Raw genomic sequence first — 115,343 nt, forward strand, 5'->3', positions numbered from 1 at the left:
TGATGGGCCAATGGTACGCTCTTCTACAAAATACATCGGTGCAGCAAGCGCGCCTGAACGTAACAGCAGAGCAAGCTCAGCCGCTTCAGCACTGCTATCTAGACCCGTAATACGGAATGATGAGCCTAGTACCGCTTGAATGTTAGCGCGGTTGATCACTTTTGTCTCAGCATAGGGCGTACGCACTTCGGTTGTCTCGCCAGTGGCTGCATCTTCTTCATAGGTGATTCTTTGCTTGTTTTCGATGAACAGTACAGCCATCTGTTTGCCAACCGCAGTACGAGTGGCGTTTTGCATGAGCTTACCACCAGCACTGTCTAGCGTAATGCTGACCTCTGGCATGCCGCTCTCATCAACGCCGGTCTGTGCATTGGTGACTTTATCACCTGTGACGATTGCTTGGCGCTCTAGCAATACTGGTGCACCATCAAGCGTTTCAAATGGGAAGGCTTCAGTACCTGCAGGAGGTATGCCGCCTGTATAGCTATCGGCGTCTTCTGCCACCATACGAAACTCAAGATTTGCAGTACGCCCAAGGACACGTTTGGCTTCAGCAGTATCTTGTACACCAGGCAGCTCGACCACGATACGGCTAGCGCCTTGCGACTGTACGAGTGCTTCAGTGACACCCAGTTCTGCAATACGATTGCGTAGGGTAGTCAAGTTCTGATTGACCGCGTAGCTGTTTATTTCATCAATGGTAGCATCGTTATACGCTAAAACCAGAGCAGGACCTTGATCATCGATAGACGATTGCAAATTAAAGGTAGCACTCATCGTACCTTGCAAAATATTTTGTGCACGGTTACGAGTATCAGTATCTGCAAAATGCAATACCACACCTTGATTTTCGGTCTTGATACCTTTGATTGCTACTCGTTCAGCGCGTAGCTCACGTCGCATATCACGACTGGCACTGGTCAAACGCTGTTCAAGCGCTTTGTCCATATCGACTTCGAGTACAAAACGGACACCGCCGCGCAAATCGAGACCCAGCTTCATCGGTCTTGCACCGATATCACGTAGCCATTGCGGGGTGGTCTGTGCTAAGTTGAGTGCGACCACATAGTCCTCACCCAAATTTTTACGTAGCACTTCTTGCGCTTTTAGCTGATCGACTGGATTGTCAAGACGTACTAGGGCACTGTTGCCCTCAAATGTCCCATCATGATTGTCTAGACCTGCCTCTTTGAGCAAATCCTGAGATTGGGTCAGGATGCTTTCAGACAACTGCGTACCTGCTGCCGCACTGGTAATCTGTACGGCAGGTTCGTCAGGATAGAGGTTAGGGGCAGCATATAGACCGGCAATGATGAGCACGGCGGCAATCAGTAAGTATTTCCAAGCGGGATATTGCATAATCACTTCTTTAAGTTGATAAACGACTGGCGAATAGGCCACAAGTTAGCAGATGGGAAGTTAGCGATAGCAACGGTCGAGTGCCAGTTTAGCAGTCGTTATCATGCACCATTGCGATCATCCGCGATGATAGTAGGTAGAGCAGTAAAGCAAATAATACAGATGTCTCTTTATAGAGTCACCAAAAATATTATCAACACACCTAACAAAAATAGCATATTCAATAGTGTGGTAGCTCGACGTCATTGCTTTAATAGCGAAAAATGACCGTAAGCAATATACGGTCATTTTTTAATCGTGACACCCTTTAGTGATACGACCATCAAATCATTACCTATCAAAAACCAGTAATAATTATACGCTTTCGATCGTGCCAGCAGGCAACACTGAGATAACAGACGCACGCTGTACTTTTACATCAGTATTGTTGTTTAGGCTCACAACTGCATAGTCGCCTTCGATGTCTTTAATACGACCCATCAAGCCACCAGCAAAAATAATCTCGCTGCCAACTTTCAAAGCGTTGACCATCGCACGATGTTCTTTGGTACGCTTAGATTGCGGGCGAATGACCAAAAAGTAAAAAATCGCAAAAAAGGCAACAGGCAGTAAAATCTGACCGAATAATGAGGCAGCACCAGCAGTTTCGGCAGCATGAGCTGCTTGAATGAATAAGAACATAATATCTCTCAGTAAGTCATGGATAATAGTAAAATTAGACGCATAGTAACAAAAAATCCCAGACTTGGTAACTGTTAATCATAGGCCGAGCGTGTTTTTCTTGATAGAGTGATGTGCTATTGGGCAAGACTATCTATCAGCTAACGGTCGGCATCAGTCTATTTTAGCGAGTGACCATCATTATAAAATGGATGGTAGAGTGAAAAATACGTGCTGTCAGTCTCAGATTACGTTATACGAATACCCTATCAGCGCCATAACCAACTGTCATATACATTTTAATACGGCGGAACGGGTTTGTAAAAATAAGGCACACTAAAAGATAAAGACTTAAAAACAGGGACTTATTGTGAAAAGGCATCATCAATGCTACTATCAAATGGCAATAATTGCCTATACTTAGTAAGCAGTCTGCAAAGGCTTGGTATCGCTTTGCGGTACTAATAAATTGGCTTTGAATAACTATTAATGACAGCGAATAAATACTATATATGGTATTGCTATCATTAAGGTTTGATTATTATACTATTTCCCTCTTATCTTTTTAGGTTACCTAACTTGTCCACCTCTTTTATGTTTGTACCTCGTTTACGTCGTCCGCGCGCTCATAGTAACGACGCGTCTGCTAAACCTCCTCCGACACCGCGCTATTTAGAGCGTCTTAATTATGCTAAGCCAATGGCTGGATTGTCAGCGCTGATGGTGATGCTGCTATTGCCATATCCAGCTTTTGCCGCTGAAGCGTTGGCTGATCCAAGTGCAAGTAGCATCTTACTGCTTATCTTTTTTGTATTGATAGCCATTGGTATCTCATTTATTTGTTCGTTGGCAGAAGCTGCATTACTTAGCATGACACCGTCTTATATTGCTGATATCCAAGAAACCAATCCCAAAAAAGCGAGTATGCTTAAACGATTGAAGGTCGATAATATCGATCAGTCGTTAGCCGCGATTTTAACGTTGAATACGGTGGCGCATACACTAGGGTCTATCGGTGCTGGTGCACAGGCGACAATTGTATTTGGTAGTGCATGGTTTGGACTTTTTTCTGCGATTATGACGCTGGCTATTTTGTTTTTATCAGAAATCATGCCAAAAACGCTCGGAACCATATACTGGCGCCAACTAGGTGGCATGGTTGCCTATTTTGTGCGAGGTATTATTTTACTACTATATCCATTGATTTGGGTATCAGAAAAGTTAACCAAGTTGTTAGTACGCGGCAAAGAGCCACAGGCCTTTAGTCGTCGCGAGTTTGCAGCATTGGCGAGTATCGGTGAAGAGTCAGGGCAAATTGATCCATTAGAGTCACGCATCATTCGTAATTTATTGGCATTTGGTGCCATAAAAGTCGAAGACATCATGACGCCGCGTTCAGTGATATTGGCGTTCGAAGAAAACAAAACTGTTGCTGAGTTATTGGTTGATCGTCCAAAACTGACGTTTTCTCGATTGCCAATCTATGATGGCGATTTGGACAACATTACGGGGTTTGTTCTAAAGACCGATATGCTGCTGGCCAAAGTCAACCATGCCATGCACAAGCCTTTGACACAGTTCAAACGGGACATTACCTTTGTATTCTCCAAAATGAAACTGTTTGACTTGTTGGAGCTTATGCTAAAAAACCGCATTCATATTGCAGTGACTGTAGGGGAGTATGGCGAAGTCAAAGGCTTAGTCACTTTAGAAGATGTGTTCGAAACGTTATTAGGTCTAGAAATTGTCGATGAGATAGATCGCGTCGAAGACATGCAAGCACTGGCAAGGCAAATGATGGACAGAAGAGTTGAGCGTTTGGGTATGAAGCTCAGTGATGATGAGCTGCCCGAAGACGCTGACACTAAGACAGAACGATTCAAGTAAGGCGATAAAAGCTAAAGTGGCATCAAACTTATCGATGGTTAATACTGACTGTAGTGAACATATGCTACTCTTCAATCAATGATATAGTGATTAATCGAGCATAAACTGGATTGGATTCTGTCGTGTTGATGTTCGCAATAATCACACAGGGTGTCACATGGCTGTGAGAATTGAATGATAGGCTCAGCCTATTATATGAATACCTTTATTTTGATAAACAGTTAGGGTGTGCTCTGGTTTTTATTCTTATTATTAAATCAGGACAGGCTCTAAACTTAACGCGACAAGTCACACAATGATATAAAGTCGTTCACTGTTTATATATGACAGTGACGAAAATAGCATCGCTAAGGATCATTATGAAACGATTATGGGAAAATGGGTTATTAGCTCTATTGATAAAAGGCGCCAGCATCACTGCCATAATGGCAGTGGCCAGCACCGTTAGTATCAGTGCACAAGCGGCCGACATGACCGAAGCTCTGGTGCAAAATTATGCAGCTGCGATGAAGTCATCAGCGAATAGCCAAAATGTCAATCAAGTCTCGCGCTTGGTATCCGATGATGCACTTATTTCGTTGTCTCGAAAGGGCAAGTCTACTAGCTTAGATAAAGACGCTTACTTAAAGTTGCTTCAAAACAGCTGGAATGATACGTCTAACTATCGCTATGATATCTCTGTGGACAATATTGTTATTACGGGTTCACAGGCAAAGGCCAGTGTCACGACAAATGAGAGCTGGGTCAAAAACGGTCAGCAAGTCTCATTTGTGACGACCTCTCGAGTAACGCTCACCTTGTCTACGGGTAATGCGGTTCTATTACGAGCTGTGTCACAAGTGGCTATAAATTAGCGACGGCTTATCATCAGTTAGTACATTGACACGATTTAATTATCTTAAGGTGGCTAATACTGATGTTAGCGTGGCTCAATTTTGCTGATTGATAGTCAGAGCTTTTATCAATATGTTGATACTTATATCCTTGTCTCTCTGATTTATTGGCATTATCTTTTAGGTTAAGCTAGTTTTTGTTTCACATTGCATACTATACTAGCTGTCAGTTTTATCTTATCAACTTTCGTCGTTAGGAAACTTTCCATATCATGTCTACTGTGCTATCACACTCTCGTTCATTTATTGCGTTGCCATTGACGCTTGCGGTCTCAACTTTGCTCATTAGTGCGTGTAGTAATACGTCAACGGTAAAAAATACTGGTGCGAAGACTAGCTCAGCTGTCGTTACCAAACCTTCCGCTGCGCCAGCCACTAGCACGGATTATTCTACTGCGTATTTGGATGCAGAAAGTTTGGACGAATTGGCAGATTTGCTAGAAGCCAGTGATATGGCAATGGTGGAGGGCAACCAGCTCGCCATCCAGCAGTACGGTGACTTATGGAATCGTTTACGTGCTGGCTATCGTATGAATGGCGGGCAGCCAGTCTATAATCAGCGTATTGAAGGTCAAAAGAGCTGGTTCACCAGCAGACAGGACTATTTGAATCGTCTGACTGCGCGTGCTAGTCGTTATATATACCATACGGTACGAGAGGCAGAGCGCCGTAATATTCCAACGGAGCTGGCGTTGTTGCCAGTGATTGAGAGTTCGTACGATCCAAGTGGCACGAGTAGTGCAGCCGCCGCAGGCTTGTGGCAGTTTATTCCAAGTACGGGTCGTATCTATGGTCTGAACCAAAGCAGTACTTATGATGGTCGCCGTGACGTTATCGAGTCAACACGTGCCGCTTATGATTTTTTGACGGCATTACACAACCAGTTTGGAAGCTGGGAGTTGGCGCTAGCCGCTTATAATGCTGGTCCTGGACGTGTGCAAAAAGCCATCGATGCCAATGCAGCACGTGGCTTGCCGACAGATTATTGGTCGTTGCAATTGCCTACTGAAACGATGAACTATGTGCCGCGTTTCTTGGCAGTGGCTGAGATCGTGGCCAAGCCAGAACAGTACGGTGTGTACTTGCCAGCCATCGCCAACCGTCAGCATTTCCGTAGTGTGCCGGTCAATTACGGCGTCAGCTTATCCGAAGTGTCTCAGCTCACAGGAGTGGAGTATGATGAGCTTCAAAGACTCAATACTGCTCTCACCTCAGGCCGTATCGACTCATCAGGCCCGCAGCGTGTCATCATTCCTAACGATGTCAGCGTCAATACCGATGCCAAACTGAGCTTACTAAGAGGCAATGGCACAGGTAACGTATTGGCATCTAGTAATACAAGCACTCCAGCGACAACGACCCCAAGCTACAACAATAAGCCATATACGTCATCGTCACTCCCATCTAACAGCAGTGCATTGGCTGATTATGCGGCCAGTGCAAGCGTACCTCAGCAGACGACCAGCTATATCTCGCCGTCAGTCACATCAACCAGCAGTTCGTCATATGGCAATACGACGACGCGTACTGAGCCACCATTAAGCGCTGCAGAGACCAAAAAGATCAATGCTGAGTTCAAGAGTAGTAACAGTCTGCCGACTACTTCCGCTCAGATTACTCAGAACAACACCATTGTTCAAGAGCCGCCACTGAGCAAAGAAGAGCGCGACTTTATTGCCAATCAAATTCGTACCAGTACGTCTGAGACCAATGTCATCAATGCAGATGGTAATATCAACTTGTCAGCCGTGCAGACACAGCAGTCAATCTTAGAAGCCAGTGGTGCTGAGAAAAAACTCAGCTTTGCAAAAACCTCAGTCAGTAAACCAAAACCACAGGGCGCGCGTACGACTTATACGGTCAATCGTGGTGACACGCTATCAAACATCGCCAGTCGTGCAGGTGTGAATTGGCGCGATATTGCAGAATGGAACCAAATAGATGCCAGTGCAAATCTGCTATCAGGCAGCACCCTGTATCTGTATAACGCCAAAAACATTGAGCCGTTAAGTACGGCTAGTAACACCGCGGCCACGCAGCCTGAGAGCTATGTGGTACAAGGTGGTGATACGCTTATCGGTACTGCCAATCGCTTTGGCTTATCGGTCACACAGCTTGCCACTTACAATAACCTAAGCAGTCGTGCTGACTTGCTGAGAGGTCAGAAGCTATGGCTAGTACCAGGTAAAGTGACTGCGCCAGCGACGACCCCTGCCGCACCTGCTACTAAGCCAAAAAAATCATCGACTGCCACCAAAAACTATAAAGTGAAAGCAGGGGATGGACTGATCGCGCTTGCCCGTCAGTTCGGTGTGTCGACGGATACATTAGCCAGTCTTAATAACATGAGTACCACAGGCTCGTTATATGTGGGTCAAACACTTAAAGTGCCTGCGACTGCAGACTTTTCTGCGCCAAGCAATAGCACAAGCAGCAGCTCTAGCTCTAGTAGTAGCTCAAGCTCAGTGGCAACCACCAATTACAAAGTCCAATCAGGCGATACCCTGATTGGTATTGCTAATAGTGTGGGTGTTAGCGCCGCCGAATTGGCTGCTGTAAACAGTAACTTTGATGCTAAAGCTCGCTTGCAACGTGGACAGACGATCAAAGTGCCTGCTTCTAAAGAACTGGTCGATCGTCAGTTGAATGATAAGGCAGTCAGCTATAAAGTCCAATCAGGCGATACGCTCACTGGTGTGGCCAAACGTTACAATATAGGTTTAAGTGATTTGGCATCAGCAAATAACTTGAATACCAATTCCAATCTAATACTGGGTCGTACCATTACCATTCCTGCCAACGGTAGCGCTACAAGTGCCGCTAGTAATCAGAGTAGTGGCTCTACTAGCAGTAGTAAAACCAGCAGCACAGCCAGTAGTGGTACCAAGCTTGGCAATACTGAGAGCTATAAAGTCAAATCTGGCGATGGTCTAATTGCGCTGGCTCGTCAATTTGGGGTCTCTGTAGAGGACTTGGCTGCGACAAATGACTTGGCGACCAATGCGCAATTGCAGCGTGGACAGACCCTTAAAGTACCAAAAGCAACGGTAAGTTATACGGTTGGTTCAGGTGATAGCTTAATTGGTCTCGCACGTAAATATGGCGTATCGACGCAAGAGTTGGCTGACATGAATGATATCGCTGCCAATACTATGCTGCAACGTGGTCAGCGTCTGACTGTCCCTAACCGCTAATAAGAAGTGAATTACTGGAATAATATCTAACTAGATATCGTTCCAATGTTTTAATACATGGTTTTAACACATGTTTTAATAAAATCGTACCACACAAAAAAGCTGCTCTTATTAAGAGCAGCTTTTTTGTGTTTAAAAACTCAGTTCTCAAAAATCTAATAATAGCTGTAGATTAGACAGTCTGGGTTTTAATCGTCTCAAGATAGCTTCTGATATTACTCACATAATGCATCGCTTGTCCATAACGACTATTAGACGCTCTGTTATCAGCGAGATAGGCATAGATATTTGTCCAGCTTTTATCATCGATACCTTGAGCGCGTAATTTACGCTGGATGCTTTTGACCGCATTTGGGCCCATATTATAACCAGCGAGCGCAAACCAAATACGATCAGTTTTGGGTACATCAGCAAAATCTGCTTTCATCTGCTCTAGATAACGTGCACCGCCGCCGATGCTTTGATACGGATCGACACGATCTGAGACGCCCATGGCTTTGGCGGTATTGTTTGTCAGCATCATGAGGCCACGCACACCTGTTGGCGAAACCGCATCTGCATCAAGATGAGATTCTTGATAGCCCATAGCAACCAACAGCTCCCAATCATGATTATAATTGCGTGCTTGCTCTTCAAATGATGACTGATAGTCTGGCAGTTTTTCTGTCAGTGTTTTTTGGAAGTGGTCCTGACTGTAAGCATCTTTTAGCAAGTTCTGATTGTAGAACGCGGCCAGCTTTTGTGTGTTCTGCAATTTAATGCTATCACATAAGAAGTAACTGGCTTTTTTTGATAGGGGGTCATTTGATGAGCTAAACGTCCAGCTAACCTTTGGATGCAGGCCATTTTTGGTCAAGCTGGCATCATAGCCGCAGCTGACGTTGACGGAAGATAAATTCAGCTGGCTTTTTAGTTTGGTACTGGCAGTGGTCAACGCCATATCAGCATTGCCTGATCTCAGTGCTTTTAGTGCCGCTTCTTCACTGGCATAGGCTTTTAGATTGATATCGACACCGAGCTCGTCGGCATAAGTACGCACCAAATCAAAGCCAAATCCATGCTGGAAACCATCAGTCGCAAAGTAAGTGCTATCGCCAGGCACCGCAGCGATGGTCAAAGTATTCTCCAGCATGACGTTGTCATAGGCTGGTATTGAAGTATTCACGGTCGTCAGACTCTCAGCAGGTAAAGAGAGTAGGGCAATACTAGATATTTGTGCCAGCTTCTTGGTTCTGGAAAAACGAGCAGGCGCAATAGGGGTAACGGATGAAACGATGTTACTTTTGGTGTTCAGTAGGCGTTTAGATGGACGCAGTAAATAAGAAATACGGCGTTTGGCCCCTTGCGCAGATACTTTTACACGATAAGTAATACGCTGCATGGATGTCTCCTGATTTTAGCCATCCTTCTTACCGCAAAACGCATACGAATATATGCCAATTATAGGACATATAGTGGTATTGCATTTCAGATAAACCGACACTTCTTGATAGGATAAGTGCCATTTTATCTTGTTTAATAATAGGGCCACTAGGGTACTCTTTCTAAGAGTTAGTGGTATGTTTAATCTACTAGCGGGTCATGAGCGAAGTATGTGACTGTCAAAAAGTAACAGCGCAAAGCATTCTTTAGGACGGTATCCTAAAAAATACACATACGACAAAATGAAGGATATGGATCGGATGATTCCCTCATCGATGACTCAATACAGCAAGTAAAAAAACACCTATATATCAAACATAGGTAAGGTCATGAGTAAGTTATTGAGACAAAAACAGAGCGTCAAGCACTGGTATCATACCCGCCACTTAGGCAGATATAATCAGATACTGTCACTGTGCTAACATTGATAAAAAGCAATATTTTGTATCACTAATAATAAAAAACTCAGTATCAACATTCTTTGTCCAGCAATGAAGTCGAGTATCATAATCGCAATTGATAGATAACAAATTTATTTACCAATTGAGCGACACAAGATCATCACGGCGACTCTAAAATACACAACACTGTGTCTGCAATATATAGCGTGCAGACACAGTATTAAGATAGCAGACGCTAAAAATCTATCGTTTATTTAGCACGATAAAGGTTCAAGCATCTACCAACAGTATTTTGGAGACATAACCGGAAGCTATAATAATGGGAAGTTTCATGACAAAACATTCATTCTTACAACTATCAATATGAGGTTACCTTTTGTATTATTCAAGTATAGTTAAGAAAAAATCGATAAAACTTAACAATAGAGATACGAACGGTGAATTGTTTGACCGTTTTATACGTGCTAGTCCAATATAGACTACAGGGCTTTAAATAAGAGCCAAGTCAGATTTTACTCATTATGAATTTATGCTAATCGTTGCTATTGGCTTGTTCAGTCCTTCTACCGCAGTGTGCTTCCTTTAAAACCGATGCTGTAAAACCGAGACAGCTCGACTGTTCTATGCTGGATTATGAATATCAATAAATGTCACAGGCAGTCCAAATTCACTGGCAACTATCTCACCGAGCGCTTGAATACCGCCACGCTCGGTCGCGTGATGGCCACAAGCAAAATAATCAATACCAAGCTCACGTGCGATATGGGTGGTGCGCTCAGATATCTCCCCAGAGATAAACGCATCACAGCCCATGATGGCCGCCTGTTCAATCATATCTTGCGCGCCGCCCGTACAGATGCCAACACGTGTTATCAATCTATCGCTTGTTTTGGTACGAGCATCCTCATGATACTCAGCTGAGATATGAAGTGGCATGCGCCCTAGCGCTTGGCTAATTTTTGCTATCAGTGCATCGGCGCTTTGCGGTGTGCAAGTGGCAATATTGCCAACGGGATGTGACTCATTAGGATAGAGCGCACCAGTGACCGTCATATCTAGCATATTAGCGAGTGTTGCATTGTTGCCAACGATAGGATGTGCATCCAGCGGTAAGTGATAGCCAATCATCGAGATACCCTGTTGCATCAATTTGCGGATACGCTGACCTTTCATACCAGTCAGTGGGGCCGGCTCACCTTTCCAAAAATACCCATGATGTACCATAATTACATCAGCATTGTCAGCGATGGCGGCATCAATCAGTGCCTCACAAGCAGTTACTCCTGTCACGATACGCTGTATAGGTCGTCCACCATCGACTTGTAGGCCATTTGGTGCATAGTCTTTAAAGGCACTGGCTGATAAGTAGTCATCACAAAATTGCGTCAATGCTTGTGCGCTGATGCTTTTGTTCGAAGATGCAGATGTCGTATGGTTCTCATTCATTAGATTTCCTTATTATTATGGGAGGTCAGCACAGTCACTTAAGAGAAAAATAATCAATCGCTCTTTAAGGCATATTTTTATAGCGGTTATTTTAACATGCTGCTGTAAAAGAGTAGACAAGATGGATAACTGAAATGGTACACGATACGTTACTATTTCACGGCATTGCGGTTATAATTTATACATGTGAGTCTGTCTAGCGGGTTATCAATCGCTAACCAAGCAATAATATCTGAGAAATTGTAGGCATCTCACTCTGTTTTCCACTGTCCGTTTGCATTAAATTTATAGAGGTTTTATATGTCGTCATCCCAGAACACCAATAACAAGGCGTCTTTATTAAAATGGTTGCCATGGGTCTTACTGCTATTAGTCTTGGCAGCGTTTATCTGGGTGTTCACGAGTATGAAGTCGACATCGCAGGCTACATGGGAGCCGCCGAGAACCTCAGCGGCTGATCAGCAAGCGTCAGAGCCGGTGGCAGATACGCCAGCACCGATCTCTTCTTATCACAATGCTGTGGCACGGGCATCACAGTCGGTGGTAAATATTTACACCACACAAACTATGGCAGAGCATCCTTATATGGATGATCCTGTGCTGCGCCGGTTTTTTGAAAATCATAGCGGGCCTGCACAAGATCAAGACTCAACCAATTTAGGCTCTGGTGTCATCGTCTCAGAAGATGGCTACATCGTGACCAATGCTCACGTGATCGAAAAAGCAGCTGAGATTACCGTCGCATTTAATGATGGCCGCAAAAGCCGCGCTAAAGTCATTGGTACTGACCCTGATAGCGATCTAGCCGTTATTAAGGTTGATATGACAGGACTGACGCCACTTGGCTTCCGCGAAAATCCGATTCGTGTTGGAGACTTGGCGCTAGCCATTGGTAACCCATTCGGTGTCGGTCAGACAGTGACGCAAGGTATTATCTCAGCGACAGGTCGTACGGGGCTGGGTGTTAATAAATTTGAAGACTTTATCCAAACAGATGCTGCGATCAATCCCGGTAACTCAGGCGGGGCGCTTGTGGATGCTCGTGGTGAGTTGGTCGGTATCAATACCGTTATATTCTCGCGCTCTGGTGGCTCGATGGGTATTGGTTTTGCTATTCCTACGGCTATTGTAGAGCAAGTCATGAACGCCTTGATCAAAGATGGCCGTGTCAGTAGAGGCTGGCTAGGTATCGAGATTCAGTCGCAGCTACGTGATCCTACTCAGCTTGAGACCTCAACAGGCGTAGAAGTGCTAAACGTCATCGATCAAAGCCCTGCTGCGAAGAGTGGACTACGCGTTGGTGATATTATTTTGACCATCGATGATGTCGAGATGACGGATGCCAACACCTTGATTCAATATGTCGCTCGCAAGGCACCAGATACCACGCTTAATGCTCAAATACTGCGCAAAGGTAAGAATGCTCAAGTGAGTATTTTACTTGAGGAGCGTCCAGCCCAAGAGCCGATTGTGCAACCAGTGGTGTTGCAAGATGACAACATGGGTGGCATGGAAGAAGGTGGAATAGAGCAGCCAAACATTCACGGTGCTGAAGAGACGCCCATGATGTCAAAGGCAGAACGTGATCGCATGCGTGAGGAGCTCATGAAACTGTTTGAACAAGAAACCGAAACGCAATAATTTGCATAACCCTGTGCTGATTCATAAGGTGTTTATGAGACAGCAGATTCAGTTAACTTATAGCATAAAAAAGCGCGCCCCTTTACATAAAGGGGCGCGCTTTTTATTGGGGCTGGTTTATCGGGCAGTTAGTATCTTCTATTCATAAACCCGCTACAACTTAGCGATTGGCTCATGATTGATATAAACGACCCCTCGCACACGGCAACAGCAGGGTAGGATTTCGTCCTCGTCAATCATCGCGAGTGGCTCAAACGGATAATCAATGGTGTGTGAGCTGGCAATGCGCTTGACTCGGCAACTGCCGCAGTAACCCTCGCGGCATTGATAGTTAACCTCATGTCCGGTGCGCAGCAATCCATCGAGCAGACTCTCATCGTCATGCAAGTAAAACTGCTGCTTACTGGTCATTACCCACGTCATAATTTATCCTATTTGGATTTGACTATCCTACTGCTATATCCTACCGCCATAGAAGCGTAAAACACTACTAATACCTAAAGTACTGTTGACGCCTAAAACACGATTAACGCCTAAAGTACTATTAAAGCCTAAAACTATTACAACTCAAAGTCATCAAAGTCGCTGTCTGACAAATCAGAATCAATCTGACCGACCAAGTACGAGCTGATTTCGGTCTCTTGCGGCGCGACTTGTACATTATCAGATGACAACCACGTATTGATCCACGGGATTGGGTTTGATTTCGATTTTGGAAATACTGACGGTAAGCCCACCGCTTCCATACGCAAGTTGGTGATAAATTCGATATATTGGCACAGAATGTCTTTGTTCAGGCCAATCATCGAACCATCTTTGAACAGATAGCCTGCCCATTCTTTTTCTTGCTCGGCAGCCTTGCGGAAGATTTCAACGCTTTCATCGAAACACTCTGCAGCAATCTCGACCATTTCAGGATCGTCACGACCATTGCGCATCAGATTCAGCATGTGCTGCGTACCAGTCAGATGTAATGCTTCGTCACGAGCGATTAGCTTGATGATTTTAGCATTACCTTCCATAAGCTTACGCTCGGCAAAGGCAAACGAGCAGGCAAACGATACATAGAAACGAATGGCTTCTAGGACGTTGACCGCCATGATGCATAGGTACATCTGCTTTTTGAGAGATTTTAGGTCAACAGTGACTTGTATGCCATTGATGTTGTGCGTACCTGGACCGTACAAGCTATATAGCTGTGAGTTGCGATACAGCTCATCATAGTACTGGGCGATATCAGAGGCACGGCCTAAGATATGCTCGTTTTGCATGATGTCATCAAAGATGATGTTTGGGTCATTGACGATATTACGAATGATATGCGTATAGCTGCGCGAGTGAATGGTCTCAGAGAACGACCATGTCTCAATCCACGTCTCTAGCTCAGGGATAGACACCAATGGCAATAGCACCACGTTTGGGCTACGACCTTGGATAGAGTCGAGTAGGGTCTGGTACTTGAGGTTGCTCAAAAATATGTGCTGCTCATGCGAGGACAGGTTGCTGAAGTCGATGCGGTCTTTTGACACGTCGACTTCTTCTGGACGCCAAAAGAACGACAGCTGCTTTTCTATCAATTGCTCAAAGATTGGGTGCTTTTGTTGGTCATAGCGTGCCACGTTGACTGGCTGACCAAAGAACATCGGCTCTGTTAGCGCATTGTTTGGCGTTTGAGAAAAAATCGAGTAGGTCATGAGACTGCCTTTATAATGGATACGGTTATTATTTAAATAGGGACAATATTGCTTTAAACGTGTTTGCAAAACGATGTGATGGATTTTGCTACAAGTTCTCTAGTGATATCTGTGACGATGCTTGTCCATCGTTCATATAAGCTTTGAATATTTCACTCAGTTCGCTATCGTCCAGTCCTTCTAGCTCATCGACGGCGCTCTGGCGCAGCGTGTCCAAATCCATGTCGAGTGGTTGCTTCGATGAGGGCTTAGGGGTTTGCTTAGCCGATGGCTTTTGTGTGTCTTTTTTTGGTTGTCTTTTCAGTGGTTTTTTGACTGATGTTACGGTGTCTGTCCTAGCGTCGGCATTTGCGTCCAATTGCTCACGGACATCTGCCATGTCGACTTCCACTTGTACGATATGCGAGCCACCATCGTTTAGGTCTGAAAATACGTTTGGGATAAACAAACCACCGTCTTTGATGATTGCGGTATATTGCACATGACCTCCATCGTTTTTATTGTTTGTGTGTTTCTATATTTCTATGATAGCGCTGAAAGCCTTTTATGATAACTGTGTCAATGTCTTAGCTTCATCATGGCTGGCGCGTCGCTAGATTGTCATATACTTTGTTGTTTTCTCTTTTGCCAACTGCCAATACATAAACCACCACCACATCGTCTTTTACGGTATACACCAGACGATACCCTACAGTGCGTAATTTAATTTTATAAGTATCGGTATGCCCCGATAGTTTTGACGCAGGCACATGAGGATTGGACAATCGCTGCTGTAACTTTTTCTTAAACTGCTGCTGAATATTTGGCGCTATCTTTTTCCACTCTTTTAATGCCAAAGGATGAAACTCAAGATTATAAGTCATCCAAAGTTACCTTTATCGGTATCTGCCCATCATTCAACCGTGCACTAACGGTTTGGCTCAATGCCATATCATCCATGGCTTCCATCATGCGCTCAAAGACGTCTGTCGAGACTAAGTAAGCCACGGGTTTATTGTGGTTTAAAATAGCAATGGACTCACCATCTGACTGTTTAATCAGTGCCGATGGGTTGGCTTTTAGTTCTGAGATACTGGCTGTCTGTGTGGCAAATATTGGTTGCATGACTCATTCTCCGCTAATACTATGCTCTAAATATAGGGCTAATTTTAGCATGAAAATTAGGTCTTATTTGTTACTATGTTCAATTTAAATAGTTTGGGTAGCCAATCCCGCCTACCGCTTGTATCTGCCTTGCCGCTGTCGTGCAGTCTATCGTGTCTGACCGCATTCCTGTTGTCTCGATACTACGTTCAGCCACAGACTGCATCGCCATCGTCGTCAGCAGGATACCGCTATAGTCGGGGCTAAAAAGCCTTGCTCGGGCGTCTTTCTTTTTTCTTAACAACTTTCTATGCTTTAGAGTAGGTTGGTGTCGAGGTACGAGACCCAACAAAGACTCAAACCGTTGGGTTTCCTTCGTCAACCCAACCTACGTGCTAGATTTTAATGTCAAACTGGTCTTTTAGGATTTTTATAAGATATATAAATTGCGTATCATCATCAGGTATTAACTTTCTAAATTTTAAAATATTTCTCCTATCAAGAAATATCTTACTATCTATCATTATCTCATGGGTTTGGTTAATTATACGGTCAAACTCACCGACTTTCTTAGACCATCTATCAAGTTGACTGCTACTTAAGGAACTAACATTTAGGTTCAATAGCTCATCCAAAGGGTTTTTGAAGTCCTCAGCATATACCCTCAGATTATTCTCATTATATAAAAATGCTAAGCTATCAACAGTACCTATAGGTATCTCTTTATACCTTGATGGTGCTTTCACTCCACTAGTCTTTAAGGTTTCATATTCTTCTTTGCTAAGCTTTGTAGTCTTATAAATAGTAGGGTTTCTGTTTTTCACCATAAGCTTGATTATCTCAAGGATAGATGAAGGACAGCCTTTTGAAGCATGAGTAAAAAACTGCTGCAGCTTATGAATATGACCAATCTTTCCATACGTATTTTCTATAGCTATTACTTTTTCAAGGTATTGGCTTGAATTACTCTTGAAGCTTGCTATTTTTTCTTTCGCTTGCCTATCTCTATACTCTCTGTTGAAGCTCTTCTCTAAAGTTTGGAAGCTAACACCAAAGTGATTTTTACCACATATATGTCCTACGTTTGTTAGCTTGCCTGTGTCAGTTTCAACAATATACCCATTATTATGAGCTGTGCCACAGTTTGAGAGTCCACACTTTCCTGTGGTCGGAAGCGTATACTTATTGATAACTCTTTTCAGCTTTTCCTTTGTAGGATCTAAAGAGTCAGTGTAATTATTCATTGTGAAAATATCTTGCCAATCGTTAATTTTCACATGATATTTTTCATTAACTAGCGTTATCAAATTGTTATTCCTCTTAGCCACTTATACTTAATAGTGTTAAGGTGCCAAAACACCCGAACACTAAACCATTGAGGTCAGACCAAATGCCTATGCTATTTTTCTAGCATAAGTATATTTAGCGTTTAAGTTTATGTATCCATTAAGTCCATTTCCCATTCTAGCCAGTCTTATCATATTATTGACATGGTAAGAGCCAGTTGTGAAATAGTCATACAGATACACACCACCTTTTGCAAAGCACACAATTATGAAATCGTCACCGACTTTAAACGCGCTTACGCCAGAGTCACCATGGGTATCACAATAAATATCCATACTCATTTACTCCTGAGTTGAAATATTTGTGACCATCACTTCACGGTTTCTTTGGACAAGGGGTAAGTTTTAAATTAGAATAGCAGCCTGTATGTGGAGTGCTACTCTATTTTCTTACCACTTGTGGAAGTCGATAGTCTTAACTCCCTGATATTGAATATTGGCGTATTCAGTATCTCCGATGGCATTGGTGATTTATCATCAATGCCATTTTTATTTTCTTCTATCGTCTACTTCTTGTGCTACCCCCTTATATATACCTTTCATGCCACTCATAAATTGACCTGTATTAGCATCTCTCTTAATTGAGTGTTCAGGGTTACTAGGATGCTTAATTTGAGTTCGACCTATCACTGAACCTCTGCGAGTATTACGTCCCGTATTCTTAGCCATGAGCTATTGACCTCTTTGTTTGATTAATTTGAGAAAAATTTACTTTTGTTACTGTGGTTTTACCTCCTTTGTCGACATAAACGTAATTATCACGTTCTCTGTATTTCAACAGAGAACGTGATACCTAAAACCCTAAATCTTACACGCACCGCCAGCACAATCATCTTCCATATCCGCTTGGGCATCGTTCGCACCATCACGAGTGTTATGGTAGTACAACGTCTTCACACCCATCTTATAAGCGTTTAGCAAATCTTTTAGCAATATCTTCATTGGTACACGGCCACCAGCATAACGAACAGGATCATAGTTGGTGTTGGCAGAGATACTTTGATCGACGAACTTCTGCATGATAGCGACCAGCTTTAGGTAACCGTCATTGTTTGGCATTTGCCATAGTAGCTCGTACTGATCTTTTAGCGTCGTAATCTCAGGCACGACCTGCTTTAGGATACCGTCTTTTGACGCTTTGATAGAGACCAGACCACGTGGTGGCTCGATACCGTTGGTCGCGTTGGCGATCTGACTTGAAGTCTCAGACGGCATCAAGGCGGTTAGGGTAGAGTTGCGTAGACCGTGCTCTGTGATCTCGCCACGTAGCGTTTCCCAATCGAGATGTAGGGGCTCTTGGCAGATTTTGTCCAAGTCGGCTTTGTACGTATCAATCGGTAAGATACCTTGTGAATACGTGGTCTCATTGAACGCAGGGCAAGCGCCTTGCTCTTTTGCCAATTTGTTTGATGCTTTCAAGAGATAGAACTGCAAGGCTTCAAACGTTTGATGGGTCAGACCAAGCGCGCTGTCGTCTGAATAGCGCACGCCATTCTTGGCAAGGTAATAAGCATAGTTAATCACGCCCACACCTAGCGTACGACGACGCATGCTGCCGTTTTGAGCTGCTTTTACTGGATAGTCTTGATAGTCGAGCAGGGCATCAAGCGCACGGACGATTAGCTCGGCTGGCTCTTCGATGTCGCTGACGTTTTCGACTTTACCCAAGTTGACCGCTGATAGCGTACAAAGCGCGATTTCGCCTTCTTCGTCATTGATGTTATCAAGTGGCTTGGTCGGTAGCGCGATTTCCATACATAGGTTTGACTGACGAATCGGCGCAACCGTCGCGTCAAATGGGCTATGGGTGTTGCAATGATCAACGTTTTGGATATAGATACGACCCGTACTGGCGCGCTCTTGCATCATTAGGCTGAACAAGTCTGCTGCTGGGATTTGACGGCTGCGAATAGCAGGATCATTTTCGTACTTGGTGTATAACTCTTCGAATTTGTCTTGATCTTCAAAGAATGCGTCGTACAAACCAGGAGTATCACCTGGTGAGAATAGCGAGATGTCTTGACCTTTGATGAGGCGAGTGTACATCGTTTTGTTTAACTGTACGCCGTAGTCCATATGACGAACACGGTTGTCTTCGACGCCGCGGTTGTTTTTCAGTACCAGTAACGACTCAACTTCTAAATGCCATAGTGGGTAGAACAATGTCGCAGCACCGCCACGGACGCCGCCTTGTGAGCAGCATTTAACAGCCGTTTGGAATAGTTTATAGAATGGGATACAACCAGTGTGCTGTGCTTCGCCGCCACGGATAGGGCTACCAAGGGCACGGATGCGACCTGCATTGATGCCGATACCAGCGCGCTGTGATACATAGCGTACGATGGCGCTGGTGGTCGCGTTGATAGAGTCTAGGCTATCACCACATTCAATCAATACGCACGAGCTAAACTGACGCGATGGCGTACGCACACCAGACATGATAGGCGTTGGTAGTGAGATTTTGAATTGTGAGGTCGCATCATAGAAACGCTTCACATAGTTCATACGCTCTGACTTCTCATAACGGCTGAACAAGCACATACCGACCAGCATGTACAAGAACTGCGGGCTTTCAAAGACGGTTTTGCTGACGCGGTCTTGGACGAGGTATTTGCCTGCCATTTGCTCAACAGCGGCATACGCAAGATTCATATCGCGCCAGTGATCAAGGTACTCTTCTAACTCGTCAAATTCAGCACGGCTATAGTCAGCTAGGATATGCTCATCATATTTGCCAGCATCAGTTAGCGTTTTGACATGATCATACAGATGCGGAGGCGTGAATTTGTTATAAGCAATCTTACGCAAATGGAAAATAGCCAAACGCGCCGCTAGATATTGATAATCAGGCGTGGTTTCAGAGATAAGGTCAGCAGCAGACTTGATGATGGTTTCGTGGATGTCACGAGTTTTGATGCCTTCATAAAACTGGATGTGCGATTTTAGCTCAACTTGTGACACAGATACATTGTCCAAGCCGTGAGCGGCCCATTCGATTACCTTATGAATTTTATCTAAATCAATAAGTTCTAATCGTCCGTCACGTTTGGTCACTTTGATTTTGTCGATATGTGTCATGCTGGCCTCTATTTTTGGTTGCTTATATTATTCGTAGAGCGGTAAAGCCCGCTCAACGTTTTTTATCGTGCTACTTATTTAAACACGCTAGCTAAACATGGTAAGTGCTGGCGTTAGCTGCTCTTTTTTTAGGCAAAAAACACCCGATACTCGTAGTGACGGTTAAAATCACTGAGTACTACATATAGCGTGTTTGTTAATTGGTAGGCACAATATAGCGGGAAAATTTTGAAAATACTATATTGATTTTAGAATAAAACTATGTTGCTACAAGGTTGTAGACAGTCCAAATTTTGGCAAAGGACGATGGGATAAGGGTTAGACGCAAATGCGCTCATTATAAATTTTTTGTAAAAATATCGTGACGGTTTGATTTTTATTTTGTCGGTTATTGTTGGTAGATAATAGTGATCGTACTGGCAATAATGCGGGCGCAGATTGTACACCAAACCACAAAAAATCGCCACCCATATGAGTGACGATTTGGACGGAAAAGGGGTTGTTTTTTTCTAAACACCCATTACCTGTTTATACGACCATGCGAACTGTTTTGGCATTGTCTAGTGACGCGTAAAGTGTATTCACTTGTTCGGCGTCTGTGAGGTATAAATTGACGCGTGCTGAATGGAAGCGACCCGTTTTAGAAGGTTTGACTTCTATAGAGGCCAAATCAAAATCAGGGAACTGACTACCGAGGATCAGCTTCACTTCATTAAGTAAGCCCTCATGCTCGCCTTCATGACCAATGATGCTCAATGGATAGTTCATTGGAAAATCCCAAAGATCTGGATTTTGGATGTCTGTTCTTTTACCTTTAAAGACGCCTTCATTAGGTGTCATATTCGTCATGGTAACGTCTTTGGCGCTTTGATTAGTGTTTTGATTATCAGTGTCTTTTGAATCATCACTCATGATGTGTGCCTCGCTTTTATAGATAAATAAAAAAATTAATAAATAAGCAATCGTTGGTTAGATATTCAATCAGCAAAACATGCACTTGAATAATGCCAAAATCATAACGCAAAAATCTGAGACAGGCTCAGTATGGTCGTAAGTGGCATTTAAATCAGTCAAGCTATAGTCGATTCAATTTAAAAGTAGTACAAGGCAACCGAGTGTAGATGTAACTGTGATACTTCAAGCGAGGTTAACGCTGTCATACTTTTATAGTGGAATGGCTATATTAGGTAGAGAATATATGCACTGTTTATAGTGGTCTATGGGTGATTATTCAAGTTAAGTCTGTATTTAGTCCGTCCTGTCGCACTACTGTGTCTCTGTATCTTAGCTACATCATGGCTGCATGACCAAAAGTCACATAAACCATTACGGCAAATAGCCATTGTGAGGTGTGATATCAGGTGGAATATCTGTCTCTCCTAGTGCCTCTCGTAGATTGATCTCGATAGTGCGTGACAGTGCGGTCAGTGGCAACTGATTCGCCGCCAAGCCAAAAGGCTCTTCTAGCTCTTCGCTAAGCGCATCCAATCCAAAAAAGGTATAAGCAATCACGGCACAAATCAACGGAGTCGCCCAACCGAGCGATGCCACCAAGCCAAAAGGTAGCATAATGCAATAGAGATAAGTCGTACGATGTACCAGCAGCATATAAGCAAACGGCAATGGTGTGTTATGAATGCGCTCGCAGGCTGCCAGTACAATCGTCATAGATGTCAGGCGCTCGTCCATGTTTTGTATGACTTGCTCTGACACCAGCTGCTGACGCCGAATGTCGCCGAGATGCTTGCCCATAAGGCGCATTATATAATCAGGTACGTTGCGCGCTTGGCGCATATGGTCATGGTGTATGGGTGCGATAAAAGGCTCAATATCCTCCCAAGGTGACGTACCACGTAGCCTATGGCGCACAGCATGTGCAAAAGCAATGGTGAGATATACCATCGTTCGCTGAGTATCACGCCCAGTCGCAGTGTCATCCTCTACAAAAGACAGCACTTGGCGCGTTAGGCTACGAGAATCATAGACCAATTGACCCCAAATCCCTCGAGCCTCCCACCAGCGCTGATAGCTGGCGTTATTCCGAAATCCAAGAAACAACGATAAAGCAATCCCAAGCAAGGTAAAAGTCGCCATGCCATAATAAGGAAAAGAGTCAGGAACCCAGTGCTGAATAATCGTGATCAAGGTGCTCAGCAGGGTAATCATCAAAATTTGCGGATAGATTTTTGGAATGATTGAGCCGCGCAGGGTAAAAAATATTTTTAGTGCGTTTGGGGCTTGCCGGACAATCATGGGTTTTCCTAGCGCTAAAGTATAGTCAAAGAAGTCTAAAACAGCTACAAGGCAGCCGACCGCAGATTGTACATATAGTACCTCTAGGAAGGGTAACACCGTAGCGGTTTAGTAGTTCGCTGACTATATGTCAATACACAACGAGATGTAGGGTGTGATTCTAATATAAAATCGAGATCTGTAAAGATTGTTTTTCGCTAGCAAAAGCAGAGTCTGTAATTAAGTACAAAAAAGGGGAATTATGATAAAAAATATCTCAAGGAATGAAGTTATTGAATTGATAGCCAAGTATCGGATAGCGTCGACACCTGCGGATAAGCTGCTTGACGATTTAGAATATCAAACAGGGGCAATAGAAACTGATGCCTTTGACATGATATATCATGAGTTAATCGGATGCTCAAATGGGTTTATAGAGATCAAAGAAAATAGGGTTCAAAGAAATAGTGACTTATAAACCCATGTTGGTATGACATTGAGGACTAATAGGACACTCTATTTAACTTTTAAAGTACCATCAAGGATCATTCCTAAATTTTCTTATACACTCTCTTCGTCACGTAGCGTCAACACTTCATAACCATCATTGGTCACCGCAATAGTGTGTTCCCATTGAGCAGAGAGTTTTTTGTCTACAGTCACTACCGTCCAGCCGTCTCTTTTCGTTTTTACTTTGGCCCTACCTTGGTTAATCATTGGCTCGATGGTAAAGGTCATGCCTGCTTCTAACACCAAGCCTGCACCTGCGCGACCATAATGTAACACTTCAGGCTGCTCATGCATTTCGCGGCCGATACCATGCCCGCAGTACTCGCGAACGACAGAATAGCCATGCTGCTCGGCGTGACTTTGAATAGCGTGTCCTACATCACCAAGCGTGGCTCTTGCCTTGACCGTGCGGATGCCTGCCCACATGGCATCATAAGTGGTATCAACAAGTCGTTTCGCTAAAGGCATAACATCGCCAATCATATACATTTTACTGGAGTCGGCAATAAAGTCGTCTTTTTCTAAGGTGATATCTACGTTGATGATATCGCCCGATTTTAGCATTTGCGTGGGTGAGGGCACACCATGACACACTACTTGGTTTACCGATGTGTTGAGTACGTATTGGTAGCCGTATTGACCTTTGCTAGCAGGTCGCGATTCGAGCACATCAATGATATAGCGCTCTGCCAAGTCATTGATAGTCATGGTGGAGATACCCGCGATAATATGTGTATCTAGGTAAGCGAAGACCGATGCCAAAAGTCTACCAGACTCACGCATGATGGCTATTTCTTCAAGTGTTTTTAACGTGATATCAGCCATCAACGAGATTCCTTATATTGACATCGGCTTGTTTCAACTGTTCGCTAATGATATCGGTGTAAGATAGGTGCGGATTGGCTTCAGCCAACATACCTATCTTTATCCAGTATTCCGCTTGTGCATTGATTGAGCGCACCATGACGGTACTGGCTTTACGAATTTCTTCATGCAGCGTGTCATCTATTTTTACGATACCCATTTTTATCCAGTATATGAAGTGTATATGAAGTGTATATGAATCATATATGTTTTATAGTATTATTTCAAGTCTGATGATCAGCATTATGCTCCAAGGTTCATCTATGTCATCGACCGTACAAAATCACAGGCACAAAAAAGCCGAGATATACTCGGCTTTTTTATTAGTACTTAACTTACTTTGATATTAGTCATTTTCAAGGAAAGAACGTAGATGCTCAGAGCGTGATGGATGACGCAATTTACGTAGGGCTTTTGCCTCAATCTGACGAATACGCTCACGGGTCACATCGAACTGCTTACCGACTTCTTCTAGCGTATGATCCGTCGGCATATCGATACCGAAACGCATTTTTAGGACACGTGCTTCACGCTCAGTCAGGTTGCCGAGTACATCACGAGTGGCTTCTTGTAGACCAGCAGCCGTCGCATCATCGACAGGGCTTGAGATCGTACCATCTTCGATGAAATCACCTAAGTGTGAATCTTCATCATCACCGATAGGGGTTTCCATAGAGATAGGCTCTTTGGCAATCTTAAGCACTTTACGGACTTTGACTTCGTCCATCTCTAAGCGTTCGCCTAATTCCTCAGGCGTGGGCTCACGTCCCATTTCCTGTAGCAACTGACGTGAGACACGGTTGATCTTGTTGATCGTCTCAATCATATGCACAGGGATACGGATGGTGCGCGCTTGGTCAGCGATAGAGCGGGTAATCGCCTGACGAATCCACCAAGTGGCATAGGTCGAGAATTTATAACCACGGCGATATTCAAACTTATCAACTGCTTTCATCAGACCAATGTTACCTTCTTGAATCAGATCCAAGAACTGTAGGCCACGGTTGGTATACTTTTTAGCAATAGAGATAACCAGACGTAAGTTAGCTTCGACCATCTCTTTCTTAGCACGGCGAGCTTTTGCTTCACCAATGGCCATACGACGTGCCACGTCTTTCATGTCGTGGATTTTCATGTCGAGCTGCTGCTCATAATCACGGATGCGACGTTGAAGTAAAATAACGTCATCAGTGACTTTCTCTAACGTGCCAGCAAAGGCGGGCTTGCCTTTGATACGCTCAATCAACCAATCAACGTTGGTTTCGTTACTAGGGAAGGTTTTACGGAACTCTTCACGCGGCATACGACCACGGCGAATCACCAAACGCATGATTTGGCGCTCTTGCTTACGCACGTCATCATAGACATCATGCATGATGGCCATGACTTGGTCTGATAAGCGGTTGTTTAGCTTCAACATCATAAAGCGTTCAGCAAGTAGGGCATAAGCAGTATCCGCTTGTACACTACCACGGCCATAATCGATCAAGGCTTGTTTGGCTTTGATAAACAGGTTCTCAATCTCTTCTAGACGCAGACGCACTTCTTCTGGATCGAGACCGCTGGTTTCTTCTTCGGCCTCTTCATCATCGTTTTCGTCGTCTTCGTCATCATCATCCAATGCAGCAGCTTTGGCTTTTTGCTTGATGACAGGTGGGTTTTCTTTTTCTTCTTTAATGCGCTCACGCTCTTCTTTTGCTGCTTCTTTTGCTTCTTGGGCCGCGATTTTGTCCGCTTCGGTTTCAGGGTCTAAGAAACCTGTGATGACATCAGACAGCTTTTTTTCGCCATCTTGTACTTTTTGGTATTCGTCCAAGACGAACTGTACTGTACCCGGCCAGTAAGACATAGCATGCTGTACGTCACGAATACCTTCTTCGATACGTTTAGCAATGGCAATCTCGCCCTCACGGGTCAGTAGATCAACCGTACCCATCTCACGCATATACATACGGACAGGGTCAGTGGTGCGGCCAGGCTCAGTCTCAACAGAGGCGAGTACTGCCGCTGCCTCGTCTGCTGCCATGTCATCATCACTTGAATCATCGTTCATCAAGATGTCATCGGCATCTGGTGCTGATTCAAAGATTTTGATACCGACGTCGGTCAGCATTTGCACAATATCTTCGATCTGATCGCTTTCGGTAATAGAGTCGGGCAGCTGGTCATTCACCTCAGCATAGGTTAGATACCCTTGCTCTTTGCCCATTTGGATTAAGGTGGCCAGTTGAGATGTGGACTTAGAAACTGACTTATCGTTCATAAATACTCGCTTACTTGCATCGGACATTTTTATATCGTGACTCGCTATCGCTGGCTGGGTGCGTTGATCTTATCAATCGATTGATCAAAATGTGGCGTAGAGGTCGTCAGTAATATCAAAAATGAGTGGATATGAATAAAGGCTCAAAACACTACAATTACAATGCTGAAAAACAGCTAAAAATCAAAAAAACCATAAAAATAATACGTCAAATTTGTGCTTAACGATGCATGCTCACAATCATTCACCAAGCAGTGCTGTCAATATACAGCGACACAGTTTAACACAGACCACAGTCGTCAAGCACGAGGCAGTCCTATCTACCGACCATTTTTTACTGATTATTTTCTATCAGTGGAATGTTTGACATTCTTATGAGGAGGGTAGGTTTTAATAATGCTCGTGCTACTGGGCATAATCACTAGTAGTGGGGGCAGTCGCCATACTTTTAAAGGGTCGCTACTTTATTGTTACTTATAACACCAAAAACTAAGACTGAACAGTGACCATCTGCGATGAGCGTTCGGCATGTTGTGCGCGTAGCCAGTTACTTAAATGCTGCGCTTGCATACGTACGATTGCCTGTTTGATATGGTCAGGGTTTTTTATCAACTCTTGCATCTTCTTTTTTATATTACGTTCGAGTAGAGAGCTGACCAATTCTTCTATTAAATCATCAAGGCTTAAAACGTTTCTCGCCGTTAATGCTCTATAGAATCCGCCCCAACTGTTACTTAAGGTCGCTTGGCTCGTTGGATTAAGGTTTGATAATACAAAATGTGCGGCTGCATTGGCGTCTGTTGGCAAATGTTTTATGCACCGTTTAATAGTAGTGACGACGTCCAATAGTGCTACATCTTGCAAATCTTCCCATGCAACGGCTCGCAATGCATCGCTTGCGGCTTTTTTCTGGATATGAGCAGGCAGTTTTAAGCTGGTAAGACCTGATTGTCGCCAAATATACTCAATAGGATCCTCAATCAAGGCACGTGGTTGAAACAAAAAGCACAGCTGCAATTGCTGACTGATGGTCATGTCACCATCAAAATCTAGCAACGCATCTTTGGCTTCGACGTTTTGGCTGCGTTTGCCGCCAAGCTTTTGATACACATCATTGTTTAGCAAATAGCGGAAGCTACTGCCTTTGGGTAGAGCAGTGGTCAATGAGCGCACTTGCGACATGAGCTTGGCTTTACCCTCAGCCAAACTCAGGTCATAACGCTCACTTAAGTATGCAAAAATATATTGTGACAATGGCATGGCATTGGTGATTTGCTCACGCATGGCATCGCTGCCCTGACTCTTGATAAAAGTGTCAGGGTCATGATTATTAGGTAAGGTCAGAAACCGCAGCTCTTTGTCATCAGCCAGTACGGGTAGCGCCACTTCTAGGGTACGCCAAGCGGCTTTTTGTCCGGCGCTATCACCATCGAAACTCAATGTGAGCGTCGGATTGAGAGTAAGCAGTCGTGAGATTTGGCTCTCATTGATGGCAGTGCCCATCGAGGCAATGGCGCCATAGATACCCGCTTGATAAAGCGCGATGACATCCATATAGCCCTCGACAACTAACCAGTCATTGGCACGCTGCTGGCGGGATTCATAATAGCCATAGAGCACATGCTGCTTATGAAAAACGGGCGAGTCGGACGAGTTGATATACTTGGGCTTTACCTCGTCATCAAGCGCGCGACCACCGAAACCAATCGTACGGCCTTGATTGTCACGAATCGGGAAAATAACCCGATCCCGTAATAGGTCATAATCGCGTCCAGACTCTGACTGACGCACCAGACCTAATGCCTTTAGACCTTCGATATCTTGTGGAAACTGATGCTCAAGATGCTGCCACCCGAATGGCGCATAGCCAAGGCCAAAGGTGTCAAAGATGTCTTCTGTGATACCACGCGATAAAAAGTACTGCATGGCATGAGGATGGGTCGTCAAACTGTGCTGATAAAACTGCTGAATTTGCTCTAGCAGCTCGTATAGGTTGCCATCTTTATCTGAGCTGCTGTCTATGCCTTGTAGACTAGTGCTCTCATTGCCATCCGTTATCCATGCTGGAGGATGACTCGTATCACTTTGATACTCTAAATCATAACCATCAGTGGGATAAGGGGCGGAGTCGTAGGCATCTAACGGTGGATAGTCGTCATAGTTATTGCTGCTGTCACCATAGTGCGGCTGACTGTCATAGTTATCAGTATAGCCATTAATACTCTGATCGGTGCTTTGATCGGAGCTGTGATCAGTGTTGTGATGAGGAACTTGACTATCTGATGCTGCGCCAGCGCTCGGCTCTCGACGGGTTTGGGTAGGCGGTTTAACACTGATAGCGGGTTTGGCTATTGGGGGCGGTGCAATAGGTTTAGGCGCACTGCGCTGATAGCTGACGTTTTGACGTTCTTCTTTTGGCACTTCAATGCCAGTTTGGTTCGATAGCTCATTGACCGCTTCTATAAAAGTCAGACTTTCATAATCACGCAGAAAACTGATGGCATTGCCGCCCACACTACAACCAAAACAGTGGTAGATGTTTTTTTGTGGATTGACATAGAAAGAGGGCGATTTTTCACCATGAAAAGGACAGCAGCCCTTAAACTCGTTCCCCGCTCTTTTGAGCGTCGTATGTTTGCCAATGATGCTGACAAGATCAGCTTGGCTATTAAGTTGTTCAAGGATATGGTTAGGAATGCTCATACAAAAAACAGTTTACCATAGGTCAATTATAGTGTGGCAGCATTAACGCGTACCGCTAGAAAAATAAGGCCAACGTAGCGTTGGCCTTATTTTTGATATCTATAGACGGTATTAGCGGACATGCAGTCGCTTAAATGGATCAGTTGTTATCGATATCAATAGCGTTTTCGATAGGCAATGTGGTACGGCGCGTTGGATTGGTATTTTGTGGATCGACGTTGGCTTCTCGTGCAGCAGAACCAGTACTTGACTGACTATCAATACGTTCAGCGGATGCTTCTGGCAACCCTAGACCGATATTGAGACCTGTGTTATTACGTACAGGCGATGTATTAGCTACTGGCGCGTTAGCGCTAGGCAATCTCAATTGATTGGCGTTACGAATCAGCTGTGTCTTGGTCGCGCCATTATACTCGCCTGTCGCAACAGATGTGTCTTCCATACCTGAGCGACCAAGCTTGCCAAAGGTCAGTTTGTTGAGCCAAGTGCGATCACGTTTGGTGCTCAGCTTCACGCTGCCATTGCTGGTTAGCATTTTTGGATAGTTGATTTGCAACAGGGTCTTATATTCATTCGCCAAATCTGTCAGGCCAAGTTTTTCGTTGCTATAAACTAGGACAGCGATGGCATCTGGAATAGACTCACTCAGTGGGTAATACTGAAATACCCACTTGGCACGGTTCACAGCAGCGACATACGCTTCACGCTCGATGTACCAGTTGGCGGCACTCATTTCGCTCTCAGCGAACTGATTATAGATAAAGGTCATGCGCTGAGCCGCATCTGGTGTATAGGGGCTGTTTGGATATTTGTTTACCAGCTCTTGGAAATTGGCAAAGGCAATACGCAAGTAAGCGGTATCACGCTCTGCTTGGTTTAATTTAAATATTTTTAGGCCCTCAGATGAGCCTTCCATATTGGCCACGCCGCGCACATAGTAGGCGTAGCTGACTTGTGGGTTAGACGGGTACAGGCGAATAAACTGTTCAGCACTTGCTGCTGCAGCTTCGTACTTGTCGATCTGATACTGTGCATACATCATATCAAGCAATGCTTGCTCAGCGTATTGTCCAGTCGGATAAAAGGTACGCAGATTGGTCAACTCTTCCACACTTTGGATATAGCGACCTTTGTCGATCTGAGTAATCGCATCTGTATAGTAAGCCTGCTCTGACTTTTCTGCAGTTTCTACTGCCTCAACGTCTTTAGCGCCTGTCAAATTTTTAAAAGTCTGACAACCCACTAAATTGACACTAAGCGCCAGTAACGTGATTGAGGACAGTTTGATAAACGTATTGCCAACAGCTTGCATACTTCTTCTCCGACACAAGAGGCATAATAGCAGCAGCGCTATTATGCTATATAAAAGGTTAATGGTAAAAATGATATCATGACACCAGCCATGAGCGTGTTATTGAGCATGCTAATAAAGCGATCTTTTAATCAATACAGCTTTTATGGAATGCAGTTTTTGTTATAACGCATGTGACGGACACCTCTGTGTCTGATACATGCGTGTTATATAAGTTATATCAATAGAACTTATATAAAAGCTTGCAACACATCGTATGCAATCGTCTTCAAAGGGTTTAGATGATTTATATTGTCGATAAATAACAACAATAGTAAAATATAACGCCGCAATGCTGCAATATAAATATAGTGCCATAGCATACAGCAAAACATGGCTATACTTTATAGAATAACAGTGACGCCGTCTATTTTTTCACCATCTATTCTTCATCTACGTTGTTTCGATGGCTAGATTCATTTGATAGGTATTGATTGTGTAGGCAGTTTAACATGAGCATTTCGCGTGAGCGATATAGAATGTCATCAGCATGGACAAATATACAGTAAATTACAGCAATGTCATGTTCTAGAGAGTTAACCTGCACCAATTAGCAGGGTAGGCGATAGCCTAAATCTAGTAGATAGCGCACAGCTTCTATAGGGCTTGGACGCGGGGCATGGTACACTATAGCGGCACGGCCTCTGCCTTTTTGCTTTTAATTGCCTATCGCTACTGGCAATCTCTCAAAAAATAGCCAGCCGATTTTATACTGTTATCTCTACCGTCATTTCACCAACCGTGTCGTGACTTTGTAAGATATAGACTATAAGACACAGATTTGCCATAGATACATTTGTTATAAATAATAATGCCATGACCATCAACTTATCACTGAATCAATCGCGAGATACTGATTCATCAGCACAAGAGCCACCAATGCCAAATAACGTTTTAAATGATAATGAATTACCTGATAACCAGACAATGACTGATGAGCAACTGCACGATGATGTGCAGGATAACGATGACATGCTCGATGAAGACAGTCATGGTATTGACGATGGCGACATTGATGATGACAATATTGACGGCGATGACGATGAACCCTCGGTAGCTGGTCAAGCCGTGCCGGTGATTGTGGATATGACGCACATTGTCACAGAAGATCAGTCTGGTCTGCGCATTGATAAAGTTGCTTCACTGGCGTTTGCAGATTTTTCGCGAGTACAGCTACAAGGCTGGATCACGGACGGTAGCTTGCTATATAACGGCAGTGTGCAAAAGCCCAAAGTCCGTGTTAAAGCAGAGGATGTATTACAGCTATCGACAACCTTGCAGCAGCATAGCGAAGATCAACCAGAGAATATAGACATCGATGTGGTCTATGAAGATGATGAAGTACTGGTCATAAATAAGCCTGTTGGTATGGTCGTGCACCCTGGCGCTGGTAATCAGACAGGTACTTTGGTCAATGCCTTGCTTTACCATTATCCGCAGCAGCATCATTTGCCGCGTGCAGGTTTGGTACACCGTATTGACAAAGACACCTCTGGATTACTACTCATTGGTAAAACCAAACCTGCACAAATGGCATTGATGGAGCAGCTAAAAGACAAATCTGTTTATCGTCATTATAAATGTGTGGTAGCAGGTGACAAAGCAAGCTTAATGCGCCATCGCCGCATCGATGCACCGATCGGCCGACATCGTACTCAGCGTACCAAAATGACAGTCATGACAGCAGGGCGCGAGGCAGTCACGCATCTATTGAATGTCACCCCGCTCAATGGCAACTACTGTCTACTCGATGTCGGGTTAGAGACGGGTCGTACACATCAGATTCGTGTGCATCTGAGTCATATTACTTATCCACTGGTGGGTGACCGTGTCTATGGTGGTCGTCGTCAATTGCGTGCAGGATTGACAGAGGCGCAGCGCCAAGCGATTAATAATTTCCCGCGTCAGGCATTGCATGCTTATACCTTGGGTTTTGTGCATCCAATGACCGGAGAAGATGTTGAGGTGACCACGCCGCTACCTGAAGACATGGAGCAGTTAATAGCCGTGCTCAGTGACGGCTATGATGACGAATAAATAAATACTGCTGATACAGTCATACTGTTTTGATGGTAAGCATGTGCTAAGTGACAATATATTAAGCGACAGTGCGCTACGTGATAATATGCTACGTGGCAGTATATGAGCGACAGTACGCTAAAAGGGTAAATCAGCCATGACAAACATGACAAATCGCGTTCCTATGACCATGCTGGCACAATTTGATGAGGTGGCGATTTTTCAAACGGCTGCCTTTGCCCATAATGATGTCGACGAACCTGCTGCCCAAAACCAACGTATAGGGCAGAAAGGTCAAGCAAACTACGGTGAGCTAAATCTGGGTCTACATGTCCATGATAATGCCACAAAAGTACTAGACAATCGTATGCGTCTGCTGACGGCTCTCAATGAGCAGCTGGCAGATGATCTAACAGATCAGCGTCACGCCATCAATAGCTTGCATTGGGTTAGTCAAGTGCATGGCAAAGAGGTTCATAATGTTGATGTGACAGCGCTGAGTATGTCGCCGATGGCAGCAGATGCGATAGTCAGTCAGCAACATGGTCGCGGATTGGCAATCATGACGGCAGACTGTGTACCCATTGTTTTATATCAGCCAACCAGTGGTAAGATTGCAGCGATTCATGCAGGCTGGCAAGGATTGGCCTGCGGTGTGATAAAAGAGACTGTTAATCGCTTTACCGATTCAAGCCCTATTCAAGCTTGGATAGGAGTTTGTATTAGTCAGGCGAATTACGAAGTGAATACAGACGTTCGCGATAAGTTGTTGGCTGGGTGTATAACGAACCAAACTTTATCAGACAAACATATTGATGATTTTGTGGCACTATTTTCTATACCGTCTCACAATGACAAAATTAAGCTTGATTTACCGAAGCTTGCAGCCATGCAGTTAGAAGCGGCTGGTGCTACTGTCATGAACAATTTGCCGGTGGTCTGTAGTTACGCAGATGCTCACTATTACTCGTATCGCCGTCAAACCCATATGCAGCAGCCGGCAACAGGTCGAATGGCGCTGGTTATCGTACGTCGCTAAAAAATTTCTAATGATTATTGATAAAAAAACCGTTCAAAATAAAAAAAACAGCAGATTATTCTGCTGTTTTTTTATTGAAGTACCGATTAAGTACTAGATCTGCATTATTACAACATATGTATTAACACACGGAGTCGCTAGACTTTGGCACTGATAAGCCAAATAAAGGACGTAAATACAGTGCTAAAAACGTACCTGCCATTGCTAGTATGCCCCAAATATAACCATGTAAGCTAAAAGAAGCGATGCCACCAAAGTAAGCCCCGATATTACAGCCGAACGCTAGACGTGCGCCATATCCCATCATCAATCCGCCGATAACTGATGCGGCAAAGTTACCTGCAGTAATCTTAGTGAATTTGAACAAGCCACCAGCAGCAGAGGCGATAAACGCGCCAATGATGATGCCGATATTTAATACAGTGGTTGAATCTGCAAATATAGATGCCTCAAGCGCTGCTGCATTAGCCCCTTGCCAGTAGCCCCAGCTGGCCACATCCATGCCAAAACCACTCGCAATTTTAGAGCCCCATAATGTAAATGCCGACGTAATGCCCCATGGTTGTCCACGTGTGAGTAATGTCAGACCGTTGAGTAGAGCCAAGACGATTGCGGCAGCAAATAGCGGCCAAGAACCACGAAAGATTCGTTTCCAACCAGACTCAGAAGGTACAGGCGCCATCTTAGGTGCGTTTCTCTTTTTTTCAATAACCAATGTTACCCATGCGATAATAGCAAATATCGCAAGCGACAGTAGCCATGCACCTGTATAACCGAGACCTGTAGAGGTTGCTAAAGAGAAAGGCGCATAAGCGGGCATTTCTTCCGTCCAGAATGGCAAGTGATAAGCGCCAATCGTGGCGCCTACTATAAAGAAAATAAAGGTAATGAACATAACAGAACGTCCACCGCCTACCGCATAGAGCGTACCAGAGGCGCAGCCGCCGCCCAGTTGCATGCCGATGCCAAATACAAACGCGCCGACGACCAAACTGACCCCTAACGGTGCGACATAGCCTGCGACAGGGCCGCCAAACAGCGTCGTGCCATAAGCAAGAATAGGCGCAAATAACGTGACAGCAACTGCCAGCATCAGCATATGCGAGCGCATCGCCTGACCGTTACCCACTGCCATCATACGTCTAAAAGCAGACGTAAAGCCAAAGCGAGCATGAAAAAGGGTATAGCCTAATAATAGACCAATGCCAAGTAATAGTGATTGAGAGATATGTTGAGTGGCTAGTAGGTATGCAAGCACAATCAATCCGACGATGCCGCCTCCCATAATCAAAGGTTTCTGAGGCGCATTTAAAACGAGGTCATCTCTAATGATAGGATCTTTTGTATCGTTTACAGGTTGGACGAGAGTAGTCAAGGTAATAGCTTCCTTATCCGATGATGTTATCAGATATCATTTTTATAAGAGTTTATGTTGGTATGTTTGCGCAGGTTTGCAGAATTGAAAACGGTGTTTTGATTAATTCTATTCATTTGGTTAAAGATTAAGAAGGGTGATATCTTAATCCTATTGTCCTTAATGTAAACACGGGAACATTAGAAAAATTAGAATTATTATATGAAAATATGGAATAAAGGAGCTACTATTCATATTATCGATGTTGATAGCTGCCTATATAGTTGATAGTTATAAATATATAAATTATTAGAGTCTTGTTTACACTGCTTTATCAGCTAGTATGGTCTGCTTTTTTATGCAATATGGATTAAGAGTCTCTGGAATCTCATTAGCCAGACTTTAACAAATAGCTTAAAAAGAAACGGACGTCTGATACAATGGGCTTGAATTTAATAAAGTTCATCGCATATAAACCAACGCGTATGTTTATTCGTTTGTATGCTGTGGCCCCTCGTGAGTCATCAAACCTGTTATAGATTTATTATCCAACCAATTATCCATTATTAGAGTATGTATGAATACACCTGCTAAATCACCAGACACATCCACCTTTACTGATAACGTGCCTAATGTATCAATTGCGGTCATTTTTCATAGCAATTATGGTCATACAAAACGTGTCGCTGAAGCGATCGTACAAGGCGCACATCAGCAATTGCCAGAGGGGCAAGCTAAGGCAGTCGATGTTTATGATGTTGATTGGGATTATTTGGATCAGGCGGATTTGCTGGTATTTGGTAGTGCGGTATATATGGGTAGCGTGACTGCTGAATTTAAGACCTTTATGGATGAGACGTCTAAGCGCTGGTACCATCGTAAATGGGAAGGCAAGTGGGCAGCTGCGTTTGCCAACTCGGGTGGACTGAGTGGTGATAAGCTTGCTGTGTTACAACAGATTTCTCTCTATGCCATGCAACATGGTATGAACTGGATTGGTCTGCCGCTCATGCCAACAGGTCATGAACCCCATGATTTGAACCGCTTATCGAGCTTTTTGGGATTGATGACCCAATCTCTCGATGGCCCGCCTGAAGAGACGCCAGGGGCAGGAGATATCGATACTGCCATTTGGTTTGGTGATCATCTGGCGAAGACGATTATCAAGCATCAGCCAGCGGACACGAAACGTTAAGAACAGCTAAAGCTCACAGGTTAATAAAACTGGAAAGCAGACATCGTCGATGTCTGCTTTTTTTTGTGCCACTTTTATTGAGCGACAAGTTTTGCAGGAGCGGAGGTAACTGGTATAGGATTGTCAACGAACTGAAAGGATTGGCAACCTGTCAGCAGAAGCATCGTTGCTAGTAGATAGCCAAAGGCTAATGACTTCATAGTAGTCTCTCAAAAGCGATTTTAAAAACATTATATATGTGCTCGTGCTAGTAGACGACAGGCCTTTGCTATTATATATAAATTTTTCATTAATAAACTATATATGAGAGTGGATATGCAATTGGTTTTTCAAAAAGTTGTATATACCTTTTTACTATTGATAAATTTGATTCAAATTTATTGAACGTATATGTCATGATAAAAGATGAGAGATATTCATCATGTCTGTGTCTTTACTATCACTATCTAGGTTTGTCTAATTTCCTACTATTAGCGAATTCTTGACCAAGTGTCTATTATTTATTGATATCGGCATGCACTTTGGTGGGTTGTATTGTAAATAAGAATAGTGATAATATGTTGAAAGCTGACCAAATAGTCAAGTATTATCTGGTAGTGGTTTTCTAACAAAAATATCTGACGATTATTGCTATTGGTAACCCATTTATCTTATATAAAGAAGTGCGCTGCTTTATGTTCTCTTGCATACTGAGAGTGTGCAAAATAAGTGAACGGGATGTAAACAGTTACAGCATGATGTCAATCACATACTTATATTCAGTCTCTAAGCAGTCACAGTCCTTAAGCTTAATGCTTATCTTCATTATTTTATTTTAGCCGAGTCTTGCTATGATTAGTTTTTACTTAAATGGGAAACGCCACGAGCTCACCCAGCTTAACCCTAACACGACGGTGCTTGAGTATCTACGATTGCATGAAGGCCAAACGGATACCAAGGAAGGCTGCGGCAGTGGTGATTGCGGTGCCTGTACTGTGATGGTTCAGCGCTTGCCTAATGCTAGCCAGCAAGTGCTTAATGATGGAAATGGCGACGAAAAAAATGTGACGCCACCGTTCTATACGATTAACTCTTGCATTACGTTGGTGTCGCTCATGGATGGTCATCATCTTATGACGGCCTCTTACTTGGCTGACAATCCAGAACATCATCCAGAACGTGCTTTGCTGCATCCAGCACAGCAAGCTATGGTTGAATGTCACGGATCACAGTGCGGTTTTTGTACGCCTGGGTTTGTAATGTCGCTTGCTTGCGTTTACGAAAACAATCGTATGCAGACAAATCAAGAGGCTTCAAGTCAGAACGATGCAAAGCAGCTGAGCTATGATGAAGTGGTTGCATCAATATCTGGCAACCTATGTCGCTGCACAGGCTACAGGCCTATTATCGAAGCTGGTCTACTGATGAGCGATATCGGTCAGCAGAGAGAAGCAGAGCAGTCAGCGGTGAAAGACCTGACGATCAGTCTCGCAACAGATGCTATGGCAAGTACAAAAGAGTCGATAGTCTCTGAACATGTGCCAGCTAAAGAAAAATTAAAAAATGCAGAGTCGAATGATATTGCAGCTGCACTCAGTGATGCTGGGCGACAGTTATATATGCCCAAGTCACTAGATGAGCTTAATCAAGTATTAGCAGCCAATCCAAAAGCAACCATTTGGGCAGGCGGTACGGATTTGGGATTGAGCGTGACCCAGCATCTGGTTGATCACGAGGTCATTATCCAGCTTTCAGGTGTTGAGGCATTAAAGTCATGGTCACTACTTGACGCAAAGCCTGACTCAAGCAATAAAGACTTGAATAACGAGCAAGCTCCTAGCCAATCACTAGTATTAGGTGCTGGCATGAGCTATCAGCAGATGTTGCCTGTATTAGAGCAGTATTTCCCAAGTTTCGCGCAAGTATTTGAGCGTATTGCCTCTCCGCAAATCCGTAATATGGGCACCATCGGCGGCAATATAGCCAACGCATCTCCAATTGGTGATTTACCACCGATTTTATTGGCGTTAGATGCGTCAATTCATCTGCGTCATTGCGCGCCTAATTCCAAAGAGTCAGATAACGATTTAGATAGTAGTGATTCGGTTTATGTAGATGAAATCATACCTTTATCAGAATTTTTCTTAGATTATAAAAAGACCAAACTGCAAGCAGGCAGTTATGTAGTCGCCATCCATATTCCTCTGATTCATGACAATCAGCACTTATTTATTCATAAAATTAGCAAACGCTACGAAGATGATATTTCTGCTTGTTTACTAGCGGCGCGAATTGATGTATCAGTAGATGGCATGACGATAGAGAATGCAAAGCTTGGACTTGGCGGCATGGCTGCCATACCATTATTAGCCACAACCTGTCAGCAAGCGCTCGTTGGGCAAGCTGCAGAAGTCGCGAGTTTTGAGAAGGCAGCACAAGTCTTGTCTGCAGACGTTACACCTATGACTGATGTTAGAGCCAGCCGTGAATATCGCTCACATGTGGTACAGCGTCTACTGGTGAAGTGTGGTAAACAATTGGTAGCAGGTAGACAGACCGAGACCGCTTAACTAGCAGAGTTGTTGTTTGCTATACCGCCTTATCGTTATATTTGCCAAGAATAAAAAAGCATTAATCAAAGCGTCCTAATAAAAGAGATCCGCCATGAGCCATCATTCGTCCTTATTTGACAGTTATAGTATCCGCCGCGTGCGTCCGCCAAAAAACAAAATTGGTACCTCGGCTAAGCATGATAGTGCGATCAGCCATGTCATGGGGACGGCGACTTATGTGGATGATATTGCAAAACCACAAGGTACATTGCATTTGGCTGTCGGCAAAAGTAGTCACGCTCACGCACGTGTATTGAGTATGGATTTGAGCGCTGTCAGAGATGCGGATGGGGTGGTAGATGTCTTAAGTTTTAAAGACTTACCAGCCAAAACAGATATCGGTGCGGTGTTTGATGGTGAGCCACTGATGGTGGATGACATCACAGAGTATGTGGGTCAGACGCTATTCGTGGTAGTGGCGAGCAGTCATCGCGCTGCCAAAAAAGCTGCTATCAAGGCAGTGGTAGAATATGAGCCATTGCCAGCGGTACTTAGTATCGATAAAGCGCTAGAGCAAGAGTTATTTGTGCGTCCGAGTCACTTCATGAAGCGTGGTGACGCGGCGACTGCGCTTGAGAACGCACCGATTCGCATTGAAGGTCATATTCGTATGCGCGGACAAGAGCACTTTTATCTCGAAGGCCAAGTGTCTTATGTCGTGCCTTGTGATGATGGCGGGCTAGAGGTGTACACGTCGTCACAGCATCCAAGCGAAGTACAGCAGCTGGTCGCCGAAGTAACAGACTTGCCATTTCATGCGGTAAACACAGTCGTACGCCGTATGGGTGGCGGATTCGGTGGTAAAGAAACGCAAGCTGCTGCATGGGCATGTCTGTGCGGTATCGTGGTTAAGCGTCATAACGTTCCTGTCAGTATGCGTCTAGATCGTCAAGATGACATGGTCGTGACAGGTAAGCGTCATGAGTTTGCCAACCGTTACGAAGTCGGTTTAGACGAGTCTGGTCGTATATTGGGCGTCGATATGCAATTGGCTGGCTTGTGCGGTTATGCACCAGATTTGTCTGATGCCATCGTTGATAGAGCGATGTTCCATTGTGATAATGCCTACTATTACCCAGCTGCTCATGTTGCGGGGCATCGCTGCAAAACGCATACCGTATCCAATACTGCCTATCGAGGGTTTGGTGGTCCGCAAGGCCTGATGACCGCTGAATATATGATGGATCATATTGCCTATACGCTGGGGCAAGACCCGCTACAAGTACGTCTAGCAAACTTATATCAAGATGGTCAAAGCACCCATTACGGTCAAACCATTGAGCATTTCGATTTGGCGACCATCATGACCAAACTGGCAGATGATTGCGATTATGACAACCGCCGTCAGCAAATCCTAGAAGCAAACCAAAAAGCTGCCGCTGAAGGCAGTGACAAACGCTTGGGTCTTGCGTTGACGCCAGTAAAATTCGGTATTTCATTTACAGTGCAGACGCTCAATCAGGCGGGTGCATTGGTACATATTTACACTGATGGCAGTATCCACCTCAATCACGGCGGTACGGAAATGGGGCAGGGTTTATATATTAAAATCGCCCAGATTGTCGCCAATGAGTTCGATGTTGATCTAGACACGGTTAAGGTGTCAGCGACACGTACGGATAAAGTACCTAATACCTCACCAACTGCCGCGTCATCAGGGACAGATATTAATGGTAAGGCAGCACAAAATGCTTGCTTGAGTATCAAAGCGCGCATACTTGAGTTCGCTTCTGAGCATTTCGAAGTGGCCCAAGAAGACATACGCTTTGAAAAGAATCATGTCTATATCGGTGATAAAGAAACGCTGACTTTTGCTGAGATGATTCAACTGTCGTACCAGAACCGTATCAGTCTATCGTCTACTGGCTACTATAAAACGCCGAAGATATTTTATGATCGCTCTAAAGCATGGGGACGTCCGTTCTTTTACTTTGCATTAGGCGCTGCCTGCGCTGAGGTTGAGATTGATACGTTGACAGGTGAGTACAAAGTGCTGCGCTGTGATGTACTACATGATGCAGGACAGTCGATCAATCCGGCCATTGATATTGGTCAGATTGAAGGTGGCTTTGTGCAAGGCATGGGTTGGCTCACAGCAGAAGAGCTGACTTGGAATGATAAAGGAAAGCTGGCATCTGACAGTCCTGCCAATTATAAAATCCCAACTGCCCATGATTTGCCTAAGCAGTGGAATGTCAAATTGTACGATCGCAAAAACGAAGAACAGACTATTTATAACTCTAAAGCCGTTGGCGAGCCGCCGTTTATGCTGGCAGCCAGTGTTTGGTGCGCGCTCAATAATGCGGTCGCTAGCCTAGGTGAGTATAAAAAGAATCCAGAGTTGACCATGCCTGCGACGCCAGAAGCGGTATTAAAAGCCGTCATGCGTATGCAAGGCACGTCGTGGGATTTAACAACTGAAGCAGATACAGATACGATTGATAGTTTAGTCAAAGGCGCAGAAGAAAATAGCGACCTTTACAACGATAAGGTAATGCCGCAAGACGTACGTCATGCTAAAGATATCGACCCATTGGAGGTGGCAGGCAAACAAACCGATGACCAGCCTAATGCGATAGAGCATCCAAATGTAGCAGGGGCAAGAGGTCCTGCGCACAGTGAATGAGTCGTTAGCACTGCCAATCGTTTGGTATGAAGGTCTAGCGCGATATCAGCAGCGAGGTATCGCTCACGTGTTGGCGACAGTCGTAGCCGTAAATGGATCTGCGCCTCGAGCGCTACAGGCAAAGATGATCGTCACGCAAGATGGCATCGTAGACACTTTGGGCGGCGGCGGCTTAGAGCACGATGTTATCAATACGGCACGGCAACTATTGAATGGTGAGATAGCAGCCACGGTATCAAAAGAAGTCAAACCAAAAGTTTCTGAAACTGACAGTGAAAGCGCGTCAGTATCTTCTAAAGCAGTGCGCCGTGATGCTGTCTATACCAAGCATTACCCATTGGGTGCAAAGTTGGCACAGTGTTGCGGTGGTAGCGTCACCGTTATGTTCGAATGCTTCAATGTAACGCCGCCGATGTCAGTACTAGTGTTTGGTGCAGGGCATGTGGCATCAGCGCTAATGACCATACTCGCTGAGCTACCTTGTCAGGTAGATTGGGTGGACAGTCGCCCAGAGATGTTTAAGCGTTACTTAGTGGATAAATCTACTACTAATCAATCCAAACTTTATAGCTTACCAACGCATATCCGTCCGCATATCGATGATGAGCCTGTAGATTTTGTGCGCCCATTTATCGAGCAGGGTGGTCAGCGTTTTATTCTGGTTATGACTCATGACCATAGTGTTGATTTTGAGTTAGTACGGGCGGCATTAGATACTATTTCTGACATTAGCGCATCTCATGATAAGTGCTCAGATATTTCAGCACCTTACATCGGCTGCATTGCCTCGGCAACCAAAGCCAAGCGTTTTAGAGATCGTTTGGTTCAGCGTGGCTACAGTGAGCAACTGGTGAATCAGTTGGTTATGCCAATTGGATTGCAAGTTGGCGGAAAAGAGCCGATGGCGGTGGCGGTTTCTATCGTGGCACAACTGTTGCAGCAGTATCATCAGGCTACTCCTTGAACGGCTCACTCCATATAACTTTTATACTTTTTATCAAAACATTAAAACATTAAAACGCTCAGTACTACCAAGCCATTGTGAGATCTACGAATGACCCTACATATCTATCAAGCTCGACTGCTACATTATTTGACCGAAAGCGATCGTACTGAGCGTACAACTTCTGATCATTCACAGACATTAATTGCTGAGCAAGACATTACGTTGCTTCCAGTAATTGCAGGCGTGCGTGTTTATCCTGAGTATATTGCCGACGGCGCACTTGTTATTGACGATGAGACGGGACTAATTATCAATTATGGCAGTCGAGAGGCTATGTTAGCGGAGTATGTGCTGACCACTATTGATGAGAGTCGAGAATCCGTACAGATTCATGACCATCGACACAAACTTATCATGCCAGGCTTTATCGATACTCATGTGCATTATCCGCAAATAGATATGATTGCTGCTTACGGTGAGCAATTGCTTGATTGGCTTAATAATTATACTTTCGTCACTGAGGCCAACTTCAGCGATCCAAAAGTAGCACATGACACTGCGCAGTTCTTCTTAAATCAGCTGCTGGCCAATGGTACGACGAGCGCCATGGTGTTCTCTACCAGCCATCCATTATCTGCAGAAGCATTCTTCACGGAAAGCCATCGGCTCAATACCCGTATGATCACAGGCAATGTGCTGATGGATCAAAATGCGCCTGCTACGTTATGTGTGCCTGCTGAGCAGGGCATTCGAGATACCCAAAACATCATCGATAATTGGCATGAGCGCGGCCGCCAACATGTGGCTATTACGCCAAGATTTGCCATTACCTCAACACCGAAACAGTTGCGCATGGCAGGCGAGTTATATGCCAGTTACGAGAGTGTTTATCTGCAAACGCATTTGGCAGAGAATCATGATGAGATTGCGTTTGTAAAACAACTGTATCCCAATCACAAAGGCTATCTCGATGTCTATGACGATATGGGATTACTGGGTCGACGCACCACCTTGGCACATGGTATTCATCTTGAAACATCGGAGTATGAGCGTCTGCGCGCGACTGGCACACAAATATCACACTGTCCGACGTCTAATCTGTTTTTGGGTAGTGGATTGTTCGATTTACCCAAGACGTTAAATTATACTGGCGTGAGTATCGCAACTGATGTGGGGGCAGGGACGAGTCTGTCGATGCTGACGACTCTGTCAGAAGCGTATAAGATCCAACAATTACAAAGCAATCAACTATCTGCTCATCAAGGGTTATATCAAATTACCTTGGGTAATGCACAGTCGCTAGTGTTGGACAATAAAATCGGTAACTTTATGCCCAATAAAGAAGCAGATTTTGTGGTCATTGATATGAATGCAACGGCATTGCTTGAGCGGCGTATGGCGCAGACTAAGACATTTGAAGAGCAGTTGTTTGTACTGATGATGCTGGGCGATGATAGAGTGATTGAGGAGACTGTAATCGCAGGCGTGAGTCGATATCGCAGCGATGTCTCATAGGATTGAGATACAAGCATATCAGTGCTGCACTTCAATCAATAACGTGTTAGAACGCTTTCATATATAAAAAATAACCCCTTGTTCCTACTATATAGGAACAAGGGGTTTTTACTGCCAATAGAGTTTCTATTGGATATTAAAAATGAAATTTTACCAATGCACTAGGGGCGCTTTGATTTACGCCATCAACACCGTATTTATTTTTCCAATAGCTATACTCCATACCGACCTCTAAGCGATTATCAATACCGAGTACGTCTTGAAGATTGTACTTAATTTGCGGATTGATATGAATATTGTCTTCAATATCATCGTTATTGAATGAATAATCGATAAAGCCATCCACGACAAAATTATTGCGCTCCCAACCATAGGTTAAGGTGATTTGTTGATCATCATCCGTATTGTCATTAAAGGCATGATATAGCGTCGCGGAAGCAAACGTCGTTCCTGGAATAGGGACATTTAAATCTGCACCAATACCAACCAGATAGTTATCTTGGTCAAAGCCAGTACTGTTTGAACCAAATTCATAGGTGGCGGCTAAATTAACCTGTTTGATAAAACTGTCATCGAAAGTGGCTATCTTGAATGTGGGAGACAGCTCGCCATAAGTTTCTCTAAATCTATTATTTTCAATATTGTCGGCACCTTGATTTCGATCGACAAAGAAAAACACGCCACCCCAGTCGTGTGCAGAGACATGTTCTAATGTAACAGTCGTCAGCTCTCCATCTTCTACGAGGTCATAATCACCGCCGTAAAGTACGGAGACACTGGTATCGGTAAAAAAGGTCTTCGCCTGAATGCTAGACATACTTCCTAAAGCCGCGATAGCAACGGCCGCCATAGACAGTGGTCTCATAAAAGACGGTTTTTGGTTGGATGGGTTAGTATGACTAGGGAGGCTTGTGAGTAAATTAGAATGCAAAATATGACTCCTTCATATAAAATTGATTGTTGGTTATCCTAAAACTGCATCATCGATCATTTATAACAATGGGATTTTATCTTTTACCAAAAATCATGATTGCTGGTTGGTAAACATACTCTTAATGCGTGTTTTTCTGAATAATGGTTGGTTAATAGTATTTGAGTGCCCACTACTAAAGAGTATTCAAGAACCATGCCACAAACCATTTATACTGCTATCAACGTCAAAGCTTATTGGGTTTTAGGGATGATTTCTTGGATTTTAGGGCAGTTATCTATTGATTTTGGTACAAAGTAAGCAAAATAGCCCTTGATACTTCTCAAATGCGAAAGCCAACTTTCGTATATGTAAATGCACATAGAAAACAACGCTTTTTCAAGCGTCAGAGGTGCTATAGAGGCACCAAAATAGGTATCTGTATGCCCCAAATTGGGTCGCCTGACTGGTTTTGATCAATTGATAGGCATATTATTTAAAAACCAAATGGATATAAAAAAGCCAGCTAATAGAGGTTAGCTGGCTTTAAGTTCGTACATATTTAATGTCACTATTTTCTAACTGGTTAGCTTTGTTCGCCTTCTAACTCGATACGCACATGCCAGTCAGTGATGTCGATCTCATGACAGTTGTTACCCTCGCCATTGATACGATCAATAACTAGGAAATCACTGTCACGCCCGAGAGCGAGTAGAGGGTGATGCCAGACATTGGCATCGTACTGCACGCCTTGGTGGGACTTGGCATAAAACACGGCCAAATCGTCAGCAGACTGTGGCGGCTGACCGGCTTTGGCAACGACGACGACATAGTCTTGACCCTCCATAGATACAAACGCCTGTGTTCCAAGCGGATGGTATTCCATGACCGAGAGCGCAATCAGATTCTCACGTTTCTTGGCCCGAAAGATACTCATGCCAACTGAGCCACCGTCTAGTTTACTTTCGGCAAGTGCATGATGGCGAACCGCATAGCCATTATTGATCTCATACGTATTGTCAGCGGTTTGCTGATCAATACTATAGCGCTCGATGACCGAGCCATAGGGGGCAAAGTTTGCCTTGGTCAAAGGCTTGGCTGTTAGAGCAACTCCCATTACTTTGCCTCTTTACTATCAATGTCAGTACCAGTGTCAACCTCAGCAATCCTGCCATACACGCGTACACGGCTGATGCCGCCATCTGGGAAGATATTGACCCGAATATGAGTAACGGGTTTATTAAGTTGAAGCTTGTCTTTACCAAAGTGATGAATGTCATCAGCATTGGTTTTTTGTGGCTCAAGCAAGGTCTCCCAAAACATACTCTGAGTCACTAAGGTTTGCTCTGGTGTATTTGGTGAGTATACGGCTTGAATTGAGACTTTATCAGGGTAGTTGCCTTTAAAGTGAGCAGTATCTATCTCGATGGAATCAACGATACCTGCTTGACCTAGGGCGATAATGCACCAGTCATTGCCTGGCTCACGGCGACGACGAGTCTCCCAACCATCGCCCATGTTAGGCGCTTTAGTCGGTAGCAATAAGTTACTAGCCGCACCAAAATGCGCATCGTTACTGGCAATTGCGCGACCACCATTTAATGCGCCCGCTAAGTCAAGTGTCTCATCTTGTGTATTTAGGCTCGCATCAAGTTGAATATCACCATAGACACGTAGTCGGGCAACGCCGCCATCTGGATAAATGTTTAAACGAATATGGGTTACCGTTTGCACATGATCAATCTCGACAAGCTCATGATTGTGCCCATTCAATGGGGTCATACCCACTAGCGCCTGCCAGTTTTTATTATCCCAGTCTTCTTTGCTTAGACTAGTAAGTTCAGCTTCATCTTGCTGCAGTAGCTCGGGCGCGTACAAGGCATCGACACTGGCTGAAGAGGGAAAGTTACCCGTAAAGTGACTGGTATCAATATCGAGACCAGCTATTTTGGTTGGGCGAGCAAGCTGGATAACTAAATAATCGTAACCCAAGTGGCGCTTGCGACGAGTTTCCCAGCCGTCCATCCACTTACCGTTGTCATCGAACTTACCAACCACAAAGATAGGCGCATCAGGATTTAAGATACGGCTTTTATCCGCAAAAAAGTCATCGGTGGCGAACAGGGATTTTGCGCCCAAACGACTGTCGGCGACGTTTGATTTTTTGGTAAATGCTGGCAGGGTATCAGGTAGATTGTTTGCGGAGATAATTTGTCCAGCTTCTGAAGTGTTTTGACTCACAATGATTCCTTTTTAATAACGGTGTGTGTTGATAGTGTGGGTGCTATCTTATTTATTAATCTATGCCAATTCGTACGCGCTTAGCTAAGTAGAACGAGTGCTATGACGATAGCCTAAGCTTACATCCAGTTAGCAGTGTTGTCTGACGTAGCAGGATGGTTTTCGTACCAGTGTTTAGCGATATCATCACGGCGGCATATCCATACGTCGGGCTTATTCGTGATATATTGCAAAAACTGCTTTAGCGCTTTGATACGTCCTGCACGCCCAATAATGCGGCAATGCAAGCCAATGGTCAGCATTTTAGGGGTATGTGCGCCTTCTTCGTATAAGGTGTCAAAGCTGTCTTTGAGATACTGATAAAATGGTTCAGCGTGGGTGAATCCTGGGCTAGAAGAAAAACGCATGTCATTGGTCTCGAGGCTATAAGGTATGACCAAATGCGGCTTGCGCGTGATGACTTTGCTCTCTTGAACATTGCCCTCTTGAACCTTTACATTGAGCCAGTAGGGCAGCTCATCCCCGTATGAGTCAGAGTCATAGGTGTAGCCGCCTTGCTCGACGACCAGCTCGCGAGTATTTGGACTATCACGTCCTGTATACCAGCCGAGAGGCTGTCCGCCGAGCATGCGCTCAAATATCTGGGTGGCACAGCGAATGTGCTCACGTTCCGTCTCACGGTACATGTCCTGATAGGTAATCCAGCGAAGACCATGACTGGCAATCTCGTGACCATTTTCTAGCACACGCTCGATAATATGTGGTGTTTTTTCGGCGGCGGCAGCACAGGTAAACGTGGTGATTGGCACGCCATACTCTTTAAAGACATCCAGCACACGCCACACGCCGACACGGCTCCCGTATTCAAATGCAGACTCGATCGACTGATGCCGGTTGTTAAATGAGGGGGTGCCTAAGATATCTGATAAAAAGCGCTCTGATTGTCCATCGCCATGCATGACGCTGTTTTCTGCCCCTTCTTCGATATTTAGCACAAACTGTACTGCGATTTTTGCGCCACCTGGCCAGTTTGCTTTTGGTGGATTATCACCGTAGCCTTTTAGGTCACGAGGATAGGTGCTCATATCAAAGTCGCTGGTAATTTTTCGAGTCATCATTCATGTTCCTATAAAGTAGTGCTGTCGGCTGATCAGTTAAAGCGACGATGCGTATGCCACGAGCTGCTGACGCTCTGCATCCGTCAATTGAGTAATATTACCAAGCGGCATATAGCCAGTTTGTACCGCAGTGACGATTTTCGCTTTATGTATTTTTAGGTCTTCTGGTGTCTGCAAAATGATACCAGCTGGCGGTGCGACAAAGCCTTGTTGCGTTGGCTGCACCGCATGACAGGTGCTACAGCGCGTATGTACGACATCCATCATCGTGTCATCTGCTGACGCGCTCACTGGTACGGCTTCAGCAGTGGCAGTATCATTACTCACACTGTTATTAGAATTGGTATTAGCATTAGTCACGGTATCAGAGGTGCTTGTATCAGTAGTCGCATTTGTAGTTGGCGGCGTGCTATCAGTCGTTGTAGGCACTACTGCGGCAGTAGCAGGCATTGCAGTTGCTGGCTCAATCGGCTCAGGTCGCATCCAGATAATCAACAATACGGTTAATATGGCTGGGATGACCAAGTAGCGTGGTTTTTTATGACCCAAATGCTTTTGGTTAAAGTAATGACGGGCAGTTGCGGTGATGATACCGACGAAGACCAATACCAACCAGCCTTGCTCATGAGCATACATCATTGGGTAGTGGTTGCTGATCATGGTAAAGATGAGTGGTAGGGTAAAATAGTTATTCATCAGTGAGCGGTTCTTAGCTTGTAATGCCAATTCAGCCACTTCTTTACCGGGCTTTTCGCCGCGCCGCACACAGTCAACGAGTGCGCGCTGAGCAGGCATAATACCGAAGAATACGTTACCTACCATCACCGTGCCCAAGATAGCACCGATATGAATAAACGAGGCGCGATCACTAAACAGCTGATAAGAACCCCAGCTCGCGATGACCAGTAAGATAAAGATCAGCGTACTAAAGATAAACGCGTTTTTACCCAAATGACTGCGCACGATAACTTCATAAATGAAGTAACTACCAAACAAGAAAAGCAAGCTGGTGGCGATGGCACCGATACTAGTAAAAGGTACTTTGCTTGGGTCGATCAGGTAGGCAGTTGCATTGGCATAATAGACGATAGACATCATCGCCGCACCCGTCAGCCAAGTAGTATAAGCTTCCCACTTAAACCAATGTAGCGTCTTTGGCATTTCTTCTGGTTCGAGTTTGTATTTGGCAATCTCATAAAACCCGCCGCCATGGACGGCCCAAAGATCACCTGAGATACCTTTGTCTGTTTTCCACTGGGGCGGTTTGCGTAGGCTCAGATCTAGCCACACAAAATAAAACGATGCACCAATCCATGCGACTCCAGCGATAACATGGAACCAGCGGAAAAACAAACTTAACCATTCAAGAAGATAGGCGCCCATGCGGTAAATGTCCTTTAATATACGATGTCTTAATAGAATCTCTTGGTAATGTCTTTTAATGAGGTGTACTGATAAGCTGTGCTGATAACGGGCAACGATTTTTGCTGAGTGTCATTCAAGTACTCGATATGCTCATGACGTCAGCACACTTATATTTGTATTTTCATGATAAAAATGCGCACCAAAAATACAGCCTGTTACGAGCCTATGAGCCGCGATAAGTACTATAACCATGCGCACTAAGCAGGAGTGGTACGTGATAATGACTGGCATCGTTTACCACAAAGTCGATGACCACTTGCGGATAAAACGCTGTCAGCTGCTGAGCATCAAAATAAGACTGAGTATCAAAGGTCACGGTATAGCGCCCGATATCTAGCTGACGTTCAATGCTATCGATGGCTATATCAAATTGCCAAGCATCTGGTGTGACACGGCCATCACCATTGGTTGTACCGCGCGCCAATAGTATGGTGACACCATTGTCTTGTACACGGTGCAAGGTAACGGCGATATCTGAGGCAGGCTTACCAAGATGAGTGTCTAAGATATGTGACGATAAGGTGGCAGACATGAGGCTTCCTTTGTATTCGTGAAAAATATAAATAGGGTGAAAATGTTAGTCTAACTCTGCGACTACTATTTGGTTGTCGAAGCATTACCTAGCAATTTATTTAAACGTAAACGCGTAATTTTATTCTGTTCGGCCGCTGCATTGGCAAGCTCTGTAGCACGATCATCAGGCAGGCGTGCTAGCAGTAGATCAAGCATTTGCTGCGCGCTTTTGCCTGTCGCAAAGACAATAAAAATAAAACCAAATTTATCAAGATAGTCTTGATTGCCTTTGGCAAGTGCTTCGAGTACATCGTCTGCTGCATTGTTAGCGCCAGATTGCTCATGTGCGGCGCTACTTTGCGTATTGCGATACTTCTCTTTTAAAGACGCCACATTACCGATTTGTGGATGCCCATCAAATGCTTCTAGTAAATTGGCGTCATCAGTTTGCACTTCCTGCCAGATAGCATCGCTACTTGCTAGGAGTGCATCAACGTCTATAAAGGGGCGAGCGTCTGACAACTTATTCGCCCAAGCGCTACTGGTACAACAGCCTAAGAGTTGTGTGACAGCGACTTCTTGAGATAAATCGTTAAATTGCGCTAAGGTTAAGCTCACGATGACCTCCTTTTTTAATATGACAACCCATTATGTGTATTGGGAAATAAATCGTTAGTAGTGGTTTATACCTTGCGGTTATTCGCATAAACTTGACAGTATCCATCACAGGTTTTAATAGCTGCATAGGGTTTCCGTCTTTTGTCTTGTATTTTTTAGTCAACATAAAAATGTCAGTGGTACTCGACGTCGACTGGTAAGCTTTCTGCTGATAATGACCTGACAATACAAAACAGACTGGCTGAGGAAACACTGATATTTTAGCGACAAAACTGACAGACCAATCTCGTTTGAATGGTAATGTGATTGCTTTATAGCTACCATTCTGCTAAAACCTGACTAATTGGTCAACTGTTTTATCAGAAATATTTTTATTGGGTACAGTATGTTGCGAAAATCTGTTTACTTAACCATGAATAGACCAAGGAATATAGCGACTATGTTGTCGACCCTGACACTCGGAGTGAAATACCACTGCTATGACACAAAATAATGAGAAAGAAGACATGCTTACTGCTGAGACGCCCTTGCATCGTAGTCAACAAGACACGCGTGCATATAATCAAGCGTTGATACTGGCCGCGGCCGAAGAGGAGTTTGTGCTCCAAAGCTATCGTGGCGCGACGATGCAGGGCATTGCCGATAGAGCAGGGTTGCCCAAAGCCAATGTTCACTATTATTTTAAAAACAAAAAGAATCTCTATATGGCGGTGCTGCGCTCGATCATTCAAGAATGGAATGAAGGCTTGGTGACCATGACAGTGGATAGTGATCCAAAAACAGTCATTGAAAAATTTGTCCGTACCAAGCTCCATCAAGCCTTTGTCAATCCGAGTCGTCATAAGCTGTTTGCCATTGAAGTGATTGGCGGTGCGCCGCACTTGCATGAATTTATGTCAACGACAATGAAAGATTGGGTCAACGATAAAGCGCAAGTAATGAAAGAGTGGCATAAACAAGGCAAGATTGGGATTACTGATCCCCTGCAACTATTGATTTTGATATGGGCGACGACCCAGCGTTATGCGGAGTTTGAGATCGAAATTGTTGGCTTGATGGATAAAACGGCTTATGATGCAGAGGATGAAGCGCGCGCTGCAGATTTTTTAGTGCCCTTTATTTTACGAGGCTGCGGACTTGAGTGATGACAGAATCTCTATGATATAGTTGATTCAGTCTAAAAGAGAGTCAAGGCAACCGAGCGCAGATGTAACTGTGATACCTCAGATGAGGTTAACGCTGTCACTCTTTTATAGAGGAGTGACTATAATAAGCGAGGTGCATAGATTGACTCTATTGAACCTCGCTTGCTTTTAAATACTGATAACTGCTGCTAGATATTCAGTGTTAAGCAACTTCACGGGCGGGCGTTAAATCATCTTCAGCCTGCTGTTCTGCAGTATCAAATTCAGCACCGTAGTTTTTGGGTAAAACCATATCAAGCGTGATCGCTACAATCCCTGACATCGTTACTGCTGAACCAAAGATGTTTTGGAAAAACTGCGGCGTTTGTGAGAGTACATCAGGAACGAAAGCAATACCCGTCGCCAGACCCAATGAGGTGGCAATGATCAAGACATTACGATGGGTAAAATCGACGGTAGATAGGATACGAATACCGGCAGTTGCTACAGTCGCAAACATCAATAGCGTGACGCCACCAACGACAGGCTTGGGCAATTGCGTGAAAATAGCACCAAGGACAGGAAACAGCCCCATCAGGCACAGGATGCCACCAACATAAAAACCCACATAGCGACTGGCAATTCCCGTCATTTGAATCACGCCATTATTTTGGCTAAAGGTCGTCACAGGAAAAGTATTGAATACGGCTGCAATCAGAGAATTGACACCATCGCCCAACACGCCGCCTTTGATGCGTTTTTCATAGAGAGGGCCTTTGATAGGTTCACCCGAAATCATGGAAGTAGCCGTCAAGTCACCTGAGGTCTCAATACTGGTAATGATGTACATAAAAGCAATCGGAATAAAAGCCTGCCAATCAAAACCAAAACCATATTTAAACGGGATTGGAATCGTAAAAAAAGCCGCTTCAGAAACCAGTGAAAAATCAATACGACCCATAAATACCGCAGCGATAAGCCCGAGCATCAAACCGATAAAGATGGCGCTTGAGCGAATGACTTTATTATTAATAATACTGATAAGCACCACGCTCACTAGTACGCCGCCGCCTAACAGTAAGTTTGGAATACTACCAAAATCTTCCGCACCAAACCCGCCTGCCAAGTCAGTGAGACCGACCTTTGTTAAGGACAAACCAATCGTGACAATTACGCAGCCTGTCACAATAGGGCTCATAAAGGATTTGAGTTTGGTGATAAATTGACTCAAAAATATCTCAACAAATGCGCCGAGAAATGAGACCCCAAAGATAACCGATAAAATCTCTTCAGGACCACCGCCACGGTTTTTTACCACAAACCCTGCCGCCAGTACGGCCGCCAAAAACCCGAAACTGGTACCTTGTAGTGCCATAAGGCCAGAGCCGACAGGCCCTATTTTGCGAGTTTGGATAAAGGTCGCAACACCAGATACAATCAATGACATGCTAAGAAGGTAAGGGATATGCTCTCCCAGACCTAAGGTGCCGCCTATGATTAATGAAGGGGTAATAATGCCAACGAAAGCTGCCAGAACGTGCTGTATGGCACCTAAAAATGCTTTGATAGGGGTGGGGCGGTCATGCAGTCTATACAATAAATCGGTATTTGCTGGAACGTTTTCACTCATGGTGGTCTCCTCCTAAGCTAACTGCTTAGCACCCGCTCAACTGTCACGATCAGACAACGTCGTAAATCACGCGATAGTGGGTAAAACCCAATCCTTGATTTGTTTTTTATCGATGTAAACAATAGGGGGTGCGCATCTGACTGGATACTGGCCAATAAAAATAATCTATCTTTGTTGGTTAACATCTAAACAACCTGACCAATTAGTCAGCTCTATTTAGGGTATAGGTAAAATGCAAGTCATTGCAATGTTTTTTTTGGTACTACTAAGTTTACGGGTTTGTTGCGCAATAAAAAGAATGAAGGAACACAAGTAAACCACGTTTAAGAGGGTAGATATCGTTTGTCAAAAGCAGGTGTTATTGCTTTTACTGTGACGATCGACCAACACAAAAAAGCCCCAACCATAGTGAGTATGGTTGGGGCTTTTTGATGTGCTAATTATTTAGGTTATCAAAAATAAATTGGCCAGTTTATCCAAAGACAGACAAAGTGCTTTGGATAAACTTAAAGCGTTATTTTGGGCTTGACGACCAGACAGGTGAGCGAATGATACCTTGTCCTGATTTACCGAATGCCTCGCCACCATTGAGCGATTTGATGGTCAGTATGCCTTTACCGCCTTGGGTTGACGCATAGACCACACGCTTACCATTAGGTGAAAAGCTTGGTGCTTCATCGATACCAGTATTGCCAAGGTTGGTCGTCACAGCGCCGTTACTGTTCATAATGGCGGCTGAGCGTCCACTCAAAAAGGCGATTTGTGTGCCGTCACTACTGAACTGCGGACTGGTCGCATAGCCACCGTTTGATACTTTAGTGGTGCGTCCTGAGCCGAACTCATAGCGATAGACTTGTGGTTTGTTAAATCCCGTTCTATCACTGACATACACAAACGACTTGCCATCTGGTGCATAGCTTGGCTGCACTTCACTGCTTGGTAAATTGGTGAGTCTTCTAGGTGCACCGCCGCTGGCACTCATCTCATAGATATCGGCACTGCCCTCATAGCTACTGGAGAACAGTATTTTGCTACCATCAGGGGAAAATGAGGGACTTAAGTTACTGCCCGCAAAAGGGGTCAATACCGTTGCACCGCCACCACTGACGTTTTGAACATAGATGATAGGATAAGACTGTTCACGTTGCACCGAATAGGCGATACGGTTGCCGTCTGGTGACCATGCTGGTGAGAAAATAGAGCCTGCCACTTCAGTGATGGTTTTTGCGTTTTCGCCATCAGCATCCATCACTTTTAGACGAGAGGTTTTTTGCTTGCCTGTGCCCGTTTCCTCGATATAAGCAATACGCCCTGAGAAATCACCTGGAATCCCAGTAATCAGCTCGTAGACTTTGTCAGCGATGACGTGACCGGCATAACGCATGCTTTCGCGGTTGTTATCAGCAGTTAGGCTTTGTTTGCCTTGTATCACGCGACCAGATTTTACGTCGATGACTTCATAATCGGTGACTATTTTACCACGGTTGGTACGCGTACTACCGACAACCAAATAAGGGATACCCATGCTTTGCCACACTGGTAATGTGCCTGCCAGCTCACTACTACTGTGCGGCTGCTGCGGCAAGTCTGTATTGGTTACTGTTAACTCTGTTTTGCTCAAATCATTTAATATGACAGGCGATAACACCGTGTCACCAGCAAACGCGACAAACGCGACTTGGTTTTTTTGGACTGGAATATCGTAGTCCAGCTCTAAAACGACAGGGGCCGCGAGTAAATTTGGAGATACGAGTAATGCGGCGGTGCTAGCAAGTAGAGAGACCAGGAGTTTCTTATGAGTGCGCATGAGTAAATGGAGCTCCTAAAATTAGTATGTATGCATGTGAGTATTTGATCGTTTTTATAGTCGATGAGGCTAGCATGTAAAGGAAAAAACCGATGCGATACAAGCCGCTTAACGTCACGTTATCAATAATACAAGGCGCTAGCAACTGATTAATTGCTGCCCTTAAACTGTATAGTAAAAGTAGGGTATTTAGGGTCATCAGCATCAATGGGCAGGCTGCCTGTGTTCAATACCGCTTGTCTCGCCGCTTCATTGACGGCGCTGTCAGACCCAGAGGCCGTCACATTCACCACATCACCATTGGCATTGACAGTGATCGTCAATGTCGTGCGCTGGGTCGAGCCTTTCGCTGCAGTCGGCGGCGTATAGTTACGTTTGACCAAGCTGATGATTTCATTGTTGCTGGCACCGCGGCTACCACTTGATGCCGAACGGCTACTGCCCTTGGACGTACTAGAGGTTGACGTATCACCAGAGATAGTTGACTGTCCATCTGATAGGCTAAAGGTTTTGCCTGCATTGCCCGCGCCACTGGTATCAATTTCTATATTGCGATCGTTGGCTGTGGGGCGCTTTATTTTAGGTGGGTTGTTTTGTTTTTGGCGAAAGTCACCGAGCCTTTTTTGTTCTTCTATGAGTTGCTCTCTTTTACTTTGATCGACTTGATCAAGCTCATCCATGGCAGACTCATCTAACTGTGCTGCCCATTCGGCCATTTTATTCTCATATTCTTGGTTTTGCTCTTGAAGCCGCTGATGATGATCTTTGCTCATGAGCACAGGCTCACTGGCTGCATCATCAGATCGCGTAAACACAGGGACACGCTGAGAGTTGGGCTGAGTTGAGCTTTCGCCGCTGCTACTGCCAGAGGTTTCTGATGGCATGGTACTAAATGATTCACTGCTGCTGTCTGCTTGCATGGCACTAGCGGCTGCCTGATTCGCCAGTATCTGCCCTTGCATGTCAGCGAGCTGTTCGGGGGATACCATGACCGTCTCGATGTTACCAGTCATCTCGGTGTCTGTAGTTTGGTAGTTATAAACCAGTAGCCCAATTATGAGACCGTGTGCCAGTAGACTGAGTAGCGTAGGCCATGTCAGCCCGTTGCTCTCAGGTTCAGTGGGTATATAGACGGCAGGCGCATTATGCATGGTATGGACACTCATGAACGTAATTTATCGAACTGACTGGTTCGTTGGTTTGGCTGATTTGTCGTATTGAACAATAGGGTATGACCTGCTTGCTAAGCGTATGACTATGGACGTGATGGCGTAGGCAGCGGCGCACCCGTCAACAACCCTACTTTTTCAATACCTGCTTGCTGCAAAGTTGCCATCAGGGTCATGATGGCACCATATTGATTGTTTTGATCTGCATTGATCATCACTTGTACAGGTTCTGAGCCTGTATTACTGCTTTGAGACTGTAGATTAGATAACGTGTTAATCAGTTCAGGCTCAGTAACAGGCACATCGACATTGTCTTCATAACTGATAAAAGTCTCCCCTTTGTCTGTCAAAGAGACAATAACCGGCAGCTGATTTTGATTCATGGTGTTGGTTTGCTCTTTTGGTAAGTCCACATCGACGCCTGTAATCAGCATCGGTGCGGTTACCATAAATATCACCAATAGCACCAGCATCACGTCAATGTAAGGCACAACGTTCATCTCTGCATTCAGTGCTTTTTTCTCACGGCGATAGGGGTTTGGTTTCATAGCCCATTCACCTGATTGATATTAGGTTGAGGGCTAACTGGTGCTTGCACACTGGTTTCACGCTGTAGCATGCCTGTCATCTCATCACAAAACAGGGCACGTGAATCATAGAGGCGACTTGATTTTGCGGTGAAATGGTTATACGCCAATACAGCAGGAATGGCGGCAAACAGACCCATGGCAGTGGCAATCAGCGCCTCAGCAATACCAGGTGCGACCGAGGCGAGGGTGGCTTGCTCAGTTTGTGACAGTCCCAAAAACGCATTCATAATGCCCCAGACCGTACCAAACAATCCGACATAAGGCGCGACCGAACCGATACTCGCCAGCGTCGTCAGTCCTGACTCTAATAACTGCTGCTGGCGCCCAAGCCCAACACGCAGCTTACGCTCGACACCATCGATGATGTCATCTTTTGGTTGACGTTTCTTATGCATTCTTAGGTATTCTGAAAAACCCACATAAAATATCTGCTCCAGCCCCTGACGATCAGGTGAGCCTTGAATGCCTTGGTAGAGTTTGGCCAAATCTTCACCTGACCAAAACCACGTCTCAAACTGTTGATCAAAGTTTTTGGCCGTACCGAGACGCGCACTCATACGGAAGATAATCACCCAACTGAGTAAGGAGGCCAGTAGCAATAGTGCCATGACGATTTGTACCAATAGACTGGCTTGGGTAATAAGATCGACAATATTTAATGATTCAGGCATGTAATAGACTCACGGATAATTGACAACAGCTGGATGACACCATGACATCCAAATCAGACAAATCTCAAAAAAACTCACTCGCTACCAGTATCAATGCACACTAGAGGCGCTTTATCAAAAACTAAAAGCATTGTTTTATAATCAAAGCCTTGTTTTATAAAAGGCCATTTAATAACAAAGACAATTAGTGAATCATCGACATAATAACCCCCTAGTTTACTTCTAAATGAAGCAAAGGTCATTATTAATGTGACAAACCAATAGAAAGTATGACCACCTAAATATTAACGGCCTAATGTAATGACAGCAAGCATGCGTTACATCAGTGCTGCCCATGGGTGCATTTATACAGAATAAGGCGAGTAAAGGTGGATTTGTATAGACCTTTACTGGTCGTGCCAGTGTCATCTCGAATTGTAATTTTGTATGAATGAGGCATTATCAGCGATTGAGTTTGTAAGATAACTGGTCTAATATGTTACGCTTTGTTACTACATTATTCTTGTTTTAACAGGTCTTTTTTCTTGTTGAAATGATAGTTAATTTTAAGTAGTGGCGACTTTTTATTAGCCGTCGGGGGCGACACTTATGAATGCAATTGAACGCTATTTTGGGATTAATGGTGAAAACACCACGATCAAAACAGAAATAATCGCTGGTATAACCACGTTCTTGACGATGGCTTATATTATCTTTGTTAACCCTAACGTCTTAGCAGACGCAGGTATGGACAAAGGTGCTGTGTTTGTTGCAACTTGTCTTGCGGCCGCGGTAGGGTGTTTTATTATGGGTATTTATGCCCGATTACCAGTGGCGTTAGCACCAGGAATGGGGCTTAACGCCTTTTTTACCTATGGCGTCGTTTTAGGTATGGGCTATGCTTGGCAGACCGCGCTCGGTGCGGTGTTTTTGTCTGGTTGTATCTTTGTATTATTGAGCCTGTTCAAGATTCGTGAAGCCATCATCAATGCCATTCCAACCTCTCTCAAACATGGCGTGGTCGCTGGTATTGGTGCATTTTTGGCGTTTATCGCGCTACAAAGCGCCGGTATTATCGTCAATCATGATGCAACCTTAGTTGGTCTGGGTGACATGACCTCATTTGGTCCTGCCATGGCTTCATTGGGGTTTGTGGTCATTATCGGTTTGTCTTACAAAAGAGTCCCAGGTGCCGTCACCATTGGTATTCTGCTTGTCGCTTTGATTAGCTTGCTCATGGGTTATACACAGTTTACGGGTATCGTATCGGCACCGCCTTCTATTGCACCGACGCTGATGCAGCTTGATATCGCGGGCGCATTCGATGTGGGTATGATCAGTGTGATCTTTGCGTTCTTGTTTGTGGATTTATTCGATACTGCGGGTACATTGATTGCCACTACTAGCCAAGCCAAATTGATCGACAAAGATGGCAACATTCCTAACATGGGTAAGGCACTATTGGCAGATTCTACTGCGACGGTCGCAGGTTCATTGCTCGGTACGTCATCGACAACCAGTTATATCGAAAGTATCTCTGGAATCGCCTCAGGCGGCCGTACAGGCCTCATGGCAGTGACGGTTGGGGTGTTATTCTTACTCAGTATTTTCTTCTCTCCATTGGCAGGTATGATTCCAGCTTATGCGACAGCAGGCGCGATTTTTTATGTGGCTGTACTGATGATGGGCACGCTAAAAGACATCGAATGGAGCGATCTAACAGAAGCGGCACCCGTAGTCGTCGTATTATTATTCACACCGCTCACATATTCTATCGCTGATGGCATTGCATTGGGTTTTATCACCTTCACGGCCGTAAAAGTCGTTGCGGGTAAGTTTGCTGATATCAGTATTGCTGTGTGGCTTTTGACGATTATCCTATTAGTTAAGATTGTCTTCTTATAGAATACTGACAACGGTCTCGATTTACTCAGCAGTACCTGAACACTGATGTATCAAAGAAAAACCCCCTTTATCATTGATTGATAAAGGGGGTTTTTCTTTGATAGTGCATCGTTTGTTAAAAATGATGCATTATAGATAAAGCACTTGTCAGACAGCAGGACGCTAACCCTATCTACAAAGTGACAGGGTACCAGCCCTACGTAATGTTCTTAGACCCATGTCAATCAGCCTTGTGCCCCCTCACACTGACATCAATTGCAGGTGTTTAACATCAGTTATGTAGACTAATATTTTGGCATTAGAGCTGCGTAGTGGCATTACAATCAATCGGCAATAGTAAACAAAAAAACGTAACCAAAGCGTCATGCTCATTAATTACGGCATAAGTTATTGTTATTTAAAGAGTTATTTATTGATAAAAATGAGAAAAATCGTTAGTTTGAAATTTTTTTTCATGATATTATAGCCACGTTAAGCGCATCACCTCAATCAACGCCGTAGAGGTTTTTCTTACAGTGAATTAGCGTCACCTAAGATGATAGATTTGTGCTTATTAAAGCGACCGTATGTCGTTTCGATAAACTGGTATCTGACCATCAAACTCCTTTCACTACTGACAAGAAGAAGGCACTAATGCCGCTTAGCTTTACGTTGTTGCCTTTGTATTGTTAACGTAGCCCGTTTAACAGTCGAACGACCTACTTAACCGTCTCCAGCCTCTGCTGGATTTTTAGTTTTGTGATGGCGCCGTTTGGTCTTTTGATTATTGCTGTGAATATCCGTTAATAACCCCTATTATCGAATAGCGGTTGTGAGCAGTTATACAGGACGATCAAACTTCCTAAAGCACCATTTATTATGGTTTTTAAACGATAGTTATGGAGTTATTATGAACCCAGTAGATCAGTTTACCCCGCAAGAGCCTATCTTGTTTTCCGCTGTTGATTTGCTGAAGCCGGCATATCTTACTCAGTCATTAGAAGCGTTACATACCCGTATTTCACCGCTATATAGTGTGGATGAAGTGCGTTGGTTGTCTGAGCTGTTACCCCTTGCCAAACCTAGCGATGAAGAGCGCGATGCTGCTGCTGAGCAAACGCGTAAGTTGGTCGAGCATGTGCGTAATGATGGCAAAGCCGTCAAAATGGTCGATTCATTGTTGCTTGAGTATAGCCTTGATACCCAAGAAGGTATCTTGCTGATGAGCTTGGCAGAAGCCTTGATTCGTGTGCCAGACAACTATACGGCTGATGCCTTGATTCACGACAAAATGAGTGTGGCTGATTGGAAAAAGCACATCAAAAATGACAATGGCTTTATGGTCAATGCTTCTACTTGGGGCATGATGATGACGGGCCGCGTCGTGAGCATCGATAGCAGCACGACAGCGTCAGGCTTCTTAGACCGTATGACTAAAAAGATGGGCGAGCCTGTCATTCGTAGTGCGATGCAAAAAGCCATGCGTATCATGGGTCATCAGTTCGTATTGGGCGAAACCATTGAAGATGCTAATAAGAACAGCCAGCCGTATCGCAATAGAGGTTACACCTACTCATTTGATATGCTAGGTGAAGCGGCCATCACGCACAGAGATGCTGAAAAATACTTCAACGACTATCTGCATGCCATCAAAGCCACTGCGAGCATTAAAGTCAAAGACGGCATGCCAAAGCCATCAGTATCTATCAAGCTATCAGCACTGCATCCTCGCTATGAAGCCACGCAAGAAACGCAAGTCATGGGACTGCTGCGTCAACGCTGCATGTTGCTTATTGAAGCGGCACGTGAGGTCAATGTTGATCTAAGCATCGATGCTGAAGAAGCAGATCGTCTTGAGATTTCTCTAAAACTGTTTGAGTCTCTATACCGTGATAACTTGACGGCTGGCTGGGATGGTTTGGGTATCGTTGTACAGGGTTATTCTAAGCGCGCTATCGCAGTGCTTGCTTGGCTGGCTCGTCTCTCAACTGAAGTGGGTGATCGCATCCCAGTACGCTTGGTAAAAGGCGCTTATTGGGATACAGAGATCAAACTGGCGCAGCAAAAAGGTCTATCAGGTTATCCTGTATGGACTCGTAAAGAAGGTACGGATACCGCTTATCTTGCTTGCGCGCGTTTCTTATTATCGGATCATTTGTGCGGGCTAATCTGGCCACAGTTTGCGACGCATAACGCTCACACACTTGCCTCAATCATTACGATGAGCGCGCACAGGGACTTTGAGTTCCAGCGTTTGCATGGTATGGGTGATGCACTTTACGACCATATTTTAGATGCTTATCAGATTCCAGTACGTATCTATGCACCAGTAGGCGCGCATAAAGACTTGCTACCGTACTTGGTACGTCGTTTGCTTGAGAACGGCGCAAACAGCTCGTTTGTCCATCAGTTATTAGACAAGTCTTATCCAATCGATAAGCTGACTGTGCATCCATATGACAAGCTACTAGCCAATGCCACGTTGAACAACCCAGATATCCCATTACCCTCAGGAATCTATGGCGAACGTCGTGCCAGCTTTGGTCCTAATATCTTTATTGACTCGCAGTGGGCTCCGTTTACAGCAGCTATCGATAGCTACTTAGACAAGTCTTGGTCAGCGACACCTATCATCAATGGCAAAGCTGTTAATGATTACGAAGTAGATGGCACAACGCATCAGCTGGATGCTCAGACAGTACGTGCACCTTGGAACCATGAAGTCAGCGCTGGTGAAGTCAAATACGCCAACGCTCAATTGGCTCGCCAAGCTATCGATGCTGCTGTTGCCGGTCAAAATGAGTGGCAAAATGTATCAGCTGCGAAGCGTGCTGAGATATTGCGCAAGATTGCAGATTTATACGAAGAGAACTATGCTGAATTGATGGCATTGTGCCAAGTCGAAGCGGGTAAGACTCTGCAAGATGGTATTGATGAGATCAAAGAAGCGGTTGATTTCTGTCGTTTTTATGCAGACGAAGCTGAGCGTTTAGAGGCGACTGCTTATGAGTTTACTGATTTATCTGGTAAACAAGCCCGTCAAGTCTATAAAGCACGTGGTACTTTTGTCTGTATCAGTCCATGGAACTTCCCATTGGCAATCTACACTGGTCAAATCGTGGCGGCACTGGCTGCAGGTAATACGGTAGTGGCCAAACCTGCTGAACAAACCAGTTTGATCGCTCATTTTGGTGCACAATTAATGTATCAAGCGGGTATTCCAGCAGCGGCCCTGCAATTAGTCACTGGTGCAGGTGACGTAGGCGGCGCATTGACGGCAGCTGACAACATCGCAGGTGTGATCTTTACAGGTTCTACTCAAACCGCGCAGCGTATCAATCAAAGCCTAAACGACCATGCCCAAACCAGTGGTGAGCTGCCAGTATTTATCGCAGAAACGGGTGGTCAGAACGCGATGATCGTTGATTCAACGGCATTGCCAGAGCAGGTTGTTAGAGACGCCGTATTATCAGCGTTTGGGTCAGCAGGTCAACGTTGTTCAGCTTGCCGTATCTTGTGTGTGCAGGAAGAGATGGCAGATGATTTGATCGAGCTACTACAAGGTAACATGGCAGAATTGTCTGTTGGTAATCCTCTTTATGCTGCCACCGATGTGGGCCCAGTGATTGATGCGGATGCCAAGCAAGGTCTAGAGGCACATATCGCGCGTATGGAAGCCGAGCCAACCGCGACGATTCTGGCACAAACGCCAATGAGCTCAACCTCGGTCGTGAGCCAAGATCAGTCTACGTTTGTATTGCCAACGGCGATCGAAGTCAAAAGCATCGATGTCATCGGTGGTGAGCACTTTGGCCCGATTTTGCATGTACTGCGTTACCAAGCTCGTGATTTGAACAAGCTAATTGATGCGATTAATGCGACAGGTTTTGGTTTGACTTTGGGTATCCACAGTCGTATCGAAACCACCACTGAAAACATCGAGCGCCGCGCATTTGTCGGTAATACCTATATTAACCGTAACCAGATTGGTGCTGTGGTCAACGTCCAGCCATTTGGTGGCTGTGGTCTGTCTGGTACTGGTCCTAAAGCGGGTGGCCCGCACTATGTATCGCGCCTCATGCAGCTAGTCTCAGAACCAGCGACTGATATCGAGGCTAGCAATAGCCAAGCCCAAACCACCATTCAAACAGAACTTGCATAAGGAGTAGCATCATGGCGACTGAATTCAAAAAAAATCATGCACAGGTCTGTGAGTCTTGGAGATTACTGGGCGCGGTAAACCGTGCCACCTATCTACAAGCAGCCATTCCAAAGCTGGCGCTGCTAACGGGTGATGCCAACAAGGCCAAGCGCTTATTCAATCATCTATTGAGTGCAGCACCTAGCTTGGATGAGATGCATCGTATGGTTGGTGCAACTGGCGAGTCAAACGACTTGTATGTCACTGGCCGCGGTAAGACGATGGTGGTGGGCGGTGAGTCTGCCCGTGCAATGGCCGTACTAGGCCAGCTGGTTGCAGCACTATTGACAGGCAATGAAGTCATATTACATTGCCCAAGCCAAGATGAGATGTGTGTTGAAGCAGCAAAAGTGCTTTATGACACTGGCATCAGCGAAGATGTATTGAGCGTTGCTAATGACTCACAGACTATTACTCTATTGCATATCGATCGTCTTGCACAAGTGGCTGTGTCTGGTAGCCGAGCTGATGCACAGACAATCAGCCAAGAACTGGCTAAGACTGATGGTATTTTGACGCAGGTTATTAGCGTGACGGATATGGAAGGCTTGTCAGAGATGCTAACGCCTGACTATCTGCATCGTTTTGTCACCGAGCGTGTTAAAACCATCAATACCACCGCTATTGGTGGTAATGCTAGCTTGCTTGAGCTTGGTACCTAGTATCGTCAATCCTAGATAAATTGGATACGGTGTCAGACTTACTCAGTCTACTACTTGTATCCAAGTTATCTTGAATTGACTGTCGTTTGGTACTACTATAAGTGCCAAACGAGATATTTTATAAGATACTTAAGAAAAACCGCTATTTGATGATAAATCAGATAGCGGTTTTTTTATGTTTTTCAATTGAAATTTGAGGTCAGGGGTTACTCAGCAATATCAACCCATATCCAGCCATTCTCTAACCATTCGCTTAGATCATCTGCATCGATATCCGTGACATCATGATGTTGTAATAGCTCTCCATTGGCCAAGCGTACCAATACCGCTATCGACGCATCATCTAGCCCATCGATACGTTGGCCATTGGCATATAGCATGATGCCATCACTGGTCTGGCTATAGAGTAAGCGATTGCTATAATCGGCTTGCAATGTTGCGCCTTCTGACAAGGCTTGCATTAGCTCATTTGTATCTAAAGTCTCTTCTGGCATTAGCGCGTCATATTGGCGTTTGCTCACGACTTCTGATACTGCTTGGCGAATCATGTCATCACCGCGATCAGATTGTAGCATTTGTAGTAGCTGCGCTTTGATCGCTTGGATACTGTCAGTTTCTAACTCACCCGAGTTCTGTAACGCTTGTGGTAGTAGCATCGGGATAAACAAACGGCTGTCATTGGTTGCGATATCAGCCACACTATCAATGATTTGCATCAAGTTTGGACGACGACAGCCAAATGAGAACGTCAGACAATCATCCTGTGCGACGCCGAAATGCGATAATTTTGGTGGTACATACAGCACATCGCCCGCTTCCAATATCTCATCGAATATAATCTCACCCATATCATCAAATAAGCGCAGAGGCTCATCAGCGACGAATTCCGTCTGGTCATCACAAATCTTGCCTAACTGCCAGCGTCTAGCGCCATAGCCTTGTGCCAAAAACACATCATAATCGTCATAATGCTTGCCGACTGAGCCGCCTTTTGGCGCATAAGAGACCATGATATCATCGCGCTGCCACTGAGGAATAAAGTCAAACGATTGCCACAGTTGACCAAGCTCAGGTGACCATTGTTCCAAATTCTGTACCAGTACCGTCCATTGTTCAGGCACACTATCAAAATCAGCTTCAGTCAACGGGCTTTTTTTGAGCTGCCACTGTGCGTGGCCTTCTGTCTTGGTTGCTGCTTGAGTCAGCAGACGCGCGCTAGCATCTTCTTCAAGCGCAAGACCAATCATGTCATCGGGTTCAAACATGCCGATGAGTTGAGGCAAACCTTGTTTGATAAGGAGTGGTTTTTTTTGCCAGTACTCAGTCAAGAACTGCTCAGGCGTGATAGAGTCGGGCAAACAAAGAGGGATAGAAGTCATTGATAAATCCATGTTTTAAATAGGTATGAGATTAATAAAAGGGATGCTTTAAAGGAAGGGTCTAATAGTTTATGATAATCACCTATCTTATGACTACCATTTGTGCGATGACGTTTATACAATCATGGCTATCAAAATAATAGTGGTTATCAGAGCATTCACCCAATCGTAGGAACGTTATGAAAAAGCTGCATTTTATTGTCATCATTGCTAGCGTGTTTTTGCTACAAGCCTGTGTTCATAAACTCGTCACAGTACCCGCCAAAATCGCTTATAAAACCACTAAAGGCGTGGTTAAAGGCACGGTTGCTGTGGGTAAAGCCATCATACCGGGCGACAGTGATGATGATAAAGACGATAAAAAATAAAACCTTACTTCTCGACTATGGATTTTGAATTAAAATCAATCATAGTGCTCAAAGTAAGGTTGTTTATTTAGCAAGACAACAATTTTATAAGATAAAACACTAGTAAGGTAGGAGCGCGTAAGTAATTTTATGCGCTCCTACCTTTTTAATTTGACCTTATCAGCGATTAAAGCTTGGCAATCCAATCTTTAATGGTAAGGGCTTGCTCAGTGGCATTACCAATATAAGTCGCTGGTGTCATGTCACGTAGGCGCGCTTTATCAGCGTCGCTCACGGCAGATAGCTCATCACTTTCAACAAACGTTAGCATGGCTTCGCGAGTCATGGCGTTACCACGGGTCAAGGCTTTAAGCTTCTCATATGGGTTTTCCACGCGGTAGCGACGCATGACGGTTTGAATTGGCTCAGCCAATACTTCTTGTGCATTGTTTAAGTCGTCATTCAAACGCTGCGCATTCAATTCAAGCTTACCAACGCCTTTTAAGCAAGCGTCAAAAGCGATCATGCTTTGTGCCAGACCAACACCGATATTACGCAATACGGTTGAATCTGACAAATCACGCTGCATACGTGAAATTGGTAGCTTCTCACCCAAATGTGCCAACATAGCATTCGCAACGCCCAAGTTGCCTTCTGAGTTTTCAAAGTCAATCGGGTTGACTTTATGCGGCATGGTAGAAGAACCCACTTCGCCGTCTTTTAGACGCTGTTTAAAATAGCCTAAGCTAATATATTGCCAAATATCACGGTTAAAATCGATCAAGATAGTATTGAAGCGTTTGACGGCATCAAATAGCTCAGCGATATAATCATGTGGCTCAATCTGAGTCGTATAAGGGTTAAATGTTAGCTCAAGACGCTCACCGATGAAGGTTTCGGCGTGTGTCTGCCAGTCTACATCAGGATAGGCTGAAAAATGAGCGTTATAGTTACCAACCGCACCATTGATTTTACCCAATAGCTCAACCTGACCAATTTGTTTGATTTGGCGGGCTAGGCGATAGGCCACGTTTGCCATTTCTTTACCAAGGGTCGTTGGGCTAGCGGTCTGGCCATGTGTGCGCGACAACATAGGCTGCTCGGCGTGAGTAATGGCCAAATCAACGATGCTATCGGTCACTTGTTGCATTTTGGCAACCACAATCTCACGGCTGTCTTTGAGCATCAAGGCATATGACAAGTTATTGATATCTTCACTGGTACAAGCAAAGTGAATGAACTCAAGAGAATCAATGAGTGCGTCCTGACCACGGAATTTGTCTTTGATAAAGTATTCAACCGCTTTTACATCGTGATTGGTCGTGGCTTCGATGTCTTTGATGGCTTGCGCATCTGCTTCACTAAAGTCATCAACAATTGCATTCAAGAAAGCATTGGTCTGGTCATCAAATGCTGCTAATTCACCAATTGCGCTGTTGTCAGCTAGAGATTGTAACCAGCGGATTTCGACTGTCACGCGGGCTTTAATCAAGCCAAATTCAGACAAATAAGGACGTAAACTGTCAGCCTTTGATGCGTAACGACCATCAATTGGAGAGAGAGCGGTAAGTGGGGTCATGGTATCGCCTTTGAATTAACAGGAAGTGAATGAATACTACAGCAGGAAAATTTTGGTCGCGTAATTATAGCAAAAGTTGACATAAAAAAGGGCGTATTAGCATACTGTAGACGGATTATTAGTGATTTAAAAAGCCGTTATAGGAAAAAAATGAGTCATTTGTTAGCTGGTTGAACGGGCAAAAATAGAATGATAAATGATTGAGTATTATTGATAACTATTAAGTAGTTCTGTGACTATTAAACCTATAACTAAAAAAGCAAACTAAAGTTTGAATTATATTGTTTTTTAGATATAGAAATGATTTAATAGCTTTTTTTGGCAATCAATAGTTTACTAAATGAGAATCAGGGTATGAATAAATTTCTTAGCGTTTTAGTATTAGGCTCAGCATTGGCGCTTAGCGCTTGCGGTGGTGACAGTGATAGCAGTGGTAGTGATAACAATACGCCAGCCAAGCCAACCACCCCAACCAGCCCTACAGCTCCAGCTACTCCTACAAAGCCAACATCAGCTACCTGTATTTCTACAGGTACAAGCCCAGCGACTGTTAATGTGACTGTTCCTAATAATGGAAGCTGTACTTATTCAGCATCAGTCGTTAATAGTGGTGCTAAAGTGACGTACAGTTGTAGTAATGGCACCCTTAATTCAGGTGGTGTAACCTCTGGAGGCGGTATCAATATAAATAACTATCAATTCCGTTGTGCTAAATAAGATTAATCATTTAAAGTCGAAAAGGTATCTACTTGAATAGTGGATACCTTTTTTGTATTAAAGTAATAAGTTTATAAATTATTAACTAAAGAATACTAATTCGCTTATGAAAGACAAAACCCTATACTTAGCATCCATAATTATTGCCTTTATTTTCGGTAGTTTAGGCACTTATTTGCTTATGACCAAGCAGCAGATGGATCAGGTTATGCTAGGCCGCCAGCAGGCAGTAAAGTCATTGCAGGACGATACTGATTCAAGCTTTGGACAAGAAGAAAGCAAGCTACCAGAAGAGCGCCAAGCGCTTGAACATCAGAATGGTAACAACATGCCAACGGCAGGAGCGAAGCCCATAAGATCTATGCATGATTACTCGCAAGAGCAAGCTTTAGATATCGTCAATAAAATGCCAGACTATATGCTAGGACAGTACATTGATCGGTTTATGTCACAAGGCGCAGACGAGGCGCTATCTGACAAACGTCAATTTGCGCAGCGTGCCATTGAGGAGTTGTATAAAGAAAATGACAATCAACCACTGGTCGGTGAGGTTAAACTATCACTCACGTCTTCGATGCCATCATCATCCATGGATATCTCAAACATCGACAAAAATGCTACTGTGTTTGCGCATCTTGATACCGCAGGCAAAGTACCTCCCAGCCCATTCGTATTTGTCAAATGGGTAAATAATCAGACAGGACAAGTATTACTGTTTGAGAAAAAAGACATCGTTGCCAATAGCAATCAAAATTGGGTCAGCTTTAAGCCTGATGATGGCTGGCTGCAAGGCAGCTATGATATTCGCTTTTATCAATTCACCTCAGAGCTACAGCCAATCGCACAATTGACGTATCAGATATATAACGTCGAAGATAGTCATCTAAGTACGAACAATAGCAGGGCGGTAACAGCGACCGCCCAAAACTAAGTTATATTATATTTAGAAGCCACAAGGTGCATCAATCGTGGCAATCACGCCGCCGCCTAAACACACTTCATTGATATAAAAAACGGCTGATTGACCCGGAGTGACGGCGCGCTGCGGCTCATCAAACACCACGCGGACATCGCTACCGTCATCACTGGTCGCAAATACACGACACGCTTGATCTGGCTGACGATAGCGAGACTTTGCCATACAGCGTAAACCCTCATCGCTGAATACATCTGCAGGTGGCAGGCCATCGACCCAATCCATTTTATAAGCGGTTAGCTCATTACTGAGCATCATTGGATGTTCGTGTCCTTGACCGACGATCAAACGGTTTTTGTCTAGATCTTTTGCCAATACAAACCAAGGTGCCTCTACGCGGTCTTTTACACCGCCAATACCAATACCGCCGCGCTGCCCCAAGGTGTAATACATCAAGCCATCATGAGTGCCGATAGTATGCCCATCGTCAGTCACGATATCGCCTTTTTGGGCAGGCAAGTACTGCTGTAAAAAGTCCTTGAAACGGCGCTCACCAATAAAGCAGATACCCGTAGAGTCTTTCTTTTTGGCCGTCGCTAAGTCATGCTCTTCTGCAATCTGACGTACGACAGGTTTTTCGAGCTCACCGACTGGGAATAATGTCTTGGCAATTTTGTCGCCACCGACCGCATGTAAAAAGTAGCTTTGATCTTTATTATTATCTAGACCACGTAAGAGCTGAGCAACCTCATCACCATTGGCGTTGGTGTAATTCATACTGCGCCGAGTATAGTGACCAGTAGCGATGTAGTCAGCACCAAGCGTCAAAGCATAGTCTAGGAATGCTTTAAATTTAATTTCTTTATTGCATAAAATATCAGGGTTTGGGGTGCGTCCCGCTTTATATTCCGCCAAAAAATGCTCGAAAACACGATCCCAATATTCCATGGCAAAATTGGCGGTGTGCAGCTTCATACCGATTTTGTCACATACGGCTTGCGCATCTGCCAAATCGTCCATCGCCGTACAGTATTCGGTGCCGTCATCTTCTTCCCAGTTCTTCATAAACAGGCCTTCGACCTTAAAGCCTGCCTGCTGAAGTAGAACGGCTGATACAGAAGAATCCACGCCGCCTGACATCCCAACAATCACATGTTTGGTGCTAGGATTTTCGATATCGGCAAGTGTTAAGGGGCGATGAGTATTGAAAGACTCAGAAATGATTGTGCTTGAGGTATCTTGTATGGCTGACATAAAACGGCTCAACTATTTATACGTTATCCAAAGCAAACAGTGACGCCAAAAATTATGCGTTTACTACAATACGTAGTCTTAACACAACAACGTCAGCTTGTCTTTTGGATCTGGTATTATGATAAAATAAACGTCATATTATACCAGTTAATTGAAACTGGTGGCGACCGATGGCGTCTCGCTGACGGTAAAACCCCTTTGAAAATCCATATAGTGGTTTTGAATTATTTTAATCATGTTTAACGCATCTTGGAACAACAATGATAAAAATTGGTCAAGGTATCGACGTTCACGCTTTTCACAACAACGGTCAGCAGCAGCAATACGTCATACTAGCAGGCGTGCCTATTGAGCATAGCCATAGTTTGCTGGCACACTCTGACGGTGATGTAGTATTACATGCGCTCGCTGATGCGCTGCTGGGTGCCTTAGCACTTGGCGATATCGGTCAGCATTTTCCCGATACTGATGCTGCTCACGCAGGCTTGGATTCACGAGTCTTGCTACGTTATGTCTATGGCAAAGTACAAGAGGCAGGGTATCGGTTAGGCAATGCAGATATAACCGTGATGTGCGAACGTCCAAAGCTGGCGCCGCACAGCCAAGCCATGCGCGATAATATCGCCAGTGATTTGCAAACGGACATTAGCAATATCAGTGTGAAAGCCACCACAACTGAAAAATTGGGATTTACTGGTCGTCAAGAGGGCATCATGGCCAATGCCGTGGTATTATTAGTCCCTAATGCTGTCGAACCTATATAGGTCGAAATTCGTGCTTGTAATACAGTGGCAACCGCCCCATGTATCAGCCACGTATTTACACAATTATTTTTATATAAATAATCATTTTAATGAACCGCTTTATCAATAGGAGCTTTTATGAGTGAGCAAACCCCAAACACTGCTGCAAATGATGTTGAACAATTGATCCGTGATCAAATCCGTGACAATAAAGTTATTCTTTATATGAAAGGCACACCGCAGTTTCCACAGTGTGGCTTTTCTGCTAAATCGATTGAAGTTCTTACTCAGATCGGTCGCCCATTTGCGTTTGTCAATATTTTAGAAAACCCAGAAATCCGTGCAACATTGCCAAAAATTGCTAATTGGCCAACGTTCCCGCAATTATGGGTTGATGGCGAGTTGATGGGTGGATCAGACATTATCTTGCAAATGTATCAATCAGGCGAGCTAAAGCCATTGGTTGAAGCAAACAGCCCAGCGGCTTAATGCTAGAAACACTTATCTAAGCTTTTTTATTATAGCCATTCCACTATAAAAGTATGACAGCGTTAACCTCGCTTGGAGTATCACAGTTACATCTATACTTGGTTGCCTTGTACTAGTTTCAAATTGAATCGACTACATCAAGCGGATAAGTTTTAACAATAAAAGCTCGAGTCAGTCCTTAAGTGGTCGCTCGGGCTTTTATTGTTTTTGTCAGTCTTGACCCCATATATGGCTCAACAGCAAATATTATAAAAACATAAATAGTGAGAGAATATTATGAGCAATCAACCAACAGAACAACAATTGGCCGAACCGGTATCTGCTGAGCAAGCAGCAATAGAGAAACGCCGCGAGCATTTAAAAAATGAATCGACACGTATCATCGAAATTGCCAGTAGTGAGTCCAACTCAGCACTGAAATGTATCCATCAGCTTAGTGTGGCAGGCGGCGCGACAGAAGCGACGTATGTTGCTATCGAACAGCGCATCGTCGCCGATCAAGATACGGCAGGTGCTTATCATTTGGCATTGCTGGCACAAAACACACCAGATCTACCAATTGACGCGCGCCAGCTGATTGAGTTGGTGGCCAATAAAGGTGATAACCAACAGCGCTTGGCATTGCTTAAAAACTTACTGTTACCGCCTGTTGAACTGATTAAAGAGCAGATTTTAGCCAGTGATGACGGCGATGCGATTGGTCAAATGAATGCGTATCTGCAGATTAATCCAGAAGGCTATGGTAGCCATCATATGCTGTCTAGTGGTCAATTCGATCAGATCGTACCGCTAAGCCCTGGGAAATAATTTTTATAGTAGACCCTAATTTTAATAGTTTTTGCTATGACGTTTTTTAAGCATCAAAAAATTGTTATAATGATGGGTTATCTACCCAATTACCAACGACTTATCTGAGTCGTTGTCTTTTTTATAAATTCGACTGACGTTTATTTGCCGATTGCCATGCTGTTTTATCATCACACTGTTTGATAATAGAATAGGGCAATCGGCAGCGTTATGAGTCAAGTGAGGCATATATGCAATACCCAAAACATTACGACGTGATAGTAATCGGTGGCGGTCATGCTGGCACAGAAGCTGCTCTGGCAGCCGCACGTATGGGCGCGCAGACCTTGCTGTTGACGCATAACATTGAGACACTCGGACAGATGAGCTGTAACCCTGCGATTGGTGGTATCGGTAAATCGCATCTGGTGCGTGAGATTGATGCATTAGGCGGTGCGATGGCGCTAGCTACAGACAAAGCCGGTATCCAGTTTCGCGTGCTAAATAGCCGTAAAGGTGCGGCCGTTCGTGCCACACGTGCGCAAGCGGATCGTATTCTTTATAAAGCCTCTATTCGCCATACGCTAGAAAACCAGCCAAACCTGGATATATTTCAGCAAGCCGCTGATGATATCTTGGTCGAAAACGGCCGCGCAACGGCAGTGGTTACCTCTACTGGTATTATCTTCAAGACTGAAACAGTGGTACTGACTTCAGGGACTTTCTTGGGTGGTGTGATTCATATCGGCCTAGAGAATTCTAAAGGTGGACGTGCAGGGGATCAGCCGTCTATCAAGTTGGCCGATCGTTTGCGTGAGCTTAAGCTGCCAGTCGGTCGTCTAAAGACAGGTACGCCAGCGCGTATTGATGCTCGTAGCGTCGACTTTAGTGTGATGACCGTACAGCCGGGCGACACACCGTTGCCAGTGATGAGTTATATGGGTGATGTGTCTATGCATCCAGAGCAGGTCAACTGCTATATCACGCATACCAATGCGCGTACCCATGACATCATCCGTGAGAATTTGGATCGTTCGCCGATGTTCTCTGGCAAAATCGAAGGTGTGGGTCCACGTTATTGCCCATCTATCGAAGATAAAATTCACCGCTTTGCGGATAAAGACAGCCATCAGATATTTATCGAGCCAGAAGGTCTGACCACGCATGAGCTATACCCAAATGGTATCTCTACTAGCTTGCCGTTTGATGTGCAGTTAGACTTTATTCATAGTATGAAAGGGTTAGAAAACGCGCATATTACCCGTCCAGGTTATGCCATTGAATATGACTACTTTGATCCACAAAACCTAAAGCCAACGCTAGAGACTAAGTCGATTGATCGTCTGTATTTTGCGGGTCAGATCAATGGTACGACAGGCTATGAAGAAGCGGGCGTACAAGGTCTGCTTGCAGGTACCAATGCGGCACTCGTGACTACCAACAATAGTGAGTTTGACGTGTGGACACCGCGCCGCGATGAAGCGTATCTTGGCGTGCTCGTCGATGATTTGATTACCCATGGTACTACTGAACCGTATCGTATGTTTACGAGCCGTGCAGAGTATCGTCTATTGCTACGTGAAGACAATGCGGATCAACGCTTGACTGAAACAGGCCGTAAGCTTGGTCTGGTTGATGATGTACGCTGGCAGGCTTACCAAGAAAAGATGGAAGCAATTACGACAGAGACTTCACGCCTAAAAGACATGTGGGCAACCCCTGCTAATGCACTGGGTAAACAAGTCGCTGAGCAAACGGGCGAGGTGCTCTCTAAAGAATCGACGGTTTTTGATTTGCTAAAACGTCCGCAGATTCATTTTGCTGATATCGCTGCCATCACTGACTCAACAGTGGATACACAAGTGGGTGAGCAGATAGAGATTTCTGTCAAATATGCAGGTTACATCGATCGTCAGCAAGAAGAGATTGATCAGATGAAACGTCTAGAGAACACCGCATTACCGCTAGATTTTGATTATAGTATCGTCTCTGGTCTCTCAAATGAGATAGTACAGAAACTCACACATATTCGTCCTGCCACGCTAGCGCAAGCGGGGCGTGTGAGCGGTGTCACACCTGCTGCGATACAGCTTTTAGCGATGACGATCAAAAAGCACAAAAAAGTAAAAGCTGCTTTGAACTCGTAATAGCAATACAGTAAAGCCTTTATAACAAAGTACTTATAGTATAAAAAGCCCGTAACGAGATATCATTACGGGCTTTTGTTTGTCAAAAATACAGTCTTCATTGAAAGAAAGGAGCAGGTGTCCTTGTCTTATTGTCTACTTTGTCTCTATACTAGGTCAAAAAACCTTACTACTATCTATTAACTTATCTCGTTGATGCTCATCTCATGATGGGCAGGTCATCGAATTGAGCCTATTTATGATTGATGCTATTGTCTTTGCGATTACTATTGTCCTACCCAACCTTGCCTTGATGTGGTTGGGTTTTTTTATGCAACGACGCGGTGAGGCAAGCCAGACATTTATCGATCAGTCATCAAGTTTTGTCTTTAACTATTGCCTGCCATGCTTGCTGTTCTTTAGTGTGGTCGATAGTGACGTCGATTATGCCAAGCAAATCACATTAATCATCGCCGGTATTTTAGTGACGTTCCTCTTGTTTATCGGGGCGGAAATTTACGCCAAGTATTTTGTGAGCAAACCTGCTGACCAAGGCGTATTTGTGCAAGGTGTGTTCCGTAGTAATATGGCGATCATAGGGTTGGCCACGGTTGCCAACGCCTATGGAGAGCGAGGTTTGAGTATCGGGGCCGTCTACATGGGAGTCGTCACGATATTGTTTAATATTTTAGCAGTTATCACCTTAAGCCGCGTATCCAAAAGCATAGATGATACATGGGTCAGCCGTAGCACTATGATTGTAAAAAAGCTATTTACCAATCCACTGATTCTAGCATTGGTTAGCGCTTTTGTTTATAAAGCGCTGCCATTGCCGCCTATCACTGGTGTCATTCATACGACCGGCGATTTATTGGCAGCAGTAGCCTTGCCATTAGCACTTATTTGCGCAGGTGCTAGTATCGATATGAAGTCTATGTTGCATCCGTCAGGGCTGTCTATGCAGGCCAGTATAGGACGTATCGTCATTGCGCCAATCGTTGCTATCGCCATTGGCTTGGCATTTGGTCTATCTAGCGTACACATGGGCGTGCTGTTTTTGATGGTGGCATCCCCAACCGCTGCAGCCAGTTACGTGATGGCAAAAGCGATGGGTGGCAACGATATACTCGCGGCCAATATTCTAGCGTTTACCACCGTCGTCGGTATGTTTGGCATGGCAATTGGCGCGGCAACTTTACGCGGATTGGGTATGATGTAAGCTCTGCTTTAGGGCTATAAGATGACACAAAATTGAAATAATAAATTCATAAGTAGGAGTATTGATCTTGCAATTGTTAAATAAAGCAGTCGTGACGGAACACCTTAAGATGCAGGCAGCCATTGATGCGATTGAGACATTGTTACATCAGCAAGCAGCACATCCTAATTGGATCAAATCACCTGAGCGTTTGGTGATAAGCACCTTTACTGATTCTGATAGTCATCGTTCAGGCTCGCATTTATCTATGCCAGCCACGATGTATGATGGTGAGAATGAATACACGGTCGTAAAGCTAGTGACTATCTGTCCTGATAATCCCAGTCGCGATATGCCAACGACCACAGCTATTGTTACCGTATCAAATAACGATACTGGCGCTATACTAGCAGTTATGGACGGCATCTATATTACGCAAGTACGTACCGCCGCATTGTCAGGTATCGCGACCAAGTATATGGCAAAAGCCGATTGCCAGAGTGTCGCAGTGGTTGGTTGTGGCGGCATGGCGTATGAGCAATTGCATGCGGTGCTAACGGTACGTTCAGAGATTAAGACGGTGTATTTATGGAATAGAAATCATGAAGGTGCACAGCAATTTAAAACACGTTTTGCCCGTGATTATGCCCAATGGAATGTAGACATTCAAGTCTGCGAAGCGTTAGACGATGCCGTTCGTGATGCAGATATTATTAACGTAGCAACCCGAGCCACTAAAGGTTTATTCAGTATTGATCAAATCAAATCTGAAGTACATATCAATGCAGTCGGGGCCTATCAGCCTTCAATGAAAGAGATAAGCAATGATGTGATTGCCAATAGTAAGATGATTATCGTTGATGACTTGGCTGGCAGCCATCACGAAGCGGGTGATTTAATTCAGGCGCATGACAGCGATGATTGTGCGTGGGTATGGGATGACCTGAGCGGTGATTTGGAAGCGTTGGTTACCGCAAAATTAAAAGAAGGCATTGCTAAGAGCGATAAAGGTATTACGCTATTTAAATCGGTCGGTGCGGCCAGTTTTGATGCGGCAGTTGCCTTATACGTGGCAAAACAAGCCGAACAACAGAGTCTTGGTTCTTCAATAGATTGGTAGAACTGCTTATCATTGAAAATAATAAATTATTCTGTGACGGATAGTAAAATTAAATAAGCCCTCTTTTCAAATAAGAAAAGAGGGCTTTTAGTGTTGATTTAGCGTCCGCTATTACGCTTGTCTTCGCGGCGCTGCTTCTGCTTTGGACTAGTACGATAGGTCAGATAGCCACCGACAGCCATCACCGCAAGAAAGGCCATAATATATATAAATATTGATGAGCCAATGAGTAATGAGGCACCGATAATGGGAGTTGCTTCCATGTCAAAAATCCAGTTAAGGTTCAACAATAATTATGCAAGTGTCTCATTTCATTGTAAAGTAAATAAGTTTAGCGCCGGTGTAAGTTCAAGTGAACGGATACGGGCGGCTTGGTCATAGATGTTAGCCGTCACAATCAACTCATCTGGCTGATAGGTTGCCAAAAATGCCTCGAGTCTTGGTTTGACGGTGTCGACAGAGCCAATAAATGATACTGACAGTGCATTATCTACCATCATTTTTTCGGCTTGACTCCAGATACTGTCCATATCGTGAGTAGGCTTGGGCATTTGACCTGTCTCACCACGGCGCAAGCGTACAAAGCTCTGCTGTGCTGAGGTAAAATGATACTGAGCCGTCGCATCATCATCAGCCAGTAATAAGTTTGCAGCTAGCATTACATACGGCTTATCTAGGTAGACAGACGGTTTAAACTGTTCACGGTAAGCCTCAATTGCTTGTCCAAGCATTTGCGGGGCAAAGTGAGAGGCAAATACATAGGGTAGTCCTAAATGTGCAGCTAAGGTCGCGCCAAACAGAGAAGAGCCTAATATCCAAATAGGTATGCCTGATTTTGCACCAGGAAATGCCTGTACAGGGCTGCCATCTGTATCATTACCTAGGAAATACATGAGCTCTTGTACATCTTGTGGAAAGCGTTCTGCATCTTTCATTTGTCGACGTAGTGCCTGAAACGTTGCACCATCAGTACCAGGTGCACGGCCCAAACCTAAGTCTACACGGTCGCCATACAAGGCCTGCAAGGTGCCAAACTGCTCGGCAATAACTAGAGGGGCATGGTTGGGTAGCATGACGCCGCCAGCACCAATACGAATACGTTTGGTTTGACTGCCGATATGCGATAGTAGTACTGACGTGGCTGCACTGGCGATACCCGGCATATTGTGATGTTCTGCCATCCAATAACGGTTTAAGCCTGATTTTTCTGCTTGCTGCGCGGTTTCAACCGTTTGGGCGATGCCTTCAGCGATGGTTTTGCCTTGAGGGACGGGTGCGAGATCTAGGAAAGACAAAGGGATTTTATTACTCATAAATGTTCCAGTAGTGTATTAATTATTTTCTACTGATATGCTTATGGGCGGTCATAGTTTCAAGTACCTCTAGCCACTGTTAATGAATCATAACAAAGTAGACTAACTCTGTATTTAATCTCACTTAACAATTATTAATATGTATTTATAAAGGTTGTCGTTTGTCAAAATAAGCTATAAATAAACCATAAGTAAGGTCATAAGAGGCCTTAACGGTATTGTGTTTTGGCATTAAAAAAAGCAGGCAACCTAAGTTACCTGCTTTTTTGATTGGCTAGTGATAAAGCAACAATGAGTCAAATCATTAGCGCTTTATCAACATCATGTTATTCAACTTAGGCGCTATCTAATATAGTGCTATTTAGATTGATCACCAAGCTTATAAGCTAGGACGTAATCACCAATGGTTGTACCAACTGAACCATGTCCACCAGCAACCAAGAGCACCATTTGCTCACCTTTCGAGTTCAAATAAGTCATTGGTGTGGCTTGACCGCCTGCTGGAATACGAACATTCCATAGTACATCGCCATTTTTCAGATCATAAGCTCGGAAGTTGTTTTCCGTCGCCGCTGACAAGAACGCTACGCCGCCCTTAGTAATGATAGGACCACCGATACCAGGGACACCCAATTCTAGTTTGATTGGAATAGGAGACAAGTCTTGTACGGTACCGTTTTTACGCTGATAGGCGATATCACCTGTGGCCAGATCTGCACCTGCTATCGTGCCCCATGGTGGCTGCTGACAAGGAACACCTAGCGGCGATAAGAAAGGCCCAAGCTCAACCGCATAATCGGCGCCTTCGTTCCCATTGACTCCTTGCTCACCTTTGTTGGTTTCTGCATCACCCAATGTGTCTCTAGGAATGAGTTTTGAGGTGAATGCCAAATATGTCGGCATACCAAACATCACACCATTCTCAGGATCGACCGCGATGCCGCCCCAGTTAAAGGTACCGAAGTTACCAGGATAGACCAAGCTACCATTGGTTGATGGCGGTGTATAGCGACCATCATAATTGAGTTGATTGAACTCAATACGGCACATCATTTGATCAATGAGACTGGCACCCCACATATCTTTTTCAGTCAATGGTTCAGGCTCAAAGCTCAAGCCAGAGTAAGGCTGAGTCGGTGCTGCATGCTCTCCTGCTACTAGATATCCTTGCGGCGCATCACGTTCTTTAATCGGTACAATCGGCTCGCCTGTTGCGCGGTTCAAGACGTATACGTCACCTTGTTTGGTCGGTACGACCAACGCAGGCTGAACACCATCAGCGGTATCTAAGTCAAGCAGTGTTGGCTGAGCAGGGGTATCCATATCCCAAAGGTCATGATGGACAAACTGCTGAACCCAGCGTGCTTCACCTGTTTTGAGATCTAACGCGACCACAGACGTTGCATATTTTTCTTCAGCCGCATTTCGATAACTGCCTAGCTGATCAGGTGTACGATTGCCCATTGGGAAGTATGCCAATCCAAGCTCTTCGTCGGCAGTGGCAACTGACCATGAATTCGGCGAGCTGGTCTTATATGTTTGGGTTGGGTCATTGACATCGAAAGGCGCTGTGTTTTCAGGATCGCCTGAGTCCCAGTTCCAAAGCAGCTCACCAGTATTGACATTATAAGCACGGATCACACCAGAAGGTGAGTTGACATTATAGTTATCGTTGACAGCACCAGCTACGATGATAGTATCACCGGCGATTACTGGTGGTGACGTCGAATAGTAATACCCTGCTTGATTAAATGGCATGTTATGCATCAAATCTAATGCACCATCATCACCAAAATCTTGGCAGCGTTGTCCCGTACTTGGATCAAGTGCATATAATTTAGCATCAGAGGTTGGAATAAATATCTTGGCATCGCATTGGTTAGACGCGTTTTCAAAAGTATTACCAGCGATTTTTTGCACCATCACATTGCTGGTTGCAAAAGCTTCATTAATAATGGAGCTGTTATCGCTTGTCCCTTCATTAGTAAGGGCAGGCGTCGTATCAGATCCCGATTGACCAGCATAATAAGACACGCCTCGGCAAGTTTGATGCTGGCGTTGTAGGTTTTTCTCTACTTTTGGATCAAACGTCCATAGTGATTCACCAGAGTCAGCATCTAGTGCCATTACCCAGTTGTGAGGCGTACATAAGTACAGCGCATTGCCAATTTTTAACGGCGTTGCTTGATAAGTGGTCTCGCCGACATCGTCAGGACCTTTGACATCACCTGTTTGGATTTGCCAAGCCAGCTCTAAATCTTTGACATTATCAGTGTTGATTTGAGTCAAAGGAGAGTAGCGTTGTCCATAGTCAGTACGACCATACGCGCTCCATTCACCATCTGGCGTTTGCTGACCGTTTGATAGAGGATCACCAAGATTTGCAGCAGTATCGGTTGATGTTGCGTTTTGCTCGCCATCATCTGTGGCGCTCAAATCAAGTTCGCCTAATTTATCAGTGGCATTGTTTGCCAAACTCCCAAAGGAGAGCAGCGCGCCTACGCCGACACTGGCAAGCAGTCCCCAATAGTACAGAGGGCTTTTCTTAGTCGTGTCTGTGGTCGTTGGCGTGCTAGCAGCGCTCGTCGATATTGGCGTCTTGTGCCCACGCATCTTATTCGATACCCATGGCAATAGCATGAGCAAACCAAATATGAGCGGGAAACCAACTCGAGGCGCTAGCGCCCACCAATAAAAGCCAGATTCCCAAAGTGCCCAGACAATGGTCGCGACTATAAAGAGAGCGTATAGCCCGTAAGCACTCCAATGTTTTTTGAACAATAAAAATGCTGTTGTTAGCATGATAACGCCAGCAAAGAGATAGTAAGGACTACCGCCTAAAGAGAGCAGATAAGCGCCGCCGATAAGTAGAGGGGCGGCGAAAATTGCCATAATGATCGCTACGAGTTTTTCCATGAGCGGTCTCACCTGTTACATAGAAGCAAATGGACATGCAGTGGTCGACACCCAGTAGTCATCAAATGTTTAAGTCATTGAATGTCTAGGCGTCCAGCAATACATGCATAAAGAAAAAATAAATCAAACGCTGGATGACGTTCTAGACTCTATTTTATCATTTATGCATAAGTTCGGTAAAGGTGAGGTAAGCTAGGAGTAACGGTTTGGCAGGGTGGTTTTAGTTGTTAAATTGTTTCTGACACAGCTCCATAAAGGCGCGACCGTATTGGCGGATTTCCGCATCATCACGTACAGCCATCCAACTGGTAAAGCGTCCGAAGTGATCCACTGGGATAGCAGTTAAGTTTTGATAATGGCTTGGCTCAAAGGCCATTTCTGCGATAATCCCAATGCCTAGGCCAAGTCCAACATAGGTACTAATCACGTCAGCATCGAGCGCTGCTAGTACGATATCCGGCTCTAAACCTGCGTCTTCAAAGGTCTTATCGATTGCGCCGCGTCCAGTAAAGCCGCCGTGATAGGTCACAATTGGATAGCTGGCAAGGGTAGGCAGATCAATAGACTCTAGGCTAGCAAGCTCATGATCGCTAGGTACGATGACGCGATGCGTCCAGTCATAGTAACGGTAGCATCTAAGATAATTATTATGTAATAAGGACTCAGTAGCAATACCGATATCGGCCTGCCCACGAATGACCATCTGTGCGATGGTCTCAGGATCTGCCTGCTGCAAGATTAGATTTACTTTAGGAAAGCGATCCTTGAACTCTTTTACCACTTGCGGCAATACATAGCGTGCCTGCGTGTGAGTGGTGGCAATGGTCAGTGTGCCGATATTTGGATTATTAAAATCTAAACTGAGGTTTTCAATGGTACGGATTTCAGCAAAGATAGACTCAATGTGTGGCATGAGCGCTGTGCCCATGGTCGTAAGCCCTGTCAGGCGCTTACCTTGACGAACAAAAACCTCGGTCTTCAGTTGATTTTCGAGTGCAGCAATATGCTTCGACAGACTGGATTGGCTGGTATGTAGTACGGTCGCTGCTTGACTTAAATTATAGCCATTAATCACTGTATGCCATACTGTTTCCAGCTGCTTGAGCTGAATCTGTAAATGTCGCTGATTGACCACTACATCAATTGCCATAACTTAGTCCTGTCATATAAATATACAAACCCTGTCCGTATACATAAAATAAAAATGTATCAATATATAGTAAGAGAACAGTGTAAAACAAAGTGGTTATTCTTGTATATACTAAATAGTTATCTATTTATATTTTTTTGGAATATAAATATAAACAAGGTGTATTGGAGATTTTTTAGAGTCTCTAAAAGTATTTATACTGTCTTTTGTCAGCGAGTTGTTGACCCTTGAAATGAGGGCATACCCTAAGACAATATGCTACAAACATAAAAAAACAGCCACCTTTAGATGACTGTCTTAGTTTACAACTTAAATAATGATGTTACCTTCAGTGAGTCTTAGCTAAAACGATCCGCATTCATGACTTTGTTCCAAGCATTAACGAAGTCTTTAACGAATTTTTCTAAGTTATCATCTTGTGCATAGAGCTCAGCATAAGCGCGTAAGATAGAGTTAGACCCAAACACGAGGTCGACACGGCTGGCTTGCCATTTCACGTTGCCAGTAGCGCGCTCACGCAATTCGTATAGTGTCGTGGCTTCATTGTTATCCGTCTTGATAGGATTCCAAGTGTAGCTCATGTCAGTCAAGTTCACGAAGAAGTCATTGCTAAGCGTACCTGCACGCTCAGTGAAAACGCCTTGCTGGCTTTGAGCATAGTTGGTATCAAGGACACGCATACCACCGATCAATACCACCATTTCAGGAGCCGTCAAACCCATTAGCTGCGTACGGTCTAATAGCATCTCTTCAGGAGAGACCACATAGCTGCCTTTGATCCAGTTGCGATAGCCATCATGTAATGGTTCAAGATCAGAGAAGCTTTCGGCTTCAGTCATCTCATCGCTAGCATCACCGCGACCAGCATTGAATGGTACTTCAATCTCAACACCTGCATTAGCTGCGGCTTTTTCAATGGCAGTATTACCAGCCAATACGATTAGATCCGCTATGCTTACTTCTTTATCGAAGTTCGTTTGGATAGTCGTAAGCGCTGCAAGTACGCGATTTAATTGCTCAGGCTCATTACCTGCCCAGTCTTTTTGTGGGGCTAAACGGATACGAGCACCATTGGCACCGCCGCGATAGTCTGAAGCACGGAAGGTACGAGCGCTATCCCATGCGGTAATAATAAGCTCGCGATGATCAATGCCACTGTCTAATATCTGTGCTTTTAGGTGATCGATATCATCAGCACTTAGATCAGCGTTACCTTCTGGAATTGGATCCTGCCACGTGAAATCTTCTGATGGTACGTCTGCACCTAAATAGCGAGATTTTGGTCCCAAATCACGATGGGTTAGCTTAAACCAAGCTCTTGCAAAAACTTCATCGAAGTACTCTGGGTTGTTGTGGAAATTCTCTGAAATTTCACGATAAATAGGATCTTTAATCATCGCCATATCAGCATCAGTCATGATTGGGTTACGGCGTACACTTGGGTCATGCGCATCTAAAGGACGATCTTCTTCCTTAATATTGACGGGCTCCCATTGCCATGCACCTGCTGGGCTTTTCGTTAATGCCCACTCATGATTGAGCAGTAGGTCAAAGTACTCATAGTTCCATTCGGTTGGATTCGTGGTCCATGCGCCCTCGATGCCACTTGAGACGGTATCACCTGCATTACCCGTGCCATTAGGGTTGCGCCAGCCTAGGCCTTGCTCTTTGATGTCAGCGCCTTCTGGCTCATCTTCTAGTATCGTTGCATCCCCATTACCGTGGCATTTACCAACGGTGTGACCACCAGCTGTCAAAGCAACCGTCTCTTCATCATTCATCGACATACGACCAAACGTAGTACGGATGTCCTGTGCCGTTTTGATTGGGTCAGGATTACCATCGACGCCTTCTGGATTGACGTAGATCAACCCCATTTGCACAGCTGCTAAAGGATTCTCTAATGATTCGCGATCTTCATCACTGTCGTAACGGTTTTTGGTAGCGGCAAGCCATTCGCGCTCAGAACCCCAGTAGATGTCTTTTTCTGGATGCCAGATATCAGCACGGCCACCAGCGAAACCTAAGGTTTTAAAGCCCATAGACTCATAAGCCATGTTGCCTGCCAAAATCATCAAATCAGCCCATGATAGTTTATTGCCGTATTTTTTCTTGACTGGCCACAACAGACGACGTGCTTTGTCAAGGTTGACGTTGTCAGGCCAACTGTTCAATGGTGCAAAGCGTTGGTTACCAGTATTAGAACCACCACGGCCGTCAGCACGGCGATAGGTACCGGCAGAATGCCATGCCATACGAATCATTAGCCCGCCATAATGACCCCAATCGGCTGGCCACCACTCTTGTGACTCAGTCATCAAGTTTTTCAGGTCAGTTTTGACCGCTTCTAGATCAAGTTGTTTGAAAGCTTCAGCATAATCAAAATCAGCACCCATTGGGTCTGTTTTGTAATCTTGCTGATGTAAGATATCTAGATTAAGCGCATTTGGCCACCAATCTGTCGCAGCAGAAGCACTTGTGGTATGCGCTTGGTGCATGACAGGACAGCCGCCCATACTAGGACGCTGAGGCTCGTGCGAGTTATCAACGTTTTCGCTATGGATCGTTGGGCCTTGACCATCACCTTGATCATAGGTGGTATTGGTGGGCGCATTGTTATCTCCGTGGTTTACGGGACAACCGGTAGTAGTGTGCGCTGTGTTTTTGTCAGCTGGGGTGTTGGTAGAGTCAGACATAATGGAGCTCCTAGGCTGTAATAATAAAAAGAAAAAATAGTTAATCGAGATAATCATTGTTTATACATAGAGCATAACGAAGGTCTATGTATTTATAAAACTAATATATAAGAATTATAAGTTTTAAATTACCAATCATAAAAAGCTTGATGTTTTGTTTATCTAAACCTTTATTAATGCCTGAGTTCATCATCGCCAGTTAAGGTTAAATCAATAGAGTACGCTCAACTAATTAAGCTTGCGTCAATTTTATTGCTACCTTTATATTACCTATAAATACTGTGATTGTCAGACATCTTTCAAGAGAGCGTTTAGTAAGAAATAAGAGAGCTAAGGTAACCTTGTTGGGACAATGCAATTGTTTGCGTGACTATCAAGAAATATAAGCCATCGCATGACGCATGCTATCAATAAGTTAATGCAAAAATATCTAGTCAAGGTAGAGGTTCTCAAGTACCATAACTGGTTTTGTCGTGGTTCTTATATTTGTGCAACGTTGAGCAATTTTTATCGATCCCTTTATCGATAACTGATTCTAAAGATTGATAAAAATTGTGCGCAGTTGTGTTCTTTGTCTTAAGTATTGGTGAGTTATTATGTCTGCCGTCAAATCTGTGCCACCCCATCAAACCGCTGTCAAAAAATCATGGGGTGAAGCTGCAAAAGCCTATCTAGATCCTCGCGTTATCATTATGTTGTTTTTGGGTTTTTCGGCAGGTATTCCCATCTTACTTATCTTCTCAAGTCTGTCATTATGGCTTCGAGAAGCAGGCATCGACCGAAATGTTGTGACCATGTTTAGTTGGGCAGCATTAGGGTATTCGTTCAAGTTTATTTGGGCGCCATTGATTGATGCGCTCCCTGTGCCGTTTTTGACCAAATGGCTTGGGCGTCGCCGAAGTTGGATGGTCGTGTCGCAGCTACTCATTGTGTTGGCGATCATTTTGATGGCAAAAGTGAACCCTGTCAGTGAGGATGTACTGGTCTATATGGCAGGCGCTGCCGTGCTGCTTGGCTTCTCTTCTGCGACACAAGATATCGTGATTGACGCTTATCGTATCGAGCTGGCACCGCCGTCTATGCAGTCTATTTTGTCTTCTATCTATGTGTCAGGCTACCGTATCGGGATGATTGTGGCTGGGGCGGGCGCATTGTATTTGGCGGATTATTTCGGCTCAAATGAGACTTTTTATAGTTATGAGGCATGGCGTAATACTTACTACATCATGGCAGGAGTCATGACATTAGGGGTGCTAACGACGTTTGCTAGCTATGAGCCAACCGCTGAGACGGTACAAACCCAAAAGCAAAAAAGCAATTTAAAAATATTCCTTGTGTATTCTGGTTTACTGCTCGTACCAGGTTTGCTGTTTGGTGTTATCTATCTGATTAATATTTTGATCAATACAGTATTTAATAGCACAATCGCCTTAATACCATTAATGGCGATGCCAGCCATCAAGTTTTACTTTTTGGCATTGGTCGCGTGCGCACCGTTGCTCCTGTTCTACTTCATTATCAATCAGCCCAAAATCATTAATAAAGCGCCATTGGTCGCTGAGACTCGTGAAGACTACGTCAGATTAGTAGCATTGTTTGTGTTTTCAGTGATTGCGTTTATCGCCGCTTATATAGTGATGGGACAAGTCCTGCCAGTGTTTGAAGGGGCATTTGTCAGCTTCCTTGTAGAAACCTTGCATCTGCTCGTGAGCTTAGGTGCGGCGATGGTGGCAGGCTATGTGTTGGTACAAGTGGGTCTGGTCAAAAAAGAAGTGGCCATGGCAACTTGGGTTGAGCCAATTTTAGATTTCTTTCGCCGTTATGGCAAAAAAGCGCTATTACTATTATTATTGATTGGTCTATACCGCATCTCAGATATCGTGGCAGGGGTTATCTCAAATGTCTTTTATCAAGACATGGGCTTTAGCAAAACAGACATCGCCAATGCCGTAAAACTGGTCGGTGTGATCATGGCGATTGCAGGTGGTTTCTTAGGCGGGCTATTGGCTCAGCGTTTCCGTATGATGCATGCCATGATGATTGGCGCGATTTTAGCCTGTGCGACCAACTTACTGTTTGTGCTCCTGACATACAATCCAGGCAGTTTGCCTTTCATGTATTTGGCGGTGATTTTTGATAACTTGGCAGCAGGCCTTGCGAGCGCTGTATTTATTGCCTTTTTATCAGCACTGACTTCCATTCGCTTTACCGCGGTACAGTACGCTATTTTTTCCTCACTGATGACCCTGATACCCAAAGTGATGGGTGGTTATTCTGGTGCCATCGTTGATAATATGGGCTACCCATTTTTCTTTATCTTTACCTTTGCTATTGGTATTCCAATCTTGGTGTTGATTTATTTTGTCGATAAATACATTGTCATTGGTGATAACGATGATATTTACGGCGATGGCAATAATGATGGAAGTAATGATGGCAGCGGCGGTAATGGGATAGGTGACAAGCTAAGCAAAACCAATCCTAACCTGACCGATACCAAAGAACCACCGCGCGCATCAGAGTAAGCTAAGCAGTATTTTACCTTTATTCATTCACCGTATTTTAAGAGCTATCTATGACCGTATCGACCATTCGTCACATCAAGCAGCACATCCAGCAACTGACGAATGGCGATGTACATAATCAGCTACCATCGTTTTGGTTTACGGACTGGTTGCTGTATGTCATAGATAAGCCTGCGATAGCGTTGATGACGGATGAAGATTATCAGCTGACTGCTAGTGAGCTTGCTCAGTTCAACGCTGGTGTGGTAAAAATGCAGAAAGGCATACCGCTTGCTTATCTGACTGGTCAGCAGGAGTTTTGGTCGCTGAGCTTCAACGTGAATGAGCATACTTTGATTCCTAGGCCTGATACCGAAGTATTGGTCGAGCAGGTATTAAACTGGATAAACGCTCAGCCAGCGCAACTTAGTAATAAACGATTGCTAGACTTGGGGACAGGTTCAGGTTGTATTGCGATCAGTCTTGCCCATGAGTTAAAGCACGCTAATTGGCAAATCGTGGCGGTTGATTTATCGTCAGAGGCGCTGAAAGTGGCTCAGCATAATGCGGTGAGCAATAACGTTGCTGATGTTGAGTTTATTCAAAGCAGTTGGTATCAAGCGTTACCTACTAACGATGAGCCGCAGTTTGACGTGATTGTATCAAACCCTCCGTATATTGACGAGACAGACGAGCATTTGGCAGGTCTAACAGCTGAACCGATTAGTGCGCTCAGTGCACCCAATCAGGGTTTGGCTGATATCGAGCATATCGTCCAGCAAGCGACGAAATACTTATGTACAGGTGGGTTATTAGCTATTGAACATGGCTATGATCAAGGGAATGCGGTGCGGCAGCTGTTTCTAGACAATGGGTTTGAGTCAGTACATACTGTAAAAGACTACGGTGGTAATGATCGCGTCACGCTAGGGCAAGCTCAGTAGACAGGTTTTTTATTAGTAAACTTATTTGATTATAGGCTTTGAATGATTATGGTAGAAGCGCTGGTACAACTATCAGATGATGAGCTGCTCCGTTATGCTCGGCAAGTTTTATTAGACGGTTGGGATATGGATGCTCAGCTGCGATTAAAGGTAGCACGTGTGGTCATAATAGGGGCAGGTGGCCTTGGCTGTCCTGCGTCTGAGACATTGATACGTGCTGGGGTTGGTTCTGTCCATCTGATCGATGATGATGAGATTGAGGCGAGCAACTTACAACGGCAAACGCTGTTTTTGCCTGACGATATTGGTAAACCCAAAGCATTGACCGCAGCAGCCATGTTAGAGCGCATCAATCCTTTGATAAAGACTCGTGGCACAGTGGCGCGGTTAGATGAAGACAATGCCTATGAATTGCTCGATATGGCAGCAGGCAAGCCGGACTTGCTATTGGATTGTACGGATAATTTTGCCACGCGTGACATCATCAATCGCATTAGTGTGCGCTATCAAATCCCGCTACTATCCGCCTCAGCGATTGCTATGCAAGGTCAGCTAGCACTGTTCGAACCTCAGCTCGATACTGGTTGCTATCACTGCGTATTTGGCTCAGTGGTGCTTGACGAAGCGGCTGATGAGCGTACCTGCGCCAACTCGGGTGTGCTCGCCAGCACCACGGCTGTGATGGGGAATCTACAAGCCAATACGGCGCTGCAATATTTGGGATTAACCAAAAATCCACTGACAAACAAGCTGCTCATATGGGATGGTAGTCAGATGCAGCAACGGCTGATGGGTTATAGAAAAGACCCGCAGTGTCCTGTCTGTAGCAGTCCTATAGTCAATCCTCTATAAATTGGATACGGTGTCAGGCTTGCTTAGTCTACGACTTGTAGTACTTTCACTCGCCTTCCTTGTATCCAAATTATATTGAACCGACTATAACTGAGTAATCTGATTTTAACGCATTTCTATATTGTATTGCCTATCTTCAAACATCCTTCTTATTACCATAGTTGTTTTTTATGAAAATTCATCGTCCGCATTTATTAAAGCATACCTTCAATGTCATGAACCGTGTTCGCCAAACAGCAAGCGTGGCAGGCCTGTCTGCGCTCAGAGTGGCAAAAGGTGAAAAACCTGACGCGATATTACTCAAAGAAACCTTTGAGCAATTGGGCACGACTTATATCAAAATCGGTCAGTTTATCGCCAGTACGCCGTCGCTGTTTCCACGTGATTATGTCAAGGCATTCCAGAGCTGTTTGGATCAAACCACGCCATTGTCTTATGCTTATATCGAGCAAGTTCTGAGAGAGGAGCTGGCGATTGATGGCATGACGCTCGCTGATAAGTTTGCCCATATTGACTCAGAACCACTGGCCTCTGCCTCTATCGCTCAAGTGCATGCAGCTCGTCTGCACAATGGCGATGAGGTGGTGCTAAAGGTACAAAAGCCTGGCGTCGAAACCATCATGCAGACGGATTTGGGCGTATTGCATAGCGTGACTAAGCTGCTTGAAATACTAATGCCCTCAATGAAGTTTGCGAGTATTGCACCAATTATCGATGAGATTCGTCTGCGTATGCTTGCCGAGACTGATTTTATCGCTGAAGCACAGAATATTCGCGATTTTCAGCAGTTCTTAGCGGTATCAGGCAATACTCGTGTTGTTGCACCAACCGTCTATGAGGATCTGACCACCAAGCGTGTCCTAACGATGAGCCGTCTATATGGCGTCTCTATGGTCGATGAGTCGCTTATGCGCCAGTACTGCGCTGATCCTGCACAAGTCATGGCAGATACTTTGAACACGTGGTTTGCTAGTCTCATGTTATGCAACAGTTTCCATGCTGATCTACACGCGGGTAATTTGATGCTATTGACTGATGGTCGCATTGGGTTCTTAGATTTTGGTATTGTGGGTAAACTCAAAGCTGAGAGCTGGCGTGCGTGCATGGGCATGATGCAAGCCATGCAAGACAGTGACTATCAAGCCATGGCACGCCATATGATTGATATGGAAATGACGCATGGTGGCAATAAAGTCGATGTGGCTGCACTGGGGAATGATTTGCAGCGTATGATGACAACCATCATGGCAGAAGACAAGACCTTTACGAGCGGTGTACCTTTCAATAGTAAAGAGCAAGCCGATGAGCTCAATAAAATGATGCTTGAGATTGTCGAAGTTGGCAAACGTCATGGTATTCATTTCCCACGTGATTTCGCTTTATTGACTAAACAGATGTTGTACTTTGATCGGTTTATGCGTACGCTAGCTCCAGACATGGATATGTTTAGCGATCAGCGGGTGCAAATGCTAGGGCAGGATACGGTAGAGACGCCAACATTAAACGTATCATAGTTTTTGCTGATATTTTATCTAGACCTAACATATCTAGTGACTGTTTATTCCTGCTTTTTTACTACTGCTTTTGACTGTCTAACACAAAGGATTGTGTGCTAATTGCCACAAAAATGGCGCTGTCATGATGACTGCTTTTAAAAGCCGTATGGTCCCGACGATTACCAACGAAGCTGCCATTGCCTGTATAGGTATGTACTGCATGGCAGTCGTTATGGGTTATGGCCGCTTCCTCTTTACCGCCACCTTACCTGATATTATGGTGCAATTGTCGCTATCAACGACCATTGCAGGCTGGCTGGCATCAATCAATTATATCGGCTACTTTATCGGTGCGCTTATTGCTATGTTTGTGCCTCAGCGCTCGACATGGCAGACCATGACGCTGTGGGCTATTATCAGTGTCGTCACAACGATGCTACTTGTTGTGCCTGATATGTCGTTAACTCTATGGTATATCATTCGCTTAATCGCAGGTATTGCAAGTGGGGTAGCGATGATATTGAGTTCATCATTTGTCATTCAAAACCTTAGCCCTGAGCGCCGTTCTGTGCTTTCGGCAGTACATTATGCAGGTATTGGCGTAGGCATTAGCGCCTCTGCCATCGTAACGTGGTGGTTGCTAAAATTGGGCCATCACTTTGATGTGATCTGGTTGGTAGCAGGCTTTACCAGTTTACCTCTGGTATGGCTACTCTATGCGGTAAAACCAAGACCAGCACAGGGTTTCGACTCGCAGCAGACTGATTCTAGACAGCGCGTATCAGTGCATCAAACCTATTTAAACTTCAAACGCTCCTTATATGAAGCCATTTCTGGACACCATAAAGCACTTGCTTTGCTTTCTGTAAGCTATGTACTGGCAGGGTTTGGTTATATCAGTTCGGCAACTTTTCTGCCAGTCATGGCAGCACAGCGCTTAACGACGCAGACGTATGCTGGGTTGATGATTTGGTTGGTGGTTGGTATTTTTGCGATGTTGTCAAACCCACTATGGGGTGCGCTTGCCAAGCGTATCGGTGAGATAAATACCTTGATGGGTCTTACGGTACTGCAAGCATTTGGTATGTGCTTGCCGATATGGTTTGATGGTGCGCTTGGGTTATATGGCAATGCTGCAATTTTAGGATTGACCTTCGTCGGTATGGTAGCGATGACACTCACTTTATTTAAAAACATCAACCCTGCTTATTCTAATTTGCTGATTGCCTTGGCAACGCTGGCTTATGCATTAGGGCAGTTCTTGGGACCTTTGGTCACGGTAGCGCTGGCAGGGCAGGATGGTAATTTCAATGCAGGGTTACTTGTTGCTGCTATCGGATTGATGATTGGATTGGTGTTATTAATATTGTTTCGTCGGCAGTCGCCAACGATTGCTTAGAGCGTCTAAACCACACTACGGCTAAATACTTCTCGTAACTCAAAACTGGTATGAACTTGCGCCACGCCTTCGATACGATTAAGGCGATGTAATAAAAACTCTTCGTAATGTGTCATATCACGTACTCTGACCTTAATCAGATAGTCTTCGGTGCGACCTGTGACAATACTACAGCTGATGACTTCCTCAAAGCTTTGAACTTTGCGTTCAAACTGCTCAAAACGTTCTGCTGTATGTCGATCCATGCTAATAGCGATAAACACGGCTAGCGGATAGCCAAGTTTTTGCGCATCGGTTTTGGTATGGTAGCCAGTGATTATGTTCGCATCTTCTAAGCGTTTGATACGACGTGCGCAAGGGGTGGCAGACAGGTTGACGCGCTCAGCGAGTTCAGTAATGCTCATACGCGCCTGTGTTTGCAATAAGCGTAGCAACTGTCTATCTATCTCGTCTATATCTGCTGTCCCGGTACTATCCATATAATTGTCTGGCATTTTTCAAGCCTTAATAGTGAATTTGTTCGATTATAATGTCTAAATTGTGTTTTTCCACTAAAATAACAGAAAATAAAGTAAAAGAAAGCAGGTTTCTCTCTGTTAAACTTTGATATTATTATGGTATGAACACTAGTTATCTCATATGATAAATACTGATCTAATCAACAGCTAATCGCCTAGCTAAATATATAAATAACCAAGTCATCTAAGGATTGATTATGTCTGACCAAGCCACGCACACTGCAGCCACAGGGACTGCAAAGATTACACCAAAAAGTGCCGCTTTTGACTTCCGTAAATACCGTCCATTTGCATTTGCGCCATCGCTGCCAGATCGTATTTGGCCAAGCAAGACGATTGAGAAGTCACCGATATGGGCAAGTGTGGATCTGCGTGATGGTAACCAAGCACTGATTGATCCGATGACGATTGAACAAAAAATGCGCTTCTTTAAGACCTTAGTAGATGTTGGTTTCAAAGAGATCGAGATTGGTTTTCCGTCAGCGGCGCAGGTAGAGTTTGACTTTGCGCGTAAGCTTATCGAAGAAAACCATGTACCTGAAGATGTGACGTTACAGGTATTGGTACAAGCGCGCGAGCATTTAATTGCCCGTACTTTTGAATCGTTAAAAGGCGCAAAACGTGCGGTCGTCCATGTCTATAACTCAACCAGCCGTGTACAACGCGAAAAAGTTTATGGCAAAGATAAAGCTGAAATCAAAGAGATTGCTATCGCAGGCGCCAAGCTATTGCAAGAGTATGCGGCAAAGTACCCTGAGACAGATTGGGTATTTCAGTACTCGCCAGAGAGCTTCAGTCAGACAGAGACTGAATATGCTGTAGAGGTTTGCGATGCAGTGTGTGACGTGTGGCAGCCACAGCAAGGTCAAGAAGTTATTTTTAACTTGCCAGCGACGGTTGAGGCTTCTATGCCCAATGTCTTTGCTGATCAAGTAGAGTATTTCTGCCGTAATCTAGCGCAGCGTGAGCATGTGATTGTGAGCTTGCATACTCATAATGACCGTGGCTGTGCGGTAGCAGCAGCTGAGTTGGGTGTGCTTGCAGGTGCAGATCGTATCGAAGGTACATTGCTTGGTAATGGTGAGCGTACAGGTAACATGGACATCATAGTTATGGCCATGAACTTGTTTAGCCAAGGTATCGATCCTGAGCTCGATTTTAGCAATATGAGTGAAATCGTACAGGTTGTGAGCGAATGTAATAACTTACCATTGCACCCACGTCATCCTTATGTAGGCGAGTTGGTCTTCACGGCATTTAGTGGCTCACATCAAGATGCGATCAAAAAATCTCTCGATTACAATGAAAGCAATCAGAGCGAAACGGACAACGTCTGGGACGTGGCATACTTGCCCATTGATCCTGCGCATATTGGTCGTAGCTACCAAGATGTGGTACGTATCAATAGCCAGTCAGGTAAAGGCGGCGTCGCATATATCTTGCAGCGTAACTATGGCTTTAACTTACCGCGCTGGATGCAGATTGACTTTAGCCGTGTGGTACAAAAACAAGCTGAAGCGGCTGCTCGCGAGTTGCAAAATGACGAAATCCTACAGACCTTTGAAGACACGTATTTGCAGCAAGGCAAGTTTGAGTTACTAGATTATAGTGTCAGTAATAAAGGCGGCGAGGCTTATTTTAGCGGTCAAGTACAGATGAACAGTGATACGATTAATATCGATGGTACTGGTAATGGGCCGTTGTCATCGTTTATCGATGGATTGGCTCAGCATACGGGCAAATCACTACATATCATCAACTATGCAGAGCATGCGATTAACCCGCATCACAACAGCGGTAATGGTATCGATGATGATACCAATAGTGATAACAAAACCAATGCGAATGCGGCAGCCTACATTCAACTAAATGTCGATGGTGAGGTCTATTCTGGCATCGGTACTTGTAGTAGCACAGTATCAGCCATGCTAAAAGGGGCGTTATCAGCCTTTGCTCAAGCACTAAATACAGAAGCTGCTTAGTGGTTGGTTAAGTAGCAAATAATATTACGCAAAGTTCTGTATGCTAATAACGTCATCGCTTCTTGTCTCTAGCAAGTAAAGCGATGGCGTTTTTTTGCGGTAAAAGCCTATGACATTCTGATTATGGATTTATGAGCAATAGCATAATGTTACTTGTGTTTTGGGTGTCTAAGACTTACGCTAATGTATATATTAAAATATTATAAATAAAAGGTTAATCATGGAACCTCTCTCATTTGCTTCCTTTTCTCTCGCATCTATCCTAGCATCGTTGCCAGTAAATGGCGGGGTCACCACCCAGCCAACCATTACGACTCATATCAGTCCAGCCATTGTCGGACAATGGGAAATTGATTTAGATAGCAACATTACAATGACCAAAGAAGCGAAAGCTCGGCAAGCGGCATTAAGTGATGTGCAAACATCAAAGCTCATAGAGTCGAGTAATGAAGAGCCAGCGATAGAAGCAGGTACAGATGGTGGCATACTCACACAACGCGAGGCACGCGTCTTAAATATTCAGCCGACTACGAGCAAAAATCTGATTGCTTCAGTCAATAAGTCTACTCAGTGTCGCGAGTTGTATAATTTTGGCGCTGATAACGAGATGCGAGCTTCTAGTGGTAAAGAGTGGACCTATGGCCGTTACCTAGTCACGCATCGTGAAGAGGGGCTGCCTATTATCGCCATAAAGACCGTTTATGACAATAATGAAATTGATTGCTCAGGCAACCAGGTTGACCAAACTGATGAAGCATTGATTGCATTCTTGTACCATGATGGCAATCAAATGCAGTGGTGTGCTGACCCTGATGGCAACGAGTGCTTTATGAACTTTAATAGAGTTTTGCCATAACTGCTGAGATTGTGTTCATTTAGATATCGATCGAGTGACCTGAGAACACAATCCAAAGATCATAAAAAAACCGCTATCGATATAGCGGTTTTTTTATGGCGTTAATTATATGCTGAGCATCTTTATACTATAACGCTTTTTTGTCTTTGTTAGCGACCAACAGCTCTCTTTCGAGATAATGAATATTTTGGGCTTCACGAGTAAAGTCATCATCTGCCAAAATCACATCGCGATGCAATGGTATATTGGTTTTGATGCCTTCGATGATTAATTCATCAAGTGCGTGTACAGTCTTGGCAATGGCTTGCTGACGTGTCTGACCATGACAGATAAGCTTGCCAATCAATGAGTCATAATAGGTCGGTATCTCGTATCCAGGGTACAAATGCGAATCAAATCGAACGCCTGAGCCACTTGGCGCAAACAACTGATTGACCGTACCAGGGCAAGGCATAAAGGTCACTGGATCTTCAGCATTGATACGGCATTCAATCGCATGGCCTTGGATCTCAATCTCACTTTGACGATAAGACAGACCATAACCGGCTGCGATTTTGAGCTGTTCGACGACGACATCGATACCAGTGATCATCTCAGTCACTGGATGCTCAACCTGTACTCGAGTATTCATCTCAATAAAGAAAAACTCGTTATTCTCAAACAAGAATTCAAACGTACCAGCACCTCGGTATTTAACAAGCTCACAGGCTTTTACGCAAGCTCTTAAGATGGGCTCACGTATATCATCTGGGATGTCAGGGGCAGGAGCTTCTTCTAGTACTTTTTGATGGCGACGCTGCAATGAGCAGTCACGATCATACAGATGGATAGCGTTACCGTTACCATCACCCAATACTTGTACTTCTACGTGGCGCGGGTTTTGTAAATAGCGTTCCATATAGACGGTATCGTCACCAAACCACAGCTCAGCTTCTTGCTTGGCTGCTTGAACTTGACCGACAATTTCTTCAAAGCGCTCAACGACACGCATACCGCGTCCGCCGCCGCCAGAAGCTGCTTTAATTATTAGCGGAAAACCAATATTACGGGCTTGTTCTTCGGCATTATGTAGGGTGACAGCACCAACAGAACCAGGTACCGTTGGTACGCCTGCTTTTTTCATGGCATTGATAGCAGAGACTTTGTTGCCCATCAAGCGAATATGATCAGCGTTAGGACCCACAAAGGTCAAGCCGGCTTCTTCTACGCGTTCTGCAAATTCTGCATTTTCAGACAAAAAACCATAACCCGGATGGATAGCATCCGCGCCAGTTATTTCAGCGGCTGTTAGGATAGTATTGATATCCAAATAGCTTTGGTTCGCATTGGGTTTGCCAATACAAATTGCCTCATCAACAAAGCGTAGGTGCATCAAGTTGGCATCAGCAGTAGAGTAGACCCCTACGGTTTCGATACCTAAGGCTTTGCAGGCTCGAACGATACGCAGGGCAATCTCACCTCTATTGGCAATGAGCAATTTTTTTATCATGGGTTCATCCTTGTCGAAACATCAGTCATTGACTGACTCTTGAAATATAGTGTTGTATTGGTTAAGCCCAGTACGATACAGCTATCAAAAATCAGTCGTAATGAAGTAAAGTATGGCAAATATCGTTACGCTTTATAGCGTATGACAGGTTGGCCGAACTGTACGACTTCAGAGTTGTCTACCAAGATTTCGTCAACAATACCACTTTGAGTCGCTTCAAGAGGATTCATGATTTTCATGGCTTCGATAATACCTAAGGTATCACCCGCTTGAACTTTTTGTCCGACCTTTACAAACGGTGGATCATTAGGGCTTGACGCTGAATAGAAGACACCAACCATTGGTGAGGACTCAACGTTACCCGCTTTTGCTGCAGGTTTTGCTTCAGCAGCGATAGGAGCCGCACCAGCAGTAGGGGCTGCCATCATAGTAGGTGCAGGCGTATCATAGTGACGAGTCAAACTAATATGTTCGTCGTCAGAACTGATCTCTAAATTCACCAGTTCACTTTCTTCCATAAGGGCGATGAGGGTGCGTATTTTTTCAATATCCATAGTTTTTATCTGACCTTATACTAAATTCAAGAAATAGTGTAACTAAATATTGTCTAATTAATTGCTAATGATACCTAGATTCAAGGCAATGAGCAATCAATGTACAGTTGTTAACTGAGGATTTTTACATATTTTGACGTAAGCCATCTCTTTTAGTAAGAAATTCACTGTTATCAACCATCGTCTTTGTGAATATTATCCAATAGAGCAAGGTTACATCTACACGTGTACAGTCAAATCAATGTTAAGCGATGATTGAGTAGTGATGAGCAATAACAGTATAAAACAGGCTTAACCCGTTTAGCCCCACAATGCTGTTAAGCGTTTTTGCTGATACAGCAGGCGCAATGTCAACAAAATCGATGATAAAAACAGACCTGTGATCAACGCCATCCAGAACCCTTGTGCGCCGATATCAGTGAAACGTACCAAGTAAACACCCAATGGCAATGCTACTAGCCAATAACAAAAGAGCGTGACCCACATCGGGATGGTGGTGTCTTGCATACCGCGCAATATACCAGCGACATTGACCTGCCAGCCATCAAACAACTGATAAGCTAGGGCAAATATCAGCAGATGCATAGACTGAGCTCTAACTTCTGGATTGTCAGTAAAGGCAGCTGCGAGCTCTGGTCTAAACAGCCAAATGCCAAGCATGCATACGATGGCGATAACCACCGTCCAAACAAGTCCAGTGGCTTGTACTTGACGCAACGCCATGAGGTTTTTTTGGCCAAAGCGATTTGAGACCATGATGGTGAGTGCCATAGCAACAGATATCGGTATCATAAACAGCTGTGAGGTGACCGCTAGCGCCACTTGATGCGAGGCGGTTGCGAGCTCACCCAATGGGCTAATCACCAGTGCACCCAAACTGAATAGACTGGCTTCAAAGAAGATAGAGATACCAATAGGAATGCCAAGTTTTAGCAGTTTTTTGATTTGCGCGCGATTGGGACTGGTAAAGCCATAAAAGAAGCGCGTGCTAGCAAACTCACGACGTTTCGTGAAGCTGGTATAAGCCGCCAGTAATAAGACATTTATCCATAAGACCAGTGCGGTTGCCACGCCACAGCCTGCACCGCCCATCTCAGGCATACCAAACAAACCATGAATAAAGATATAGTTCAGAGGGATGTCTGCCAGCAAGCCAATAATACTAATGACGGTCACAGGCTCAGGACGACCTAGTGCTTCACAATAACTGCGCAGTACGGCATAAATAGCCAAGGCTGGAAAACCGAATGAAACACCATGCAAGTACTGTGTGGCGATAGGTTGAATATTCTCAGGAACACCCATAACCCCTAGCACATTGGGTGCCAAGTTTACGATGATAAAACCAATAACCCCAATGACGCTTGCGGTCCACAAGGACTGCTGTGTGATATGTGGCACCTGATTGTGCTGGTCTTGACCGATGGCCTCACCAATAAGCGGGGTGGTGGCGATTAATATACCTGTGGCCAATAAAAAAAGTGGCAGCCAAATGCCAGAGCCAACAGCCACCGCTGCCAAATCAAGTGCAGAAACTTGACCGGCCATAATAGCATCGACCACGCCGAGTGCGGCTTGGCAAAACTGAGTAATCAAGATAGGTAGTGCAAGTATGCCTAGGCGTAGGCTGTAGCTTTTGAAGTCTTTAAAAGATAATGGAAAAACCATGGTGAGCAACTTTTTATTCTTTACAGTAATTGTTATTAAGATAGTGATTATTAGTAAGTAAACACTGTCATCAGTAAATCAAAACTGAGGCAGCATGAGAAGGTTAGGGCATGTCCTCAATTCAAACGATAGTCCTATAACTGGGCTAAAAATGGCTTAAATTTTGCCAAACATCGTCAAATAGTTAGTCAATATCTCAATATTATCTACACTATTTTTCTCGTTTGACGGCAATTTATCTCATTTTTATCTCCACTTTTGAAATGAGGACACACCCTAGTGCCGACGATGATACGCTTATAAATAATATGAGCAAGCCTATATCGGAAAAGCGCTAAAATAAAAGCGCAGACGCTAATATAGGCACTAAAACAGGCACTAAAATAAAAATAACCCGTCAATCCAAAAACTAGATTGACAGGTTATATATAGACTAGATGGTAAAGAAGCAAAGATACAATGTCAACGTTCAAGAGACCTTATACACCCTGCAAGCGCACTCTACTTGAAAATAGAGTAGCGCTTGTTTACCTACAACGATTCAGGCAAATCTTGTACCACGGCTTGATAACCGATTAAGGTATTATTCTCATCAAATGCTTGTACGACGATTGCATAATTGGTGGCGTTGTCTGGAATGATTGGTGCAAACTGTGTTTCAAGATTACTCAGTACTAGGTTCTGTACATAACCGTTCGCACCAGACTCGGCTTTATTGACATCGATTTGGCTGACCAATATATGCTTGGTATTGGCAGGGTTTTGCCATGTGATGGTTTTTTGACTGCCATTACCGATGACATCGACATCCATATTACCCACGCTATAATCAAGTGGATATGTTCTAAAGTTAGAGCGATCACTGATGGTATACGTCACGTTGCAATTGTCTTCGCCACTTGACAGTTTCTTGCCACCTAAACCATCTTGATATTCAAAGCTGCCTTTCCAAGGCGATCCCGCTTCCTTTTCCTCAAAACTACCCGCAAACGTGGTCAATATATTTGGGGTCTCTAACCCTAAATTACTTACGTATTTAATATCTAAGAACTCTAGAGTATCGAGGCTACCGGTTACTTTGCCAGCGATATAATTATCTACTTTAATGGCTGAATTTATACCCAATACATTGTTTTCTTGACAGGCCTGCTGCTGATAACTAAAGCTACCATCGACACTGCCTGCGCCATCTTTACTGATGTCGAAGTAGACAGCGCCAATATCGATGTCATTACTGTCGCCATCATCAATCTCAACGAAATGACCGACATAAAGACCACCTCGGCCACCTTCTGGTGTTAATTTATCCAAGAATTTATCCAGTGACTCCTCTGGTAAAAATACGGATTCCAAAATCTCTGCCATAGATTTTTCATCATCGCTGAGCTTATCTTCGACTTCTTTATATTTTTCTTTAACTTTATCTTCCACGCGATTGTATTCATCTTTTACCTGATCTTCTATACGGTCGTACTCTTCCTTTACCTTGTCACCGTCGCTACCGCAAGCGCTGAGGGTGACACTGAGAATGCTGATCGATAATACAGATAATAATAGCTTGGGTGCGCTCATACATGAATCCTGATGATGGTTATAAAGAATTAATAAAAATAGAGGGTGATGGTTACCTATAGAGCAACACATCTCTGGGCATAAATATAGTAAGTGTTAAGCAGTGAAGGTCTCAATAAACAGCCCTTGATAGCATTGATATTATTCAATCATTATGGTAAAAACTGGTTTTGATCGCCCAATAGATCAAGGGTGTCTGCCATATCCATAATCGTCCGCCAGTGTTTGGGTGCTAAAGGGATCACGGTCAATTGCTGACAGCCTTTTCTGAGCAGTAGTGAGTCCTCAAGCGCAGGCAAAAACTTTAGCTCTGACAATGGCAAAACGTCAGTGAATGCTTGCTCAAAAGTAAGGTCAACCATATACCAACGCGGCGTGTCTTCAGTCGCGATAGGGTCATAGTGACGATGCTCAGGGTGAAACTGGGTCGGGTCAGGGTAGCCTGCTTTACTGACGCTCATAATACCAGCGACGCCAGAGGGTTTGGCACTAGAGTGATAAAAGAACACTTTATCACCCACTTTCATGTCGTCACGCATAAAATTACGAGCACGGTAGTTACGGACACCATCCCAGCTGTCTGTGCCTAATCGTTGTAAGTCATCTATACCAAAAAATTTGGGGTTGGATTTCATTAACCAATACGCCATATGTTTTATCCTTTACTTAATTTTTAATATTGCCATGGTCGGCTTTTTATTAACCAACTCGCAAGTGTTCTTCTCATAAAGTTTCTATATACTGCCTATCATTTGCTACGGTTAATAGAAGCTTTATACGTCATTTTGTTAATAGTTTTATGCTATATCAGCTTTTCTTTCAGCCATCTAGCCGTTATCCTAGCGATATTTTTAATGACAATCGTCATTGAATATTACACCATGCTCATCACATAATAAGTTGATTTATGCCCCAAATGAAGGCTGACAGTATGCCAAGCGACCGTGCCACATTGAATCTCACTGAAAAGACCGTAAATGATGGTGTTATCAACGTGATGAATATTCCGTTATCACTCTATATACACATTCCGTGGTGTGTCAAAAAGTGCCCTTATTGTGATTTTAATTCGCATGAGTTGCCAGTAGACAGTCAGACCTCCATGTACGATGAGTATGTGGATACGTTGCTATTAGATGCAAGTCTGCAGCAGTCATTGGCACAGGGGCGCACTATCGAATCGATATTTATCGGCGGTGGCACACCTTCACTATTGCCAATCGCACAGTATCAACGACTATTTACGGCTCTGCGCAATATCTTTAGGTTTGCAGATGATATCGAAGTCACGATGGAGGCCAATCCTGGAACGCTTGAGCATGCACCATTTGCGCAGTATCTAGAGGTTGGTATCAATCGATTGTCTATCGGGGTACAGAGCTTCGCCGCTGATAAGCTCACAGTACTAGGCCGTATCCATGACCCTGCTCAAGCATTGTCAGCAATTCAAGCGGCTAGTGCTGCGGGCTTTACACGGATTAATGTCGATCTGATGCATGGTTTACCGCAGCAAACCATGCATGAGGCGCTCGATGACATTCAGATGGCACATGATGCTGGCGCAACGCATATCTCTTGGTATCAGCTCACTATTGAACCCAATACGGTGTTTTATCGCAGTCAGCCTGTTTTACCAGATGAAGATAATTTGGCTGATATTGAGCAAGCAGGACAAGCACTATTAGAGCAACTTGGCTATAGCAACTATGAAGTATCCGCATGGTCGGGGGCGTCAGACAAGCCTTGTCGTCATAACGTCAACTATTGGCAATTTGGTGATTACCTTGCGATAGGAGCTGGGGCACATGGCAAAGTCACTGTTGATCGTAATGCAGGTAATCCTAGCGCATTAGAGCCAACAGAAAAAGCGTCACAGAATGATTTCCTAGCTGAAACTGGCATTTATCGTTTTAGTAAATCACGATTGCCAAAAGACTATGTGGGAGAGCCTGATACGGCAAATCCAATCGATATATCACCAGGTATAAGTCAAAACGTCCCAAAAATGGTGGGCTGGCAAGCGATTGATAGTGATGAGCTGGTGAGCGAGTTCATGCTAAACGTATTACGCTTGCATGGCGGCGTTGCTTGGTCATTGTTTGAAGATAGAACGGGTCTGAAATACGATTATATCGCTGGACAGGTCGTTAAGCTAATAGAGCAAGGGTTATTGGTAGATAGTGATAAACGGCTGCAACCGACAGTCTTAGGTCAGCGTTATCTCAATCAGATATTACGTGCGTTTTTATAAAACCTTGCAACAGCACGTTTTTTGCTGTGACTTAGAACAAATAACCGAATACAAAAAAAGGCTTACCAATTTGGTAAGCCCTTTAATCAATCTAAAAATACAAACTTAGATTTTGTTTTGTACTTCTTGAGCGCTACCAGAAACAGCATCGCCAGCGCTTGACACGTCTTGGCCAAAACCTTTAAAAGTGTTGCAACCAGTTAGAACAAACATAGCAGTCAAAGATGCGATGATTAATTTTTTCATAATAGTATCCTCAAAGATAAATGGGTGGTTATAAATAACAACAGTGATACCAAGCAATATACTAAAGCCTCACTGAAGAGGTGCAGGATAAGACAATCAGGTGTAAATACCATCTTGTTACCCGTCACAGACATCATAGTGAAAGTTAAAAACCCTGCACAGTATCAAAATGTAATTATTGGCAGTAAACTGTAACTTTTAATTACCTATCGCTCATAAATTTCAATAATAGAGCGTTGAACGTTTCTGGAGTAAATAAATATGACCATTCATATCGTGCTGGTCGCCCCAAAAATGCCAAGTAATACTGGCAATATTATTCGCTTATGTGCCAATAGTGGGGCACAGCTGCATTTAGTCAGACCATTAGGGTTTGAGCTCGATGACAAAAAACTCCGCCGTGCAGGCCTTGATTATCATGAGTATGCCAATTTGCAAGTACATGATGATTGGGTAGCAGCTCGCAAAGCGCTACAAGCAGCTGACTGTCATGTAGTCACTGCTTTGACCACCAAGCTAAGCAAGCCGTTCTATGACTACTATTTTGGTAGGCCGTCAGCCACTGAAAACACTGATAAAAGCACTGACGCTATTGATAGCGAGACAGCATCCCATCAATCGCCTCATATCGCGCTAGTATTTGGCTCTGAAACAGCAGGTCTGGCTGATGATATACGTGAAGATATCGGTGCTGACAACTGGCTTAGGTTACCAATGCTAGCAGACTCACGCAGTTTGAATTTGTCCAATAGTGTGGCGATATGTCTGTATGAGATATGGCGACAGCAAGGATTTTTAGGTGATGAAGGACGCAGCATTGGTTATGACACCTTGACGGTATATGACCCAAAATAAAATGACTGCTATCTAGAAGTAATCAGTATTAAGTCCTTTTAGGATGAACCTATAGACAGTTGGGCGGCTTGGGCAATCCAGCCAAACGATTTACATGGCGCGCGACCAATCCTGTATTAAACAGCTGCTGTAGTTTCTGATTACTAATGTCTTGCTCCGGTAAGGTCTTTTGCAGCCATTTAATCAATGGGCGCGTCGCAGGCGCGTGATTGAATTTCTCAAAAAATGCTCGTACTTGCTGCAAAATCTGTAAATGCTCGTCAGTTAAAGTGACATCTAGGGTGTCTGCCAGTCGCTGCGCAACATCAGGTGTCCATATCTCATGGTCACACAAATGGCCGTCTTGATCTAAGGCGATGTCAGTTGCTGCTATCGTAGTAGGCATGGTCATAAGGCAATCATCACCACTTTGTCAAATTGGCTGTCTTGAGTGAGAGTCACCCACTCTGCATCTGTCAATATACGAGTCAGCTTGGTCTCCAAACTGAGCTTGTCAGTGGCGCTTGTCGTAAGCTGTGCGACATCGTCACCCAACGCATATATACCCGCAATGTATTCGATATCATGCTCATTTAGATACGCATTGAGCCAGTCGATGAAAGCAGCTGTGGTACCGAGCAACATAATACTATCGCCTTTGCGCCAAGTGCGAGTCATCTCCTCAGTACTGCGTCTAAGGGTATCCATCGTGCTATGTAATTGATATAAAGTGGCCATAAGGGTATCCAATTGCGTGCTTTATTATTTTATATGTGAGCTGATATGGGGTTTTTTGCCAATAGTCTGGTGGCAGCGCTACCTAAAAAGTCAGAATCTGCTCAAAGTCTTGAGAGTTAATAATCTCTGGAACTAGGGTCAGCTGTGAGGCCAAATCGGCTGGCAACATGCCAATCACCCAACCACTAAAGACATCATTGGGTAACCAAGCCGCTGGCAAGTCATAAAGCTCAAGTGACTGAAGCATACCGTGCAAACGCGACTCAGACTGCATCAGTAGCCCAAAGACAGGAGCATCCAAATACAGCTGCACCTCATGGCCAAAAGTTGCTAGCGTTAGTGCCAGCGCACAGCCTTCATAGCTGGCCGATTCAGTGGGCGTATTCAGCTGAATTAATAATCTCATAATGTATTCCTAAACGTATTGACCACTGATAAGCGCCATAACAAAGAAGCGATAAGTACTTTAATATGATTAAAACTGTATTAAATGACTGTCATCTTGCATCATCATTGCAAGCTCACTGAGTCCTACCAATGTAAATCCTGTCGCAAGATTGTTCCCTTCAAGCTGATGGCGCGCGCTGTTATCGTCATCACTAATGCCGCGGCTAAGTGCAGTACTGACGCACACGGGCAGCGCTAACTGATACTGTTCAGCCAATGTCTGCCATTTTTTGGTCACATCGCTCTGATCTGCTGGTTGCCAACGCAGACAGTTAGCAGTATTTGCCGCATCACCATAAAAGAACACATTTAATTTTTTATTGTCTGTGCCCTCCTTGTTTGTGTCTTCTCTATTTGAGAGGCTCTGGAGGTAAGCGCGTGCATAACGTAACGCTAAGTGAGCCAATGGATGGCTGGGATCAGCAGTAATCAATAATAATGGGGTAGTGGTCGTCATAGGGCGCGGTATCACCTATTATAGATAAGAGTGTAGAGAGCGTAATCAAGTTGCTGCTAATATGAATATGAATATCAAGCTACTAACTAGCAGTCATAAAAAAAGCCAATGCTATCATTACTGATACTATCACAAGGCGTATTTTGGATGCCTGTGACAATGAGTTTGGTAGATGATACAAAATATAGCCGTTCATACTATTATTTTACAACAATATCGTGGTATAAAATTGTGCTTATAATACGTTCAATACACATAAAAACAATGACGCAGGATAAGCTTTTTTGTAGATTATGTTTATCATTTTTATCAACCGTTTCTACCAAAAGTGTTTATGCTACCATAAAGCGGCTCAAACCAAACAGCGGCATATTCATCAAAATGGTCATCAAACACGATTTTTGAGTATTAATGGCGCTGTGACTGCCTCGTAAGAAAAAATAATAAACTTATGAGCTGGGTTCACGTAGTCTTACCATTCTATGCAAGGAATTTTTTTCACTATGTCATCTGTTACGCCCTCACGTATGAACAACGGTATAGATTATCAGCCTACAATAGAGCAGCTACAAGTCCTGCAAACGGCGAGTGAGTTTGCTTATCAGATTTGGGAGAGTCGGACGGTCTCATGCCAAACGTTTTTGCGTAGCTATCCTCTAAACAGTACGCTAACACGCCAGCAAATCGATGATTTGATCCAAGATTATACGCTAGATGAGGATTACCAACTCGCTGATGAAGTCAAAGTCATGAGCGGCTTACGTAATTTGCGTACGCTACTGATGATGCGCTGGATTTGGCAAGATGCACTACAGATGATCAGCCTTGAGCAGTTGACGGATGAGTTGTCTGAGTTTGCAGGCGGTTGTATCTCCTTTGCAAAAGAATATACCTATAAAAATCTGACGGCTCAATATGGTGAACCGACTTTTATCAATGCCCAAGGCAACGTGCAAATTGATGACATGGCCATTATGGCCATGGGCAAGCTTGGTGCTCATGAGCTAAATCTATCGAGTGATATTGACCTAATTTTTGTGCATCAGGCACGCGGCGAAACCAATGGCAGTAAAGAAAAAGGCACGCGCAGTATAGACAATAAGCGTTTTATGACTCGATTGGGTCAAGGTATTATCAAACTGCTTGATAATAAAACAGCAGATGGGTTTGTCTTTCGGGTAGATATGCGCCTGCGACCCTGGGGTGATGGTAGCGACTTGGCCATTCACCTCTCAGCGTTGCAGAAGTATTTTGCTTTACATGGGAGAGCTTGGGAGCGCTTTGCTTGGCTAAAAGCGCGTGTGGTAGGTCAAATAGATCAGCCATTTTATGATGAGATACAAGCATTGATTAAGCCCTTTGTCTTTCGCTATTATGTGGACTACAGTGCTTTTTCGGCATTGAGGGAGATGAAGTCGCTCATTCAAAACCAAGTTGCACAGCGTGAAGACTTGGATAATATTAAGCTGGGCGCGGGCGGCATCAGAGATATTGAATTCATTGTGCAGGCCTTTCAGTTGATCTATGGCGGCAGGCATCCGCAGCTACAAATAAAACCTTGCTTACAAGCCATGCAAGTATTACGTGAGATTGGTTATCTAGAGCAATCAACCTATGAGGGGTTACAAGCAGCGTATCGGTTCTTGCGCCGCTTGGAACACGGTATTCAAGCGATCAATGATCAACAGACTCAGCGACTACCACATGATACTCAGTGGCAGCATAATCTAGCGATAACGCTAGGGTTTACTGACTGGACTGCTTTACTCAGCCAGCTCAACCACCATCGAAATAATGTCAATGATCCGTTTGAGCGTATGGTGACTGAGCGTCAAGTACCAGATAATGAAGACACGGATCTGGAGCCAGAAGACTTAAATGAGCAGATCGCCCGTTTGAATGAAGTGCTCACCGCAGACAACCGTGAGCTATTACAGAATTTTTGGCAATCAAAAATGGTGGCCAATTTAAGTGAGGAAGCTCGCGAGCGTTTGGATGATGCCTATCCTGTCATCGTACATGCGCTACTTGCCCATCAAGAACAGCAAAAACTGGCCAATACTGCCTTGCCACGACTGATTTCATTGCTTGAGGCCATTTGTCGTCGTTCTATCTACCTGGTCATGATTGCAGAAAACCCCAATGCCACCATTGAGCTGATTCCGATGCTGTCTGCTAGTCCATGGATTGCAAAAGAGCTGGCACAGTATCCTGTACTGTTAGATACTTTTTTGCAGCAGCGCTATCGCCACTTGCCAGACAAGCGTGAGCTACGTGATATTCTGCGTCAACAGTTACTGCGCGTCGAGCCTGATGATGAAGAAGAGCTGCTAAGCGTCCTACGCCTATTTAAGAAAAACCAAGTATTAGCCGTCGCTGCCAGTGATGTGCTGGCTGAGCGTCCGATCATGAAAGTATCAGACTCGCTCACGTATATTGCTGAAGTGGTACTGGAGGCTGCGCTGGAGCGTGCTTTTGCGGAGATTGTGAACCGCTATGGTTATCCGATTGGCCAAGATGGTGATCCGGTCACTGAAGCAGATTGCGGTTTTGCCATTATCGGTTATGGCAAGCTTGGTGGGCTTGAGCTGTCCTACTCATCTGACCTAGACTTGGTATTTTTGCATAAAATAAAAGAGCAAGGCATGACCACGGGTGAAAAATCGGTGAGTGGGATGAAGTTTGCTGCGCGTCTGGTACAAAAGCTGATGAACTATCTGAACACGCAAACGCGAGATGGCAGAGCATATGAGATTGACATGCGCCTGCGGCCGTCAGGTAATGCTGGCATGATGGTGGTGTCATATAATGCCTTTGAAACCTATCAGATGGATAAAGCATGGTCATGGGAGCATCAAGCTCTGGTGCGTGCTCGAGCGATTTGCGGCGACAGGCGAGTGACGGCACGCTTTTGTGATATTCGCCGAGAGGTATTGGCACTGCCGCGCACGTTAGATCAGGTGCGTAGTGAAGTCACTAGCATGCGTATAAAAATGCAAAAGCATTTGGGCACCAATCAATGGCAGCAACAAGCCGGTAAATTTCATCTCAAGCAAGATGCAGGCGGTATTGTCGATATTGAGTTCCTAGCGCAATTTGCGGTATTGGCTTATTCGCATGAATACCCAAGCTTGACTAAGTGGAGTGACAACGTGCGTATTTTTGAGGAAGTTGCGTCACTTGGTATTTGGGAGGCGCAAGTCTGTCAAGATTTGACAGATGCCTATCTAAGGATACGTGCAGCCACTCACCAGCTTGCCTTGTCAGAGCAGTCACTACTCGTTGACGAGTCTCTGTGGCAAGAAACCCGCGCATTGGTACAATCGCAGTGGCAGCATCTCATGGGCGTAGCACCTACCGAAAAATAATATCCAAAATTTTTTACTGGAGTCTTGCCGACCGTCAAAGAGACGCTTACACTGTAATGCTTTATCATAATTAATAAGCCTATGATAACAAACCAAAAGAGTTCATTTGCCAATACGGCCAGTGATATAATCGATCGCACATCGTCATTACACTGTCAGTCGCGGGTCATAATAACGCTGTATTTTAGGCAATAAAAAGTGGCGCTGCGGTATTATCATACGATGTTGATCAATACTCTTAAATACAACCTACCTAAAAAAAGTTAGACGTCAGTGCTAACATAAGGACTATAAAATGAACATGGCAACACAAGATGGTAAGCTTTGGATGAATGGCACGATGATTGAACAGCCAGATGCTAAGGTACATGTGCTCACACATAGCTTGCATTATGGTATGGCGGTTTTTGAAGGCGTGCGCGCGTATCAGACGGCTGACAATCGTACCGCTATTTTTCGCCTAAAAGAACACACCGAGCGTCTGCTTGGCTCAGCGAAAATCTTTCAAATGGATGTGCCTTTTGATGCAGCCACTTTAGAGCAAGCACATAAGGATGTGGTCAAGCAAAACAACTTGGCAGAAGCCTATATTCGCCCGCTTATCTGGGTCGGTGCAGAAAAGCTTGGTTTGTCATCACGTGACAACAGCATCAACGCGATGGTTGCGGCATGGCACTGGGGCGCTTATCTGGGTGAAGAGGGTATCAAAAACGGTATCCGTGTAAAAACCTCTTCATTTACCCATCACATGACCAATGTGACCATGTGTAAGGCTAAGGCGTCTAGTAACTATCCTGTGTCTATCATGGCCAACCAAGAAGTGACTCGCAACGGCTATGACGAAGCTATCTTGATGGATCCGCAAGGTTATGTCTGCCAAGGCGCAGGCGAAAACCTGTTCTTAGTAAAAGATGGTGTACTACATACGCCAGACTTAGCAGGCGGGGCACTTGACGGTATTACGCGTCGCACTATCATTCAGTTCGCTGATGATCTAGGTATTAAAGTCGTTGAGCGTCGTATCACTCGTGATGAGTTTTACTTAGCAGATGAAATCTTTATGACGGGTACGGCTGCTGAAGTCACACCTATCCGTGAATACGATGATCGCACGGTCGGTAATGGCGGCCGCGGACCTTTGACTGAGAAACTCCAAACCTTATACTTCGATGTGGTACATGGCCGCAATGAGCAGTATATGGATTGGTTAAGCTTTATTGACTGATAAAGCGGTTACTTTGAAGACCAAAAAGGCTGAACATAATTGTTCAGTCTTTTTTTTATGCTAATATAGCCATCATATTTATTCATAATATTAAAGTGAGCAGTCAATGCCAATAGATTCTAGTACAGCAGATACTCAAAATATCAAACAAATCATCTGTATTAAATGGGGCACAAAATATGGTGCCGATTATGCCAATAAACTATATGGCATGGTATCTCGCAACATTACACCACCATTTAGATTTGTCTGCTTCACTGATGATACAACAGATGTCCGTCCAGAAATTGAATGCCAAGCGCTACCACCATTAGATGTCACTATGCCAACCAATACACTCGGTAAGTGGCCAAAGTCTCGCTTGTGGGGTGAAAAGCTAGGTGATTTGACAGGGACAGTACTGTTCGTAGATTTGGATGTGATTATCGTAGATAGTCTCGATCCTTTCTTTGAATACGGCAAGCCAGACGATGTTATTTTGTCTTATAACCCTAGTAATCCGCTAGAGCGCTTGGGACAGACATCTTGCTTTAGATTTCAGATAGGGGCGCTTGTCTCACTGCAAGAAAAGTTTAAAGCAGATCCGCAAGGTATCGCTGATGAGTATCGTTTTGAGCAGCGTTTTGTCACTCGTAATGCACCCGGTGGTGTGAAGCTATTTCCAAAGGCGTGGGTCGCACATTTTAGACGCAAATGTCGTCAACCGTTTCCGTTCAACTACTTTAAAGAACCAAAGATTCCTAAAGGCGCTCGTCTGGTTATCTTCCCTGGTGACTTGTATCCAACGCATGCGATCGAAGGTAGATATAACAAAAACGCTGCTAATAACGCCAAGGATCATTTGAAGCAACTGGCTGAACCCAAAAATATGAAGAGACCGCTGCGTCATCTTCGTCATTTTATCTTGCCAGTAGGATGGATTGAAAAGTACTGGAAGGAATAGGCTTAATTCTATATTTAAGTATTGCATAGTAGCAGTGAGTGTTGATGCTTTCTATGCTCATAAATATGAACGTAGAAAGCATGATTTAGTGAATGGATAAAATTATGAAAACAAACGATGCTATTAGAGTCTTTGTTGGCTGTGACCCAAATAACTGTGATCTAGAGCAGATGATGGTGTTAGATTATAGTATTCACAAACACACCAGTGTACCCGTTGAGATAGTATGGATGCAGCTATCGCGCGATCCTAGTAGCTATTGGTATTCTAATCCCGAGGCTGGCGAGGGCTGGAATACTACTAAATGGTCGACACCTTTCTCAGGATTCCGTTGGGCAATTCCAGAATACTGCAATTATTCTGGACGAGCCATTTATATGGATGCTGATGTCATTATTTTAGATGATCTAGCAAAGCTATGGCAGCATCCTATTGAAGGGCAGTCCATAGTGGCGGCCAAAACGAATGCTGATATGACTCGTCTATGTACCTGTATATGGGATTGCGATGCTGCAAAAAACGTTGTTTTTCCTATCGAGAAACTTAGAAAAGATCCCAAAAGTCATAAAGAAATGATGGCTTTATTCAAGAAAAACACGCAATTGATTGAGTCTTATCAAGACAGTTATAACTGTATAGATGGTGAAAACTTAGCAGTAGAAGAAATCAAAATTTTGCATTACTCAGATATGGGAACGCAATTCAGTCATAAGTACTCGTTACCTAGAGTGAATGAGGAAGGAATCGAGCATTGGTTTGACGGAGAAGTTCTGCCACATCCAAGACAAGATTTGGTCGACCTTTTCGATGACTATTATAATGAAGCACTTACTGCTGGATATCATCTAGAGAGCTATAGAATTGAGCCTTTTGGTGCTTTTCCAAAGAAATCCCAGCAAGGCTATATTGGTAATAAGGTGACTCGTCCAAAAGCCTCCAAATCTCTATTTGCAAAATTATTCAAGCGTTGATTCATTTAACATAATAATATTTCACACACTAAATGAATAGAAATTCATCCATAGGTTATCGTTTATGAAGCAGCATAAAAAAATAGCGTTGCTCGCTATTAATTGTCTACAAGGTGGAGGGGCAGAGCGAGTTGTTCTTACTTTAGGACAGGGATTTTATGAATTAGGATACGAAGTACATATTTTAAGGTTTAAGCCAAGGGTCGAATATGATCTTAATCCAAACCTTATTTATCATGTGCTCAAATTCAAACCCTATAAGATGATACCAGGAGCACAGCGTCGCGATAAGTTTTTTGCTTATGCGGTAGATCGTTATGTCAAAAAAAATATTGGACAGCCTGATATCATTTTGTCGAACCTTGATCGTTCAGATAGTATCTTTAGCTACAGTAGCCTGCCGAATATCATTTATGTGATTCATAATACTTTGTCACTACTTTATAAGTTTGCAAAAACAGATGTGGGTCATCAGAGAAAAGAAAACTTTACGAGAATTTATTCTAAAAATCCTTGTGCCTGTGTCAGCAATGGCGTAGAAAGGGATTTTGTAGAAAACTTTGGTCATGTTACTTCAACAACGGCAATACATAATCCAATTGATAGAGACGGTATTCAAAAATTAGCTGATGCTTTTATTCCAGAATATCAAAATTATATTATTCACGTTGGCAGTTTTAAAGAAGCAAAACGTCACGATGTGCTTTTGAGAGCTTATGCAAAGACAGATCAGTCTTTACCATTGCTTCTTTTGGGCAAAGGCAAGCTTCAAAGTAAGATAGAGGAGTTGGTCGTAGAGCTCAAGCTAGAAGATAAGGTGGTTTTTTTAGGCTTCCATGAGAACCCTTTTCCTTATATAAAGCATGCGCAATTTAAAGTACTAACTTCTGACTGGGAAGGTTTTGCTTTGGTGATTGCAGAGTCTTTAGTTTTAGGAACACCAGTTATCAGTACTGACTGCCAGTCTGGGCCAAGTGAGTTATTGCCTCAGAAAAACCTAATGCCTATGAGAGACATAGATGCTATTGCAGCTAAATTAAGCTTAGCAATGAAGAATCCAGAGCAATTTCAGTCTGAATTTAGTGAAACGCTCCTCCCTGTCACAATAGCAAAGAAATATATTGAATTCGCATCGAATTTTGAGAATACAGATAAGGGATCTTAATCTAACCACCATTTGGACCAATCATCTCTATGCAATTGCCGTAGCGTGGCAAAAGCACTCTGATTATTCTGTAGTTTTTCGAATACAGCGAGCAGTATAGTAGTAGCTAATTTGTCGACTTTGTGGAATTTGTGATAGCGCTTGCGCATATTTCTCAGACTGTCATCGGTGCCGATACGAAAATAAGTGAGACCATCATATAAAGACAAGTCGCCGGCATACAGTATGTCGGTTTTTTCATCTAATAATGCTATGGGTTCGGCATCAGGAGGGGCTTGTAAAAAGTTTTTGGTCTCATAAGCTCGGACAGTATTCATTAGTGTAATGACATTCATCAAAATAGCGGCTCTATTGACGTTATCTGAGTGATCGATGAAAGTATCGCAGGCTGAAACTATCCAGCGTAGGGACAGGTTTTCTAATAAATAATGGTTCTCTGCCACCCACAGCCTTTCGAATTCTGCAAATATTTTGTCTATTTTGTATTTACGGCGCATCAATATAATGAGTGTATTGTGATAAAAGCAGAGTTCAGACTCACCCAAGGATTGATGCTTTAAGTTATTTAAATGACTTTCTAACGCTTTGCTCTTACGTTCGTCTGTCAGCGTCTCAACATCGCACATTGACTCTGTAATCATTGTTGCTTTCATGTCGTCAAAGCTTTTGCCATCATAGTTTTTGATAACCTTGCCCGCATTCAATCTTTTTTCACTTCGAAAGATTAATAGCAGTTTTCTTTGCCAGTTTGAAGGTGTAGTCATGTCACTAAAATCCTTTGAACAAATATGATACGATTAGAGCTTAAACGTCTATCTAAAAAATTGATACTAAAGTGGTTTATGAAATATTTTTATTCAAACTGAATAATATCGCTTATACCATTCGACAAATTTTGCGATTCCATCTTCTATATTGGTTTCAGGCTTAAATCCAATATCATCCACCAATTCGTCTATATCTGCATAAGTAATGGGCACATCGCCTGCCTGCATGGGTAGCAGGTTTTCATTGGCCTTTATACCACAAGCATCCTCGATGGCGGTGATGAAACGACGCAGCGTAATAGGTTGGTTATTACCGATATTATAAATTTTATAAGGGGCTGCTGCTGTCGTAATACCAGAGTGTTGGTTAGCCGGTACTTTTTTCATTACTCCTATGATGCCTTTAATAATATCATCAATGTAGGTAAAGTCACGCTGCATATCACCATTGTTAAACACATCAATCGGTTCACCAGCTAGGATTTTTTTGGTAAAAGAAAAATAAGCCATGTCTGGTCTGCCATAAGGACCGTAGACGGTAAAAAACCGCAGTCCTGTCGTAGGAATGTTATACAAGTGGCTATAACTGTGTGCCATGAGCTCGTTAGATTTTTTGGTAGCGGCGTATAGACTGATAGGAAAATCAACACAGTCGGCAGTTGTAAATGGCTGCTTGATATTCATGCCATAGACAGAGCTAGAGCTGGCATAGATCAGATGCTTGATATTATGGTGGCGACAGCCCTCAAGGATATTTACAAACCCGACCACATTTGAGTCAATGTATGCATTTGGGTTTTCGATAGAGTAGCGTACGCCTGCTTGCGCGCCTAGATTGATAACTGTATCGAACTGATAGGCGGAAAAAAGCTCAGCCATGGCTTTGCGATCAGCCAGATCTAGCTTAATGAACGTAAAATTTTCTAGTGTTGAGACGCTATTCAATATCTCTAAACGCTCTGCTTTTAGGCCTGTGTCATAATAATCGTTAAGATTATCAATGCCAACGATCAGCAATGCTTCATCAGATAGGTGCGTCTCTAACAATGCTTTGATTAAATGAAAGCCAATGAAGCCCGCTGCGCCAGTTACTAGTACTTTCATCAATCGCTCCCAAACAGATCTCTAGTAAATACCTTATCCGCCACATCTGCTATATCAGCAGACAAGCGATTTGCCACAATGACATCACTCATTGCTTTGAAGGCTTCTAAGTCTGTAATCACTCGTGAATTGAAAAAATTATCTTCTTTTAGTACGGGTTCATAAACCACGACTTCGATACCTTTGGCCTTAATACGCTTCATAATGCCTTGTATCGCGGACGCTCTAAAGTTGTCTGATCCACTCTTCATCACCAGTCGGTGTATACCGACGATTTTTGGCTGTCTTTCGATAATTTTATCAGCAATAAAATCTTTACGAGTTCTATTCGAGTCGACAATGGCCCTGATCAAGTTACTGGGTACTTCATCATAGTTTGCCAATAGCTGCTTGGTGTCTTTGGGTAGGCA

At 44.2% G+C, this 115,343-nt stretch carries 94 protein-coding genes (2 of these 94 cut by a window edge); 39 read left to right on the forward strand and 55 right to left on the reverse strand.

Annotated features, from left to right (window positions below; translation table 11 throughout):
• Positions 1–1,359, reverse strand: the 5' portion of a protein-coding gene (secD, locus tag IP510_RS01860) for a protein translocase subunit SecD (protein WP_194363091.1). The gene continues 519 nt to the left of window position 1, outside the view; the window shows 1,359 of its 1,878 coding nt (coding positions 1–1,359); the start codon lies at positions 1,357–1,359; its stop codon lies beyond the left edge, outside the window.
• Positions 1,360–1,713: 354 nt separating this feature from the next.
• Positions 1,714–2,040, reverse strand: a complete 327-nt coding sequence (yajC, locus tag IP510_RS01865) for a preprotein translocase subunit YajC (RefSeq protein WP_194363092.1) — start codon at positions 2,038–2,040, stop codon at positions 1,714–1,716.
• A 699-nt stretch (positions 2,041–2,739) separates the two neighbouring features.
• On the opposite strand from yajC, the gene IP510_RS01870 reads away from it, so the two are divergent.
• From IP510_RS01870 to IP510_RS01880, 3 genes are all read left to right on the forward strand, one after another.
• The gene (locus tag IP510_RS01870) at positions 2,740–3,906 is read left to right on the forward strand and encodes a hemolysin family protein (RefSeq protein ID WP_413786441.1); all 1,167 of its coding nucleotides are present in this window, start codon (positions 2,740–2,742) and stop codon (positions 3,904–3,906) included.
• 359 nt (positions 3,907–4,265) lie between these two features.
• Entirely contained in the window at positions 4,266–4,760 is a 495-nt protein-coding gene (locus IP510_RS01875; RefSeq protein WP_194363093.1) for a nuclear transport factor 2 family protein, read from the forward strand.
• 251 nt (positions 4,761–5,011) lie between these two features.
• Positions 5,012–7,993 (forward strand): LysM peptidoglycan-binding domain-containing protein, encoded by a 2,982-nt coding sequence (locus IP510_RS01880; RefSeq protein ID WP_194363094.1) that lies wholly within the window; start codon positions 5,012–5,014, stop codon positions 7,991–7,993.
• Between the two features lie 172 nt (positions 7,994–8,165).
• Here the strand turns inward: IP510_RS01880 and IP510_RS01885 are convergent, their stop codons facing one another.
• Positions 8,166–9,374, reverse strand: coding sequence for a transglycosylase SLT domain-containing protein (locus tag IP510_RS01885; protein WP_194363095.1), 1,209 nt, complete (start codon positions 9,372–9,374; stop codon positions 8,166–8,168).
• A gap of 1,063 nt (positions 9,375–10,437) precedes the next feature.
• Positions 10,438–11,262, reverse strand: coding sequence for a Nif3-like dinuclear metal center hexameric protein (locus IP510_RS01890; RefSeq protein ID WP_194363096.1), 825 nt, complete (start codon positions 11,260–11,262; stop codon positions 10,438–10,440).
• A 300-nt stretch (positions 11,263–11,562) separates the two neighbouring features.
• On the opposite strand from IP510_RS01890, the gene IP510_RS01895 reads away from it, so the two are divergent.
• Positions 11,563–12,903, forward strand: coding sequence for a S1C family serine protease (locus tag IP510_RS01895; protein ID WP_194363097.1), 1,341 nt, complete (start codon positions 11,563–11,565; stop codon positions 12,901–12,903).
• A 153-nt stretch (positions 12,904–13,056) separates the two neighbouring features.
• On the opposite strand, the gene yfaE is transcribed toward IP510_RS01895, so the two are convergent.
• The 11 genes from yfaE to IP510_RS01950 all read right to left on the reverse strand — a co-directional run bounded on the left by yfaE (position 13,057) and on the right by IP510_RS01950 (position 22,357).
• Positions 13,057–13,326: a class I ribonucleotide reductase maintenance protein YfaE gene (gene yfaE / locus IP510_RS01900; protein WP_194363098.1), complete on the reverse strand. Its 270-nt coding sequence runs from the start codon at positions 13,324–13,326 to the stop codon at positions 13,057–13,059.
• 137 nt (positions 13,327–13,463) lie between these two features.
• Positions 13,464–14,597, reverse strand: a complete 1,134-nt coding sequence (nrdB, locus tag IP510_RS01905) for a class Ia ribonucleoside-diphosphate reductase subunit beta (protein ID WP_194363099.1) — start codon at positions 14,595–14,597, stop codon at positions 13,464–13,466.
• Positions 14,598–14,685: 88 nt separating this feature from the next.
• Positions 14,686–15,078, reverse strand: coding sequence for a hypothetical protein (locus tag IP510_RS01910; protein WP_194363100.1), 393 nt, complete (start codon positions 15,076–15,078; stop codon positions 14,686–14,688).
• Between the two features lie 94 nt (positions 15,079–15,172).
• Positions 15,173–15,460 carry a type II toxin-antitoxin system RelE family toxin gene (locus IP510_RS01915; protein WP_010198775.1) on the reverse strand — a complete coding sequence of 96 codons (288 nt, stop codon included), beginning with the start codon at positions 15,458–15,460 and terminating at the stop codon, positions 15,173–15,175.
• Entirely contained in the window at positions 15,450–15,701 is a 252-nt protein-coding gene (locus IP510_RS01920) for a type II toxin-antitoxin system Phd/YefM family antitoxin (RefSeq protein ID WP_020443322.1), read from the reverse strand. The genes IP510_RS01915 and IP510_RS01920 overlap by 11 nt, the downstream gene beginning before the upstream one ends.
• A 79-nt stretch (positions 15,702–15,780) precedes the next feature.
• Positions 15,781–15,984 (reverse strand): hypothetical protein, encoded by a 204-nt coding sequence (locus IP510_RS01925; protein WP_194363101.1) that lies wholly within the window; start codon positions 15,982–15,984, stop codon positions 15,781–15,783.
• Between the two features lie 91 nt (positions 15,985–16,075).
• Positions 16,076–16,957 (reverse strand): hypothetical protein, encoded by an 882-nt coding sequence (locus tag IP510_RS01930; RefSeq protein ID WP_194363102.1) that lies wholly within the window; start codon positions 16,955–16,957, stop codon positions 16,076–16,078.
• A 117-nt stretch (positions 16,958–17,074) separates the two neighbouring features.
• Complete coding sequence (locus IP510_RS01935) at positions 17,075–17,308, reverse strand: hypothetical protein (protein ID WP_194363103.1); 234 nt, start codon at positions 17,306–17,308, stop codon at positions 17,075–17,077.
• 519 nt (positions 17,309–17,827) lie between these two features.
• Complete coding sequence (gene nrdA, locus IP510_RS01940; RefSeq protein ID WP_194363104.1) at positions 17,828–20,104, reverse strand: class 1a ribonucleoside-diphosphate reductase subunit alpha; 2,277 nt, start codon at positions 20,102–20,104, stop codon at positions 17,828–17,830.
• A gap of 528 nt (positions 20,105–20,632) precedes the next feature.
• Positions 20,633–20,953: a YbeD family protein gene (locus IP510_RS01945; protein WP_413786442.1), complete on the reverse strand. Its 321-nt coding sequence runs from the start codon at positions 20,951–20,953 to the stop codon at positions 20,633–20,635.
• Between the two features lie 477 nt (positions 20,954–21,430).
• Positions 21,431–22,357 (reverse strand): bestrophin family protein, encoded by a 927-nt coding sequence (locus IP510_RS01950; RefSeq protein WP_194363105.1) that lies wholly within the window; start codon positions 22,355–22,357, stop codon positions 21,431–21,433.
• Positions 22,358–22,598: 241 nt separating this feature from the next.
• Here IP510_RS01950 and IP510_RS01955 point away from each other — a divergent pair, with 241 nt between their 5' ends.
• Positions 22,599–22,814, forward strand: a complete 216-nt coding sequence (locus IP510_RS01955; RefSeq protein ID WP_194363106.1) for a hypothetical protein — start codon at positions 22,599–22,601, stop codon at positions 22,812–22,814.
• 83 nt (positions 22,815–22,897) lie between these two features.
• Here IP510_RS01955 and map read toward each other — a convergent pair whose 3' ends face one another.
• The 5 genes from map to IP510_RS01980 all read right to left on the reverse strand — a co-directional run bounded on the left by map (position 22,898) and on the right by IP510_RS01980 (position 29,988).
• Positions 22,898–23,671, reverse strand: coding sequence for a type I methionyl aminopeptidase (gene map / locus IP510_RS01960; protein ID WP_194363107.1), 774 nt, complete (start codon positions 23,669–23,671; stop codon positions 22,898–22,900).
• Entirely contained in the window at positions 23,664–23,870 is a 207-nt protein-coding gene (locus IP510_RS01965) for a ParD-like family protein (RefSeq protein ID WP_194363108.1), read from the reverse strand. Before IP510_RS01965 ends, map begins: the two co-directional genes overlap by 8 nt.
• A gap of 186 nt (positions 23,871–24,056) precedes the next feature.
• On the reverse strand, positions 24,057–25,973 hold the full coding sequence (gene rpoD, locus IP510_RS01970; protein ID WP_194363109.1) for an RNA polymerase sigma factor RpoD: 1,917 nt from the start codon (positions 25,971–25,973) through the stop codon (positions 24,057–24,059).
• 489 nt (positions 25,974–26,462) lie between these two features.
• Positions 26,463–28,676: a DNA primase gene (locus tag IP510_RS01975; RefSeq protein WP_194363110.1), complete on the reverse strand. Its 2,214-nt coding sequence runs from the start codon at positions 28,674–28,676 to the stop codon at positions 26,463–26,465.
• Between the two features lie 139 nt (positions 28,677–28,815).
• Positions 28,816–29,988: an outer membrane protein assembly factor BamD gene (locus IP510_RS01980; protein WP_194363111.1), complete on the reverse strand. Its 1,173-nt coding sequence runs from the start codon at positions 29,986–29,988 to the stop codon at positions 28,816–28,818.
• Between the two features lie 855 nt (positions 29,989–30,843).
• On the opposite strand from IP510_RS01980, the gene IP510_RS01985 reads away from it, so the two are divergent.
• Both IP510_RS01985 and IP510_RS01990 read left to right on the forward strand, forming a co-directional pair.
• Positions 30,844–32,064 carry an RluA family pseudouridine synthase gene (locus tag IP510_RS01985; RefSeq protein ID WP_194363112.1) on the forward strand — a complete coding sequence of 407 codons (1,221 nt, stop codon included), beginning with the start codon at positions 30,844–30,846 and terminating at the stop codon, positions 32,062–32,064.
• Between the two features lie 139 nt (positions 32,065–32,203).
• Positions 32,204–33,085, forward strand: coding sequence for a polyphenol oxidase family protein (locus IP510_RS01990; protein WP_227669417.1), 882 nt, complete (start codon positions 32,204–32,206; stop codon positions 33,083–33,085).
• 121 nt (positions 33,086–33,206) lie between these two features.
• Here the strand turns inward: IP510_RS01990 and IP510_RS01995 are convergent, their stop codons facing one another.
• A complete protein-coding gene (locus tag IP510_RS01995) occupies positions 33,207–34,460 on the reverse strand; it encodes a YeeE/YedE family protein (RefSeq protein WP_194363113.1) in 1,254 nt (417 codons plus the stop codon).
• 556 nt (positions 34,461–35,016) lie between these two features.
• On the opposite strand from IP510_RS01995, the gene IP510_RS02000 reads away from it, so the two are divergent.
• From IP510_RS02000 to guaD, 5 genes are all read left to right on the forward strand, one after another.
• Entirely contained in the window at positions 35,017–35,634 is a 618-nt protein-coding gene (locus IP510_RS02000; RefSeq protein ID WP_194363114.1) for a flavodoxin family protein, read from the forward strand.
• A gap of 830 nt (positions 35,635–36,464) precedes the next feature.
• Positions 36,465–38,183: a xanthine dehydrogenase small subunit gene (locus IP510_RS02005; RefSeq protein ID WP_194363115.1), complete on the forward strand. Its 1,719-nt coding sequence runs from the start codon at positions 36,465–36,467 to the stop codon at positions 38,181–38,183.
• Positions 38,184–38,277: 94 nt separating this feature from the next.
• Entirely contained in the window at positions 38,278–40,851 is a 2,574-nt protein-coding gene (gene xdhB / locus IP510_RS02010; protein ID WP_194363116.1) for a xanthine dehydrogenase molybdopterin binding subunit, read from the forward strand.
• On the forward strand, positions 40,844–41,815 hold the full coding sequence (locus IP510_RS02015) for an XdhC family protein (protein WP_194363117.1): 972 nt from the start codon (positions 40,844–40,846) through the stop codon (positions 41,813–41,815). Before xdhB ends, IP510_RS02015 begins: the two co-directional genes overlap by 8 nt.
• A 90-nt stretch (positions 41,816–41,905) precedes the next feature.
• Entirely contained in the window at positions 41,906–43,312 is a 1,407-nt protein-coding gene (gene guaD, locus IP510_RS02020; RefSeq protein WP_194363118.1) for a guanine deaminase, read from the forward strand.
• 136 nt (positions 43,313–43,448) lie between these two features.
• Here the strand turns inward: guaD and IP510_RS02025 are convergent, their stop codons facing one another.
• The 7 genes from IP510_RS02025 to uraD form a co-directional block, all read right to left on the reverse strand.
• A complete protein-coding gene (locus tag IP510_RS02025) occupies positions 43,449–44,243 on the reverse strand; it encodes a DUF5020 family protein (RefSeq protein ID WP_227669418.1) in 795 nt (264 codons plus the stop codon).
• A gap of 565 nt (positions 44,244–44,808) precedes the next feature.
• Complete coding sequence (locus IP510_RS02030) at positions 44,809–45,339, reverse strand: ureidoglycolate lyase (RefSeq protein WP_194363119.1); 531 nt, start codon at positions 45,337–45,339, stop codon at positions 44,809–44,811.
• Entirely contained in the window at positions 45,339–46,463 is a 1,125-nt protein-coding gene (alc, locus tag IP510_RS02035; RefSeq protein WP_194363120.1) for an allantoicase, read from the reverse strand. Before alc ends, IP510_RS02030 begins: the two co-directional genes overlap by 1 nt.
• A 119-nt stretch (positions 46,464–46,582) precedes the next feature.
• Positions 46,583–47,578 carry an allantoinase PuuE gene (puuE, locus tag IP510_RS02040; RefSeq protein WP_194363260.1) on the reverse strand — a complete coding sequence of 332 codons (996 nt, stop codon included), beginning with the start codon at positions 47,576–47,578 and terminating at the stop codon, positions 46,583–46,585.
• 39 nt (positions 47,579–47,617) lie between these two features.
• Positions 47,618–48,964 (reverse strand): urate hydroxylase PuuD, encoded by a 1,347-nt coding sequence (locus IP510_RS02045; RefSeq protein WP_194363121.1) that lies wholly within the window; start codon positions 48,962–48,964, stop codon positions 47,618–47,620.
• 205 nt (positions 48,965–49,169) lie between these two features.
• Complete coding sequence (gene uraH / locus IP510_RS02050; protein ID WP_194363122.1) at positions 49,170–49,538, reverse strand: hydroxyisourate hydrolase; 369 nt, start codon at positions 49,536–49,538, stop codon at positions 49,170–49,172.
• 65 nt (positions 49,539–49,603) lie between these two features.
• Positions 49,604–50,137 carry a 2-oxo-4-hydroxy-4-carboxy-5-ureidoimidazoline decarboxylase gene (gene uraD, locus IP510_RS02055; RefSeq protein WP_194363123.1) on the reverse strand — a complete coding sequence of 178 codons (534 nt, stop codon included), beginning with the start codon at positions 50,135–50,137 and terminating at the stop codon, positions 49,604–49,606.
• Positions 50,138–50,616: 479 nt separating this feature from the next.
• Here uraD and IP510_RS02060 point away from each other — a divergent pair, with 479 nt between their 5' ends.
• Entirely contained in the window at positions 50,617–51,282 is a 666-nt protein-coding gene (locus tag IP510_RS02060; RefSeq protein ID WP_194363124.1) for a TetR/AcrR family transcriptional regulator, read from the forward strand.
• A gap of 202 nt (positions 51,283–51,484) precedes the next feature.
• On the opposite strand, the gene IP510_RS02065 is transcribed toward IP510_RS02060, so the two are convergent.
• The 5 genes from IP510_RS02065 to tolQ all read right to left on the reverse strand — a co-directional run bounded on the left by IP510_RS02065 (position 51,485) and on the right by tolQ (position 57,128).
• The gene (locus IP510_RS02065; protein ID WP_194363125.1) at positions 51,485–52,891 is read right to left on the reverse strand and encodes a nucleobase:cation symporter-2 family protein; all 1,407 of its coding nucleotides are present in this window, start codon (positions 52,889–52,891) and stop codon (positions 51,485–51,487) included.
• 514 nt (positions 52,892–53,405) lie between these two features.
• Positions 53,406–54,698, reverse strand: a complete 1,293-nt coding sequence (locus IP510_RS02070; RefSeq protein ID WP_194363126.1) for a PD40 domain-containing protein — start codon at positions 54,696–54,698, stop codon at positions 53,406–53,408.
• A 149-nt stretch (positions 54,699–54,847) separates the two neighbouring features.
• Positions 54,848–55,864: a cell envelope integrity protein TolA gene (locus tag IP510_RS02075; RefSeq protein ID WP_227669419.1), complete on the reverse strand. Its 1,017-nt coding sequence runs from the start codon at positions 55,862–55,864 to the stop codon at positions 54,848–54,850.
• Positions 55,865–55,953: 89 nt separating this feature from the next.
• Complete coding sequence (tolR, locus tag IP510_RS02080; protein WP_194363127.1) at positions 55,954–56,415, reverse strand: protein TolR; 462 nt, start codon at positions 56,413–56,415, stop codon at positions 55,954–55,956.
• The gene (gene tolQ, locus IP510_RS02085; RefSeq protein WP_194363128.1) at positions 56,412–57,128 is read right to left on the reverse strand and encodes a protein TolQ; all 717 of its coding nucleotides are present in this window, start codon (positions 57,126–57,128) and stop codon (positions 56,412–56,414) included. The genes tolR and tolQ overlap by 4 nt, the downstream gene beginning before the upstream one ends.
• Before the next feature lie 588 nt (positions 57,129–57,716).
• Here tolQ and IP510_RS02090 point away from each other — a divergent pair.
• The 3 genes from IP510_RS02090 (at position 57,717) to IP510_RS02100 (ending at position 63,854) form a co-directional block, all read left to right on the forward strand.
• The gene (locus tag IP510_RS02090) at positions 57,717–59,012 is read left to right on the forward strand and encodes an NCS2 family permease (protein ID WP_194363129.1); all 1,296 of its coding nucleotides are present in this window, start codon (positions 57,717–57,719) and stop codon (positions 59,010–59,012) included.
• 889 nt (positions 59,013–59,901) lie between these two features.
• Positions 59,902–63,153, forward strand: coding sequence for a bifunctional proline dehydrogenase/L-glutamate gamma-semialdehyde dehydrogenase PutA (gene putA, locus IP510_RS02095; RefSeq protein ID WP_194363130.1), 3,252 nt, complete (start codon positions 59,902–59,904; stop codon positions 63,151–63,153).
• An 11-nt stretch (positions 63,154–63,164) separates the two neighbouring features.
• The gene (locus IP510_RS02100; protein WP_194363131.1) at positions 63,165–63,854 is read left to right on the forward strand and encodes a 1-pyrroline-5-carboxylate dehydrogenase; all 690 of its coding nucleotides are present in this window, start codon (positions 63,165–63,167) and stop codon (positions 63,852–63,854) included.
• Between the two features lie 206 nt (positions 63,855–64,060).
• On the opposite strand, the gene IP510_RS02105 is transcribed toward IP510_RS02100, so the two are convergent.
• Entirely contained in the window at positions 64,061–65,233 is a 1,173-nt protein-coding gene (locus IP510_RS02105) for a cupin domain-containing protein (protein ID WP_194363132.1), read from the reverse strand.
• Between the two features lie 179 nt (positions 65,234–65,412).
• Here IP510_RS02105 and IP510_RS02110 point away from each other — a divergent pair, with 179 nt between their 5' ends.
• The gene (locus tag IP510_RS02110) at positions 65,413–65,601 is read left to right on the forward strand and encodes an NF038104 family lipoprotein (RefSeq protein WP_194363133.1); all 189 of its coding nucleotides are present in this window, start codon (positions 65,413–65,415) and stop codon (positions 65,599–65,601) included.
• 166 nt (positions 65,602–65,767) lie between these two features.
• On the opposite strand, the gene purB is transcribed toward IP510_RS02110, so the two are convergent.
• Positions 65,768–67,159, reverse strand: a complete 1,392-nt coding sequence (gene purB / locus IP510_RS02115; RefSeq protein WP_194363134.1) for an adenylosuccinate lyase — start codon at positions 67,157–67,159, stop codon at positions 65,768–65,770.
• Between the two features lie 354 nt (positions 67,160–67,513).
• On the opposite strand from purB, the gene IP510_RS02120 reads away from it, so the two are divergent.
• Both IP510_RS02120 and IP510_RS02125 read left to right on the forward strand, forming a co-directional pair.
• A complete protein-coding gene (locus tag IP510_RS02120; RefSeq protein WP_194363135.1) occupies positions 67,514–67,876 on the forward strand; it encodes a hypothetical protein in 363 nt (120 codons plus the stop codon).
• A 106-nt stretch (positions 67,877–67,982) separates the two neighbouring features.
• Positions 67,983–68,807 carry a hypothetical protein gene (locus IP510_RS02125; RefSeq protein ID WP_194363136.1) on the forward strand — a complete coding sequence of 275 codons (825 nt, stop codon included), beginning with the start codon at positions 67,983–67,985 and terminating at the stop codon, positions 68,805–68,807.
• Between the two features lie 12 nt (positions 68,808–68,819).
• Here the strand turns inward: IP510_RS02125 and mnmA are convergent, their stop codons facing one another.
• On the reverse strand, positions 68,820–70,046 hold the full coding sequence (mnmA, locus tag IP510_RS02130) for a tRNA 2-thiouridine(34) synthase MnmA (protein WP_194363137.1): 1,227 nt from the start codon (positions 70,044–70,046) through the stop codon (positions 68,820–68,822).
• A 260-nt stretch (positions 70,047–70,306) separates the two neighbouring features.
• On the opposite strand from mnmA, the gene ispF reads away from it, so the two are divergent.
• The 6 genes from ispF to IP510_RS02160 all read left to right on the forward strand — a co-directional run bounded on the left by ispF (position 70,307) and on the right by IP510_RS02160 (position 76,508).
• On the forward strand, positions 70,307–70,810 hold the full coding sequence (gene ispF, locus IP510_RS02135) for a 2-C-methyl-D-erythritol 2,4-cyclodiphosphate synthase (RefSeq protein ID WP_194363138.1): 504 nt from the start codon (positions 70,307–70,309) through the stop codon (positions 70,808–70,810).
• Between the two features lie 117 nt (positions 70,811–70,927).
• Positions 70,928–71,278, forward strand: a complete 351-nt coding sequence (gene grxD, locus IP510_RS02140) for a Grx4 family monothiol glutaredoxin (protein ID WP_194363139.1) — start codon at positions 70,928–70,930, stop codon at positions 71,276–71,278.
• A gap of 276 nt (positions 71,279–71,554) precedes the next feature.
• The gene (locus tag IP510_RS02145; RefSeq protein WP_194363140.1) at positions 71,555–72,085 is read left to right on the forward strand and encodes a hypothetical protein; all 531 of its coding nucleotides are present in this window, start codon (positions 71,555–71,557) and stop codon (positions 72,083–72,085) included.
• 230 nt (positions 72,086–72,315) lie between these two features.
• Positions 72,316–74,211 carry a tRNA uridine-5-carboxymethylaminomethyl(34) synthesis enzyme MnmG gene (gene mnmG, locus IP510_RS02150; protein ID WP_194363141.1) on the forward strand — a complete coding sequence of 632 codons (1,896 nt, stop codon included), beginning with the start codon at positions 72,316–72,318 and terminating at the stop codon, positions 74,209–74,211.
• Between the two features lie 238 nt (positions 74,212–74,449).
• Positions 74,450–75,409: an AEC family transporter gene (locus IP510_RS02155; protein ID WP_194363142.1), complete on the forward strand. Its 960-nt coding sequence runs from the start codon at positions 74,450–74,452 to the stop codon at positions 75,407–75,409.
• Positions 75,410–75,476: 67 nt separating this feature from the next.
• Positions 75,477–76,508 carry an ornithine cyclodeaminase family protein gene (locus IP510_RS02160; protein ID WP_194363143.1) on the forward strand — a complete coding sequence of 344 codons (1,032 nt, stop codon included), beginning with the start codon at positions 75,477–75,479 and terminating at the stop codon, positions 76,506–76,508.
• Positions 76,509–76,606: 98 nt separating this feature from the next.
• Here the strand turns inward: IP510_RS02160 and IP510_RS02165 are convergent, their stop codons facing one another.
• The 5 genes from IP510_RS02165 to katG form a co-directional block, all read right to left on the reverse strand.
• Positions 76,607–76,771, reverse strand: coding sequence for a hypothetical protein (locus IP510_RS02165; RefSeq protein WP_194363144.1), 165 nt, complete (start codon positions 76,769–76,771; stop codon positions 76,607–76,609).
• A gap of 48 nt (positions 76,772–76,819) precedes the next feature.
• On the reverse strand, positions 76,820–77,821 hold the full coding sequence (locus tag IP510_RS02170) for an LLM class flavin-dependent oxidoreductase (protein ID WP_194363145.1): 1,002 nt from the start codon (positions 77,819–77,821) through the stop codon (positions 76,820–76,822).
• A gap of 357 nt (positions 77,822–78,178) precedes the next feature.
• Positions 78,179–80,737 (reverse strand): membrane-bound PQQ-dependent dehydrogenase, glucose/quinate/shikimate family, encoded by a 2,559-nt coding sequence (locus IP510_RS02175; RefSeq protein WP_194363146.1) that lies wholly within the window; start codon positions 80,735–80,737, stop codon positions 78,179–78,181.
• 220 nt (positions 80,738–80,957) lie between these two features.
• Complete coding sequence (locus IP510_RS02180) at positions 80,958–81,887, reverse strand: LysR substrate-binding domain-containing protein (RefSeq protein WP_194363147.1); 930 nt, start codon at positions 81,885–81,887, stop codon at positions 80,958–80,960.
• Between the two features lie 338 nt (positions 81,888–82,225).
• Positions 82,226–84,403: a catalase/peroxidase HPI gene (gene katG, locus IP510_RS02185; RefSeq protein WP_194363262.1), complete on the reverse strand. Its 2,178-nt coding sequence runs from the start codon at positions 84,401–84,403 to the stop codon at positions 82,226–82,228.
• Between the two features lie 776 nt (positions 84,404–85,179).
• Between katG and IP510_RS02190 the strand changes: the two genes are divergently transcribed.
• The 5 genes from IP510_RS02190 to IP510_RS02210 all read left to right on the forward strand — a co-directional run bounded on the left by IP510_RS02190 (position 85,180) and on the right by IP510_RS02210 (position 91,778).
• Positions 85,180–87,108, forward strand: a complete 1,929-nt coding sequence (locus IP510_RS02190; RefSeq protein ID WP_194363148.1) for an AmpG family muropeptide MFS transporter — start codon at positions 85,180–85,182, stop codon at positions 87,106–87,108.
• 50 nt (positions 87,109–87,158) lie between these two features.
• Positions 87,159–88,031, forward strand: coding sequence for a peptide chain release factor N(5)-glutamine methyltransferase (prmC, locus tag IP510_RS02195; RefSeq protein ID WP_194363149.1), 873 nt, complete (start codon positions 87,159–87,161; stop codon positions 88,029–88,031).
• Between the two features lie 48 nt (positions 88,032–88,079).
• Positions 88,080–88,883 carry a HesA/MoeB/ThiF family protein gene (locus IP510_RS02200; RefSeq protein WP_194363263.1) on the forward strand — a complete coding sequence of 268 codons (804 nt, stop codon included), beginning with the start codon at positions 88,080–88,082 and terminating at the stop codon, positions 88,881–88,883.
• Between the two features lie 170 nt (positions 88,884–89,053).
• On the forward strand, positions 89,054–90,397 hold the full coding sequence (locus IP510_RS02205; RefSeq protein WP_194363150.1) for an ABC1 kinase family protein: 1,344 nt from the start codon (positions 89,054–89,056) through the stop codon (positions 90,395–90,397).
• Positions 90,398–90,521: 124 nt separating this feature from the next.
• The gene (locus tag IP510_RS02210; protein WP_194363151.1) at positions 90,522–91,778 is read left to right on the forward strand and encodes a YbfB/YjiJ family MFS transporter; all 1,257 of its coding nucleotides are present in this window, start codon (positions 90,522–90,524) and stop codon (positions 91,776–91,778) included.
• A 5-nt stretch (positions 91,779–91,783) separates the two neighbouring features.
• Here IP510_RS02210 and IP510_RS02215 read toward each other — a convergent pair whose 3' ends face one another.
• On the reverse strand, positions 91,784–92,272 hold the full coding sequence (locus IP510_RS02215; protein ID WP_194363152.1) for an Lrp/AsnC family transcriptional regulator: 489 nt from the start codon (positions 92,270–92,272) through the stop codon (positions 91,784–91,786).
• A 221-nt stretch (positions 92,273–92,493) separates the two neighbouring features.
• Between IP510_RS02215 and leuA the strand changes: the two genes are divergently transcribed.
• Both leuA and IP510_RS02225 read left to right on the forward strand, forming a co-directional pair.
• Positions 92,494–94,278, forward strand: a complete 1,785-nt coding sequence (gene leuA, locus IP510_RS02220; protein ID WP_194363153.1) for a 2-isopropylmalate synthase — start codon at positions 92,494–92,496, stop codon at positions 94,276–94,278.
• 220 nt (positions 94,279–94,498) lie between these two features.
• Positions 94,499–95,134 carry a hypothetical protein gene (locus tag IP510_RS02225; protein WP_194363154.1) on the forward strand — a complete coding sequence of 212 codons (636 nt, stop codon included), beginning with the start codon at positions 94,499–94,501 and terminating at the stop codon, positions 95,132–95,134.
• A 127-nt stretch (positions 95,135–95,261) separates the two neighbouring features.
• Here the strand turns inward: IP510_RS02225 and accC are convergent, their stop codons facing one another.
• The 5 genes from accC to IP510_RS02250 all read right to left on the reverse strand — a co-directional run bounded on the left by accC (position 95,262) and on the right by IP510_RS02250 (position 101,067).
• The gene (gene accC, locus IP510_RS02230) at positions 95,262–96,623 is read right to left on the reverse strand and encodes an acetyl-CoA carboxylase biotin carboxylase subunit (protein ID WP_194363155.1); all 1,362 of its coding nucleotides are present in this window, start codon (positions 96,621–96,623) and stop codon (positions 95,262–95,264) included.
• 125 nt (positions 96,624–96,748) lie between these two features.
• Positions 96,749–97,177: an acetyl-CoA carboxylase biotin carboxyl carrier protein gene (gene accB, locus IP510_RS02235; RefSeq protein WP_194363156.1), complete on the reverse strand. Its 429-nt coding sequence runs from the start codon at positions 97,175–97,177 to the stop codon at positions 96,749–96,751.
• A 300-nt stretch (positions 97,178–97,477) separates the two neighbouring features.
• Positions 97,478–98,845, reverse strand: coding sequence for an MATE family efflux transporter (locus IP510_RS02240; protein WP_194363157.1), 1,368 nt, complete (start codon positions 98,843–98,845; stop codon positions 97,478–97,480).
• A gap of 531 nt (positions 98,846–99,376) precedes the next feature.
• On the reverse strand, positions 99,377–100,417 hold the full coding sequence (locus IP510_RS02245; RefSeq protein ID WP_194363158.1) for a hypothetical protein: 1,041 nt from the start codon (positions 100,415–100,417) through the stop codon (positions 99,377–99,379).
• A gap of 152 nt (positions 100,418–100,569) precedes the next feature.
• A complete protein-coding gene (locus IP510_RS02250; RefSeq protein WP_194363159.1) occupies positions 100,570–101,067 on the reverse strand; it encodes an EVE domain-containing protein in 498 nt (165 codons plus the stop codon).
• A 347-nt stretch (positions 101,068–101,414) separates the two neighbouring features.
• Between IP510_RS02250 and hemW the strand changes: the two genes are divergently transcribed.
• Positions 101,415–102,668, forward strand: coding sequence for a radical SAM family heme chaperone HemW (hemW, locus tag IP510_RS02255; protein ID WP_227669438.1), 1,254 nt, complete (start codon positions 101,415–101,417; stop codon positions 102,666–102,668).
• Positions 102,669–102,773: 105 nt separating this feature from the next.
• Here hemW and IP510_RS02260 read toward each other — a convergent pair whose 3' ends face one another.
• A complete protein-coding gene (locus IP510_RS02260) occupies positions 102,774–102,914 on the reverse strand; it encodes an entericidin A/B family lipoprotein (protein ID WP_194363160.1) in 141 nt (46 codons plus the stop codon).
• A gap of 261 nt (positions 102,915–103,175) precedes the next feature.
• On the opposite strand from IP510_RS02260, the gene IP510_RS02265 reads away from it, so the two are divergent.
• Positions 103,176–103,769, forward strand: coding sequence for a tRNA (cytidine(34)-2'-O)-methyltransferase (locus IP510_RS02265; RefSeq protein WP_194363161.1), 594 nt, complete (start codon positions 103,176–103,178; stop codon positions 103,767–103,769).
• Positions 103,770–103,818: 49 nt separating this feature from the next.
• On the opposite strand, the gene IP510_RS02270 is transcribed toward IP510_RS02265, so the two are convergent.
• The 4 genes from IP510_RS02270 to tusD all read right to left on the reverse strand — a co-directional run bounded on the left by IP510_RS02270 (position 103,819) and on the right by tusD (position 105,390).
• Positions 103,819–104,154 (reverse strand): TusE/DsrC/DsvC family sulfur relay protein, encoded by a 336-nt coding sequence (locus tag IP510_RS02270; protein WP_413786443.1) that lies wholly within the window; start codon positions 104,152–104,154, stop codon positions 103,819–103,821.
• A gap of 2 nt (positions 104,155–104,156) precedes the next feature.
• Positions 104,157–104,486 carry a hypothetical protein gene (locus tag IP510_RS02275; RefSeq protein ID WP_194363163.1) on the reverse strand — a complete coding sequence of 110 codons (330 nt, stop codon included), beginning with the start codon at positions 104,484–104,486 and terminating at the stop codon, positions 104,157–104,159.
• Positions 104,487–104,568: 82 nt separating this feature from the next.
• Positions 104,569–104,892: a hypothetical protein gene (locus tag IP510_RS02280; RefSeq protein WP_194363164.1), complete on the reverse strand. Its 324-nt coding sequence runs from the start codon at positions 104,890–104,892 to the stop codon at positions 104,569–104,571.
• Positions 104,893–104,961: 69 nt separating this feature from the next.
• On the reverse strand, positions 104,962–105,390 hold the full coding sequence (gene tusD, locus IP510_RS02285) for a sulfurtransferase complex subunit TusD (protein ID WP_194363165.1): 429 nt from the start codon (positions 105,388–105,390) through the stop codon (positions 104,962–104,964).
• Positions 105,391–105,893: 503 nt separating this feature from the next.
• Between tusD and glnE the strand changes: the two genes are divergently transcribed.
• From glnE to IP510_RS02310, 5 genes are all read left to right on the forward strand, one after another.
• On the forward strand, positions 105,894–108,758 hold the full coding sequence (gene glnE / locus IP510_RS02290) for a bifunctional [glutamate--ammonia ligase]-adenylyl-L-tyrosine phosphorylase/[glutamate--ammonia-ligase] adenylyltransferase (protein WP_194363166.1): 2,865 nt from the start codon (positions 105,894–105,896) through the stop codon (positions 108,756–108,758).
• Between the two features lie 295 nt (positions 108,759–109,053).
• Positions 109,054–109,983: a branched-chain amino acid transaminase gene (locus IP510_RS02295; RefSeq protein ID WP_194363167.1), complete on the forward strand. Its 930-nt coding sequence runs from the start codon at positions 109,054–109,056 to the stop codon at positions 109,981–109,983.
• Positions 109,984–110,089: 106 nt separating this feature from the next.
• Positions 110,090–110,926, forward strand: coding sequence for a hypothetical protein (locus IP510_RS02300; protein WP_010202049.1), 837 nt, complete (start codon positions 110,090–110,092; stop codon positions 110,924–110,926).
• Positions 110,927–111,030: 104 nt separating this feature from the next.
• The gene (locus tag IP510_RS02305) at positions 111,031–111,897 is read left to right on the forward strand and encodes a glycosyltransferase (protein ID WP_194363168.1); all 867 of its coding nucleotides are present in this window, start codon (positions 111,031–111,033) and stop codon (positions 111,895–111,897) included.
• 64 nt (positions 111,898–111,961) lie between these two features.
• Complete coding sequence (locus tag IP510_RS02310) at positions 111,962–113,062, forward strand: glycosyltransferase (protein ID WP_194363169.1); 1,101 nt, start codon at positions 111,962–111,964, stop codon at positions 113,060–113,062.
• Here the strand turns inward: IP510_RS02310 and IP510_RS02315 are convergent.
• From IP510_RS02315 to IP510_RS02325, 3 genes are all read right to left on the reverse strand, one after another.
• Entirely contained in the window at positions 113,059–113,826 is a 768-nt protein-coding gene (locus IP510_RS02315; RefSeq protein ID WP_194363170.1) for a hypothetical protein, read from the reverse strand. The genes IP510_RS02310 and IP510_RS02315 overlap by 4 nt on opposite strands.
• Positions 113,827–113,919: 93 nt before the next feature.
• Positions 113,920–114,933, reverse strand: coding sequence for an NAD-dependent epimerase/dehydratase family protein (locus tag IP510_RS02320; RefSeq protein WP_194363171.1), 1,014 nt, complete (start codon positions 114,931–114,933; stop codon positions 113,920–113,922).
• On the reverse strand, positions 114,933–115,343 hold the 3' end of the coding sequence (locus IP510_RS02325) for a nucleotide sugar dehydrogenase (RefSeq protein ID WP_194363172.1). The gene runs 756 nt beyond the window's last position; the window shows 411 of its 1,167 coding nt (coding positions 757–1,167); the start codon falls outside the window, past its right edge; its stop codon occupies positions 114,933–114,935. The genes IP510_RS02320 and IP510_RS02325 overlap by 1 nt, the downstream gene beginning before the upstream one ends.

It is taken from the genome of Psychrobacter sp. NG254, assembly GCF_015277735.1.
Lineage (GTDB): Bacteria > Pseudomonadota > Gammaproteobacteria > Pseudomonadales > Moraxellaceae > Psychrobacter.

Coding starts and splice junctions, on each gene's coding strand:
- puuE (WP_194363260.1), bottom strand. CDS start 47,578: ATGACTCGAAAAATTACCAGCGACTTTGATATGAGCACCTATCCTCGT.
- IP510_RS02145 (WP_194363140.1), top strand. CDS start 71,555: ATGAGCAATCAACCAACAGAACAACAATTGGCCGAACCGGTATCTGCT.
- IP510_RS02065 (WP_194363125.1), bottom strand. CDS start 52,891: ATGAGTGAAAACGTTCCAGCAAATACCGATTTATTGTATAGACTGCAT.
- IP510_RS02180 (WP_194363147.1), bottom strand. CDS start 81,887: ATGGCAATTGATGTAGTGGTCAATCAGCGACATTTACAGATTCAGCTC.
- IP510_RS02045 (WP_194363121.1), bottom strand. CDS start 48,964: ATGGGCGCCTATCTTCTTGAATGGTTAAGTTTGTTTTTCCGCTGGTTC.
- yajC (WP_194363092.1), bottom strand. CDS start 2,040: ATGTTCTTATTCATTCAAGCAGCTCATGCTGCCGAAACTGCTGGTGCT.
- IP510_RS02075 (WP_227669419.1), bottom strand. CDS start 55,864: ATGAGTGTCCATACCATGCATAATGCGCCTGCCGTCTATATACCCACT.
- IP510_RS01965 (WP_194363108.1), bottom strand. CDS start 23,870: ATGGGTATCGTAAAAATAGATGACACGCTGCATGAAGAAATTCGTAAA.
- IP510_RS02300 (WP_010202049.1), top strand. CDS start 110,090: ATGCCAATAGATTCTAGTACAGCAGATACTCAAAATATCAAACAAATC.
- IP510_RS02175 (WP_194363146.1), bottom strand. CDS start 80,737: ATGGAAAAACTCGTAGCGATCATTATGGCAATTTTCGCCGCCCCTCTA.
- mnmA (WP_194363137.1), bottom strand. CDS start 70,046: ATGTCAGCCATACAAGATACCTCAAGCACAATCATTTCTGAGTCTTTC.
- IP510_RS02320 (WP_194363171.1), bottom strand. CDS start 114,933: ATGAAAGTACTAGTAACTGGCGCAGCGGGCTTCATTGGCTTTCATTTA.
- IP510_RS01990 (WP_227669417.1), top strand. CDS start 32,204: ATGACAAACATGACAAATCGCGTTCCTATGACCATGCTGGCACAATTT.
- map (WP_194363107.1), bottom strand. CDS start 23,671: ATGGCTGATATCACGTTAAAAACACTTGAAGAAATAGCCATCATGCGT.
- IP510_RS02210 (WP_194363151.1), top strand. CDS start 90,522: ATGATGACTGCTTTTAAAAGCCGTATGGTCCCGACGATTACCAACGAA.
- IP510_RS02245 (WP_194363158.1), bottom strand. CDS start 100,417: ATGAGCGCACCCAAGCTATTATTATCTGTATTATCGATCAGCATTCTC.
- IP510_RS02265 (WP_194363161.1), top strand. CDS start 103,176: ATGACCATTCATATCGTGCTGGTCGCCCCAAAAATGCCAAGTAATACT.
- IP510_RS01915 (WP_010198775.1), bottom strand. CDS start 15,460: ATGACTTATAATCTTGAGTTTCATCCTTTGGCATTAAAAGAGTGGAAA.
- nrdB (WP_194363099.1), bottom strand. CDS start 14,597: ATGACCTACTCGATTTTTTCTCAAACGCCAAACAATGCGCTAACAGAG.
- leuA (WP_194363153.1), top strand. CDS start 92,494: ATGTCTGACCAAGCCACGCACACTGCAGCCACAGGGACTGCAAAGATT.
- IP510_RS02250 (WP_194363159.1), bottom strand. CDS start 101,067: ATGGCGTATTGGTTAATGAAATCCAACCCCAAATTTTTTGGTATAGAT.
- IP510_RS02200 (WP_194363263.1), top strand. CDS start 88,080: ATGGTAGAAGCGCTGGTACAACTATCAGATGATGAGCTGCTCCGTTAT.
- grxD (WP_194363139.1), top strand. CDS start 70,928: ATGAGTGAGCAAACCCCAAACACTGCTGCAAATGATGTTGAACAATTG.
- ispF (WP_194363138.1), top strand. CDS start 70,307: ATGATAAAAATTGGTCAAGGTATCGACGTTCACGCTTTTCACAACAAC.
- IP510_RS02110 (WP_194363133.1), top strand. CDS start 65,413: ATGAAAAAGCTGCATTTTATTGTCATCATTGCTAGCGTGTTTTTGCTA.
- IP510_RS01935 (WP_194363103.1), bottom strand. CDS start 17,308: ATGAGTATGGATATTTATTGTGATACCCATGGTGACTCTGGCGTAAGC.
- IP510_RS02225 (WP_194363154.1), top strand. CDS start 94,499: ATGGAACCTCTCTCATTTGCTTCCTTTTCTCTCGCATCTATCCTAGCA.
- IP510_RS01945 (WP_413786442.1), bottom strand. CDS start 20,953: ATGACGAATATGACACCTAATGAAGGCGTCTTTAAAGGTAAAAGAACA.
- IP510_RS01870 (WP_413786441.1), top strand. CDS start 2,740: ATGGTGATGCTGCTATTGCCATATCCAGCTTTTGCCGCTGAAGCGTTG.
- IP510_RS02060 (WP_194363124.1), top strand. CDS start 50,617: ATGACACAAAATAATGAGAAAGAAGACATGCTTACTGCTGAGACGCCC.
- IP510_RS01975 (WP_194363110.1), bottom strand. CDS start 28,676: ATGAGCATTCCTAACCATATCCTTGAACAACTTAATAGCCAAGCTGAT.
- putA (WP_194363130.1), top strand. CDS start 59,902: ATGAACCCAGTAGATCAGTTTACCCCGCAAGAGCCTATCTTGTTTTCC.
- guaD (WP_194363118.1), top strand. CDS start 41,906: ATGACCCTACATATCTATCAAGCTCGACTGCTACATTATTTGACCGAA.
- IP510_RS02000 (WP_194363114.1), top strand. CDS start 35,017: ATGAATACACCTGCTAAATCACCAGACACATCCACCTTTACTGATAAC.
- IP510_RS01980 (WP_194363111.1), bottom strand. CDS start 29,988: ATGCAAGCTGTTGGCAATACGTTTATCAAACTGTCCTCAATCACGTTA.
- purB (WP_194363134.1), bottom strand. CDS start 67,159: ATGACCCCACTTACCGCTCTCTCTCCAATTGATGGTCGTTACGCATCA.
- IP510_RS01880 (WP_194363094.1), top strand. CDS start 5,012: ATGTCTACTGTGCTATCACACTCTCGTTCATTTATTGCGTTGCCATTG.
- IP510_RS02205 (WP_194363150.1), top strand. CDS start 89,054: ATGAAAATTCATCGTCCGCATTTATTAAAGCATACCTTCAATGTCATG.
- IP510_RS01895 (WP_194363097.1), top strand. CDS start 11,563: ATGTCGTCATCCCAGAACACCAATAACAAGGCGTCTTTATTAAAATGG.
- IP510_RS02260 (WP_194363160.1), bottom strand. CDS start 102,914: ATGAAAAAATTAATCATCGCATCTTTGACTGCTATGTTTGTTCTAACT.
- tolR (WP_194363127.1), bottom strand. CDS start 56,415: ATGAAACCAAACCCCTATCGCCGTGAGAAAAAAGCACTGAATGCAGAG.
- rpoD (WP_194363109.1), bottom strand. CDS start 25,973: ATGAACGATAAGTCAGTTTCTAAGTCCACATCTCAACTGGCCACCTTA.
- IP510_RS02170 (WP_194363145.1), bottom strand. CDS start 77,821: ATGAGTAATAAAATCCCTTTGTCTTTCCTAGATCTCGCACCCGTCCCT.
- IP510_RS01890 (WP_194363096.1), bottom strand. CDS start 11,262: ATGAATGAGAACCATACGACATCTGCATCTTCGAACAAAAGCATCAGC.
- accB (WP_194363156.1), bottom strand. CDS start 97,177: ATGGATATTGAAAAAATACGCACCCTCATCGCCCTTATGGAAGAAAGT.
- IP510_RS01885 (WP_194363095.1), bottom strand. CDS start 9,374: ATGCAGCGTATTACTTATCGTGTAAAAGTATCTGCGCAAGGGGCCAAA.
- IP510_RS02005 (WP_194363115.1), top strand. CDS start 36,465: ATGATTAGTTTTTACTTAAATGGGAAACGCCACGAGCTCACCCAGCTT.
- accC (WP_194363155.1), bottom strand. CDS start 96,623: ATGATAAAAAAATTGCTCATTGCCAATAGAGGTGAGATTGCCCTGCGT.
- tusD (WP_194363165.1), bottom strand. CDS start 105,390: ATGACGACCACTACCCCATTATTATTGATTACTGCTGATCCCAGCCAT.
- IP510_RS01950 (WP_194363105.1), bottom strand. CDS start 22,357: ATGATTGTCCGGCAAGCCCCAAACGCACTAAAAATATTTTTTACCCTG.
- IP510_RS02105 (WP_194363132.1), bottom strand. CDS start 65,233: ATGACTTCTATCCCTCTTTGTTTGCCCGACTCTATCACGCCTGAGCAG.
- IP510_RS01985 (WP_194363112.1), top strand. CDS start 30,844: ATGACCATCAACTTATCACTGAATCAATCGCGAGATACTGATTCATCA.
- IP510_RS02215 (WP_194363152.1), bottom strand. CDS start 92,272: ATGCCAGACAATTATATGGATAGTACCGGGACAGCAGATATAGACGAG.
- IP510_RS02190 (WP_194363148.1), top strand. CDS start 85,180: ATGTCTGCCGTCAAATCTGTGCCACCCCATCAAACCGCTGTCAAAAAA.
- IP510_RS02295 (WP_194363167.1), top strand. CDS start 109,054: ATGAACATGGCAACACAAGATGGTAAGCTTTGGATGAATGGCACGATG.
- IP510_RS02270 (WP_413786443.1), bottom strand. CDS start 104,154: ATGCCTACTACGATAGCAGCAACTGACATCGCCTTAGATCAAGACGGC.
- IP510_RS02030 (WP_194363119.1), bottom strand. CDS start 45,339: ATGGGAGTTGCTCTAACAGCCAAGCCTTTGACCAAGGCAAACTTTGCC.
- IP510_RS02125 (WP_194363136.1), top strand. CDS start 67,983: ATGAAAGACAAAACCCTATACTTAGCATCCATAATTATTGCCTTTATT.
- yfaE (WP_194363098.1), bottom strand. CDS start 13,326: ATGACGTGGGTAATGACCAGTAAGCAGCAGTTTTACTTGCATGACGAT.
- IP510_RS02280 (WP_194363164.1), bottom strand. CDS start 104,892: ATGAGATTATTAATTCAGCTGAATACGCCCACTGAATCGGCCAGCTAT.
- IP510_RS02275 (WP_194363163.1), bottom strand. CDS start 104,486: ATGGCCACTTTATATCAATTACATAGCACGATGGATACCCTTAGACGC.
- katG (WP_194363262.1), bottom strand. CDS start 84,403: ATGGGCGGCTGTCCTGTCATGCACCAAGCGCATACCACAAGTGCTTCT.
- IP510_RS02120 (WP_194363135.1), top strand. CDS start 67,514: ATGAATAAATTTCTTAGCGTTTTAGTATTAGGCTCAGCATTGGCGCTT.
- IP510_RS01920 (WP_020443322.1), bottom strand. CDS start 15,701: ATGCAACCAATATTTGCCACACAGACAGCCAGTATCTCAGAACTAAAA.
- IP510_RS02070 (WP_194363126.1), bottom strand. CDS start 54,698: ATGCGCACTCATAAGAAACTCCTGGTCTCTCTACTTGCTAGCACCGCC.
- IP510_RS02165 (WP_194363144.1), bottom strand. CDS start 76,771: ATGGAAGCAACTCCCATTATCGGTGCCTCATTACTCATTGGCTCATCA.
- IP510_RS02155 (WP_194363142.1), top strand. CDS start 74,450: ATGATTGATGCTATTGTCTTTGCGATTACTATTGTCCTACCCAACCTT.
- hemW (WP_227669438.1), top strand. CDS start 101,415: ATGAATATTCCGTTATCACTCTATATACACATTCCGTGGTGTGTCAAA.
- xdhB (WP_194363116.1), top strand. CDS start 38,278: ATGAGCCATCATTCGTCCTTATTTGACAGTTATAGTATCCGCCGCGTG.
- prmC (WP_194363149.1), top strand. CDS start 87,159: ATGACCGTATCGACCATTCGTCACATCAAGCAGCACATCCAGCAACTG.
- uraH (WP_194363122.1), bottom strand. CDS start 49,538: ATGTCTGCCACCTTATCGTCACATATCTTAGACACTCATCTTGGTAAG.
- IP510_RS01875 (WP_194363093.1), top strand. CDS start 4,266: ATGAAACGATTATGGGAAAATGGGTTATTAGCTCTATTGATAAAAGGC.
- IP510_RS01955 (WP_194363106.1), top strand. CDS start 22,599: ATGATAAAAAATATCTCAAGGAATGAAGTTATTGAATTGATAGCCAAG.
- IP510_RS02240 (WP_194363157.1), bottom strand. CDS start 98,845: ATGGTTTTTCCATTATCTTTTAAAGACTTCAAAAGCTACAGCCTACGC.
- mnmG (WP_194363141.1), top strand. CDS start 72,316: ATGCAATACCCAAAACATTACGACGTGATAGTAATCGGTGGCGGTCAT.
- nrdA (WP_194363104.1), bottom strand. CDS start 20,104: ATGACACATATCGACAAAATCAAAGTGACCAAACGTGACGGACGATTA.
- tolQ (WP_194363128.1), bottom strand. CDS start 57,128: ATGCCTGAATCATTAAATATTGTCGATCTTATTACCCAAGCCAGTCTA.
- glnE (WP_194363166.1), top strand. CDS start 105,894: ATGTCATCTGTTACGCCCTCACGTATGAACAACGGTATAGATTATCAG.
- IP510_RS02305 (WP_194363168.1), top strand. CDS start 111,031: ATGAAAACAAACGATGCTATTAGAGTCTTTGTTGGCTGTGACCCAAAT.
- IP510_RS02310 (WP_194363169.1), top strand. CDS start 111,962: ATGAAGCAGCATAAAAAAATAGCGTTGCTCGCTATTAATTGTCTACAA.
- IP510_RS02315 (WP_194363170.1), bottom strand. CDS start 113,826: ATGACTACACCTTCAAACTGGCAAAGAAAACTGCTATTAATCTTTCGA.
- IP510_RS02090 (WP_194363129.1), top strand. CDS start 57,717: ATGAATGCAATTGAACGCTATTTTGGGATTAATGGTGAAAACACCACG.
- IP510_RS02100 (WP_194363131.1), top strand. CDS start 63,165: ATGGCGACTGAATTCAAAAAAAATCATGCACAGGTCTGTGAGTCTTGG.